The 84,659-nt window shown below is 35.2% G+C and carries 63 protein-coding genes and 1 pseudogene; 18 read left to right on the forward strand and 46 right to left on the reverse strand.

Translation table 11 applies throughout. The features are described from left to right. Positions 1-159 precede the first annotated feature (159 nt). Complete coding sequence (locus EKM02_RS08375; RefSeq protein ID WP_126454123.1) at positions 160-873, reverse strand: pyridoxine 5'-phosphate synthase; 714 nt, start codon at positions 871-873, stop codon at positions 160-162. Between the two features lie 113 nt (positions 874-986). Between EKM02_RS08375 and EKM02_RS08380 the strand changes: the two genes are divergently transcribed. The 8 genes from EKM02_RS08380 (at position 987) to murI (ending at position 9,330) form a co-directional block, all read left to right on the forward strand. Beyond that, positions 987-1,646 (forward strand): CBS domain-containing protein, encoded by a 660-nt coding sequence (locus EKM02_RS08380; protein WP_126454125.1) that lies wholly within the window; start codon positions 987-989, stop codon positions 1,644-1,646. Between the two features lie 78 nt (positions 1,647-1,724). After that, positions 1,725-2,609: an NAD kinase gene (locus tag EKM02_RS08385; RefSeq protein ID WP_126454127.1), complete on the forward strand. Its 885-nt coding sequence runs from the start codon at positions 1,725-1,727 to the stop codon at positions 2,607-2,609. A 167-nt stretch (positions 2,610-2,776) separates the two neighbouring features. Then, entirely contained in the window at positions 2,777-3,451 is a 675-nt protein-coding gene (locus tag EKM02_RS08390) for a DUF6089 family protein (RefSeq protein WP_126454129.1), read from the forward strand. Between the two features lie 4 nt (positions 3,452-3,455). Beyond that, a complete protein-coding gene (locus tag EKM02_RS08395) occupies positions 3,456-4,196 on the forward strand; it encodes an isoprenyl transferase (protein WP_126454131.1) in 741 nt (246 codons plus the stop codon). Continuing rightward, positions 4,129-6,858, forward strand: coding sequence for an outer membrane protein assembly factor (locus EKM02_RS08400; RefSeq protein WP_126454133.1), 2,730 nt, complete (start codon positions 4,129-4,131; stop codon positions 6,856-6,858). Before EKM02_RS08395 ends, EKM02_RS08400 begins: the two co-directional genes overlap by 68 nt. A gap of 37 nt (positions 6,859-6,895) precedes the next feature. Beyond that, complete coding sequence (locus EKM02_RS08405) at positions 6,896-7,918, forward strand: OmpH family outer membrane protein (protein ID WP_126454135.1); 1,023 nt, start codon at positions 6,896-6,898, stop codon at positions 7,916-7,918. A 21-nt stretch (positions 7,919-7,939) separates the two neighbouring features. Beyond that, positions 7,940-8,440 carry an OmpH family outer membrane protein gene (locus EKM02_RS08410; RefSeq protein ID WP_126454137.1) on the forward strand — a complete coding sequence of 167 codons (501 nt, stop codon included), beginning with the start codon at positions 7,940-7,942 and terminating at the stop codon, positions 8,438-8,440. Positions 8,441-8,550: 110 nt separating this feature from the next. Then, on the forward strand, positions 8,551-9,330 hold the full coding sequence (murI, locus tag EKM02_RS08415; RefSeq protein WP_126454139.1) for a glutamate racemase: 780 nt from the start codon (positions 8,551-8,553) through the stop codon (positions 9,328-9,330). 12 nt (positions 9,331-9,342) lie between these two features. Here murI and EKM02_RS08420 read toward each other — a convergent pair whose 3' ends face one another. Further along, positions 9,343-9,858: a gamma carbonic anhydrase family protein gene (locus EKM02_RS08420; RefSeq protein WP_126454141.1), complete on the reverse strand. Its 516-nt coding sequence runs from the start codon at positions 9,856-9,858 to the stop codon at positions 9,343-9,345. A gap of 11 nt (positions 9,859-9,869) precedes the next feature. Then, positions 9,870-10,868, reverse strand: coding sequence for a type IX secretion system membrane protein PorP/SprF (locus tag EKM02_RS08425; RefSeq protein ID WP_126454143.1), 999 nt, complete (start codon positions 10,866-10,868; stop codon positions 9,870-9,872). Positions 10,869-11,037: 169 nt separating this feature from the next. Between EKM02_RS08425 and EKM02_RS08430 the strand changes: the two genes are divergently transcribed. From EKM02_RS08430 to EKM02_RS08445, 4 genes are all read left to right on the forward strand, one after another. Then, positions 11,038-11,937, forward strand: coding sequence for a NifU family protein (locus tag EKM02_RS08430; protein ID WP_126454145.1), 900 nt, complete (start codon positions 11,038-11,040; stop codon positions 11,935-11,937). 86 nt (positions 11,938-12,023) lie between these two features. Then, entirely contained in the window at positions 12,024-12,230 is a 207-nt protein-coding gene (locus EKM02_RS08435) for a dodecin family protein (protein WP_126454147.1), read from the forward strand. A gap of 507 nt (positions 12,231-12,737) precedes the next feature. After that, entirely contained in the window at positions 12,738-13,355 is a 618-nt protein-coding gene (locus EKM02_RS08440; protein ID WP_199878474.1) for a hypothetical protein, read from the forward strand. A 66-nt stretch (positions 13,356-13,421) separates the two neighbouring features. Further along, positions 13,422-14,267 carry a mechanosensitive ion channel family protein gene (locus EKM02_RS08445; RefSeq protein ID WP_126454149.1) on the forward strand — a complete coding sequence of 282 codons (846 nt, stop codon included), beginning with the start codon at positions 13,422-13,424 and terminating at the stop codon, positions 14,265-14,267. Positions 14,268-14,398: 131 nt separating this feature from the next. Here the strand turns inward: EKM02_RS08445 and tsaB are convergent, their stop codons facing one another. The 5 genes and pseudogenes from tsaB to EKM02_RS15000 form a co-directional block, all read right to left on the reverse strand. Then, positions 14,399-15,067, reverse strand: a complete 669-nt coding sequence (tsaB, locus tag EKM02_RS08450; RefSeq protein ID WP_126454151.1) for a tRNA (adenosine(37)-N6)-threonylcarbamoyltransferase complex dimerization subunit type 1 TsaB — start codon at positions 15,065-15,067, stop codon at positions 14,399-14,401. Between the two features lie 97 nt (positions 15,068-15,164). Then, positions 15,165-16,463: an efflux RND transporter periplasmic adaptor subunit gene (locus EKM02_RS08455; RefSeq protein ID WP_126454153.1), complete on the reverse strand. Its 1,299-nt coding sequence runs from the start codon at positions 16,461-16,463 to the stop codon at positions 15,165-15,167. Positions 16,464-16,469: 6 nt separating this feature from the next. Continuing rightward, a complete protein-coding gene (locus EKM02_RS08460; RefSeq protein WP_126454155.1) occupies positions 16,470-17,840 on the reverse strand; it encodes a TolC family protein in 1,371 nt (456 codons plus the stop codon). Between the two features lie 202 nt (positions 17,841-18,042). After that, complete coding sequence (locus tag EKM02_RS15275) at positions 18,043-18,279, reverse strand: hypothetical protein (RefSeq protein ID WP_410503689.1); 237 nt, start codon at positions 18,277-18,279, stop codon at positions 18,043-18,045. 142 nt (positions 18,280-18,421) lie between these two features. Beyond that, positions 18,422-18,601: pseudogene (locus EKM02_RS15000) on the reverse strand (ATP-binding cassette domain-containing protein); the annotation flags it as partial. A gap of 238 nt (positions 18,602-18,839) precedes the next feature. Between EKM02_RS15000 and EKM02_RS08470 the strand changes: the two are divergent. After that, complete coding sequence (locus tag EKM02_RS08470) at positions 18,840-20,249, forward strand: DUF4403 family protein (RefSeq protein ID WP_126454156.1); 1,410 nt, start codon at positions 18,840-18,842, stop codon at positions 20,247-20,249. A gap of 291 nt (positions 20,250-20,540) precedes the next feature. Here the strand turns inward: EKM02_RS08470 and EKM02_RS08480 are convergent, their stop codons facing one another. From EKM02_RS08480 to EKM02_RS08610, 27 genes are all read right to left on the reverse strand, one after another. Further along, on the reverse strand, positions 20,541-21,125 hold the full coding sequence (locus tag EKM02_RS08480) for a DUF420 domain-containing protein (protein ID WP_126454160.1): 585 nt from the start codon (positions 21,123-21,125) through the stop codon (positions 20,541-20,543). After that, on the reverse strand, positions 21,126-21,812 hold the full coding sequence (locus tag EKM02_RS08485) for an SCO family protein (protein ID WP_126454162.1): 687 nt from the start codon (positions 21,810-21,812) through the stop codon (positions 21,126-21,128). Positions 21,813-21,823: 11 nt separating this feature from the next. Then, a complete protein-coding gene (locus EKM02_RS08490) occupies positions 21,824-22,465 on the reverse strand; it encodes a hypothetical protein (RefSeq protein ID WP_126454164.1) in 642 nt (213 codons plus the stop codon). Between the two features lie 77 nt (positions 22,466-22,542). Next, complete coding sequence (locus tag EKM02_RS08495; RefSeq protein ID WP_126454166.1) at positions 22,543-22,893, reverse strand: cytochrome C oxidase subunit IV family protein; 351 nt, start codon at positions 22,891-22,893, stop codon at positions 22,543-22,545. Between the two features lie 21 nt (positions 22,894-22,914). Continuing rightward, positions 22,915-23,892, reverse strand: coding sequence for a cytochrome c oxidase subunit 3 (locus tag EKM02_RS08500; protein WP_126454168.1), 978 nt, complete (start codon positions 23,890-23,892; stop codon positions 22,915-22,917). A gap of 42 nt (positions 23,893-23,934) precedes the next feature. Then, positions 23,935-24,522 (reverse strand): heme-copper oxidase subunit III, encoded by a 588-nt coding sequence (locus tag EKM02_RS08505; protein WP_126454170.1) that lies wholly within the window; start codon positions 24,520-24,522, stop codon positions 23,935-23,937. Between the two features lie 3 nt (positions 24,523-24,525). Next, positions 24,526-25,428, reverse strand: a complete 903-nt coding sequence (cyoE, locus tag EKM02_RS08510; RefSeq protein ID WP_126454238.1) for a heme o synthase — start codon at positions 25,426-25,428, stop codon at positions 24,526-24,528. Between the two features lie 104 nt (positions 25,429-25,532). After that, positions 25,533-27,686, reverse strand: a complete 2,154-nt coding sequence (locus tag EKM02_RS08515; RefSeq protein ID WP_126454172.1) for a gliding motility protein RemB — start codon at positions 27,684-27,686, stop codon at positions 25,533-25,535. Further along, on the reverse strand, positions 27,676-28,419 hold the full coding sequence (gene deoC / locus EKM02_RS08520) for a deoxyribose-phosphate aldolase (protein WP_126454240.1): 744 nt from the start codon (positions 28,417-28,419) through the stop codon (positions 27,676-27,678). Before deoC ends, EKM02_RS08515 begins: the two co-directional genes overlap by 11 nt. A 221-nt stretch (positions 28,420-28,640) precedes the next feature. Beyond that, positions 28,641-29,057: a VanZ family protein gene (locus EKM02_RS15280; protein WP_126454173.1), complete on the reverse strand. Its 417-nt coding sequence runs from the start codon at positions 29,055-29,057 to the stop codon at positions 28,641-28,643. Continuing rightward, a complete protein-coding gene (gene gcvH, locus EKM02_RS08530; protein WP_126454175.1) occupies positions 28,996-29,376 on the reverse strand; it encodes a glycine cleavage system protein GcvH in 381 nt (126 codons plus the stop codon). The genes EKM02_RS15280 and gcvH overlap by 62 nt, the downstream gene beginning before the upstream one ends. A 93-nt stretch (positions 29,377-29,469) precedes the next feature. Beyond that, positions 29,470-36,636 carry a cell surface protein SprA gene (gene sprA, locus EKM02_RS08535; protein WP_126454177.1) on the reverse strand — a complete coding sequence of 2,389 codons (7,167 nt, stop codon included), beginning with the start codon at positions 36,634-36,636 and terminating at the stop codon, positions 29,470-29,472. Positions 36,637-36,663: 27 nt separating this feature from the next. Next, a complete protein-coding gene (gene ruvA / locus EKM02_RS08540) occupies positions 36,664-37,245 on the reverse strand; it encodes a Holliday junction branch migration protein RuvA (RefSeq protein ID WP_126454179.1) in 582 nt (193 codons plus the stop codon). Between the two features lie 101 nt (positions 37,246-37,346). Continuing rightward, positions 37,347-39,623 (reverse strand): NADP-dependent malic enzyme, encoded by a 2,277-nt coding sequence (locus EKM02_RS08545; RefSeq protein ID WP_126454181.1) that lies wholly within the window; start codon positions 39,621-39,623, stop codon positions 37,347-37,349. Between the two features lie 158 nt (positions 39,624-39,781). Beyond that, complete coding sequence (locus tag EKM02_RS08550; RefSeq protein ID WP_126454183.1) at positions 39,782-40,207, reverse strand: CBS domain-containing protein; 426 nt, start codon at positions 40,205-40,207, stop codon at positions 39,782-39,784. A 71-nt stretch (positions 40,208-40,278) separates the two neighbouring features. Beyond that, positions 40,279-42,144, reverse strand: a complete 1,866-nt coding sequence (locus EKM02_RS08555) for a trehalase family glycosidase (RefSeq protein ID WP_126454185.1) — start codon at positions 42,142-42,144, stop codon at positions 40,279-40,281. Further along, a complete protein-coding gene (locus EKM02_RS08560) occupies positions 42,141-43,355 on the reverse strand; it encodes an MFS transporter (RefSeq protein WP_126454187.1) in 1,215 nt (404 codons plus the stop codon). The genes EKM02_RS08555 and EKM02_RS08560 overlap by 4 nt, the downstream gene beginning before the upstream one ends. 97 nt (positions 43,356-43,452) lie before the next feature. Continuing rightward, positions 43,453-45,189 carry a glycosidase gene (locus EKM02_RS08565; protein ID WP_126454189.1) on the reverse strand — a complete coding sequence of 579 codons (1,737 nt, stop codon included), beginning with the start codon at positions 45,187-45,189 and terminating at the stop codon, positions 43,453-43,455. A 6-nt stretch (positions 45,190-45,195) separates the two neighbouring features. Beyond that, positions 45,196-46,146 carry a carbohydrate kinase family protein gene (locus tag EKM02_RS08570; protein WP_233592297.1) on the reverse strand — a complete coding sequence of 317 codons (951 nt, stop codon included), beginning with the start codon at positions 46,144-46,146 and terminating at the stop codon, positions 45,196-45,198. A gap of 1 nt (position 46,147) precedes the next feature. Then, complete coding sequence (locus EKM02_RS08575) at positions 46,148-47,443, reverse strand: MFS transporter (RefSeq protein WP_126454190.1); 1,296 nt, start codon at positions 47,441-47,443, stop codon at positions 46,148-46,150. Between the two features lie 133 nt (positions 47,444-47,576). Further along, complete coding sequence (locus tag EKM02_RS08580; protein ID WP_126454192.1) at positions 47,577-48,494, reverse strand: GyrI-like domain-containing protein; 918 nt, start codon at positions 48,492-48,494, stop codon at positions 47,577-47,579. Next, positions 48,494-49,849 carry a vanadium-dependent haloperoxidase gene (locus EKM02_RS08585; RefSeq protein ID WP_126454194.1) on the reverse strand — a complete coding sequence of 452 codons (1,356 nt, stop codon included), beginning with the start codon at positions 49,847-49,849 and terminating at the stop codon, positions 48,494-48,496. Before EKM02_RS08585 ends, EKM02_RS08580 begins: the two co-directional genes overlap by 1 nt. Before the next feature lie 33 nt (positions 49,850-49,882). Then, positions 49,883-53,143: a VCBS repeat-containing protein gene (locus EKM02_RS08590; protein ID WP_126454197.1), complete on the reverse strand. Its 3,261-nt coding sequence runs from the start codon at positions 53,141-53,143 to the stop codon at positions 49,883-49,885. Further along, positions 53,136-56,453, reverse strand: coding sequence for a VCBS repeat-containing protein (locus EKM02_RS08595; protein ID WP_126454199.1), 3,318 nt, complete (start codon positions 56,451-56,453; stop codon positions 53,136-53,138). The genes EKM02_RS08590 and EKM02_RS08595 overlap by 8 nt, the downstream gene beginning before the upstream one ends. A gap of 265 nt (positions 56,454-56,718) precedes the next feature. Then, positions 56,719-58,257, reverse strand: a complete 1,539-nt coding sequence (locus EKM02_RS08600; RefSeq protein WP_126454201.1) for a RagB/SusD family nutrient uptake outer membrane protein — start codon at positions 58,255-58,257, stop codon at positions 56,719-56,721. 11 nt (positions 58,258-58,268) lie between these two features. Then, positions 58,269-61,202, reverse strand: coding sequence for a SusC/RagA family TonB-linked outer membrane protein (locus tag EKM02_RS08605; protein WP_234423166.1), 2,934 nt, complete (start codon positions 61,200-61,202; stop codon positions 58,269-58,271). A 768-nt stretch (positions 61,203-61,970) separates the two neighbouring features. After that, a complete protein-coding gene (locus EKM02_RS08610; RefSeq protein ID WP_126454205.1) occupies positions 61,971-63,977 on the reverse strand; it encodes a glycosyl hydrolase family 95 catalytic domain-containing protein in 2,007 nt (668 codons plus the stop codon). 323 nt (positions 63,978-64,300) lie between these two features. On the opposite strand from EKM02_RS08610, the gene EKM02_RS08615 reads away from it, so the two are divergent. The 4 genes from EKM02_RS08615 (at position 64,301) to EKM02_RS08630 (ending at position 69,736) form a co-directional block, all read left to right on the forward strand. Then, positions 64,301-65,890 carry a glycoside hydrolase family 32 protein gene (locus tag EKM02_RS08615; protein ID WP_126454207.1) on the forward strand — a complete coding sequence of 530 codons (1,590 nt, stop codon included), beginning with the start codon at positions 64,301-64,303 and terminating at the stop codon, positions 65,888-65,890. Between the two features lie 49 nt (positions 65,891-65,939). Further along, positions 65,940-67,268, forward strand: a complete 1,329-nt coding sequence (locus EKM02_RS08620; RefSeq protein ID WP_126454209.1) for a sugar porter family MFS transporter — start codon at positions 65,940-65,942, stop codon at positions 67,266-67,268. A 2-nt stretch (positions 67,269-67,270) separates the two neighbouring features. Further along, positions 67,271-68,158, forward strand: coding sequence for a carbohydrate kinase family protein (locus EKM02_RS08625; protein ID WP_126454211.1), 888 nt, complete (start codon positions 67,271-67,273; stop codon positions 68,156-68,158). Between the two features lie 549 nt (positions 68,159-68,707). Further along, complete coding sequence (locus tag EKM02_RS08630) at positions 68,708-69,736, forward strand: LacI family DNA-binding transcriptional regulator (RefSeq protein WP_126454213.1); 1,029 nt, start codon at positions 68,708-68,710, stop codon at positions 69,734-69,736. A gap of 1 nt (position 69,737) precedes the next feature. On the opposite strand, the gene queG is transcribed toward EKM02_RS08630, so the two are convergent. The 10 genes from queG to EKM02_RS08680 form a co-directional block, all read right to left on the reverse strand. Next, the gene (gene queG / locus EKM02_RS08635) at positions 69,738-70,676 is read right to left on the reverse strand and encodes a tRNA epoxyqueuosine(34) reductase QueG (RefSeq protein WP_126454215.1); all 939 of its coding nucleotides are present in this window, start codon (positions 70,674-70,676) and stop codon (positions 69,738-69,740) included. Between the two features lie 140 nt (positions 70,677-70,816). Further along, the gene (gene ruvB, locus EKM02_RS08640; protein WP_126454217.1) at positions 70,817-71,839 is read right to left on the reverse strand and encodes a Holliday junction branch migration DNA helicase RuvB; all 1,023 of its coding nucleotides are present in this window, start codon (positions 71,837-71,839) and stop codon (positions 70,817-70,819) included. 262 nt (positions 71,840-72,101) lie between these two features. Then, positions 72,102-73,898: a cbb3-type cytochrome c oxidase subunit I gene (locus tag EKM02_RS08645; RefSeq protein WP_126454219.1), complete on the reverse strand. Its 1,797-nt coding sequence runs from the start codon at positions 73,896-73,898 to the stop codon at positions 72,102-72,104. A gap of 31 nt (positions 73,899-73,929) precedes the next feature. Continuing rightward, positions 73,930-75,069, reverse strand: a complete 1,140-nt coding sequence (locus EKM02_RS08650; protein ID WP_126454221.1) for a cytochrome c oxidase subunit II — start codon at positions 75,067-75,069, stop codon at positions 73,930-73,932. A gap of 19 nt (positions 75,070-75,088) precedes the next feature. Continuing rightward, positions 75,089-76,555 carry a quinol:cytochrome C oxidoreductase gene (locus EKM02_RS08655; protein WP_126454223.1) on the reverse strand — a complete coding sequence of 489 codons (1,467 nt, stop codon included), beginning with the start codon at positions 76,553-76,555 and terminating at the stop codon, positions 75,089-75,091. A gap of 27 nt (positions 76,556-76,582) precedes the next feature. After that, positions 76,583-77,128: a c-type cytochrome gene (locus EKM02_RS08660; RefSeq protein WP_126454225.1), complete on the reverse strand. Its 546-nt coding sequence runs from the start codon at positions 77,126-77,128 to the stop codon at positions 76,583-76,585. 8 nt (positions 77,129-77,136) lie between these two features. Next, positions 77,137-77,661 (reverse strand): DUF3341 domain-containing protein, encoded by a 525-nt coding sequence (locus EKM02_RS08665; RefSeq protein ID WP_126454227.1) that lies wholly within the window; start codon positions 77,659-77,661, stop codon positions 77,137-77,139. Next, positions 77,654-79,057 carry an NrfD/PsrC family molybdoenzyme membrane anchor subunit gene (gene nrfD / locus EKM02_RS08670; RefSeq protein ID WP_126454230.1) on the reverse strand — a complete coding sequence of 468 codons (1,404 nt, stop codon included), beginning with the start codon at positions 79,055-79,057 and terminating at the stop codon, positions 77,654-77,656. Before nrfD ends, EKM02_RS08665 begins: the two co-directional genes overlap by 8 nt. Before the next feature lie 39 nt (positions 79,058-79,096). Next, positions 79,097-82,153: a TAT-variant-translocated molybdopterin oxidoreductase gene (locus tag EKM02_RS08675; protein WP_126454232.1), complete on the reverse strand. Its 3,057-nt coding sequence runs from the start codon at positions 82,151-82,153 to the stop codon at positions 79,097-79,099. Between the two features lie 29 nt (positions 82,154-82,182). Continuing rightward, on the reverse strand, positions 82,183-83,517 hold the full coding sequence (locus EKM02_RS08680; protein ID WP_126454234.1) for a c-type cytochrome: 1,335 nt from the start codon (positions 83,515-83,517) through the stop codon (positions 82,183-82,185). 215 nt (positions 83,518-83,732) lie between these two features. On the opposite strand from EKM02_RS08680, the gene EKM02_RS08685 reads away from it, so the two are divergent. Continuing rightward, positions 83,733-84,122 carry an SPOR domain-containing protein gene (locus tag EKM02_RS08685; protein WP_126454236.1) on the forward strand — a complete coding sequence of 130 codons (390 nt, stop codon included), beginning with the start codon at positions 83,733-83,735 and terminating at the stop codon, positions 84,120-84,122. 355 nt (positions 84,123-84,477) lie between these two features. Here EKM02_RS08685 and EKM02_RS15010 read toward each other — a convergent pair. Next, positions 84,478-84,659: hypothetical protein (locus EKM02_RS15010; RefSeq protein WP_234423167.1), on the reverse strand; the 182-nt coding region annotated here is incomplete at its 5' end.

Raw genomic sequence — 84,659 nt, forward strand, 5'->3', positions numbered from 1 at the left:
CCGCTTCACATAGCGTGTTTCTTCATGTTTTTCCATTAGGATACTTTTTGTGTATCGCTATTTCAGGACGGGACAATGATTTAAATTAAAAACCATTAAGAAAGTAAAGCTATTAAGCTTAAAACTTAATCCATCATAATTTCTTAATGGTTAAAAAAACTATTTTAATTTTTGCAAATACATATTCACCACATTGTCTAATCCCAGATAAATAGCTTCGGAAATCAGTGCATGACCAATAGAAACTTCGAGTAATCCCGGGATATTTTGTTTAAAAAACTGAAGATTATCCAAACTCAAATCATGACCTGCATTGATCCCTAATCCAAGCTCATTGGCTAGGATAGCAGCGTGTGTGTATGGCACAATTCCGTTTTGATTTCCTAAACTGTATTGGTGTGCGAATGCTTCGGTATACAATTCAATTCTTTCGGTTCCAATTTTTTTTGCACCTTCAATCATTTCGAGAACAGGATCTACAAAAATGGACGTTCTAATTCCGTTTCGTTGCAACTCCTGAACAATTTCAGTCAAATAAGAAGCGTGTTTTATGGTATCCCAACCAGCATTAGATGTTATGGCATCAACAGCATCCGGAACGAGAGTTACCTGAGTCGGTTTTATTTCCAGAACAAGATCTATAAAGGTTTTTTCTGGATTTCCTTCTATATTATATTCCGTATAAACAGTCGTTTTTAAATCCCGTGCATCCTGATAGCGAATGTGGCGCTCATCCGGACGAGGATGTATGGTAATTCCTTGCGCTCCGAACTTTTGAATGTCGGCAGCTACTTTTAATAAATCAGGAACATTTCCTCCACGAGCATTACGTAAAGTAGCTATTTTATTGATGTTTACACTTAATTTTGTCATTGGAACCCTTTTTGATTAAACCAGTACTATTTCTTGAAGCAAAAATACAAAGTAAAACTTAGGAGTTTTTGCTTATTTTTGATTATTTTGCATGAAATATTTTTGCCTTATTTATGATCGGAATTACAGACTATATAACCAATGATTTTAAAGCGATTAACAACCAAGATACTATTGCGGTTGTTCAAGAATTCTTCAATGACGTCCACTTTTCACATTTCCCAATAATCGAAGAAGGGGTGTATCTGGGCAGTATTGCCCGCGAAGATCTAGAAACTTTTGACAGCACTAAAAAAGTATCTGATTTTCGTTATTCACTCGAAGGTTTTTTCACAAGAACTAATACAATATGGCTTGATGTGCTAGAAGTTTTTGCAAAAAATCAGACTAATTTAGTTCCGGTTTTAGACGAAAACAACACCTACGTGGGTTATTATCAAATAGAAGACATCATGAAGTTTTTTCATGAAACTCCTTTTTTAAAGGAACCCGGCGGCGTTATCGTTGTCAAGAAAGCCGCTTTAGATTATTCGATGAGTCAAATTACCCAAATAGTCGAAAGCAACAATGGTAAACTTTTAGGTGTATTCGTCTCCGAATTGGATGTTGAGAGTGTCGAAGTTACCTTAAAAATAACGTTAGGCGCTATAAATGAAATTATACAAACTTTCAGAAGATATGATTATGAAATTATATCCGAGCATCAAGAAGACAATTACATCAATAATTTAAAGGAACGCTCTGATTATTTAGACAAGTACCTTAATATATAGTGCTCGTTTAACCGATTATTTGTTTAATCGATTAAATACTAAAACAAACATATCAACATTAAACGATTACACAAAAAGATGAAAGTAGCGATCTACGGCCAATATTATCAAAACAGTACCGAACCTATTATAAATGATATCTTTGTTTTTTTTAACAAAAATAATGTAGAGATGATTATTGAGTCTCATTTTTTGCTGATGCTCAACGAAAGAAAAATTGTAGAAAAAAAATACAAAACCTTCACATCCCATACTGAGCTTGATTCTAGTTTTGATATGCTCATCAGCATTGGAGGAGATGGAACTATTTTAAGAGCGGCCACTTTGGTACAGGATTCCGGAGTTCCTATTTTAGGAATAAATGCGGGAAGACTAGGTTTCCTTGCTACCGTCCAAAAAGAGAATATCGCAACATTCATGCAATTTGTCATTGACAAAAAATACACCCTCTCAAAAAGAACATTACTGAGCGTGACCTGCACGCCACCAAATGAATCCATCCAAAAAATGGATTTTGCCATGAATGAAATTACGGTCAGTAGAAAAGACACTACATCGATGATTACGATAGACACGTACTTGAATAACGAATTTTTAAATTCATATTGGGCCGATGGGTTAATTATATCAACACCAACAGGATCTACCGGGTATTCCTTAAGTTGTGGCGGTCCAATCTTGACACCTGATGTAAAAAGTATTGTCATCACCCCAATTGCCCCCCACAATCTAACGGCCAGGCCTCTTGTTGTTCCGGATGAAACAGAAATTAGACTAAAAGTTTCCGGACGAGAGGAAAATTATTTAGTATCCTTAGACTCCAGAGTTACCTCGGTAAAGAACGAATCCATACTGACCTTAAAAAAAACCCCCTTTCAAATTAATATGGTAGAAATACCCGAAGAAACTTTTTTGAAAACCCTTCGAAGCAAATTACTTTGGGGACAAGATAAGCGCAACTAAATCATTTTAATAAATAATATACGATTCTACGTTTTTTTTTCGTTTGAATAAATAAAACACTCACTTTGCGCAATTTACTTGTCAATTAATCAAAAAAACACACATTTAACTGATTGAGTATTGAATCGTATTGATTATTATTATATTTGCACGCAATTTTTGATTGAATGAACAAGATTTTCTATTTATTGTTTTGCTTACACCCATTGATGAACACCCAAGCTCAGATCCACGAAATTGGTGTTTTTGCGGGTGGAAGTAACTTTGTAGGCGATGTTGGTCCTACGACCTACCTTGCGCCAAACGAACCTGCTTTTGGGTTGTTGTACAAATGGAACAAAAGTCCAAGACATGCTTATCGCTTTTCATACATGCAGTCAAACATAAATTCAGATGATTCAGATTCAAAAGAAGCAGCAAGAAACCAAAGAGAATATCGTTTTGAAAACAATTTAAAAGAAGTCTCTTTAGGGCTTGAATTCAACTTTTTTGATTTTAATCTTCACGATTCTCGAACTAAAATTACACCTTATGTGTTTTCAGGACTCAGTTATTTCCTGAGCAGGTACAAATTGACAGACACGCAAGCAGGTACAACAGCCGAAGGCATAACTGAAAGAAGAAAATCAATAGCGATCCCAATGGTTTTAGGAATCAAATCAACATTATCTCCCACTTTAATATTGGGATTAGAAACCGGAGCACGGTATACGCTGACAGATAATATAGACGGAAGTTATAATGGAAATTTTGGGAATATAAATAATAATGATTGGTATGTCTTCACTGGCGTTACGCTAACGTATACTTTTGGAAACAAACCCTGTTATTGTGCAGAATAAAAAAATGAATTTACTAGACACTATAGATGCGACTAACCTACCAAACCATTTGGCTATCATAATGGATGGTAATGGCCGTTGGGCAAAACAAAAAGGGCTCTTACGAGCTTTAGGTCATGAAAGCGGGACAAAATCAGTAAAAAAAATAATTGAAGCCAGTGCTAAACTAGGCATTGATTTTCTAACACTCTATGCTTTTTCTACCGAAAACTGGAACAGACCCAAACTGGAAGTAGAAACCTTAATGAAGGTACTCATCAACTCCTTAAAAAAGGAATTAAAAACCTTACAGGAGAACAATATAAAACTGAATGCAATTGGTAATTTAGAAAAATTACCAAAATCTGCACAAAAAGAACTCCTCGACGTTATTAATAAGACAAAAAACAATACGCAAATGACACTAACCCTAGCGTTAAGCTACGGTTCCAGGGAGGAAATTGTCACTGCTGTAAAAAACATTTGCAGTAAAGTTAAAAATAATATAATTTCAATAGACGCTATTGACGATTCCATTATTAATGAGCATCTTTACACGCAAAATTTACCTGATGTAGATTTATTAATACGAACTAGTGGAGAGCATAGAATAAGTAACTTTTTGTTATGGCAAATTGCTTATGCAGAATTATATTTTACTGATGTATTGTGGCCAGACTTTAAAGAACAAGATTTATATGAGGCTATCATTAGTTATCAAAAAAGAGAACGTAGATTTGGAAAAACAAGTGAACAAATTAAATAATTATTTAGTGTTAAATAAAAGCATCAGAATAGCCCTCACCGTTTTAATTTTCGGAAGTTTTACACAAGTTAAAGCACAAGAAAGAGTTCCTTTTGATCAAGGAAAAAAATACATCCTAGGAGATGTAACAGTTGTTGGCGATATCACTTTCAATACTCAAACTGTAGTTACTTTTGCTGGTCTACAAAAAGGACAATCGATAACTATTCCTGGTGAACAAATAAGCAGCGCCATAAAAAAACTAGGGAAACTAGGATTGTTCGATGAAATTTCATTTTATATCAATAGAATAGAAAATGACAGCATCTATCTTGATTTGAATATCGTGGAATTACCAAAATTGAGTGGTGTAAAATTTGTAGGTGTAAAAAAGTCGAAAACGGAAGGTTTAATTAAAGACAACAGCCTTAATAAAGGGAAAGTAGTCAATGAAAACTTAATTACCACGACAAAAAATTACATCGAGAACAAGTATAAAAAAGATGGGTATTACAACACCAAAGTAAACATAAACACTGCCAAAGACACAACAACGATAAACCAAGTCAACATGGTTGTCAATGTAGACAAAGGAAATAAAGTAAAAATACAAAATATTGATTTTGTGGGTAACACGAAAATATCCGACAAAGTATTGCGTAAAGCAATGAAGGACACCAAACAAAAAAACTTCCTGCGTGTTTTAAAAGGCTCTAAATTTATAAAAGAAAAATACAAATCGGATTTAGAAAACGTGATCGCTTCTTACAAAGAGAAAGGCTATAGAGATGCCAGAATACTTTCGGATTCTGTTACCTATGACAAAGACAAAAATGCCTTGATGATTAAAATAAATGTCGAAGAAGGAAATAAATACTTTTTTGGAAACATTAAATTTTTAGGAAATACCGTTTATCCTGATCAATATCTAAACAGAATTTTAGGTGTCAAAAAAGGGGAAACCTACAACGGAGTGCTTCTGGAGAAAAGAATTGCAGACAAATCAAAACCTGACGGAGAGGACATCACGAATTTATACCAAAACAGCGGTTATTTGTTTTCTAATATCAATGCTGTAGAGGTAAGAACCGCAAATGATACCATTGACTTTGAAATCAGAGTTACTGAAGGACCAATTGCATACTTCAATAAAATTACAGTTGTAGGAAACGACAAGACCAATGACCGAGTAATTTACCGGGAATTAAGAACCAAACCAGGAGAAAAATACAGCAAAGAAGAGTTAGTACGAACCATTAGAGAGATTGGACAATTAGGATTTTTTGATCCGGAAACTATCGATCCAAAGTTCAAGAATGTTGATTCAGGAGCAGGAACTGTTGATATTGAATACAATCTAACAGAGAAAGGATCCAGCCAAATCGAACTTCAAGGTGGTTATGGTGGTGGTGGTTTCATTGGAACATTGGGACTTTCTTTTAATAACTTTTCAGCCAGAAACTTACTCAATAAAGAAGCCTACAAACCACTACCAATGGGAGATGGCCAAAAAGTATCGCTACGTTTACAGGCCAGCACCTTTTTTCAAACGTATAGCGTCTCGTTTTCCGAGCCTTGGTTTGGAGGTAAAAAACCCGTGTCTTTTAGCACCTCATTGTCATACAGCAAACAATTTTTGAATAATTTTATAACACAAAGAGCCGATAGAACTAAGAGTTTTAATATCATTACATTATCCGTTGGCTTGTCAAAAAGATTAACGGTTCCGGATGACAACACGTATTTATCTCAATCGGTAAGTTACCAACATTATGATTTAAATAATTACAACACTGGATTATTTACTTTTGGAGACGGGTCTTCCAGAAACTTAGCGTACACCATAGGACTAACGCATACCAATAAAGGATTCAATCCTATATTTCCAACATATGGGTCCGAATTTAGTTTATCCGCAAAATTTACACCACCCTATTCATTGTTGAATGGTATAGATTATGCCACACTAGGCGATAAAGAAGAATATAAATTAAAAAATACTGTTGACCGACAAAATGAACCTGATGGAAATGGGAATATTGTTCAAATTGGAGATTATATTGACACTAACGGAAACAAAGTGACTGATTTTAACCTTGCAGCAACAAACATCAGTAAAGTAGATCAAGAGCGATTTAAATGGTTGGAATATTATAAAATAAAGTTTAAAGCAGACTGGTATACTAAGATTTACGGAAAATTAGTCCTTAGAACGTTGACTGAATTTGGTTTTCTCGGAGCATACAATCAAGATAGAGGTTCAGTTCCATTTGAACGATTTTATCTTGGGGGCGACGGACTGGCTAACTTTTCTATGGATGGTAGAGAAACCATACAGCTAAGAGGGTATCCTAATAATTCATTGACACCCGTAAACAGCACAGAAGATCAAATTGGAGCTACAGTTTTTAACAAATTCTCAATGGAGTTACGCTATCCGATAACATTAAAATCATCCGCATCAATTTATGCTTTGGCATTCATGGAAGCAGGTTCATCATTTAGTGATTTCAAAAGCTATAACCCTTTTGCTTTAAGTCGTTCTGCAGGAGTTGGGTTGCGTGTATTCATGCCTGCATTTGGTTTATTGGGAATTGATTTTGGCCATGGTTTTGACGCTCTGCCAGGAGAAGCAGAACCAAACGGATGGGAAACTCACTTTATTATTGGACAACAATTCTAAAAAATTGATTTAAGATTTTTCTAATACGTCACTATTTATGAGAAAACAATTTTTATATCTATTTTTAATCTTAGCAGTTGCGCAGACGATGAAGGCGCAGACTAGAGGAACCAAACTGGGCTATATTGACATGGAATACATTTTACAGAATGTTCCAAATTATACCGAAGCAAAAGTTCAATTAGAGCAAAAAACCCAAAAATGGAAACTAGAAATTGAAACTAAAAAAATTGAAATCAATAAATTAAAAGATGCGTTAAAAGCCGAAAAAGCACTATTAACCAAAGAACTCATTAGCGAAAGAGAAACAGAAATTAGTTTCCTCGAAAATGAAAATTTAGACTATCAACAAAAAAGATTTGGACCCAGTGGCGATTTGATCCTACAAAAATCTATTTTGGTAAAACCAATACAGGATCAAATTTTTACTGCCGTTCAGGATATTGCTGAAGCAAAAAAATATGATTTTATCTTTGATAAAGCCTCTGATCTTACCATGCTGTTTGCCGCAAAAAGATTTGATATCAGTGAGCAAGTATTACGCATTTTGAACCGTACAGAAAAAAGAGAACAACTGACAAAAAAACAACTTCAGGAAGAAGAAGCTAGAGAAAGCAAGGAAGATGCGTCAGATGAAAATCCTGCATTAGCCGATAGACAAAAAATCCTGAACGATAAAAAAATAGCCCGAGACAAACTGCTCGAAGATCGAAAATTACTTCAAGAACAAAGAAAAAAAGAATTTAATGACAAGAGAAAACAAATAATAGCTGACAGAGAAGCTAAAAAAAATGGCACGGTTTCTGCAAATATTAAAATAACTGACACCGTTACAGCACCATCAGTAAGTGACTTAAAAAAAGACAATGCTAAAGAGACTGTTGAATTAGCCAAAAATAAACAAGCTGACGCCAGAACTAAAACATTGGAAGATCGTAAAAAAGTCATTGAAGATCGCAGGAAAGCTTTAGAAGAAAGAAGAAAAAAAATACTGGAAGACAGAGAAGCTATCAAAAAAGCTAAAGAGGAAAAAATAAAAGAAAATACAAACAATAATTAATTACTAAATATTTTAAAAACGATGAAACAAATCAAAACCCTATTAATTGCTGCCCTTGTTATTTTAGGAGCAAATCAAACACTTACTGCGCAAACAAAAACGGCACATGTAGATGTAAGTGAAATTATGACAAAAATGCCTGCAATGTTAGATGCTCAAAAACAATTAGATAAGTTGAGTACTACGTATGATGCTGATTACAAAAAAATGGTTGAAGAATACCAAGCTAAATTAAAAAAATACGAAGCAGAAGCTGCAACAGTTACTGAAGTTATTAACACAGAACGTTCTAAAGAGGTTCAGGACATGCAAAAAAGAATTGTTGATTACAGAGACAATGCTCAAAAAGAATTGCAACAAAAAGAATCTGATATCGTAAAACCATTAATGGAAAAAGTAAGAGCTTCGATCCAAAAAGTGGGTAAAGCAAAAGGGTATCAATATGTTTTAGACGGTTCAACTCTTTTACTTGCTGATGGTCCAAACTTGACTATGGATGTAAAAAAAGATTTAGGTTTCTAAAAAAAGAACAAAGTTCAAAAAAACTGCTCACCTTATATTAGGACAGAGCAGTTTTTTTTGTTTAACAAATATTCTAGGAAATTAAAATTTCAGCGCGTAACTTTGTTTCTATGGACAACAACGATCAACCTATAGGGATTTTTGACTCAGGAATAGGTGGCACCTCCATCTGGAAAGCAATTCACAAACTACTTCCAAACGAGAAAACCATATACCTAGCCGATAGCAGCAATGCACCCTACGGACAAAAAACAAAAAAGGAAATTGTTGCATTAAGCATGAAAAATACCGAATTCCTGCTTGATATGAAATGTAAATTAATTGTAGTTGCCTGCAATACGGCAACAACTAATGCCATTCAAGAATTAAGAGCTAAATACAATGTTCCTTTCATAGGAATTGAACCTGCAATAAAACCAGCAGTCACTCATTCAAAAACACAAATAATAGGAATTCTGGCTACACAAGGCACACTAAACAGTGAACTTTTCAATAAAACCACTGAGAAGTATCAAGATACTAAAATAATTGAGCAAGTGGGACATGGATTGGTGCAATTAATTGAAAATGGAGAGATCAACTCGCCCGAAATGACCACATTACTTCAAGCCTACCTGATTCCTATGATTAATGCCAATATTGATTATTTAGTCTTAGGTTGCAGTCACTATCCGTATCTGATTCCTCAAATAAAAAAAATACTTCCTAAACACATTCACATTATAGATTCCGGTGAAGCAGTTGCCAAACAAACTCAAAACATATTGCGGAAAAATATAGGTTTAGCATCATCACAAAGCAACGAACCTATTTTTTATACGAACACCAATCCAAAAGTATTGACTGAAATTTTAGAAAACAAGTATACGGTAGAGCAGGAAAATTTCTAAAACGGCTGAATATTACTCCTTCTGGAACCAACTGGAATACATAACATAATTATTCGAAATGCGTTCAATTTCTCCTGCAAAATCGGACTGATCTATATCCTTAACTTTTCTAGCGGGAACTCCTGCCCAGATTGTCCCTGAGCCTACAACAGTGTTCTGAGTAACAACAGCACCAGCAGCTACAATAGAATTACTTTCGATAACACAATTGTCCATTACTATCGCCCCCATTCCAATCAATACATTATCGTGAACCACACAACCATGAACGATTGCATTATGTCCAATAGAAACATTATTTCCTATGAGCGTAGGGTGTTTTTTGTACGTACAATGAATAATAGCACCATCTTGAATGTTGACTTTGTTCCCAATTTTAATACAATTAACATCTCCTCTGATAACTGCATTAAACCATACACTACAGTTGGTTCCAAAAGTAACATCGCCAACAATAGTGGCATTTTCAGCAACATAACAATCCTTCGGAATAGAAGGTGATTTACCGTTGACAGATTTTATTAGCATGATAAGATAAATTAGTTAATTGCCGGACAATTGCAATCGTATTTAACAGGTTTACAAAACAAATCAATCCCAAGGGTAATTTGGTGGTAACCACCATTATCAAATTTTACCGCACCAGACAATTGAGAATACGTATAAGCGACCATAAATTGATCAAAATTTACACCCACAATTGGTGTTATATATTGTAGTTTTTGTTTCGAAATTGTATTGCCAACAAGATACTCTGCACCATCAAAACTTCTTCGATAGGACAATCCTCCCCAAACTCTACCAAAATCTAAATTTTTATATGCTTTCAAATTAAGGTCAATTGACTTCTCTTTCGTTTGATCCACCAATTGGAATAAAACAGAAGGCTCCCATAAAATTTGATCTGAATTACCAAAAACGTACCCTGCACTGAATAAAAATTTTCTTAAGTTATCACTTTCATATTCCGTGTAAATATTTCTTCTAATTTCAATTGCATTTTTTACTGTAGCATGCGCGTAAAAATCTAAAAAATTATAGGATATTCCAAAGTCCACATTAAAATACGAATCTTTTTGAACCACCGTTCCATCAATTATTGGATCAAAATCACCTGACTGCAAAAAAGCGGTCTCATCTAATTGACTTTGTATCAATCCACCACTAATCCCGAAAGACAATTGATTTAAATCAATTTCATCTCTAGAAAACATAAGGTGATACGCATACGTCAATTTTATTCCTTTTTGAGAATGATACCCGTTTTTATCATTAAAAAGTATAAAACCCGCTCCTGCTTTTTCACCTACTTTACCATTAAAACTGAGTGTTTGTAATTCAGGCGCGTCCTTCTGATCGAACCATTGCTTACGACCGGTTAACCTAATTTTAGCGCAATTTGCCGCACCAGCCATAGAAGGATGTATCAAGTAATAATTATCTGATAAATAATCTGAGTACACAGGTATTCCTTCCTGAGAAAAGGAATAAAGAGACATCAAAAAAATAATGGCTAGAAATCTAATCTTATTATGCATTTAAATACTTTTTAGTAAAACGGATTCGATCAAAAAACAATATAAATTTATTAAAAAAAAGCAAAGGCAGAATCAAAAACGTAAACTAAAGTTAATTTATTCATTAAAAAATCAAATATAGGTATTCGTAGAAAATAACTTTAGTAAATTCGTAAAAAATTCAAAACTGATGAACAAAGTTACCATAAAAGAGACCCAAAATCCGACGATATTAAAATTTGAATTTAACGATTTTATCACTCAAAATGAAAGTTTTGAATTCAAAAATATAGACGAGGCAAAAACATCCCCTTTAGCACAACAATTATTTTACCTGCCTTTCGTAAAAACAATTTATATTTCCGGGAATTTTATTGCTATTGAAAAATATAATATTGTAGAATGGCATGATGTCAAAGATGCTGTGGCGGAACAAATAGACAAATTTGTAAATGATGGTGGAACAATCATCGCTATAGAAGAAAACAAGCATAAAAAACAACCAGTAACCGTATATGGCGAAACAACTCCTAATCCGTCAGCTTTGAAATTTGTTGTTAGCAAAATGCTTACCAAAAAAGCTATTGAATTCAAAAATATCGATCAAACTGGCGCTTCTCCATTGGCAAAAGAGCTGTTTAAATTCCCTTACGTTAAAGAAATTTTTATCGATGAAAATTACATTTCCGTAACCAAATATGAAGTCAATGAATGGCAAGAAATAACCTTAGAACTAAGAAGTTTCATCAAGCAATACATAGAAAACGGCGGAACTGTTTTAGATGAAAATTATATTGCCACGGTAGCTGCACAAGAAAAAATAAAAGTAAAAGAATTTGATACACTGGATGTCACTTCGCAACAAATCATCAATATATTAGAAGAATATGTAAAACCCGCAGTACAAGCTGATGGTGGAAATATAGCCTTCGATTCCTATAACGAAGCCGACAAAACCGTAAAAGTGATTTTACAGGGTGCTTGTAGCGGCTGTCCTTCCTCTACATTTACTTTAAAAAGCGGGATAGAAAACATGTTAAAAAGCATGTTAAATGACGAAAGCATCAAAGTAGAGGCGATAAATGCATAAAAGGAAAAACATTTAAAATATTGACATAAAAATAGTTACGTTAAAAAAATTGGCGAATTTTAATTTTATCTTAACACCTAGAAATCATGTCAATATTAAAAGTAATTGAAATTCTTTGCAGTTCTAAAACAAGTTGGCAAGATGGAGCTCAAAAAGGAATAGCCAAAGCCTGGAAATCTGTAAAACACGTGCGGTCCGTCTATGTCCATGACCAAAGCGCAACCGTCAGTATTGGTTTTTATAATAGAATTTCGAATAAATCTAAAATTAACTTTCGAACACGAATAGAGTAGCTAAAAAAATCAAAGCGTTTCATCAGAAGCGCTTTTTTTTAGGAGCAATTTCCCGTCATCCGTTACAATCTTTTTCTTTTTAAAGAAAAAAGAAAAAGGATTTCCACTTCTACCGGGGCTAAAAAAATTCCCATGAATAAATTCCATTTTAAAACCAGTCCCTATTTATAACAACACCCCAAAAATCCAGTAGACCGGAAAACACTGATTTCAATATCATTGGCACCAACCCTAGAAAAAGACAAACCCAACATTATAAACACCGCTAATTTCCCAGCCATTAACAACCAACCTGAATGGCACTAAGGCAGCAATGACAGAAATACAAAACTATCAAATTCTCTTTTTTTCAGGCAGGCTTCTCAAGCCAAGAAAAACTGTAATACTTGATTCAAAATAAAACCTGTCTACTGCCAAATACTGATTATCAACAAATTATTAATGATTTAATAAAGTAATCATAGAAAAAAATCACTACTATTGTAAGACCAATCAAATAGAAATACCATGGGACTAGCATCATTTTTAAAAAAATTATTTGGCTCAGCCAAAGAAACGACCAGTGAATTAGCGGACAAAGCCGAAACTAGTTTTGAACACGCCAAAGAAACAGCGGCGCCTTACTTAGAAAAAGCGGAGAGTTTTATAGCAGAAACATTTGAAAAAACAAAAGAAAGCGCAACACCCTATTTTGAAAAAGCAGAACTTTTTGCTGAAGATACTTTTGAAAAAGCAAAAGAAACGGCAGCGCCAATTATAGAAAAAGCAGAACACTTTGCCAGCAATACTAGAGAAGTATTAAGCGAGTATTCAGCCAAAACCGGAGAAGCTCTTGGGGATTTAGTAAATAGTATAAAAGAAAAAACTGATGCAACTGCTGACAAAGCAGCAGATATGGCAATTGAGGGAAAAACAACCGCATCTGAAGTTGTTGACACCCTAAAAGAAAAAGCAAGCGAAACTGCTGACAAAGCAGAAAACTTAGCCAGTGATGCACAAACAACCACTTCTGAGGTTGTTGACACTCTAAAAGAAAAAGCAAGTTCCCTTGCACATGATGGCGAGGAAGAACTAAAACAGAGCAAAAAAGAAACCATAAATAAAATAGAAGAAGATGCCGATTAATTTAATCGTATTTTTGTCCTTCAAACTTAACCTTCTCCTTTTGAGAAGGTTTTTTATTATATAAAAATGAATTTAGATCCAGACCAACTTACTAATTACGCTGATACTTTTTTAAAAGTATTGATAGATTATTCTCCAAAATTAATTTCTGCCTTTATAATTCTATTTGCTGGACTTTATATCATCCGTCTCATCAATAGGTTTATCAGAAGAATAATGGTGAAAAGGAATCTAGACCCTACACTGACAAAATTTCTGGCAGATATTTTAGTTTGGGTCTTACGAATAATTTTATTTGTATCCTTTATTTCGAAACTAGGGATTGAAACATCTTCCTTTGTGGCCATTCTCGGTGCAATGGGACTTGCGGTAGGCCTATCACTTCAGGGATCACTCTCCAATTTTGCAGGCGGCATGTTGATTATTCTCTTTAAACCCTTTAAGGTTGGCCATACAATTGAAGCCCAAGGGGTCATCGGAACTGTTAACGAGATACAAATATTTGTAACCAAATTAATAACCGCTAACAATCAAACTATTTTTATACCCAATGGATCTTTATCAAATGGGAATATTACTAATTATTCGTTGCAAAAGATCAGAAGAGCTGATTTGACAATTGCTATTTCTTATGATACGGATATTAAAAAAGCACGCGAAATGATCACGGCAGTTCTAAAGAACAATCCAAAAGTGCTTGAAACACCTGCTGCTGAAGTATCCGTAAAAAACCTCACCGACAGCGCCATCCAAATAGCGGTAAGACCTTGGGCTACAAATGAAGATTTTTGGGGTGTTTATGCCGATACATTGGAAAACTGCAAACAAGCGTTTGATACTGCTGGAATTATTATTCAGCCTTATGTTAAGGAGTCGTCAAAAAAGAATAACACGGAGAGTAATGAAATATAATAATAAAGAAATTAAGGGTTTAGCTGTACTGCCAAACCCTTAATTTCTTTATTAAAACCGCATTCCTACAATAAGAAAGGCAGAAGTTACGACACTATTATTTTAAAACCCAGATTCCACAAAAGCAATAACTATTTTTTTGAAGTCGTAATCAAAAAATCTTTCAAATAATAAGGCTCAAAGTACGCAACATCAACGGTGTCACTTACTTTGAATTTCTCATAACTCAAAGCGCTCATTTCTTTGGCAGAAGGATATTTAATCCCCTCTAAAAATATATGGTTTTTTTTAGTTAAAACCAGCTTGCATTTCTCGGCACAATCTCCAACAAAATAGATGGATTCCTGCAAATCTTCAAATGAATTCTCCGTAATTATTTCGGCAAGAACTTCTCGTTTTTTTTCTAAATTCGGGTTAAAAACAGCACTATATACTTCCATTCTTCGCGCATCAATCATGGGAATAATCAATCCGCTGGAAACTGTAACCTGCGATGCCAACGCTTGCAAAGTATCAATAGCAATCAATGGGATGTTCAGTGCATAGCAAAGCCCTTTTGCTGCCGAAACCCCAATTCGCAATCCAGTATAAGAACCCGGTCCTTGACTTACGGCAACAGCAGATAAATCCTGAAGCGTAATTCCGGCTTCTTTGATAATTTCCTCAATAAAAACATGCAATCGTTCCGCGTGGGAATATCCTTCTTCTGCTATTTCTTTACAGAGAATCGTTTTTCCTTCTTTTGCAAGAGCTACCGAGCAATTTTTAGTGGCGGTTTCAATATTTAATAAGTAAGACAAGCCGTTTAAAGTTTAAAGTTTAAAGTTCCTCTCGAAACCTTTAATTTGTTTTATTTTTGAATTACAAAATTCGCATTATTTATCCTGTTTTTCGCTTTTATTTTTTCTTAATTTCCTTGTCCTTTTTCAGCATCACTTTATCTCCTGAATTCAGTTCCTTAGCGACTGTAGAGTATGGCCCGGTAATGACCACATCACCTTTTTTAAGACCTGTCAAAACTTCAATATTAGTATCATCCTGAATTCCGGTTTTAATAACTCTAATTTTTGCTTTATCCCCTACTTTTACGAACACACATTCGTATTTTTTATCACTTTTAGGCGCTGCTTCTTTTTGTTCTTCAGCTGGATCTGCCACTTTAATCTCTTTGACTGAAGCCGTATCTGACTTTATAACAACAGCACTTATAGGCACTATCAGTATATTTGTTTTTGTATCGGTAATAATATCAACCGTTGCGGTCATTCCAGGTCTAAAAGGGGAATATGTTTCTGGTCTCCCTTTAAGTAAATCTTGATAAGATTCCTTCAAAATTCTAACTTTTACTTTAAAATTAGTGACCTGATCAGCTGTCAAAGCGGAACTGGCTGAATTAGAAATACTAGTTACCGTCCCTTTAAATTGTTTTTTTAAATAGGCATCCACCTCCACATTTGCTTCATCTCCTACTTTAATTTTTACAATATCATTTTCATTGACATCCACTTCCACTTCCATATTATTTAAATTAGCCACTCTTAAAATCTCCGTTCCGGTCATTTGTTGCGTACCCAAAACGCGCTCGCCCAGCTCTACATTCAGTACTGAAATGGTCCCGTCAGCGGGTGCATAAATGGTGGTACGCCCTAGATTATCTTTAGCCTCATTTACGGTTGCCGCAGCACTTTGAACATTAAAGTAAGCCGTTTGTTTTGATGCTTTAGCAACTTCATAAGAAGCAACTGCTTTATCCCAATCTGATTTTGAGATAATGCCTTTCTCAAATAATATTTTGTTTCTCTCATAATTTGATTTGGATTCTTTAAAAGAGGCCTCCGCCTGACTCAAAGCAGCTCGTGTACCTGATAAATTAGAAACGGAACGATTGTATCCTGAAGTATACAAATCCGGATTTATCTTGACCAATAAATCGCCTTTTTTAACGGCTTGTCCTTCTTTTACATTCAAAGAAATAATTTCGCCTGAAACCTCCGATGAAATTTTAACTTCAATTTCTGGTTGAATTTTCCCGGTAGCCGATACGGTTTCAATAATAGTTGAGGGATTGACCTGGGCGATTTCAATTTCTGTTCCCTCGTCTTTATTTCCTATAACACCTGCTTTTGAAAGCGTTACTAACAATACAATAGCTGCTACTGAAACACCTAATACAATATAAATTGTTTTTTTTGACATGATAAATTAGTATTTGATAATTGGAATTCCAAAATAGAATTCTAGTATTTTGATTTTAAAAATATAATCGTATTTGGTTCTAATAATTTCTGATTGTGCATTCGTCAGTAAGGTTTGTGATTGATTAAAATCAAATGAATTCATCAAACCTACATCATATTTTTCTTTGGCATAATCGTAAGCGCCTTGTCTCGCCTCAAGTGCCACAACTGAGGATTCATAGGCATTTAGTGCGCCTTTAGCATCTGTAAAGGCAGTAAAAACATTACGCTGCAAATCTAAATCCTGCTGTTCCACTGCAATTTTTGACCGTTCTAAACTTACTTTTGAACGTTCTACATTGTTCCTCACCGAAAACCCATTGAATATCGGAATCGACAATTGTGCTCCAAAAGACTGTCCTTTATTACTATTAAACTGTTCGAAAAACGGGGCTGAATTTTTAGTGCCAATTAGATTCCTCATACTATCAAAGAAAGGGACATCAGCATAAGAAACTCTACTATTAAAGCCGTAAAAACCTTGTAAAGTGGGCTGAAAAGCTCCTTTGGCAATCTCTAGATCTTTCTGTGCAATCTCCAGATTTGTTCTGGCAATTTTCAGTTCAGTTCTGTTTTCTACTGCTTTGTCATAAATAGCAGCTGGAGTTTGTACCATTATATTATTTTTATCTCTAATGTCAGTATCATCTACTACATCAAAATCTTCAAACTCTTTTAATTGCAACAACTGCGCTAAACTTAATTTAGAAATTAATAAAGCATTATCTGCAGCAATAACATTTTGATTGTTCAATGCTACTGTAGCTTTGATATCTAATAAATCCCCACGAGGAATTGAACCTGCTTTAACTAATTCTTCAGAGCGTACATATTGTTTTTCATTAATTCCCAACTGTTCTTTTTGTACTTTTAGATTTTCTTTATTAAAAAGAATCTGTAAGAAAGCGTTGGCAACATTCAGGGCAATATCCTCCTGCATTTTGAGCAATTGGTATTTAGCCGCCACAATTGAAAGATTAGCTCTTCGAAGTGTATTTTGATTTTGCAGTCCTTTATAAATATCCACTCCAACATTGGCTCCAGCCGAAGTAAATTGCGTCGTTTGGTTCTGCAAAAGCCCTGTTGTAATGTCCTGATTCAAACCAATATTCCAAGAATGTGATGCATTTGCATTTAAAGACGGCAGAAAATTTCCGATTGCTCCTTTTTTATCAATAAGAGCTGTTTTACTATCTAATTCTGATTGCTTGATGGAAATATTGTTTTGAATGGCATATTTCACGCATTCCTCGAGGGTCCATTTTTTGGATTGCGCCTGAATAGATAAACTGAACAGCGTGATAAAAACGAAACTGATATAACTATTTTTTTTCATATATTTTAGATGAAAGTGTAACAAAGGTACTACACATATTTAACATTTTTTTAAAAACTGAATTTCTTTTTTAAGTACAGATTTAGTGTTTTACTTCTTCGCTTTTTAAGCCTTGATTCCAAACTTTAATCGTATCGGAAGCTTTAGTTCCACTTTTGATTTAAACATAAATACCATCGCTGTCACCCAAGACTAAGTCCTTTCATATAAATTTCTGCGTCCCCGTTTGAATCTCTACGTATGGTTTTTGTGTCTTCTTATCAAGTTGAATCAGCGCCTCTTTCAGCGTCAATACCTTATACAATTTTTCAAGTATAATTGATGCATTTGCGCTGAAACCAGCGCGAATAAAAGTGTTCAAACTATTGGCTAATGATGTTTTGATTTCAAATTGAATGGCACCATTTTCAGTTTTACCTTTTGGAGCAATGTATTGCAATACGCCGTCAAATTTTTTGTTTTCGATAGCGCCAATGGTAATTTCGATGGGTAATTTTTTTTATTTTGTCCACTTCTAACTCGTCAATTTTTCCCACAAATATCATTCGGCCTACATCTGCAACACTTGCAATTGTTTTCCCTTCATTGAAGTTATTACTTTCAATAACCTGATTCCCTACTTTTACGTGAACAGTATCTAAATTGTAATTCCCGAAATCTGCCTCATCAAGAATTCCAAGTATGTTTAATAGTGTTAATTTCCCTGAACCAGAGGAACCCATAATGGCCACTAGCTCGCCTTCCTTGATATTAAAATTAATCCCTTTTAAAACATATAGTTCAGAACTTCATATTTTATACGATTTGTACAGGTCTTTAATTTCAATCATAATCTGGCGATTTTAAAACACTATTTGATTAGTTTCAACAGTAAATTATACGGAAATAAAAAAAAACTTCAAGGATTTTAACCATAAGACTTCGTTGCAGATAAAATGTTACACTTTAATCTTAAAAAAGAATAGTTTTATTAATTTTACTGCTTTAAACCCGAATTAAATGCCAAAAACGCTATCAACCCTGCTTACACTCTGTTCTATAATTTTATTTTTTAGCTGTTCGTCAACAAATCAAATTGAAGCTTTGAAACCTGAGCCTGACGACGCAACACCATTAGTCTATGAAAATACTCCGTCCTTTATCAACTTGCCCATCAGTATCAAACTGAAAGAAATTCAAAACCAAACCAACACTCTAATGAACGGCTTGATTTACGAAGACAACAACATTGACGATGATGGCATTGAAATGAAAGTTTGGAAATTGGCACCAATAAGTATCGTGAATGACCCGGAGAACTCAGGAGAAAAAATAAAAACTATTTTACCCTTAAAAGCGGTTGTGAAATACCGAATTGGCACTAAAAAAATGGGTATTGAATTGTATGATACGCGGGAATTCAACCTGAATGGCGTGATCACTTTAGTAAGCGAAATCAGCTTAACCAATTGGAAATTGAATACCAAAACCCAACTGCAATCATTGGACTGGAATGAAAGCCCAACGATGCGTGTTTTTGGAAAAAATGTTCCAGTTACCTATTTAATCAATCCTGCTATCCAATTATTTAAATCCAAAATCGAAAATAAAATTGATGCCGCTATTGCGAAATCAATGGATTTCAAGCCAAATGTGTTGACCGCTTTAGAAAAAATTTGCATCCCTTTTCAAATGAGTACAACTTACAACAGTTGGCTTCGTATTGTTCCTATTGAAATTTATTCTACAAATGCCCAACTAAAAAAAGACACTTTTGCGTTGCAAATGGGGATGAAATGCAACATGGAAACCATAATAGGACAAGAACCTAATTCTAAATTTGATGGTTCAAAAATTATTTTAAAACCAGTTACTAAAATTCCAGAAGCCATCACTGCAAATATCATTGCTGTTTCGACCTATCAGGAGGCTTCAAAAATAATGACCAGGAATTTTGCAGGCCAAGAATTTAGCTCAGGATCAAAGAAAGTAAAAGTGCAAAATGTAGCAATTTGGCACAAAACCGGAAAAATGATTATTGCGCTAGAAATAACAGGATCTGTAAACGGAACACTCTATTTGTCCGGATTACCCAAATATAATGAACAAACAAAAGAGATCTATTTTGATCAATTGACCTATGCTTTGGATACCAAAAATAAATTGATGCGCACTGCTAGTTGGCTTGCACAAGGATTTGTATTGCGAAAAATGGAACAATCTTGCCGATATTCCTTGATACCAAATCTTGAAGAGAGTCAAAAAAATATACTGCCTTATCTAAAAAATTATTCTCCAATGCAAGGCGTGTTCATCAATGGAAAAATGGAAAACATTCAATTTCAAAGAATCCAATTGACAAATCAAGCCATCTTAGCCTTTATAAAAATAAAAGGAACCATCAATGTCGCTATAAACGGCCTGAAATAATTTTTCCATTTTAAAAAAATAAAAAGTGCAGTTTAACTGGATTTGTTTTTTTTCATTCGATAAATAGCGTAACCAATCCCCGCGACCAGAAGATAAGGAATTACCATTAAATATACAATTCCATCATTAACTGCTGCTGCTGTAGTGGTATTTCCTTCACTCGTCAATGCCGCGCGACACATTGCACATTGAGCCTTTACAGAAGACGAAAAAAGAAAACAAATTAGTACAAATATAGATGCAGACCACTTTCTGATAATACTCTTGGTTTTTGAAATCTGACTTTTACTTTTAATATACATAATAAGGGGAAATCATTAAATAAACAATTACTCCGGTAACGGCGACATACAACCAGATTGGAAAAGTGATTTTGGAGATCTTTTTATGACTTTCAAAATTTTGTGCTAATGCTCTAACGTATGTAATCAAAACCATTGGAATAATCGCAATCGATAAAATAATATGCGTGATTAAAATCAATAAATAAACGATTCGTAATGATCCTATAGCTACTCTTTCAGAATCCTCTAATATAAGATTATGGTTAGAATCTCCAAAAATAGCAGAAACGGACGTCATGTGATAGGCAACATACATTACCAAGAAGGCGATAGACAACGCAATAGCTCCTGTCATCAACCTTTCGTGAAGTTTCCTTTTTCCGTTTTTAATTGCTATTACGGCTGCTACTAACAAAATCGCAGTAACCCCATTAGTAGTAGCATAAATGGGTGGCAAAAAAGAAAGAGGCGCTACATCATATCCCAAATCTTTTAATTTGACCCCAAAAAGTATAGCCACAACCACTGGTATTAAGATTGATACCGCTATAATTATCGTATTGTATTTTTTTTCTAAAGAACTGTTTTCCATTTACTCTTTTAATAAAATATTAATATCCTGCTGAATGTTCCTTACTCCTTTTTTATCTAAACCATCGTAATATAAAATCGGATTCCCAAAATCATCTTTTCTACAACGAATATTTCCATTCTTATCAATCAAGGCAAACAATCCTGAATGCTCGAATCCACCTGCTGCTTTCTTATTTTCCCCAGCATAAAGATTAAATCCCTTATTGGCCAGATTAAAAATATAGGCTTTATCACCGGTCAAAAAATTCCAATTCGTAGATTTTACTCCTAAAAAGTCTGCATGCTCTTTTAATACTTCTACAGTATCGTGCTCCGGATCTATAGTAATAGAAACGATCCCAAAATTAGGATTGCCGAAAAAACTTTTTTCAATAAGAAGCATACTTTCATTCATCTTTGGACAAATCGTAGGACACGTTGAAAAGAAAAACTCTAAAACATAGACCTTTCCTTTGTAGGTTTCATTCGTTATTTTTTTATTGTCTTGATTTGTCAATTCGAATTGTGGGGCTGGACCAATTTTAGTTAGCTTCTCACCTTCTATAACTGCTGGTCTCACACTGTCCAGACGGTCGCCCTGAACCACTTTGTCATTTTTAATTCTATCTACAATTTTTGGAATCGCATAGATACCAAAAATCAAGATAATAAACGAAATACCGATATATGATTTATTCTTAAACATAAACTATAAATTTAAATTTTTCTGCTGGCATTCTTATTTTTCTTCAGAGCAGCACGATATTCATACAAAATGACTTTAAAATCATCCAGCATTTCATTGCTTAACTCAGCTGGGTGAAACGTATTATACCCCTCTTTGGTATCTTTTACTAATTTCCTCCCTCGAAGATTGCGTTCTTTATCGATGATATACACTTTGGGCGTCCCTAACTTTTGGTCAAGATTCTCGATCAGTTTTAATTGCTTGTGATACGCTTGAATTTCTTCAGCTGTAGCAAACACAAAACGCCATTGCGCCATATCTGTAAAAGCGGACAAGGCATCAACTACTTTCTTCGCATCTGTCTCAGTCCCTGTAGGACAAATTACCACAAACTGGACATCTTTAAACTTATGATACGTTTGATAAATTTTCTGATTTAGGTTAAAAAGGTTCCCTCTGTTTATTAAAAGATCTGTCCCTGAAAACCCCAGAACGGTAACCTTATCATTTAAACTGATTTTTCCTCCGTCTAAAGTAGACCAATCTCCAAAATCAGCTGTTTTCGGGGTTACGATAGGAAGTTTTGTAAAACTGTTTACACCAGAAGCAAAAAAGAGGTACGCAACGATGGGTAAAATAAAAAGAACAAAAAGAACACTATTTTTTTTCATTGTGACAATGCTATTTATTAAAGTACAAAAATAAAAAAAGGCACGCAATGCGCACCCTTTTTTGAATTAATATCGTGTTAAAAATTCCATTTAATGGTGGAATTTTTAAAAACCTCATGAATGTAATCCCCTTCCGTTAAAAGAATGAAAAGCAAATAAATGATCAAGAAAATTAAAGGCAAAACAACTGCACTTCTTAAACTACTTTTTTCTCCCTCCATGTGCATGAAGGCCCAAACTATATAGTACGCCTTATAAATTGTAAGACCATAAAATATCCAGTTAAGCAAATTCATACCCATAAAATTATTCATGTGAAGAACTTCAGGTTTCAAAATCCCAAGAATAACTTCTATTATGGTAACAGCAGATAATATTCCGAAAACTTTCCAGATTCTGCCGATGTTAGATACGTGTACGTGTGACATGATAATTACTTTTTTTGAAAATTAAACAAGATAGAAAACGGTGAATACAAACACCCAAACTAAATCGACAAAGTGCCAATAGAGCCCCACTTTTTCTACCATTTCATAGCTTCCTCTTTTTTCATAGGTTCCAATTAATACATTAAAAAAGATAATAATATTAATTATTATTCCTGAAAGAACGTGAAAACCGTGAAACCCTGTGATAAAGAAAAAGAAATTAGCAAATAATTTACTTCCATATTCATTTCTGACCAGATTTGCGCCCTCCACAACATAATGTGCCTGTCCCAATCGAGATACGGATTCTTCTCTAGAAAGAATTGTTTTCTGTTTGGTAGCTGTCAACACTTCTGTTCGAATCAAAAGTTCAGGGTGAGCTTTGAAACCGGCTTGTACCTCGGCTACAGAATAGGAAGGCAATGTTGGTCCACTCATAAACCATTTGGCTTTATTCGGCGTTAATTGCTCTCTTTCTTCATGCAGATCAGCAGCAAAGTCAGCTAAAGCTACTCGGTTTCCATCTTTATCAACAAACTGAAGCAAACTACCTCCTTTTGTTTCAATAGCGCCGTATTCGCCTTTGATAAAATTTTTCCATTCCCAAGCCTGAGACCCTACGAAAATCAACCCTCCTATAATGGTCAAAAACATGTAAAGGATCACTTTGTTTTTTTTCATTTGATGCCCTGCATCAACGGCCAAAACCATTGTCACAGAGGAAAATATCAAAATAAAAGTCATTAATGCTACATAATACATTGGAGCAGGAACACCATGCATAAACGGAAAGTGCGTAAACACTTCATCGGCCAAAGGCCATGTCTCAATAAATTTAAATCTAGAAAAACCGTACGCGGCTAAAAATCCAGAGAACGTTAAAGCATCTGATAGGATAAAAAACCACATCATCAATTTGCCATAACTTGCTCTCATTGGCTCATTGCCGCCTCCCCAAGTTTTCTCTTCACTATTTGCAGTAGTAACTGTCGCTTCCATAAAAGTTATTCGTTAAAAAGTTCCCAAATTTACGTTTTTTTCTTATTTAAAGAAATATAAAAACAAAAACAAATAAACCCACAATAGATCCAAAAAGTGCCAGTACATTGCACCTAGTTCTATACCAAGGGTTTGAGATGAATTGTATTTTTGTTTAAAATGATTATAAATTATAATCAGTAGTGAAATCACACCACCAGCAAGGTGAATCAGGTGCACAACCGTTACAACATATAAAAAAGTAGTCGTTATTGAGCTTCCACTTCCCGTGAAATAATACCCGTTTTCGACTATTTCTCCAAAACCTGCAAACTGCAAAAAAACAAACAATATTCCTAATGCTAAAGTAGCTAAAAGAAACAGTGTAGTTTGTGTTTGATTGTCTTTTTGAATCGCTTTCTTGGCTAGATAAAAAGTCACACTACATCCTATAATTACTGCAGTGCTGTAGTAAAAAGCAATTGGCAATTGAAAATCCTTCAACCAGTCGGCTCTTGATTTACTCACCACAAAAGCACTGGTTAGTCCTGCAAACATCATAGTCATACTCACCATAGCAAACAACAAAATCAATTTATAGGATCTTGCCGTTCTTGATTTTTGCTCGGCTGCTGTCATTATCATTTCCATAATTTATCTTAAAAATTTATCAAATATATAAACTAATTGTAACAAAGTAATATACGCCACACTAACTAACATCAAAGTTTTAGCCGCATTTGCGGTTCGTAATTTATACAATCGAACGGCATAAAAAAGCATCCAAATACCCAGTAAAAATACAAAAATCGCTGCAATTGGCGTGATAAAAAACCGGCCTGTATACCCTAAAACCGGCAATAAGGAAGCCAAAATAAGCCAAACTGTATAGAGAATAACCTGCAAAGCGGTTCCTTTGTCTTTCTTGCCTGTTGGCAACATAAAGAAGCCTGCTTTTTCATAATCTTCATAAAGAAACCAACCAATAGCCCAAAAATGCGGAAATTGCCAAAAAAACTGAATCAAAAACAAGGTTCCTGCCTCTATTCCAAATTCTCCCGTTGCCGCAACCCAGCCCAACATAAAAGGAATTGCTCCAGGAAATGCCCCCACAAAAACGGACAGCGAAGTCATTGTTTTTAATGGTGTATAAACACTTGTATATAAAAATATGGAAACAGCCCCAAACATGGCTGTTTTCGGGTTGATCGTATAAAGCAATGTAAGTCCTATAACGACAAGCAAACTTGCTACCAGCAATGCAGTGCGTAGAGACATTCTTCCTGTTGGAACCGGACGATTTTTGGTCCTGTCCATCAAAGCATCTAGATCTTTTTCGATTACCTGATTAAAGGCATTTGAAGCACCCACCATACAATAACCGCCTACAGCTAATTTAAACAATACCATCCAATCTAAAGAGTGTAGATCATAAATCCCAAGCATAAATCCTGCAATAGACGAAAACACGACACTAACGGCTAAACGTGCCTTAGTGATTTCGCGGAAATCGACATAAATAGATTTTAATGAAATGGTACTTTGTGTTGCGCTCAATGCTAAAGATGATTTGCTTTGTAAAAACTTTTGCAAAAGTAAGGTATCAAAAGGGATTTGACAAAAAACAATTCATAAAAAACTTTTTAAAATGAAAATGAAAACTAATAGTCAAAATACCAGTTAAAAATGTCCGCCCTCAGCCCTAGAGTAAACCAAGTAGTACTTTCATTAAATGCAGTTGCCGTATTTTTTGAAGGATCAAAAGTCCTGTAAATATAGCTTCCAAAAAGCTTTAAGTTGGTTGCCGGATTAACTAAATAGCCGCCCTGAAAGTCCGCAATAAAAACAGCTGTTTTGTTTCCTTGACCCACTTTTACACCACTGTCAAACGGCCTATTTTCATCATAATCCTTGTAAATATTTCCTCCATAATTAAAACCATCATCTGCGCTGTCAAAATCCAGGCCTCGAGTCCCCATAGTTATTTTTGCGTCAGCAAAATACCTTCCTTTATGGTATCGGGCAATTGCAATAAATTCCTTAAAATTTCCGCCCCACTGATGTCCTATACTTTGATTATTATGTCCATAATTTGTGATTGGAGCACTATGAGAATATACATACGGACGAACATGATTGTACTCTAGCTGCAATAGTAAATTATCCACTTTGAAAGCATCAAAATATTTAATTCCAAGTTGGTATCCGTATTTATTTTTCCAACTGTTATCACGCTTTTTTACATCCCCAAGCGAAAATTCATCGAGAACAAATTGTCCGTACAGGTTAATTTTGTTGCTCCATTTGTATTTATAAGTCAATCCTAAAAGCGCATTTCCGGTTCTTGCTGATGAAGCAAATTCGACCGCACGATAAAAAATTATGGGATTTACAAAACTCATGTCAAATCCTCGCTCATTGGTATTTGTCCAAATCACAGATTCGAAGAAACCTAGATTGAGCCTGTTCGAAACATTCCAACTCAAATAATGGTTGGCCATAAACTTCGTAGCGTAGGTTCTTTCCAGCGTAGCGTCCGGGCGAACATCTTTAAGCCACATATAAGTATTTGTGTATTTTATCTTCCAAAAATTAGTATTCAATTTAAAATAAGGATAAGGACTGGCGCCATCACTTTCTAACAAAGAGCGATAACCATCCCCAATAAAATTTCTTCCGTAACCCAATTGCATATCAATATGTTTGCTGGGCGCAAAAGTCAAATTGGCTTCGGCCAAAGGAAAATCATACGAATCCGTTTTGAAATCTTTTGCAATTCCGATTCCCGGAATAATCGCAGGATTGCCTCCATCCGGTTTGATTGACTCAGCATACCGATTGTAATAATCCGCAAAACGACCCTGACTTTCAAAAATGGTTGTGGTAAAATTGAGTTGTTTTCCTATACCACCACGAAAATTTATCCCTCGTGTATTTACATAAGTATAAGAAGCCTCCGTTTGGGTGGCCTTCCCAAGCTGCAGGTCAAAAATAGGGTTAACTGTAAACCAATAGTCTTCCCCTTGAATTGCAACTGTACTCTCATTCCATAATTTTCTGGCCCACCAGCCGGAAACATTCTTTTTCAGCTTTTCATTGGCTCCTCTTAAGTCATAGTATTTTGACACCTCCGTATACGTATATGGTTTTGATGCCGTATGATTATTGCTCCCCACTTGATTTAACGAAGCATCAAATTGCGCATAATAACTGTGTGAAAAGGGCACATTCAAATGGCTATCAAATTCAGGGTTATTAAATTTTTTATACACGATGCTATCCAGTTCTGTTACCTTTTTATTGCTACTAGGCAGGAATTCGGCTTTCTCCAAAGTTTCAGCAACAACTTCTTCCCTGCTTTTTAAAGGAATTGCAATCGTCATTGTAAACTTATTATAGGTGGGGATACCGTTGTAGGTTGAAGGTTGAATTTTAGGCAATTCTGCAAATACTCTTCTAGTTTCTTTTATTAATTCCTGATCTATGGCATCAACATAAATCACTTTAAAAACCCCCGTGTTGTCTACTTCAAAGAGCACTTTTACCGCTCCTTGAAAATCGCTTTGGACTAGGTGCTCTGGAATTTCAAAGTTTTGAAAAACAAAATCCTGAACCTGATTATAGAAACAGCTTTCTAATGCTTCGGATTGCAAGTTTACACAATCTGGAAAAACAGGAAATCGTTCGGCTGAATTTCCTGACTCTTGCAGTAAACTATTAATCTGCTGAGCGTTTGTATAGAAAGAAGACAGGAACAAAAGCATTACAAACACTGTTTTTTTTACCTCAATTTCCTTTATAAATCTAATATTCATTATGTGAATTTTGACCGTTAGCAATCATTTTAGCTCCCGAAGTTCCTATTCGTCTTACGCCTAATCGGATCATTTCAACAGCTTCCTCATACGTCCGCACTCCTCCGGCAGCTTTTACCGGTAAAGGCGACGCATTTTCGAGCATCATTTTTATAGCAGGAATCGTAGCGCCATTGGGCAGATTATTTTCCGTTTTATAAAATCCGGTTGAAGACTTCACAAAAATCGTAGCGAACAACTCTTGCTGAAAATTAGAGACAATAACATTTTTAATCAAACTTGATAATTGGATGATTTCTTTATCATTGAGCGCTGCAACTTCAATAATCCACTTTACAACTTTCTTATTGGCCAATCCCAATTGCGTACACTTTAGAATTTCATCTTTGACCAAGTCAATTTCACCATTTTTGAAGGCTTCATAATTACAAACAAAATCCAGATCATCAGCCCCATTATCTATAGCCTGTCCGGCCTCAATCAACTTCTGTTCAATTGAAGATCTGCCCTGCGGAAAATCAATTACCGTTCCTATTTCCAAATTTGAATGTGCCGAAAGAATCATTTTTCTAGCTAAAGGAACCATCTCGGGTCGTATCATAATGAGTTTAAAGCGTTCCTCAATGGCTTCCTGAATAAATCCCTGAGCCACAAGCGTATTTTCTTCATGACTGAGACCCGCTTGTACCGCAGTTTTCAAATAGGTTGAGTCTAAATATTGCTTGATATCCATAGCTATTTTGATTTCATAATTATAGTGAACTCTGACTGACAAAAATACATTTTATATGCACATGAGCTTAGTGCTAGATCGTACAATTTAATTATTTTTGATACTACAACTGATACTTTCACTACCTTAAAAATAGTAAAAATCCTGTTCCGTAAAACCGCAACTCTTCTAGTGCCTAAAACATAAAATCCCACAAGAAGTGGGACTTTATCTTTGTGTTTTTATTTCTTAAACAGCACCGCGATTGCTACTGCCAGCACCGCACCGGATGTATTTGCTGAAACATCATATATGTCTGCATGTCTGGAAAGGGTAAACAACTCTTGTGAAATCTCGATTACTATTCCAAAAAAAAAGGAAAACAAAAAAGAAAACACTAACGGTTTTAAACTATTCGAACTGCTTATCTGTTTTTTTAAAAACAAATAACAAAAGGACGTTAGTACAAAATGAAAAAAAGCATGGACATATTTATCTATATTGGACACATTCCCAAGAGGGACATTGTTCAATTGTATTAAACAAAAAAAGGCAATAATTCCAGCCCATACAATAGCTGCCCACAAAAATAGTTGCTTATGCACCAATAATTTCTTTATACGAATCACTCGAAAGAAGCGAATCAAATTCAGCAACATTAGTTACTTTAATTTTTACCATCCATCCTGCGCCATAAGGATCTGAGTTGACACTTTCCGGAGTGTTCTCTAGTGCGTCGTTAAAAGCGATAATTTCTCCTGAGAGAGGAAGAAACAAATCAGAAACCGTTTTAACCGCTTCCACAGTCCCAAAAACCTCATCTTTCTCTAAAGTCTGATCTAAAGTTTCCACCTCAACATACACGATATCACCTAATTCTTTTTGCGCAAAATCAGTGATTCCTACTGTTGCAATATCCCCTTCAAGGCTTACCCATTCGTGATCTTTTGTGTACTTTAAATTTGCTGGTATGTTCATATTATTGTAATTGATAATTATTAAATGATAATTTGAATTTTATGTGACAAATGTAGCAATCTCAATTCAAATCTGGTTTAGATTTAAAGAAAATTAATTCCCAAAATTATACCGAAGTGTAAACCCGGAACGAACATTTGTCAGTGGAAAAGAAGTCGAGATTACTGCTTTAGAAAAAGAATGATCGTAATAGAAAATAGCCGTAAGGTTTTTACTAAAGGAATAATCAGCTTTTACGGTAAGTGACCACAAATTTTGACCGCCTGCCAGCTGATTGTTGTTATAATCCAAGTACCTTACAATGGTTTGATTGTTGCGATAGGACAAATCTGCTTTCAAATTAATATCGCTTTTTATTATTCCTGTGGGATTATCTGCGAGTCTGGAAGAAAAAATAACATCTTTGAAACGGTAGCCTAGCCCCACCACATATTCAATTCCTTTGACTTCGGTCAATAAATTATTATCAAAACTCATGGATAACGCTCTGTCTTTTTTGATTTCGGCCAATACTTTCAAGGAACTTTTCAGTTCAAAATCCATTCGCAACAACGGATTAAATTGCTCTACTAAATTGATATTAGACATGATGGTTTGATTAAAAAAATTACCACTTGCATCAGTTCCGTCGGGTGTTTTATCGTATTCAAAATTTGATCTGAATGCATTTATCGTATATGAAGCCCTGTAATTATGCTGCAGGGAGAATCGTTTGAAATTCTTTTTAAAAACTTCATAACGCATCAGTCCGTTATATTTCACAGCCCAGTTTGGGATTGGAAAGCTTCTAAAAATTCCCAGCGAAACAGCAGAAGCATCTCCCCCAGAATAAGCAGCTAAAAACGCTGGTAACAATACGGCCTGATTATTTTTTCCATAACCCAAAGGGAATCCTTCCGGATCCAGGTTACTCGGATTATTAATGTCGATGCCGCGCTGTGTTGCCAGTCTATTTGCCACAGTAAGCCTGTTTGATCTAAAGTCATCAAATGCAGCTGATATATTTTCATCACTACCCGAAAAGGAAGTTTTTATCAGAACGGTCGATATCGAGAAAATACCCGCAGTGTAGGGAGATCTTGCGTTATAAACGCCATCGGTGACGTCATATTGTTCCGAAAAATTTTCAGAGTAGGCCCGATCTAAAGTCAAATCAATTTTTAAATCCGGCAGTAAATCTACATTTGCTGTAGCTTTAAATAATTTATTTGTCACTCGGGAAAAATTTTGGTTGAAATCCGGATAATTGGTCAGCCATCCATTTTTTGCTGCTTCAAAGCGAACATCATCCTGACTTCCAAAAATAAATCCCAACGATGGTCTTGAAGAACCCAGAAACCCCACGCTTGGTGTGTATCCCGGTAAAACGGTACCGCTATTGTGTGTATAGGTCATCTGAATATTTTTGACACTGGTCAACATCCCAATCAAACCATCTACAAATGGATTGTTTTTTGGAGCTTGGTTTGCATTCCTATTTACTATTTTTTCTCCCGGTTTTGGAGCAGTCATTCTAGGTTTAGGTACGGTCTTAGTACTGTTTTTGGCAAGTCCTAAATATTTATACAACAAATCCATATTAAATGTTGCATTCAAATTATTGGAATTTGCATTTTGAACGGTATTTCCCAGATTATAATTAGTGCCTTCAATTTGTATTTCTGACAAAGCATTACTAGTACGCTGCCAGCTGTAATCACCGGTATAAGAATACGTTGCTTTTACAAAACTGAACAACGGAATTTTATTAATTGGAATTTCATAATTCAAAACCAGTTGTTGCATGTGTTGATTTGGATCTCCCATGTCCCAATAACTATCCCAAATTGTAAACGTATCAATAGGTTCGTTATTCTCGTTCAAATAGCTTTTTACAATATTGCTGGATGAAGCGGTATAGTTTAATTTCAGTGATTTTGTCAAATTATAATTAAATCCATATTGGTAATTAAAAGCAAAATTTCTGCGATACAACGGATCAAGTCCTATGCCTTCCACCTCAACCTGTCTGAATTGCTGACGGTTGTATTGTCTAATAATATTGCTGTTAAACGAAATATTTGAAGGCAAATAATTAAAATTAAAATCACTCAGTAACTTCCAATAATTACTTTTTTTCATGAACTTAGTTTTCTTGAACGGCTCCACTGATTTTGGCTGAAATGTGTATGCATAATCTACAGAAGAGTTTACCTGTTGATCGATATAATCTTCGATTTCAAAATCATGTCTTTCTACTTCATTAAAAGATTGCGAAAAAGTAAAGTTTTCCGGGTCGTAAACATGCTGTTTTTGTTCCGGACCGCGTTCTTTTCTAACCCCGATAAAGTTTATGCTTTTGCGTTTTGTATAATCAATAGCTCTACTGGCAATATTATCTCTTTGATTTTGATCCGTGGTTTTATCCAGTAACTGTTTTAGTTTTATATCTTGATTAAAAGGATCGTATTCCGGCGTTATTGTTTCTTCGCCTATAGCGTAATTAAAAGGCAGGTTAATCTGCCATTTTGGAGGCAGTAATTTTCCTAAATTCACATTTGCAACAATAGTATACTGTTGCGTATCTTCTCTGCTTCTTTCATTTGGGCCTTGCTCCAATGCTCCAAAACCAATAGTGCTTTTTCTACCGGAAGCTGAAACAGTAGCGAAATCAGCTAAATTTGAATCAATATTCAACACTGCGGCCATTCCGCCTTTATTATCCATATCTGCCAGGCGAAGTTCGTTAAACCAAACTTCTCCTTTAATATCGTTGCGGGCATCATTATTTTTGACCCCAACCATCAAGGTTCGTACTAACCCAAAATTAGGATTACCCTTAACTCCTATTCTTAATTTATTTATTTTATTGCCCAGGGAGGAATCCAATTCATCTTCATTTTGATAATAAATCCCATCTACTGGCAGTGTGGCAGGATCGATACTCATAGCCAGAATCTTCAATTGCGTTAATAAAGCAAGTGACAAATCAATTTCATTCTCTGCGGGCCAAACTGTTTCGGCACTCAAAGGCGAGCAATCAGAATTAGATGCTGATGATGGCGTGGTGACTTTTAAAGGAATTTCAATTTGGTAAAAATTCTGGGTAAAATCATTTCCAAAACGAATGAAACCTACCATTTGATTTTCTTGAAGTGCAATTTCGTTTGGTAACGATTCTGCATGCAAAAACATTTTTAATTTCTTGAATTGGCGCATATCAATACTAACATTTTTAAAAACGGCTCTGGAGTCTAATGGTTCCAGTCCGTTTCCGGATACCCGCAAGGCTAATGATTGTTCGTTTTGATTAATTACCGTGTTGTTATTAAACAGCTGTTCACGCGTTACGCCCGGTGGAGTAATGTAATTAACAGGACATCTTTGGTTGTTTTCCTGAACATTTACGGCTAAAACATCTAAATTAGTATTGTCATCGTCTATGTTAGTATCATTAAAATCAAGGGTATTGGTATAGCGTCTCCATTCTCCTCGAACTAAATCTAAGGCTCCAAAACGAACCGTTACTTGATCTTCAAAACCGGTCATAAACATTCTCATGAACCGTATGGATCTAAAGTCGGAAATATTTCCTATTGTGTTTTCAGGTTGCGAAACCGGAATTTTAAACTGCAGCCATCGGGCCTCTGTATTTGAACCATCGGGCAAGGTCACTTGCGTATTTCTAATATCCGTAATGTAATTTTGTCCCACGGCCATATTGGGCTGGACAGTAATGCTGTATTCATAATACGCATTAATGGTATTCATCGTATTATCCTTATTGATATCCTCGACATCAGGAAGAGTGGTAGACCCTCTGTTAGGATCATTGATATCTACTGTTGAGTTGCCATCAGTACCGTTGTACATTTTGTATCGATCAATAATGCCGCCTGATGCATTCAAGTAAAAAGTATAGTCATCTGCCGCTGGATCCAGCTCAGAAGCAAAATTAGTATATACTGATCCTTCATTAGCATTAGACAAACCATCTAAACCAATGTCTTGATTTTTTCTATTATCAACATTTGTGTCAAAAGCATAAATCAATGATTGAGAAGCCGGGACATTGCCCCATATTGGCTGTGGATTCACTACAATCTGATCCGGTCCTAATCCGTTTTCATATTGTTTTCTTCCATCTTTCAGGACATCCTCTGATATCTCTCCTAAGTTGAAGTATATTTTACCCGTATTTGTTTGTGCTGCCTGACCATTTCCTACGTACGGATCTAAAATCCAAAACTGGATGTATTCCACATTTCCTTGTTCGAAATTAGTCGAATTTAATGCTCGCATGATTCCACCAAAATTGTCTCTGGAATTTGCACCAACATTTAGGCTGTTGTTATATGGCCCCCGTTCTAAAGGATAATAACTTAAATCTAATGTGTTTATCACTTGTGATTGCCCTTGGGCGATATCTGTCAGGGGATACAATTCCTGACTAAAGATTCTTCGGGTAGAATTAAATGAAAGGTCTTCGTTAGAAATACCGGAGGGCTTTTGCGTATAAAATATTGGATCAATAGAGTACCATGATAATTTGGCTCTTCTAAACCCATAACTTAGATCATTGGCACTGGCATTAAAATCATACGTACTAGTTGTGTTTTTTTCTGGGGTTGATGCAAGACTCCAAGAATATGGGCTTCGCATATCAATAGTAGATTGAGTTCCTTCAAAATCATCTACATAAATCGTAGATTCACCCTGAAATTGATCTGCTTTAGGCGAATCCGGTTTTAAGAAAGCAACTTCGCCTCGTATAGAAAGATTGGAAGGCACATCCGTATCCAGATTGGGTAATTTATTTACCAATCGAGTCAAGAATGGCACTTCGGTTGAAAAATTAGTATTAAATCCAAAAATAGTATTGTTGACCGATTCCTGTCCAAAACTCGATTTTTGAGTAAATGGCCTTTCGCTCATTTTCAAAAAAGTGGCTCCAACCACAAAATTATCAGCAATTTTATGCTCTACATTTACACCCATAAACCGTCTGGTTTGCTGGCCAAAAACAGAGTTGTTTTCCAATGACACCTCAATAGGCGTATTAGAGGCCTGAAGTGAAGCATCTAAAATCTGTACGCGACCCAATTGATAATTGACACTGTAGTCAATTCCTTCTACCAGAACCCTTCCTGCTGCGGTCACTACAACAGAACCTCTAGGAACATTAAAAGCGCCAATTGGTATTCCATCACCACCTGTAGATTTGTATTTCCCTCTTAATAAGAACTTATTTTTCTCACTATCCTGCAAAGCCCCTGATTGGGTGTTGCGGTACATATTGCGGAACACATATTTTTTCTGATTCTCATTATAAGAACTTACATTGTTATAATTTTCTATTAAAGCGGGGTTTGCTAATTTAGAAAACAATAATTCTCCAAACGGTTCTTTTGTGGTAAAAATAATTCTTCCGTTCTGAGCATCTATAGTCAGCCCTGGCATAAAGTCAAAAAAACCATCACCTCCGGCTTGCGGATCATTATTGAAATTTAATTTGTCTAAATTAAAAACTTTCAACAATGGTGTGCTGGTAACAGTATAATCTTTTGAGGGAATTTCATTTTTATTGTTAGCATCCGGAAAAGGACTTCCGGATACTTCCGTAATATAGTTTAGAGGCGAAGGATCCGTATAGAGAATATTAAATCTGAAATCTTCTTGTTTCAATTGATAGCCTCCTTGAATCTGATAGATGTTTTTCATCATCAGGTTCCAAATAGGGTTTCTAACGTTAGTCAAATTACTTTTCAGCATTTTCAATATCAAACTTTGCGAGATAACCGCTTGATTTGAGGAACCATTTCCCGTAACCACCGTTGCATCTACTCCATCATTACCAAATTCCCCCACTTGATAGACCTGATCGCCGATGGTATATTGATACGCCACTGCCAGAACCTCATCATTTGCCAGTCGTTGTTGCAATGAAATATATCCTAATTGCGAATTAAAAGTATATTCATTTGGATTCAGTTTTCGAGCATTTTCTAGTTTAGAATAATCCTGTGCTTCACTTACTGTCACATTAAAACCGGAGTTTGCTGTTACAATTTCACGTATATTGGGATTCAGCAAACCTCCTCCTGTAGTAATTTGTGCAGGATCATAATCATTATTTGAATTGTCAGCAGGAGAATCTAAGGGATTATTAAAAATGCCTGTTGATGGATCTAAAACAACCACTTCGTTGTCTGCCAAACCCGATAATTGTCCTTCCCCTAAATCCTGAAGTGCAATAATATTTCTAAGGTTATTATTCGTGGTCGTGACACGGTTTTGCTTATTGGTTACCCAAATTTCGATCCGGGAGATCTGAACTCTACTATCAATAAAAGGATAATTTGCCAGGGATTTATCATACCTGTTTCTAAAATATTGGGATAAGAAAAAATGCCTGTCACTATCATAATCTAAGGCAAACATCTCAAAATCTTCAATTGTGCCTCCACCTTGAGCGATTAAACTTTTAGTCTGCGATTTTTGTTCCGAAAAAACACCGGTGACTGTCGTTTTCCCAAACTGTAATTGTGTTTTTACACCAAATAGACTTTGTGCTCCCCGGATCAAGGAACTATTCAATGGCATGCTGACATTACCCACTTCTATTTTTTGAATAATATCGTCCTCTGATGGTGCATATTCCAGCTTGATCAGGTTTTGAAAAGCAAATGTTGACTGCGTATCATAATTTACATTTACATTGAGCCGAGTCCCTACCTTTCCCATCAAACTCATGCTAATTCTTTGATCAAAATCAAATGAAGTAGTAGTCCTGTTTCTCGGGGAAAATGAGGGATTGTCTTGTTTGGTATACCGCATTCCTAAATCCATTTCAACAGATCCGGTAGGTTTTACATCAATGGTATTGCTACCAAAAACAGATTCAAAAAGCCCTGATTTTACGTAATATCGAGGTAATAAATCTCTTTTAGCAATTTCACTTCCTTCTTTTTTTCCATCAATAGCATCTACTTTTTTCTTGAAATAGTCCCGCATGGATTCCTTCAAAACAAGATTTTCATACTCTTTTGGTGTTAAAATAATCGGGTAATTAATAGAAAAACCATCCACGGAATTTGTATAGATATACCTGTCAGTTACAGGATCGTAGGTATATGCCGAAAGGATACTTTGAGGATTTTTTAACTGTACCTTTCCTATAGAAAATCCGGTTTTTACGGTATCCTGAACTGCCTGAGTTACTTGCGCGTTTGACATAAAACCGCAAAATAAAACAAGCGAAAAAATACAAATTTTATGCATACAACTCATGTTTCTTGAATCCCTGTTTTATAGATTTTTTAATGCTTTTTTGATGATTGTTTCCACTGTGGCGTCCGGATCCTCTTTAACAATTTTTTCTATAATTTTTTCTGAATTTTTTCGTACAAAACCTAAAACTTCCAAAGCTGATAACGCTTCATCTCGATTTGTATTGTTCTGTGACATAGAAACTTCATCTAAGTCGTATAATTTTAATACTTTCTCTTTTAGATCCAGTATTACTCTTTGTGCTGTTTTACTTCCAATTCCTTTTATAGACTGAATAGTAATTACATCCGCAGTCGCAATTGCTTGTATGATTTGTTTAGGATCTAGTGAGGAAAGCATTGTTCTTGCTATGCTCGCTCCTATTCCTGAAACGGACAATAACATTTTGAATATTTCTCTTTCTGACTTTTCCATAAAACCAAAAAGTGTATGCGCATCTTCTTTTATCTGAAGATACGTATACACTTTTATAAAATCTGTGCTTGGAAGTAACGAATAAGTATGTAAGGAAATGTTTACGTGGTAACCTACGCCACCACAATCAATAATTATGTGAGTGGGTGATTTCTCAACTAGTTTCCCTTGTAAGTGTGCTATCATGAATTAACAATATGTTAACAAATATAACAAAATTAGCATACTATTTTAGTAAATTCATTAATTTAACTTTGTTAGCTTCTTGACGCTTCTCTGAATTTAATTTATTTTTTCTTTTGTTTTTCCTGAGCATCAATCACAGCAATAGCTGCCATGTTTACCATTTCCTCAACACTGGCTCCCAATTGAAATATGTGAACAGGTTTTCCCATCCCTAACATGATTGGCCCAATAGAATCTACTTTATTTAGTTCTTTCAATAGTTTATAGGTGATATTAGCCGATTCCAAATTGGGAAAAATAAGGGTGTTTACTTTTTTGCCTGCCAATTTAGAAAACGGAAATTTCTCTTTCAGCATTTCTGGATTAAGGGCAAAATCAGCCTGAAGCTCTCCATCAATAATCATTTCCGGATGATTTTCATGCAAATAAGCAACCGCTTGTCTTACTTTAGTGGCACTTTCATTTGAGGAAGATCCAAAATTAGAATAGGAAATCATGGCAATGACTGGCTCTACTCCAAACATTCTGGCGGTTTTAGCTGTCATAACTGCAATTTTTGCCAAATCATCTGCTGATGGATTAATATTTATAGCCGTATCAGATAAAAACATTGGCCCACGAGCCGTCATCATCATATTAGTAGTAGCCACCAGCGAAGCGCCAGGTGCTTTCTCGATAAGCTGTAAAATAGGTTTTACCACCGTAGGATAGCTTCTGGAATATCCTGTTACCAATGCATCAGCTTCGCCTTCATTGACCATCATAGCTGCAAAATAATTTCTTTCGCGCATCAGCTTCTGAGCATCTAATAATGAGATTCCTCGTCTTTGTCTGGAGGCCCAGTATGTTGTGGCAAACTTATTTCTTCGATCTTCTTCTTCAGTGATTTTCGGATCAATAATTTCAACATCGGCATCAAAGCCAATTTCAGCTTTCAATTCTAAAATAATTTCTTTATTCCCCAATAAAACTGGAAAACCTATTCCTTCTTCCAATACTATCTGGGCTGCTTTCAAAACATCTAAGTGATCTGCCTCGGCAAAAACGATTTTTTTAGGATCCATTTTAGCTCTATTGGTAATCAATCGAACCATTTTATTATCATTCCCTAAACGCTCTAAAAGTTCCTCTTCATACTTGACCCAATCCGTTATAGGATTCAATGCAACCCCAGAATCCATTGCTGCTTTCGCTACCGCCGGAGCAACAACTATAATCAATCTTGGGTCAAAAGGAGAAGGTATAATATAATCCCGTCCAAATGTTAACTTTTTAGCCCCGTAAGCGATATTTACTTGTTCAGGAACGGACTCTTTAGCTAAAGCTGCCAGCGCTCTGACTGCAGCCATTTTCATGGCTTCATTTATTTTGGTCGCACGCACGTCTAAGGCACCCCTAAAAATATAAGGGAATCCAAGAACATTATTCACTTGATTAGGGTAATCAGACCTTCCAGTAGCCATAATCACATCTTTTCGAGTCGCAATGGCTAAATTATAATCAATCTCCGGATCTGGATTTGCCATAGCGAAAACGATAGGATTTATAGCCATTCCCTGTAACATTTTAGGAGTCATAATATCTCCTGATGATAACCCTAAAAAGACATCAGCACCAACTAAAGCTTCTTCAAGACTGATAGGTAAAATGTCTTTGGCATATTTTAATTGTAAATCAGACAATTTCGGATTGTCTTTGGTCAACAATCCTTTGCTGTTATACATTAGGATATTTTCTAGTTTTACACCCAGTAAAATATATAAATTTGCACAAGCAAGAGCGGCTGAACCTGCTCCTGAAACTACCAATTTTACATCTTCTACATTTTTGCCGGCCAGCTCAAGGGCATTTAGCAATGCTGCCGAAGAAATGATGGCTGTACCATGCTGATCATCGTGCATCACGGGTATATTAAGCTCTTCTACAAGCCGTCTTTCTATTTCGAAAGATTCCGGTGCTTTGATATCTTCCAAATTAATACCCCCAAAAGTTGGCGCTATGTTCTTTACCGTCTGGATAAATTCTTCTATATCTTTTGTCCCAATTTCAATATCAAATACGTCGATATTGGCGAAAATTTTAAACAACAACCCTTTTCCTTCCATTACTGGTTTTGACGCTTCCGGACCAATGTCTCCCAATCCTAAAACTGCAGTTCCATTAGTAATCACTGCAACTAAATTTCCTTTTGCAGTATATTTATAAACGTTGTTTACGTCTTTAGCAATTTCTAAACACGGCTCAGCTACACCAGGAGAATAGGCCAAAGACAAATCTCTTTGTGTTGCATATTTCTTGGTGGGAACTACTTGAATTTTACCAGGAGTCGGCTTTGCGTGGTATAATAATGCTTCTCTTCTTTTGCTATTCTTTTCCATTGTTTTTAGATTTTATTCTAGCGTGTAAAGATAGGGGTCTAGATTTAAAAAGAGAGGACTTTTCTCCCATTCTTTTGCATAAAAAGACCTGATTTGATTCCAAAAAAAAAGCTACACGTAATGCAGCTTTAAATAATTATATTTTTTTTGAATCTTATTTATTGGGTAATGTAGGAGTTTAAATGTTGAATAGTCTCTTTTTGGATCTCGATTATAGCCTTTACCACATCACTTATTGAGATAATTCCAATTACAATTTCATTTTCCAGAACGGGCAGGTGACGCACTCTTTTGGCACTCATTAACTCCATGCAGTACTCCAAATTATCCGATGGACTTACTGTAACCACATCAGTCTCCATGATTTCATGAACAAAGGCTTTCTTTGAAGATTTTGCTTTCAGAACAATTTTCCGAGCATAATCTCTTTCAGACAGCACACCTTTCAAAATCGTATCTTCAATAATAAGAATTGCTCCGATGTTTTTTTCACTCATCACAGACAATGCTTCGTAAACAGTGTTAGTGGAAAGTATGGAATACACTTCCTTCCCTTTAGTACTTAAAATTTGATTAACTGTCATAATTGATTCATTTAGTGAATCATAAAGTTAAAAAAAATATGCATTCAAACAACAAAAACTTTTTTTAAGCTCTAAAATATAGCATCAGGAGAAACCAACGCTCCTAATTTAGCTTTTAATTCTTCATTCAAAATTTGTAATCCATATTGATAGGACGCATTCACCCAGCCAAAACCTTCCTTTGCGATGTAATCAAATTCAGTCCCTACATTACCATATTCGGCAAAAACTTTATGAGAACTGATTCCCAAATCAAATTTTTCCGGGATTGTTCCATTATAATCCACTGCATTTCTAGTAATCAACCACAACCATCGGTACACCATTTCTTGTGCTTTATCTAGATAATTATAGTTAATCAATCCTTCCCACAGCAACATTTGGTGTGGCGCCCAGCCAAAAGGATAATCCCATTGTCGTGGCGGTGCCTCTTTTGAAACATTTGCAATACTCGCCTTAGTGCTTCCTGTAATTCCACCTGTTTTCACAAATTGCGGCAGGGCTACTTCTACTAATTTTTTGGCCTGATTTTCATCACATAACCCAGCCCACAGAGGAAAAAAGGTTGTTGCAGCTTCAAAAGGAAATTGTTTGTGATTCACAAAATCATAATCAAAATACATACCTGCGTCCTCGTTCCAGCACAATTCATTCATTTTTGTTTTTCTGGAAAGTGCCTTTTGTTCCCATTCTTCTGAAGTGTAAAGGATCTCGCCACTTTGAAAAGCATTACTAAAATATTCTTTTATCAAGTAAGCGACATCTTTTTCATATTTGTAAAGAAAACTATTGACATCTATTGAATTCAAATTCGTACACGTATTTATCAGGCGGTTTGTTGTATCATGCCCGCTTTCTCTCATGCTTCGATCATGAACAAAATAAATGTCAAGTTCGTCATCAACAAGCGTTCGCTGTAAATATTGTTTTTCAAATTCTCGAATAGGTAAATTGTATTTTTTAGCATACGGCTCTAAAACATCATCAAAATGCCCCGGTTCTACTTCAAATGGCATTCCAATTCCATCAGCTTTATACCTGTTTAAACCTGTTGGGGTCAAGCGATTTCCTTGCACCATCCAAACTGTATTGTACTCCAAAATGACCGTTCCCAAATGACTTGTTAACCAGTCTACACTTGGTGTTTTCTTTTTTGCAATTTCGATTAGCAAAGAAGAATACAAAGGCGGTTGTGTTCTGGTCAAATAATAACTTCTATTCGCATTCAGAATTTTACCATACTGAATAATTTGGTATTTAAAATTTTCAGCAATTGCGATTGCTTTGTCTAATTGACCATCTATTAACAAGCCAACGCCAATAAAATAGCTGTCCCAACCATACATTTCGTTGAATCTTCCACCAGGAACCACAAAAGGCACACCTTGCAGACTGTATAATTTTTGTTCCAGAGCCAAAGCCAGAATTCCTGGTTTTTCATTTAAAGTTTCCACATATTCCACCGAATAATTCTCAGGCAGAATTTCAACTTTAAAATTTGGCAATTCTTTTTCTAATTCTTGAAAATAAGCAACTCCCGTTTTGTCTTTGGCAGCAACATAAAGTGTTGCCACATCACTGGACGTTTTTTCATCTTCAATAATTTGTTTCAACCCTCTTTTATCAATGGTACGAGTCAGTTCCTCCCAATAATCATCCTTGATTTTTCTTGAAATTCGGTGAACTGGATTCTCTTGAATGCGACTCAAATCGACTTCACCCAATACTGAATTCGCTTCCTTAAGCTGCGCTAATTCCTGTAATAAATTGGACAAATGATATGTACCTATGATAGCCACTTCCTGTTTGGTGTTTTCGTCAACCAAAACAAATTTTTTAGGCCCATTGTCGTCTTTCGTAATTTTTTTATCCTGATCTGTATCCTCTTGAAGCAATAGTTCCTGGAATACTTTGTCTATGTTAAGTATGAATTTCATTGTTTAGCGGTAAGTTTTTTTAAAATAAAGAAAGAAACAAGCAGTAATGACATTGGAATTAAAGTATAATAAAAGGCATTTTCCGGCCCTTCATTTTTAAACAAATAACCTATAACTCTTGATCCCAAAGTGCCACCAAGTGCTGAGAAAACCACAATTAAACCAGTCATAGAACTGTGTAATTTTTTTGGCAAGGCACTTAAAACTACTGAATTTAAAAGCGGATAAATCGGTGCAATAAAAAGTCCTACTAACGGAAATGCAAATCCTATCAAAGGAATATCGCTTAATGAATTGATTTCTTTGACATTCAATCCAACTGTTTTAGGGAGTACAAAAATCACAATGAGCATAGCTGCTACAATACAAAAACTGAGTACCCAAATCCAATTGACCCTTTTAGTAATTACCCCAGCAACAAGTCGGCCTACAGCCAATGAAATAGCCAAAATACTCGCCATCATGATACTGATATTCTCCGGAAGATGCAACACCTTATTATTGAAAGTAGGCAACCAAGACATAATTCCCTGCTCAATCATTACAAATAGGAATGCGCTGATTACAAAAACGATGGTTAACAGTTTTGCAAATAATTTGAACATTTGTTTGAAGTCATCAGCTAGATCAACGCCAGGAATTTCAATTTTATTTTCGAATTTAGTAAAAAATAAAAAACCAAAAGATAATAACGAAATACCAGCCAATAACCAATACACGTTCAACCAAGCATCTGGATTCGCATCTGAATTAAAAGCTGGAAACAAGAAATATGCTAATGCAATCCCTATCATGAACACGCCTTCAATGCTACTCATTAAACTATTGTGTTCGTGTTGATTGGTTGTTATGGTTCCAATAAGTGAATACACCGATACTTTTATCAATGCAAAAGAAACGCCCACGGTAGCAAAAAGCAATTTGGCCGTTCCAAAAGAATTTCCATAATACATACTGACGCAAGCTGCGGAAACCAAAGCCAAACCAATAAGCATAGCTTTCTTATATCCAATTCTGGGTAAAAACGAAGCGATTAAAAACGAAACTATAGCAATGGGCAAATCCTTGTACGCTTCCAGAACGCTGGCTTGAAATTCATCTACACCATAATTTTTTTGCGCCTTTAATATCACAATTCCCACGCTGTTCAGCAGAATTGCAAATACAAAATAGTTGAGATACATGGCTAATTTTATAGTACTTTTTTTCATATTTTCATTAGTTGTATAATTAGTGTTTTTCAATCCCTTTGGATAGGACAACTTTAATTTTTATATTTTGATACCCCATTTTGATTCGATATCAAATCTAACAACTCATAGTGCTTTTCAAACCGTTTTCAGTATGGTCAATTGTAAATCCATTGGTTTGAAGGTTTGCTTTTAAATGCGCAATTGTAGTTCCGTTTACCCATTTAATATCTACAATTTCATCCACAGCATCATTGATTTCTACTTGACCTGAAAATGCATTCGAAGTATTCCTTAGCCGAATAATGTCTAACTGTTTACTAACAACTCCTGTTTTCAAACCGTGCTCAACATCCAACATTGTCAATGTAGTGCGATTAATTTCCTTATGTCCAGCACTACCGCCATTATCTGCTGCTTCATAATTATTTTTACCTGCAAAAATATCTAAATACCAAACCTGCGGTATACCCGGCATAAACATTTGAATAGCTCTTGCAAGAAGCAACTTCTGTTCGTTTTCACCTAATGCACTAAAAAAAGTAGCATTTATTTGATAATAAGAAATTTTATTCCCTGATGGATCATAAATATTTTTTACCCGACCACCACGTTCCATGATTTTATTCATGATACATTCAATCTCGGTATCTTCTAACAATCCTTTATTATAAACACCATTTACTTCCTTGCCTTTCAAGTCCAAAACAGGTATTCCATCATGGCAACCAAGCATGTTTACTGTTTTATATCCTTTAGCAATAATTTCCTTAGCCCAACTCAATATGGCTTTACTGGTTTTATTTTCGATGGTATGTATCGTTAAACCAGGTAAGAAAAAGTCGTAAATATAATACCCTTCATTAGCTACCTCATCATGCAAATGCAAACCATATTCTGCGTGGATTTCTGGCAGTAACATCAAATTATTTTGTGCTGCTATTTTCTTAATACGCGCTAAATATTCCCACGTTCCCGGTTTATTAAAAAAGTTAGATTCCCCTACTTGTTTGTGCAAATAGGCAAAAGCGTCTAATCGAAGGATATTACAGCCATAACCGTTTAATTTTTTCAGAGTCTCTTCATAAAAATCCCAGACTAAAGGTGATGCCGCATTGACATCCATTTGTCCTAAATAGGAACGCTTTTGTTCAACGATTTGTAAAATTTCTGATTTCAAAGGAGTACAATCTTCAAAATCAATGCTGTTTAAATCCTGATTATCCTTTATTGCGGTATTAATTACGGCAACAATAAACTGACTTTTCTCTTCCGTTAGCCCTTTTAGTTTTTGTAAATCAACTACAGTAATTGGATTGTAGGTTATTTGCTGATAAAAAGTATTCCAATAAGGCTGTTCTGTACCATCCGGAAAACGTACTTTCAAGACAGGTAAACCTAACTTTCTCATAAACAATTTGTTGAGAAACTCTGGTTCTGGAATTACAATTCCATCTTCATTCATTATCCCGTTTCCGTGCCAGAATTCGTTCCAATTTATAAAAAAATCTTTAAATTTTGATTCATTACCGTATTGCAGTATGTCTTTAAATTGGGGGGAAGTTACAGAAAGGTGATTTAATACGATATCAAACTTTAAATTTACATTGAGTTCTTTTAAATCGAGTAAATCTTTTGTGCCAACTAAATCTGTATTGATATTATAATCAATAATTGAAAATCCTCTATCTAAATCGCTATTGAAAAAAGTGGGAAGAACATACAATAAAGAAAAAACATCTTTGAATTCAGACATTTTAAGCATGCTTACAGCGTCCGTTAATTTTTCTCCAATACTATCCGGATAAATATTAAGCATAACCCCATTACTGATCTTTTTATTATTTTCTTGCATCGTATCTTATAAAAGTTTAGAAAGGATATTGATGTTATCCGGTAATCGTCCTACATTTTGCAATTTCAAAGCTGCTAATTTTAGAGCGATGTCCAAACATTCATTAATTGATTTTTCCTTAATATAAGCGAATAAAAATCCAGACCAAAAAGCATCACCTGCTCCCGTAGAGTCCATAACTTTATCAATTTTTATTGCTGGCATTTGTATGACATCTTTTCCTTTTTGAGATAATTTTACTCCTTTGCTCCCTAATGTTAAGCAAACAGTATCTACTCCTTGATGGTGAAAAAACTCAAATATTTCTTCATGTGGAAGCTCCTTCTCAAAAAGACGCAACATATCATCCTCACTAATTTTTATTAATGGATTGAACTTACAATACGCATTGATCACTTTAAAAGCCTTCTTTTCACTTTTCCACAGCTTTCTTGCATAGTTGACATCAATACTGAGCTTACAGCCTAAATCGTACGCTTCTTGTGCTTTCTTTAAGATCGTTTTTTGTGCAGGATTTTTACTTAATGCAAAACAAGTAGTATGAAATATCTTGGTATTGGATAATATTTCTGTTGAAATTTGTTCCTCATAAATACAACAATCCGCTGAACGATACGGGATGAAATCTGGCGTTCCCTGAGATCTTGAAACAAAAATCACACTAGTTGATTTATTATTCAGGACTTTAAGGTGGTTAGTATTCACGCCAACACTCGCTAACCGTTCCGAAATATAGGAACCAAAACCATCGTTCCCTACCGTCGCAACCATTATAGTATTTAACCCTAATCGCGTTGAATTCATAGCAACGTTGGTCGGTGAACCTCCTAAATACCTATGATAATCTCTAGTATCATTAATAAGTACCTCTTCTTGATGACCAATAAAATCTACTAATACTTCACCAACACAAAGAATATCTATTTTATCGCAATTATTATTTGTTGTAATATACACTTTATTTCGTTTTTTTTATTTTTATTAATAATGTGCAAACCGCAGCCATAACTAACAATACACCCGCAAAAGTAATGGCTTGGCGAGCATCATTGTCTAAGAAATTCTTTAAAATATAACCAAAAGAGAGGTTTTGGATAATCATTGGAATAACAATCATCATATTAATAATACCCATGTACACTCCATAACGCTCTTTTGGAATAACAGCAACGACCATTAAATACGGTATTCCCATCATACTGGCCCAAGCAATTCCGTAACCAATAATTACTGCAAAAAATATGTATTGATTTTGCACCATTGGAAACCATAAAAAAGAAACGGCTCCAAATAAAAGACAGACAAAATGAATCATTTTAGCTCCATGTTTTTTGGCTAATTTCGCTAAATAAAAAGCAATTGAAAAAGTAACTATAAATCCAAAAGCACCGATTAATCCATTCCATTCTACCGCTTTTTCATAACCTATTGCATTCATCGGTGTTACATTCCATACGGACAAAGCAATACTTTTCGAATTATTTTGCCAATAGCACATCATGGCATACCATTGAAACAAATACACCAGAAACAGTTGCCACATGACCGTTGGCATTTCTAAAACTGCTTTATAAATATCGATAAAAGGCGAAAAAACATTTAGAGGTTCTGCTTTTAAAATAGCTAATTCTTCTGCTGTTGGCGGGATTTCTGTAGTTTTACCCATACTCCACCAAATGGAAGTTACTGAGAGAATTGCTCCTAAAAAAAAGGAGGCATAAATCCACGTTGGTAGCGATCCTGTATATCCTACAAAAATAATTGGAAACAGAAAAAGGGAAATATAAGCCAGAAACTGTCCGAAACCAGTAAAAAAACTTTGCGCCTGGAAACCTGTTGGTTGTTGTTCTTCATCCAGCGTATCCGCAATAAAAGCCCGATACGGTTCCATAGCAGTATTGTTACCAACATCCAGAATCCAGAGCAAACCTGCAGCCATCCATAAGGAACTGCTAAATGGGAATAGAAATAAGGCGATACTACAAATTATGGCTCCGATAAAAAAGTACGGTTTGCGCCTTCCCCACCTTGGATGCCACGTTTTATCACTCATCGCGCCAATAATGGGTTGAATCAATAAGCCCGTTAAGGGTCCGGCAAGATTTAAAATAGGAATTTGATCCGGACTTGCATGTAAAAAATCATAAATAGGATTTACGGCACTTTGTTGCAAGCCAAAACTGTATTGTATGCCGAAAAAACCAACATTCATATTGATTATCTGCCAAAATTTTAATTTTACTTTCAAGCTCATTTTGGTTGGTTGATTTGTTAATTTTATCTAAAAATAATTTTAATATTGCCAATTAAAAACAGATTAAAAACAAAAACGTTTTCGGAAGACCCGAAAACGTTTTCGATTATTTTAAATCAACGACAATCAACCTTTATTTTGAAGCAAAAGGAATGATGATTTTTGTTTCCCATTCTGATTCTACACCCCCATTAAAAGGATTGTCCATGTAATGTTCCAAAACGGTATTTTCTAATTTAAGGTTGTGATTTTTTGCATAATCAATCAAGGCAAACCAACCTCTGTCTGAAGTTCTGAAATTACCATAGTAAGTCGCTTTTAATCCTTTGCGTGCAGGTAAGGTTTTAAATTTAACCGCTTCATTTTCAATGACTTTTGTCTTTTTATTAATTGGAAAACAATAATTAAAATCGATTATTTCTTTATCCAAATCCCATTTTGTAATTTCTACATACGGCTTTCCAACTATTTCTATTTTGTTTTGAAATAAAAATCCGGTAATTACAGCGTCATTCGCAATCATATTTTGTGCTTTTTCCTGTAAAACACTTTTTAAACTAATATAGGCCACAAATGTTTCTTCGGAGGAACCTTCCCCGTCAATTCTGACCTTGAAATTTTTTAGATGTTCTGTTAAACCATTTTTAAAATTCGTTATTTTCTTGATTTGATCCTCTTTGAAACTCGTATTAAAAAAAGGAACGGTTATTTTATTGTACCAACTGTGATTCAAATCGTGTATTCCAACACTTACTTTTGTAACTGAATCGTTTACAAACTTAATATCCCAAGTATATTCCATTTGGGCAGCTCCTTTTTTCATTTCTTGTTTGATAAAATCAAAATTTCTTTTTTCGAGAATAGTGTAATTTTCTTTTTCATTTTCCAATTGAAGGATTGACCATTCCTGAATCCCTTGAAATACGGTTCCTGTAGCAGCTTTTACTTTAAAAGAAATACAATAATCGGCCTGCTTTAGAAAAAAATACCAAACTAAAAACAAGGACAACACAACGCTTAATACTACTATACTTTTTTTTCTAACTGTCATTATTTTTTACTCATTTTTAATGTATTATTAATGTAATGTCCTATATTGTTGCCTTGTACAACACCATTCTCAATAGCGGCTCTGTAATGAATTCCTCCATAAAGCCTACTTATTGAAGCTTCTGCCGCAGCTTGCTTGAATGATTTAAAAGGTCTTTTAGGCAACCCAAAAGAAACTTCTGAGTCATCGATATAACTAAAATTATCTCCAAAAATCGAGGTTAGAATAATTGCCGAACACGACGAAACCACAGAGTGTCCACTCACATATTCCGGAAAAGGAGGTGTTTGTAATTGTGGTCTCCAGTTTTCATCTATGTTTTGATTGATATACGTTTCAGGACGCACAACATTACTCCTATACTTTTCATCCCAACAACTAATGAAGCTCTCAAAAATTCCGATAGATGTTATAGTGTAAGCAAAAACAGTAGTTTCAAAATCTGATTTCGATTTTTTCAAGGCTATTTTAGTGATATTAATCCAATGTGCATCCGGTGTATTTTTCTTCTTTGCAAACATCATGTGTCCCTGTATGACTGTAGCATAGGGATTACAATCCCAAAAGGAAGCTATAGCCGATTCCTCAGGAATTGGTTTGCTTGGATTTTTTTCGACTTCAATTAATTTTTCAGAAATTAAATTTCCGACATCATAGGTTTCTTTTGCCTCTTTATAAAAAGCAGAATTTTTATCCGTAGAATAAGGATAAGGTGGGATGGCTTTAAATTGAGAGGCTGAATCCATAACCAAAGTTCTTATTTCGCCCCAATGCGGCTCCACACCATCCATATAAGAGGGTGGCGTTGGCTGCCATCGACCGGGTTGATCTGCATACACTGAAAACTTAGAAAAAGTACGCGTTTGTTTATAATTATCTTTCCCCATCCACATTTTTATTCTGTCTACCACTCTTAAAGCGTACGCTTTGGAAACATCAAATTCTTTTTGATTTTCAGCGCTCCATTTTTCATACAAACTATCTCTATATTTTTCTATAGCTTCCTCAGAAAAAATCAATTCTTTACTCACTTCAATATGGGCAATAAGCGCCGCTAAATTTTTATTCACCCCACTTTTAGGATCTAGTTTAGGAATAGAATCCAGTCCTTTTAACTGCCCTTGTAAACTTTCGTATTTCGTGCTATTTTGTGCCATAATCTCGTAAGCTGCAACATTGGGATAAACATAAATTCTACTCGCTACTGGCGGCGAAAATATGTCATGAACCATAATTCCTGTTACTGTATCAACTGCAGCACAAAAATCAGCTGATGATACTTTAATTGGCATCTCTTTGCCACAAGAGGTCAAAAAGAGCATTATAAGTCCTAAAAGATAAATTTTAGAGTTCATTTTACTAGGTTTAAGTGTGTTTTTTTTATTAAATTAGTTCTTAGCTGAAGGCATTTCGTACAGCTCTGCCTTTTTATTATTGATGGTAATTAGTAAATATCTTTTGCCTTTAAAATTGATAATCCCCAAATGCTTAACTGCTTTTTGAGTCAGATCAATACCAATTTGATGTCCTAGCAAGATGGTTTTTTCGTTCTTGATTAAAGCACCGGAAAACCCATCAAATCTACTGTGGTATGGAGCAACGCCAAAATAATTTCCCGCAGCAAAAACTTCTTCCCTAGCATCTGAATCAAAATTAGATTTCACAAAACTGGTGATAGGCGCTACTTGCATTTTATTCGAAAAGGGCATAAAAGTAAAGGTTCCCTTATCGTTTCTTAAATAACCGGATTTTAAATTATGAACTTCAAATAATTTTCCTGTCGCAAGCATTTTTGGATCAAAAACTTCCTCGAGAGTTTTTCCTGCAAATGATTTGTAACTATTGAACTTCTTTTTTAGCATGCCACTGAATTGCTCTACTAATTCGTCCAGACCTAAAGTGGTATAATATTTTGCGTTTTTTTCTATTGCCACAATAGTTTCAAAAGATCCGTTCGCATCAAAATCTCCGTAATACATTTTCATGGGAAATTCCTGCGAGGCTTTAAATTTAGAATTCATTCCCCAATTACCAACCAAATAATCTTCGTCACCGTCCTGATCAATATCAAAAGAAAGTATTGACTGCCATAGTCCATTGCTTTTTTCAGGAAAAACAGTTGTTGTGACATCCGAGAATTTACCGTTTTTATTCGCATAAAAAGTAGGCTTCATCCATTCACCTACCACAATTAAATCTGTTTGACCGTCTTTGTTGAAGTCCGTAAAAATAGCATCCGTAACCATTCCTATTTTTTCAAAAATTTTGTTTTGAACAATAGTGAACACCCCTTTATTGTTGTTTAATAAATAACAATCAGGCACGCTTCCAAATCTATTATTTATTGAATTATTCCCAACAAAAATATCGAGATCACCATCTTTATCGTAATCAAAAGCCTTGACAACGGATGCGTTTTGAGCCAGCTTAGGCAAGGTTGCTTTTAGAAATTGATTGTCTTTGCTTAGATATAGCCGGTCTTCCAGATTGGATGCATTTTCGCCCCCACCAGAAACCACTACTAAATCATTCCTTTTATCTGCATTGAAATCCCCGATCACTGCTGAAGCATCTTCATAAACAGAATCCTTTTCGATGGCAGCAAAACCTTTCTTGGTAAATCCATTTTGATTTTGAAAGTAGATTGTCGCTTTTTTATCTTTGGAACCACCAAAGAAGACATCCTCTTTTCCATCTCCATTTAAATCCCCTACTGCAGTAGCCGGACCGCGATCAGAACGTTGATATGGAATCAGTTTTTGAACTAAGAAATCAATATAATCATTTTCCTTATGTATAAAATCAATTCCCAATCCTGTTTCCACCTTTTTGAAAATGGGCAAAACAGCAGGGTGTAATTTTCTGTAATCAAACGCTTTTCTGTTTGTATTTGCTTTTACAGTGAGGGTTTGATTCGTTTTTAAATTCTTCAGAGTTTGATAGGTTTTATCAGGCCAAATTACCACTAAGGAATCTATTTTAGTCGTTTTTCCGTATCCAAAATGAATTATTGGCTCTGATGAGGACTGAAATCCTCTGGTAGTTTGCAGTTCTTTGAATTGTTTTTTTCCTTTGGCATAGGAAATCACTTTGGCTCCAATCCCAAAGGTGTTTTTTCCTATAAACCGCAATTTCAATTTCAGGTAGTTTGCTTTTCCGTCCGTTTTATTAATGTAGACGGTAGCGATACTATTCGTATTATTAGTAATCACGTCTAAATCACCATCATTATCAATATCGGCATAACCACTTCCGTTTGAAATAATAGAGTCGTTTTCTATCCAATCTGCTGATCTGTTTTTATAATGCAAATCAGATGATCCTTGAAAAATATAATTTGTTACATTTCCTTTTGGCATTCGCTTCAACGCCTCTTTATCCAATAACTTGGTAGTACTAATTTTATTCTTTATCTGATCATTTGAATAATATTTTACATAATCTAAATCGTTAGGCCTCTTAGTAATTCCGTTACTCACAAAAATATCCAGCTCTCCATCTTGGTCATAATCGCCAAATAAAGTGCTCCAACTCCAATCCGTAGCTGCAAGGCCACTTAACAATGCGGTTTCTGTAAAATGATTGCCTGCTTGGTTCAATTGCAGCATGTTCCTAGCATATTGATAATGATAGCCTAATTTTTCGGTTCTCATTTTCAGCATTTGAGGATTATCATCTCCTAAGGAAGATTTTAATACTTTTTCATCTTCAGGAAGCATATCAAGGCTCATAATATCCGGAAATCCGTCATGATTGACATCCGCAACGTCCAGTCCCATAGAGAACCTGCTGGTGTGCCCAAAATATTGTTTTAAACTTTCCGTAAAAGTTCCGTCTCCGTTATTGAGATAATAATAATCATCTTCATGAAAATCATTCCCCACATAAATATCCGGATACCCATCTAAATTAAAATCAGAAACGGCTAATCCTAAACCATAGCCATTGGCACCTCCAAAAATTCCTGCCTGTTCGCTAACATCTACAAATTTTCCATTGTCATTGCGGAATAATTTATCCCCGCATTCGTAACTTCTTTTATTTCTTGTAGCGGCATTTCCAAAAGACAATTCGGAGTGAACCGCATGATTCAACAAATACATGTCTAAATCCCCGTCCAGATCATAATCAAAAAATGCTGCCGAAGAGCTGTAATTATCAAGATCTAATCCGTATTCAGCCGCACTTTCGGTAAATGTATTGTCTTTATTATTGATAAACAGTTCATTCTGTCCCTCGAAACCATTAATTCCTACTACGGCACATACGTAAATGTCTAAATATCCATCTCCATTTACATCAGCCATCACCGTTCCCGCATTCCAATCACTTTGTCCCTCTACTCCGGCTGTAGCGGAAATATCTTCAAATTTATTGTTGCCCTTATTCAGGTACAGTTTGTTTTTGCCCTGATTAGAAGTAAAATAGATATCGACCAAACCATCGTTATTGACGTCGCCAAGCGCTACACCACCGCCATTATAGTAATAGAGGTAATCTAAAATGGAAATGTTTTTGGACTCTAATAATTGATTATTGAATGTAACATTACTTTCCTCCGAAGACAATTTTTCAAACAACTGTCCTTCTTTTTTGGAACATCCCATAAATAGAAGTGATGCGAGTCCTATTCTAATAAAATTATTCATTGGGTCTAAATAGTTTAGGGGTATTATCATTTACGACGGCTAGTATTGAAATCGTATTGTTTTTGTCTTTGATTGCCTTGAGTTGTTTTACTTCGCCTTTTATGAAAAAACCAGATTTGTCATAAGGAGTCCATGAGAAAGTGCCTTTTTTATTTCCTAAGAGGACACTCCCAAAATTAGCATCTAATCTGGAAAACTGAGGTTTAAATTCATATTGATTTCCTCCTAAGATCAGGTCTAGTATTCCGTCATTATTTACATCCATCGCACAAATAGTGTTTACGCTGGAGAACTGTACTTCTTTTGGAAGCATTTGTATTTCAAATTTTCCATTGCCTTTATTAATGGCAATCACGCTTTCTTGAATAGCAACGATTTTCTGAATCGAATTAGTGACGATCTCCGGAGTGAAAAGTTCCTGAAACGTTTTCTTAGAATAATCGGCATAACTTAAATTTTTCTTCTTTATAGAAGGAATTTGCCTGGCTAATTCTTGTTTTAAATGGATTGGCAAATCCTTTCCATTAACGGATCGGGTGGCTATTTGCTCAATGGTTCCGTTGTTGTCAAAATCATTGGTAAATAATTTCAAAGGATTCCCTTTGGTAGGTTTATAAGGCATATTAGTGCCCCTATTGCCCAGAATTAAATCTTTTTTTCCATCTTTATTTAAGTCTACACAAGCCACGGCATTCCAAAAACCAGTGTAGCCACTGAGGTTCGTTTTGTATGTTGTCAAACGCCTTCCTGTATTTTTAAAAATCATTGGTGCGGTCCAATCACCAACCAGAATTAAATCTTTTTTAGCATCGTTATCAATATCTTCCCAAACGGCATCGGTTATCATTCCCACCGTATTTATTTTGAAAGCTTTTTTATCTGTTACATTCACAAAATTTCCTTTTCCGTCATTTTCTAACAAAAGATGTTTTGGATCTATACCATATACGCCAGGAACACTTCGGCTTCCAATAAACACATCAATATCACCATCATCATCAAAATCATAGGGTGCAATTACGGAAACATTATTGTTCGTTGTTGGGATATTGGTTTTGCTTTTCACAAAAAATCCGTTTCCATCATTCAAATACAAACGGTTTTTATAATTGGCCTGATCTGATTTCTCATTTCCTCCTGAACCAACTAATAAATCAACGTGTCCGTCATTATTGGCATCAAAAAAACTAGCGGCAGTATCTTCAAAACCGGCATCTGACTCCAAGTCTTTTTGAGCCAAAAGAGTGAAATTACCATTTCCTTTGTTCACATATATTTTTCCGGCTTGTCCTTTGGCTCCGCCAATAAAAACATCTTCATTTCCGTCACCGTTAATATCAGCCACCGCAAATGCAGGTCCTTCTTGTGAAAGCATTTTAGAAATTAATCCTTCATGATCAAAATCGACATAATTATTTTCTTTGTGGGCTAAAAACGGCGCTTTCTTTTCAGAAAATAATGGCTTGAGCACCTTGTTTTTTGGAACATAATTCAATTTAGCTGTTGCAATATTTAAATTCATCGTGGTATTATTTACCACTTTTTTAATCATTTCAAACTTTCCATTTGGCCAAATTACCTGCAAAGAGTCAATTTTTTTGGTACCTATTCCAAAAGTCATCACATAATCTACCGAAGACTGAAATCCTCTGGAAGGAATTAATTCTTGTCTGAGAATTTCTTTGCCTGAGAACAATTCCACGACACTTCCTACCGCAAATGTATTTTGTCCTTCGCCTTTTAGTTTTACTTTTAGGAAATGATTATTTTTGCTTTTTTCGGAATTATTTCGATAAATAAAAGCCTCCATATTGACGTTATTGACAATTAAATCGAGGTCGCCATCGTTATCTAAATCGCCGTACGCTGCCCCATTAGAAAAACTTGGTGTATCTAATCCCCATTTCAAAGCTTCATTCGTAAAGGTCAGATTTTTGTTATTCTTGAAGGCATAATTAGGTATTGGAGTACTTGGCATTTTACTGATAATGGTTTGAATTTCTTCTTTTTTGCCCGTAACGACCATTTTCTGCATGAATTCGTTGGCAAAGAAATCTACAAAATCCTGATTGGTTAAATCGTTATAAATTCCGTTACAAACATAAATATCTTTGTATCCGTCATTATCCATGTCAAATAATAATGCGCCCCAACTCCAATCCGTTTTGGCTACGCCAGCATGATTTGCTATTTCAAGAAATTGATTATTCCCATTATTAATTTGCAGGGTGTTCTGCATATACTGCGTATAAAAATCGAGATTTACTTTTCGGGTAAATAAATCATAATTTTCAAAATTAGTAGTCGTTTTTAAGCGTTCGTCCGGTTCCGGCAACATATCGGTTACAAAAATATCGGCTTTCCCGTCATTGTTTACATCGGCCATGTCAGCACCCATAGAAGATTGACTGATATGAGACGTCCATCCCTGAATTTGTTCGGTAAAGGTTCCGTTTTTATTGTTTATGTATAAATAATCTCTTTCATAAAAATCATTAGAAATATAAATATCCGGATACAAATCTCCGTTTACATCTCCTACGGTAACGCCTAAACCAAAGCCAATCAGACTTCCATAAATGCCTGCTTCTTTACTGACATCAACAAATTTTCCGTTGTCATTGCGCATTAATTTATCGCCTCCTCCTTTTAGGATTTCAGCCACATCCCAGTCTTTGTCTCTTAAATCTCTTTTGTTAGAATAATTAAGACTACTTACCGGTATAAAACTATTATTTAAAATATAAACATCTAGATCGCCATCTTTATCATAATCAAAAAAAGCGGCATGAGTTGTTATGCCCGTATCCGCAAGATTGTATTCGGCTGCCTTTTCCGTGAAAGTATTGTCACCATTATTAATAAAAAGTTCGTTTTGTTGCGAGTCACCCATACTGTTTCCGGCATTACAGACATAAATATCCAGAAACCCATCAGCATTGATATCGACCATTACGACGCCGGTTGACCAGGTTTTAGTTCCCTCGATTCCGGCTTTTTTAGATATATCTTCAAATTTAAAATTCCCTTTGTTTAAGTAAAGTTTGTTGGTTCCAAGATTAGAAGTGAAATATACATCCGAAAGACCATCATTATTGATATCACCAATAGCCACACCACCACCATTATAAAAATTCCTGTACTTGAATATGTTCATATCCGCACCATTCTTCACTTCATTGATAAAATTAATTCCGGTTTGGGAGGCATCTAATTTAGAGAACAAAGTATCGTTGTTTCCAGGGTTATTTTTAGAACAGTTAGAAAAAATAATTATTAAAGGAATAAATAAAAAAATACGATTAAACATATTTACAAACTATTTGATTATGTAATTAGAAATGCCTAATTTATATAATAAACATTATATAAAAAAATTAAAAATAGATAAAATAGAGGCTTAACAGTTAAAAAAACGTTCCTTATTTCTATAATTATTTGAAGACTACTATTTAACATTGATTAAGAACTCAAGATTAAATTAAAATGCATTTTGGTGTATTATAAAAAAATAAAGAGGGTAATAAATACCCTCTTTATAACTAACTCAAAAATAATTGATTTTAAATAACTTTTTAGTAGCCTGGGTTTTGTTTTAAATTTACATTAAATAAAGCCGCAGATGGGATTGGATACAATGCATACCTCTTATCTGATACATACTTTTTAAGCTCTCTTTCCTGAAGAAATTTTCCAAAACGAATCATATCATTCCTTCTGTACTCTTCAAACCATAACTCACGACCTCTCTCAGCATAAATACCTTCTAGATCTAAAGTTACAGCAGCACTGTTAGTTCTTGCAAAATATGCGGTCATATTAGGAGCTGTTCCTGATCCACCACGTAAGATAGCTTCAGCTTTCATCAATAAAGCATCAGAATAACGCATTAAAACAAAATCATTTTCTGGCGAACCCAAACTAGCGACATCCGGAATGTACTTTTGAGCTCTAATACCTGCAGACTCTAATGTTGCTCCGCTAGTAATTAATGTCAATTCGCGTGTATATTTTAAAGGTTGACCAAGAGGATTAGCATCTGTTTTGATTCTATCCCGCACAATTTGAGTTCCTCCTGGCTTGTATATCTGACCTATTTGGAAACCAACAGGATTTCCGAAAGCAGCAATAATTGAAGCATCATCGTTTTTAGCACGTCTATCAGTCGATTTAAATTTGTCATAGTATTCAGCTACAGTAGCAAAACCGTTCCATCCATCAGGAGTTTGATTGTAATGCATACCCATTCTCCAGAAACATTGAATATTCCCTCCGTTTCCTGGACTGTTTCTTGACGCAAATAAAATCTCAGGAGATGTATTATTTGTTGGCTTAAAATTATCCCAATAGTCTGTTGCTAAACTACTGTTAATAGCATTCACATGCTGAACAACTTTTGTCATATCAGCGGCAGCAAATGTGTAAGGACCTGCAGCATCAGCTGCTGTAAAAACACCTTTATTCAAATACAATTTTGCTAATAAAAAATTAGCCGCGTCTTTGTTAGCAGTTCCAGGATCACCAACAATTCTAGCTGGTAAGTCTGCAAGAACAGCTTCTACTTCGCTAATTACAAAAGTAGTTGCTTCAGATCTAGTCCATACTTTCGGGTCTGCTAAAGAAGAACTTCCCGCCTCTCTGTAAGGAACTTGACCAAATAAGTCAATTACATGATAATAATAGAAGGCTCTTAAAAAACGTGCTTGTGCTTTTTGAGATGCTGTCCCACTGCCGCTAAAAATTACTAGGTTACAGTTATTAACTTGTGATAACAACTGGTTCCACGCCCCTCTTACCTCATTGTGATCTGGCCCCCAGGTATGTACGTGAATCTGTCTCCAAACTCCCGCGTCATCCCAGTCACCACCACGTGTAGGTCCGACTAAGGCATCAGTAGACATTTCATTTAAAGCAAACATTGTTCCCTGCCCTTGAAAATTTCTTAATCCCTCATAAGCTGTTGATAAGAATTGCACAGGATTGATGGCTCCACCTGCTGCTTTTTCAGGAACTACATACCCATCTAAAACTTCTTCTTCAAGATTCGTACAACTTACGCCAAGCGCAAGAGTACTAACGAAGAAAATACCTTTAATTATATTTATTTTTTTCATTGTTATTTTTATTAAAATGTTACGTTTAGTCCAACTCCTAGACTTTTCTCTCTTGGATATGATAAATACTCCATACCCGCAGATGGCACACCATTTAATGATTTATCAGTATCAACCTCCGGATCTGTCCCAGAATATTTAGTGATAATAAATAAGTTAGAACCATTAACAAACAAACGGGCAGATTTTATTCTTAATTTTTCTAATGAACTTCCTGTAAATGTATAACCAAAAGTTAAGTTACCCATTCTAAGAAAATCACCTTTTTCAAGATATTTAGTCGATGGTGAATTTGGATCACCTTGTGCCTGAGGTGAAGTTGCAGCTTCTTCAGTTGTATTTCTTCCTCCTAAGAATGAACCTTTAAAGAAATAGGCATTCGTTGTATTGTTATAAATATAATGACCGAAGGCACCGTAAAAAGAAGCACTTGCATCAAAGTTTTTGTAAGTAAAACTTGTAGAAAAACCAACATTAACTTTTGGCAACGGCTGCTTGTCTAATATCTTTTTAGCAGCTGTCCCTAAACCTGTATCATTACCCGCAGCATCCGCATATATAGACATCCCATTAGCATCATATCCTCTCCATTCATACAAATTGTAAGAATATAAAGGTCTATCATTCGTTATAATTTGGGCATAAGCCCCTGATAATCCTTGACCATTTAAACCTCCCGTTTGAACGAATCCAGCAAAATTTGTAAATTTATTTGAGTTAAAAGAGGCATTACCCGATACATCCCAAGTAAAATCTCCTGAATCAATTACTTTGTAGTTTAATGAAATTTCATACCCTTTGTTAATTAAATTTCCTTTTGCATTCAGCAAGCGAGGAAAATAAGTCCCTGGTTGAGATCCATCTGGTTGATTCGGAAATATCAAGTCAGTAGTGTTTTTATTATAATAATCAAGAGAACCTGTCAATCTATTGTTAATCAATTCAAAATCAACACCTACTCCGGAAGAAGTGGTAGTTTCCCATTTCAAATCTGGATTGGCGTTATTAACCGTTACTGGAGTACCATTTAAGCCAAATTGACCTGCAGAAATAGCTGAGTTAGGAGCAAATTCTTGATTCCCAGTTATACCATAACTTCCTCTAATTTTGACATCATTCACTAAACCTGCCCCGCTTTCAACCACCTTATAACCAACACCTAAAGAAGGAAATGTACCGTATTTATTATTTTCTCCAAATTTACTAGAACCATCAATACGAACGGTACCAGTCAATAACAACTTCTTGAACAAAGTAGCATTAACCCTTGTAAAATATGATTGCAAGTCCACCTTATTTCTACCCGATGATGGACGATACTCTCTACTAAGAGCACCTTCTATGTTATCAATCAAGTTTAATTGGTCGCTATTAAATCCTTTTGCACTGACGCCAAAACCGTCATAATTATATTCATAGAAGGAATATCCTGCTAAAGCGTCAAAAACAAAATTTTCGTTAAATTCTTTGTTATAATTCAGAGTATGCTCAAAAGTTCTGTTAAATTTATTTTGTGTTGAAATAAAAGCAGTACCTCTCTTTACAGTGTTATCAATAGGATCTACTGCTTGAAATTGAGGTCCTTGTATATCAATTGTTGGCAACAATTGACTTTTTCTAGTAGAAGTTGAATTTTCAATACCGAATAAAAATTTATAGCTAAAGTTGCTATTGATTTTATAAGTAGCTGCGACACTACCGAATAATTTACTTGTATTGGTATAATCTGTGTAAGAATTCAATAATTGTACTGGATTCAAAAAAGTATTACTTATTACATTATAAGAACCATCTGTGTTGTAGATTGGAGATGTTGGATTCCAATACAAAGCGGAACCAATTATATTACCTATAAATCCAGCGTCATTGGAAATAAGCGTTGTTTGATCTTTAATACCTGCGTAAACCAATCTAGTTTCCACTTTCAAAGCACCACCAAAAAAGTCATTTGAATTATAAAGTGACGCAGTGTATTTTCCTATTCCAGTATTTCTGACAATACCATCAGTATCTGTCGCACTAAGTGACAATCTAGTATTAGAATTAGCTGTTGATTTACTGAAGGATAAATCATGATTTTTAGTAATCCCTGATCTAAGAACTGCCTTTTTCCAATCGTATGATCTCGATTTTTGGTCATCACCACCTGCCGCAACAAACTGATCTGCTGTCATTACCCCAAAATCTCCTGCGATTTTACTAAACTGAACAGATGTTGAATAAGCTAATTCTGGCTCTGCAGATTTCCCTTTTTTAGTCGTTATAACAATAACTCCATTTGCTCCACGAGAACCATAGATAGCTGTAGAAGACGCATCTTTCAACACAGTCATACTTTCAATATCATTCTGATTAACAAAGTTCAACGGATTTCTTGGAGTTGAACCACCCAATAAGCCATCACCTCCGGCAGAAACATTTCCTCCATCTAACGGAACACCATCAATAACTATCAACGGTCCATTTCCTGAACGAACAGAAGTATTACCACGAACTCTAATAGAAATCGCGCCACCTGGTTCTCCACTAGATTGAGTAACTTGAACACCTGCTACTTTACCTCTTAATAATTGCGCTGGGGAAGGAGAGGCTACGTTATCAAATTTTTTAGAGCTAATTTGATCTACTGCTCCAGTTGCATCTTTCTTTTTAACCGTTCCGTAACCAATGACGATTACTTCTTTCAGTTCTGCAGAATCTTCTTTTAAGACTACACTAATAGTGCTCTTACCTGCAACATTTAACTCTTGCGATTTAAGACCAATGTAGCTGAATACTAAAACTGCATTTGAGCCTACATTTTTGATAGTAAATTTTCCATCGAAATCAGTTTGTGCTCCATTTGTTGTTCCTTTAACTAAGACAGAAGCCCCTGGAAGCGGACCGCTGCCATCAGATACTGTACCAGACACATCTTGCGAATAAGTCAAGCTTGTACACAGCATCGTTAGAAACACCATCAAGCCTTTAATTAGACTATTTTTCATACGTAATAAATAAGTTGGTTAATAATTTTTTTTATTGGTTTGTTTAAATATTAACACCAAACATAATTATAAATTTATGATAATATTAAGATATTACTAAACTATAACGTTTTCGTTACGCCGAAAACGTTTTCGATTTTAAAATTAATCCTTTAAAAATTTAATACTAAAATTATACTAAATATAAAAAAAAGAGACTAAAAAACATATTATTATAATTTAGTGGCTTTTTCACTTCAAATCAATTGTATATTACTCAATAGAAAAGCTTTTTACAAACTAAGATTACGAATTACTCATCATAATGAAGTTTTTTATACCAAATCGATAATCCAAAATAAGCCGCGTCAAATGTCTAAAAATAGTACGCCATAAATACCCTATTTAATTTTCACTCACTGTTTCAACGGCTAAAAATATCATATTTACAAGACGTATTATAACTAAATTGTAATCTCCTTTAAAATATAAATTTGGAAGAAATTACGTAATTACATCATTTATCACTTTATCCTATTTATTCTATCTAAACAATCAGTCCTACAATAATAAAAGCAATCATACCTCTTTTTCTATAGAAAATTTAAATTGAATAAAACCCAATGGCTTCTAAAAACAAAAACCACGAATACTATAACAATCTTCAAAATAGATTGCTTGTATATTCGTGGCAAAAATTATTTAAAGTAACCCGTTTGGTGTAATTACACCCAACGGGTTACTGTATTATTTGATAACAATTGTCTTATTATCCACTCCCACTCCAATAATCTTAAGTGATTTCCATTGTTTTGGCAGCAGTCCCTTGTTGTATTTCAATCCCATATCCGTTTGTTCCACTCCGCCAAAACCATAAATAACGGCCTGAAGCATTGCTCCGGCTCCAGTAGCAAAATAAGGGTTATTACTATTGGCTGATTCCGAAAATACGCCAAAAGGAGGCCGACTGTTAGGTAAATACGATTTCACAAAATAACTATAGGCTTTATCTCTATCGCCCAATCGAGCATATAGAACCGATAAAACTCCGGAAGCCATAGCTGGACCATCTTTTTTATCAATTTTTTCGGCGTAATATTCCAAATCTCTTTTTATTTGTTCTTTGTCAGTGATTGTATGCAAAGGATATGCTAATAAGTTGACATCTGCCTGTTTTATCATTTGCCCTTGATATCCTTTATAATTTTGAGTAATCCCATCCTTTTTATGAATCACTAATTTCTCTGATACTGCTATCCATTCTGGATTGATTGGCTCGTTTAAAAGTGTCGCTGCTTTAATCGTATTTTTTAAAGACTCGATCGCTGATGCATTGGTAAAGGCATTGTCATCTACATGTTGCGCATACTCATCGGCACCAACTACATTCAAAATAGAAAAACTTCCGTCTTGATTTTTAACTACTCTGCTTACCCAGAAATCGGCTGTTTCTTTAAGAACCGCCCATTCTTTTTTCAACCAAGAAATGTCTTGTGTATAGGCGTAATAATTCCAAAAAGCTATCGAAACATCTGCTGTGATGTGCTGTTCAAAAATACCTGTCAAGGCCCAAGTTGGTGTTGCTTCTTCTCCTGTATCATCAGATTCCCAAGGATACATTGCTCCTTTGTACCCATAAATAAAGGCTTTTTGTTTTGCTTTTTGCAAACGATCTGAGCGATAATCCAAACATGATTTTGCCATATCAGGTTGCAGTGCCAAAAGCGTTGGATACATCCAAAGTTCCGTATCCCAAAAAATATGTCCGTTATAGCCTTGAGACGACAACCCCATAGGCGCAATACTTTGTCTGGTTCCCGGACGTATATAAGAATACAAGTTATACAACGCAAAACGCACCCGTTGTTGCGCATCCAGATCGCCTTCAATTTGTATGTCCCCGGTTTTCCATAATTCGGCCCAAGCTTGCTTGTGACGGTTCAATAATTTATCGATTCCTTCCTGCAGCGCATAAATAGGTTGTCTTTCGGATTCATTCAAAGGATCCGTAACATCCTTGGAAGTGCAAATTCCTCCTGCCACTGCAAAACGGTATTTTTGGCCTTTGATCAATTTTTTAGTAAACCCAACTTCATTTCCGGTTTGTTTTAAGGTTTCGCTTTCACCATCAAAAAGAAAAGTTGTTGAAGCGGCCACTGTATACTTACCGGTTAGCGTTTTAGCTGTAGTGCCAAAAACCGGCATTAAATACTGATTGTCCTTTAAGACCCGAAACTGACTTTTTGCCTCTTTCAGTTCATCAGGAACAACCATGTAATTGTTAGCGGTAATTTCTATATCCTTAATAGGAGTAATTTCGACAATTGCCATCGCTGAAAAAGGAACAGCTCTATTCGCCAAAATCGTATAATTAATTGTGGCCAAATCTTTAAACGAAAAGGAAGTGCTACTCGTTCCTTCTTTCATTGAAACCACTTGACTCCAATTATCGATATTGTCTGATTTGATTTCTTGATTATTGATATTCAAATGCAGATTCAAAAACTCTATTCCGCGTACTATTCTGCTGATCCCATTTTCAGGACTTCCGTCATACACGCCATTCAGGATAATTTCTTTTGTTTTGAGAGGTGTGTCGTCAGTCACGATTCCTATTTGACCATTGGCCATGGCAACTCCAAAATAATTCTCTCTGGAATTAGCATATAAGTGCCATTCGTCTGATTGGGCTTGACCACAAACCCCAACACTAACTAAAAGCATGAAAACCAATATTTTAACTGTTGAATTCATCATATAATATTTTAATAATATTTTCAAACATATACAAATTATTCGTTAAAAATGTACATCGATCCAGATAGTAGGTGAAATACAAATCGAAAACGTTTTCGACTCATCAAAAACGTTTTTGGTCGATTCCAAATCAACAATTACAAATTATAATTCTATTTTTATGAAGATAAGTAATAACCATGGTATAATATCGTATTTTAAAATCAGGATAAAATTATGTAACAATATGATTTAAAGCTGTTTTACTTAAAGTTAATTCTTTTGACTTTACGACTTTTAAACTTTCGACTTACTTACTATACTAATTAATCTTTTTTTTAATGAAGTCCACAAATAAAATCCCCTCTATTTTAATACTATTTGCAGTCTCTTTAATTCTATTTTCCTGCATAAAAGAAACTAAAAATGATGTTATCACCATTGTTGCTTCTGGAAAATTAGCAGTAGATTCCTCTAAAAAATACAAAGAACCTTTTAGACCGCAATTTCATTTTTCTCCGGAAAAAAAATGGATGAATGATCCTAACGGAATGGTTTTCTATAAAGGGATTTATCATTTATTTTACCAATATTACCCAGATGATATCGTTTGGGGACCAATGCATTGGGGACACGCCACAAGTAAAGATTTAATCCATTGGACACAACAAAAAATCGCTTTGTTTCCTGACAAATTAGGAATGATATTTTCAGGAAGTGCCGTTGTAGATTTAAAAAATACTTCTGGTTTGGGAACAAAAGAAAATCCACCAATGATTGCCATTTTTACCTATCACGACATGGCAGGCGAAAAAGCGGGCAAAAGAAATTATCAAACGCAAGGATTGGCATATAGCTTAGACGAAGGCGAAACTTGGCTCAAATACAATGGAAATCCAATCATAGGAAATGTTGATCAGAAAGATTTTAGAGATCCTAAAATGTTCTGGAATACCGAAACTAATCTTTGGAATATGGTATTAGTAGCAGGAGATCATGCACAATTTTATACTTCCAAGAATTTAATTGATTGGAAATTCGAAAGTGAATTTGGTAAAAATATAGGAGCTCATGGCGGTGTTTGGGAATGTCCTGATCTTTTCAAATTAAAAATTGCCGGTTCCAATGAAGAAAAATGGGTTCTACTCATCAGCATCAATCCCGGTGCACCACTTGGTGGTTCAGGAACACAATATTTCATTGGTGATTTTGATGGAAAAAGTTTTAAAACAACTCAAAAATCCATCAAATGGATTGACAACGGAGCTGATAACTATGCCGGAGTCACGTACAATAATGCGCCAGAAAACAAACGGATATTCATAGGATGGATGAGCAATTGGTCTTATGCGCGAAACACGCCTACCAAAAACTGGAGAAGCGCCATGACGTTGCCAAGAGAACTTTCGCTTGCAAAAATCAAGGGCAATTATGTCCTAAAAAACGTTGCTGTGGAACAATTCAAAAAACAAGAGGCCATAGCCTTTTCTAAAGATGAAATTATCCTAAAAGCGAATCAAAAAACTACATTTAATTACCAATATTTGAATCAGTCAGCAGTTCAATTTAACGCCAAAAATGAAAATTTAAAATTGGTTTTTTCCAATGATGTAAAGGATTCTTTGGTCATGAATTACGATGCCAAACAAAAGACTTTTTCTGTTGACAGAAGACATTCCGGCGTAGTCAATTTTGAAAAAAGTTTTGGAGAAGAAATACACAACACCAAAATTCCAAATATAATTTCTGAGGCTATTGATTATCAAATCATAGTAGATTGGTCCTCAATAGAAATTTTCCTCAACGGTGGCGTTTACAGTTTCACAGAACAAATTTTTCCTAACAAACCATATACCAAACTAACCATTCAATCCGATGAAAATCAAGAAATTAAAAATTTTAGTATTGCTGAAATAAAAGGAATCTGGTAATAAAATTCATTTATAATAACCAAAACCACTAACTAAAAAAAACAGAATAATGAATAACAAAAAAATACTCTATTGGTCCATTATCGTTGCCTTTGCTGGATTTCTATTTGGATTTGACACCGTCGTAATTTCAGGAGCAGATAAACAATTGCAACAACTATGGGGTTCTTCTGATTTGTTTCATGGATTAGTAGTCATGTCATCCGCATTATGGGGAACGGTTATTGGCGCTATTTTTGGTGCGTTTCCAACGAATATTTTAGGTCGGAAAAAGACTCTAATAATTATAGGATTACTGTTTTTGGTTTCTTCCATTGGAACTGCATTCGCAAATGATCCCATTTTCTTTTCCGTTTTTAGATTTCTTGGCGGAATTGGTATTGGCGCTTCAACCATTGCTGCTCCAACCTATGTTTCTGAAATTGCTCCTGCAAAAGACCGTGGAAAACTGGTTGCTTTGTACCAATTCAATATTGTTTTTGGAATTTTAATCGCCTTTACATCCAACTACTATTTGCAAGATATAGGAGAAAATGCCTGGCGATGGATGTTAGGAATACAAGCGTTTCCATCTTTCATTTACACACTTCTGGTATTTGGAATCCCGGAAAGTCCGCGTTGGATTTTAGAATACAAAAAAGACAGACAAAAAGCAGTCGCTATTTTGAAGCAAATCAATAGTGACGCAGCAGTAGAAGCGGAAATTGCTGCTATAGAAAAAGAAACTGTTCAGGAGGGGAAAAACGAATCTATTTTCATGGCTAAATATAGAAAACCATTGCTCTTAGCGTTTTTTATTGCCTTTTTCAATCAGCTCTCCGGAATTAATGCTTTTTTATATTATGCCCCTCGAATTTTTGAATTGGCAGGATTAGAAAAATCTGCCTCTTTTTTGAGTAGTATCGGAATTGGGATAATCAATTTAATATTTACCATGATTGGAATCTCGCTAATAGATAAATATGGCCGAAAAACGCTCATGTATTTGGGTTCGGTAGGATACATTATTTCTCTAGGATTAGTGACAACCGCCTTTTATTTTGAATGGAAAGGAATGGCTGTTCCGTTATTTTTCTTTTTGTTTATAGCCTCACACGCCATAGGTCAAGGAGCTGTCATTTGGGTATTTATCTCTGAATTGTTCCCTAATAAACTTCGAGCTGCCGGAACCTCTTTTGGCACTTCTGTACATTGGATTTTAGCAGCATTAATCCCATCATTCATTCCGTTTTTGTTTAAAGAGATTGGAACAACAACCGTTTTTGCCGTCTTCTGCATAATGATGGTTTTTCAATTGCTTTGGGTATTTACAAAAATGCCGGAAACCAAAGGGAGAACATTAGAAGAACTATCTGAAAGTTTGTCAAAAAAAGAATAATTATGACCAAAAAAATAATCTGTTTCGGGGAAGTTTTATTTGACGTTTTCCCAACGCACCAAAAAATCGGAGGAGCGCCATTGAACGTGGCGCTGCGTTTAGCATCACTTGGTATTGATGCTCAAATAATAAGCCGAGTAGGAAATGATGAAATTGGAAAAGAACTCCTTGCCTTTGTTAAAAAAAATGGAGTTGTTACCGATACGATTCAAGTTGATAAAAACGCTTCTACCGGACAAGTTATTGTTCAATTAAATGAGAAAGGAACTGCTTCATACACAATCAATTATCCGGTTGCTTGGGACAAAATTATATGTATTCCGGAAGACGAAATAATGGTCAAAAAAGCAGATGCACTAGTTTTTGGGAGTCTTGCATGTAGAGATTCTGTTTCACAGGATTCCCTATTAGAAATAATTAACTATGCAAAATATGCTGTTTTCGATGTTAATTTACGTGCTCCTTTTTACACTAAGGAACTACTGATTAATTTGATGATGCAGTCAGATTTTATAAAATTTAATGATGAGGAATTGTATGAAATAAGTGCTTTTATGAATTCACCATACCATTCATTAGAGCAAAATATTCTTTTTATTGCCACACAAACGAATACAAAACACATTTGCGTTACAAAAGGAAATCATGGTGCGGTGTTGTGTTACAATGAAAAAATGTACTACAATAGTGGCTATAAAATAAATGTTGTAGATACCGTGGGTTCCGGAGATTCTTTTTTAGCTGGATTGCTTTCTAAACTATTAAAGGATGCCAATCCTCAAGAAGCAATTGATTTCGCTTGCGCAATAGGAGCCATTGTAGCCAAAAATGAAGGAGCCAATCCCAAAATTTCAAATAAAGAAATTAGTGCCTTTATGAATCCATGCTAGTTTAGCGAAACTGATCTTTAACAATTACAACGACCCAAAAAAAACCTATGTATTAGTAAATCAATCATGAAAAGATTGATTTACCGAAACTTTTTGGGATAACAACAAAGTTATTGAACTTTTTTTAGGGTTTTAAACAAAAGTATTGAACTTTGAAAAATCCCATTATCAACGAAATAGCCACTCAATTACGGATTTCTAAAACCCACGTTTCAGAGTCATTGAAGGAATGCCGAAATCTATTAAAGAAAACAATTCCCTTCTGGTTTTAAGTACATTAAGATCGGAACACGTATAAATGAAAGAACGTCAACCTAGGATGTTCCCGCCTTTACTAAAAATGGCAGATCCAATTAGTTTATGTAACGAATGTGTAATAATTTGTTTTATTATTAAAAAATTACAGAAATACGATAAAAATCAATACCTTGGTAAGGAATATTTGAACTTATAGTCTTTTTTATACCTATGTCAAAGACTGAAAAAGATCGCACAGCAAAGTTACTATAAAGACCTTTTCTTAAAATTAAATACGTAGAAATTCGATTCATGAAAGACATTACTCTTAAGGAAATTGCAACAAAACTGGGAATTTCAATAACGACTGTTTCAAAAGCGCTTAAAAATTACCCTGATGTTAGTGAAAAAACTAAAAAAGCGGTAATTGAACTTGCCCAGCAATTACACTACACTCCTAATAGTTTTGCAGTAAATTTAAGAACAAAAGAATCAAAAACCATTGGTCTAATTATTCCTGAAGTTGTACATCATTTCTTTTCGAATGTTGTCAATGCTATCATCAACGAAGCTGAAAAAAACGGCTATTTAGTAATCATTTTACAATCAAATGAGACACTGGCTTTAGAAAAAAAACAAGTAGAACTGCTAATAAACAAAAGAGTTGACGGAATCATAATGTCCTTATCAAATGAGTCCAATAATGACGATCACATAAAAGAAATCATCAATAGAAATATTCCTTTTGTTATGTTTGACAAAATAGCAAAGCTTTCTAAATGCTCGAAAGTAATAATTGATGACCAAAAAGCGGCCTTTAATGCAGTGCAACACTTAATTGATAACGGCTGCAGGAAAATAGCCCACATTCGAGGACCCCTAAATCCTCAAAATTCAATAGATCGATATATTGGATATAAAAAAGCATTAGAGAAAAATAATATTCCTTTTGACACAAAATTAGTTTTTACATGTGAAAATGTGACTTTTGAAGAAGGAAGAGATTTTGCTAAACAGATTATTGAAGAGCATGCTGATATAGACGGCATTTTTGCTATAACGGATCTGGTAGCAGTGGGAGTATTAGCCTATTTTAATGAAAACAAAATCAATGTCCCGGAACAAGTAGCGGTAATAGGTTTCAGCAATTGGTTTATATCGCAAGTACTGACGCCAAAACTTAGTACTGTAGATCAGCCAAGCCATGAAATGGGAATTGCATCTTTTAACTTATTGTTAGAAGAAATGAATTGTCATAAAGAAGGAATTCTTTTTATTCCAAGAATTATTGAATTAGAAACAAGCATTATTGTTAGAGAATCTTCTATAAAATTCAAATAAATTAAGTTTCAAAATTTCGTTCTTGTAAAAAATCAATATTCCTTTTTAATCCTTGAAAATTAGCTCTTTTAAGTGGTGAGTTTTTAAAAACAGCTTTAAATGTTTCTTCAGTAATTTCTATCCAATCTTTTTTGGACAAGGAGAGTAATTCTGGATTTGGGTCAAATAAAGGTTCACTGTGTGGTTTTGAAAACTTGTTCCAAGGACAGACATCCTGACATACATCGCATCCAAAAGCCCATTCATCAAATTTACCTTTCATCTCCTGAGGGATATTTTCTTTTAATTCAATTGTAAAATAGGAAATGCATTTGCTGCCATCTACTACATAAGGCGCAACTATTGCTGCTGTAGGGCACGCATCTATACAAGCCGTACACGTACCACAATGATCGGTTGTAGGATTGTCATAGTCTAAATCTAAATCGATAATGAGTTCCGCGATAAAGTAAAAAGACCCTACTTTTTGTGTCAATAAATTACTGTTCTTACCTATCCAACCCAAACCACTTTTGGCAGCCCAAGCTTTGTCAAGGACTGGAGCCGAATCTACAAAAGCCCGACCAGAAACATCTCCGATTGTAGATTGAATAGAAAATAAAAATTCTTTGAGTTTTTCCTTGATCACAAAATGATAATCCTGACCGTACGCGTATTTTGAAATCTTATAAGAATCTGTATTTTGCAGGTCTTCTGGATAATAATTTAACAACAGTGAAACTACACTTTTAGCTTCCTCAACAAGTAAAGTTGGATTTAAACGCTTGTCAAAATGGTTTTCCATATAGGACATTTGGCCATTTCTATTGTTCTCCAACCAGTTTTCTAACCGCGGTGCTTCTTGTTCCAAGAAACCAGCTTTAGCTATTCCACAGGATAAAAATCCGAGACGTTTCGCTTCAGATTTGATAAATTGCGTGTATGTCGTTTTTGTATTAATAGTTAAAAAATAGAGGTTAATAAACGGGATTCCAAGCCCTGATAGCAGCAGCGTCTCCCGATTAACAAAAACTACGGCTGAAAAAGCTTTGTTTTTCTATATCGGAAATACAGCGGAAAGCGGGAAACAGCTCCTAAAAATCAGAATAAACCGCCTTGATTGTTTGTTTTTAATTTCCCTAAATGTTGATATGCTTTATCGGTAACTTCTCTACCTCTTGGCGTACGCATAATAAAACCTTCCTGAATCAAAAATGGTTCATAGACTTCCTCGATTGTTTCACTGCTTTCAGATACGGCTGTCGCCAAAGTAGATAAACCTACAGGTCCGCCTTTGAATTTATCGATGATTGTATTTAGTATTTTATTATCCATCTCGTCCAGGCCATGAGCATCTACATTAAGTGCTTTTAAAGCGTAACGGGCAATTTCTATATCGATAGTGCCATTCCCTTTTATCTGGGCAAAATCACGAACACGCCGTAACAATGCATTCGCTATACGAGGAGTTCCACGACTTCTGCCCGCTATTTCTATAGCTGCCTCCATGGATATAGGCATTTTAAATATAGTAGCACTTCTTTCTACGATTGTGGTGAGCAACTCAGTGGTATAATATTGTAAGCGGGAAGAAATTCCAAAACGCGCTCTCATGGGAGCGGTCAATAAACCGGAACGAGTGGTGGCTCCAATTAAGGTAAATGGATTTAGATTGATTTGGACAGTTCTTGCATTAGGTCCTGATTCAATCATGATATCAATCTTAAAATCCTCCATAGCAGAATACAGATATTCTTCTACTATTGGACTCAAACGATGAATTTCATCAATAAATAATACGTCTCTTTCTTCCAGATTAGTCAGTAAACCCGCTAAATCTCCAGGTTTGTCCAAAACCGGACCGGAAGTAATTTTGATTCCCACTTGCAATTCATTAGCAAGAATATTGGCTAATGTTGTTTTTCCTAAGCCAGGTGGACCATGAAACAGCGTGTGATCAAGTGCTTCATTTCGTTGATTTGCAGCCTGAACAAAAACTTTCAGATTTTCTAATATTTGGTCTTGTCCTGCAAAATCATCAAAAGAAAGTGGTCTCAATTTTTTTTCAAGATCTAGCTCTTCTGAATTGTAACCATTTGCTGTTGGGTCTAAATTTTCATTCATATAACAAAGATAGCAAAGCAATATTGAATTATAAATTTAAATTTCAAATGCTATAAATAAAAAGCAATACTATCAAGCAAACTATTTCAGACCGCTATTCTTCTCATTAAAACTCAATCCAGACGCCACAATGGTTATTGAATGCACTGCATTGACAATTGAACCCTTCTATAAATACGGTGACTATACACTTACAAAAGGAATGAAAATTGAGTAATGTCCTAAAAAAAAGCCTCTACTTTCGCGAGGCTTTTTTTATATTTTAGTGATGTAAAACTTCTTCACCTTCTTTCATTGGAACATTTTGAGGTACAAAATCCACATCATGAGCTGGATTACTGTAATCATAAGGCCAACGATGAACCTCAGGAAGTTCACCAGGCCAGTTACCGTGGATGTGTTCCACAGGAGCTGTCCACTCTAATGTATTTGATTTCCAAGGATTCATTACAGACTTTTTACCGTAGAAGATACTACTGAAAAAATTGTACAAGAAAACCAATTGAAAAGCACCACCAATTAAAGCAAATGTTGTGATCAAAACATTAACATTTTGCAAATCATCAAATAACGGAAAGTTGGTGTTTGTATAGTAACGTCTTGGCAAACCTGCCAATCCAATAAAGTGCATCGGAAAGAAAACTCCGTAGGCACAAATTGCAGTTACCCAAAAGTGTACATATCCAAGATTCTTGTTTAACATTCTTCCAAATAATCTTGGAAACCAGTGATAAATACCTGCAAACATTCCGTAAAGAGCAGAAATACCCATTACCAAATGAAAGTGTGCTACCACAAAATAAGTATCGTGTACATTAATATCTAGTGTACTATCTCCAAGAATGATACCTGTTAAACCACCGGTAATAAAAGTAGAAACCAAACCAATAGAAAACAGCATAGCCGGATTCAATTGCAAATTTCCTTTCCACAACGTTGTAATATAATTAAACGCTTTTACCGCTGAAGGTATCGCAATTAACAACGTTGTAAATGTAAATACAGATCCTAAAAACGGATTCATCCCGGATACAAACATGTGATGTCCCCACACTATCGTCGATAAGAATGCAATTGCAATAATTGACATAATCATTGCTCTGTATCCAAAAATTGGTTTACGCGAATTTGTAGCAATCACTTCAGAAGTAATGCCCAAAGCAGGCAACAAAACAATATAAACTTCAGGGTGACCTAAAAACCAGAATAAATGCTCAAACAACACTGGCGAACCTCCTTGGTAGTGCAACACTTCCCCCGCGATATAAATATCAGATAGGAAAAATGAAGTACCAAAGCTTCTATCAAAAATCAATAATAAAGCAGCTGATAAAAGAACAGGAAAAGATACTATACCAATAATAGCAGTCACAAAGAAAGCCCATATAGTAAGTGGTAATCGAGTCATAGACATTCCCTTAGTCCTTAAGTTAATTACCGTAACAACATAGTTCAAAGATCCCATTAAAGAAGAGGCAATAAAAATAGCCATCGAAATTAACCATAATGTCATACCCATACCTGAACCAGGAATAGCTTGTGGTAAAGCACTTAAAGGAGGATATATAGTCCATCCTGAAGAAGCAGGCCCAGCCTCAACAAAAAGAGAACTGATCATGATTACACTAGATAAGAAAAATAACCAATACGAAACCATATTCATAAAGCCGGATGCCATATCTCGAGCTCCAATTTGAAGTGGTATCAATAAGTTACTAAAAGTACCACTGAGCGCAGCCGTTAAAACAAAGAAAACCATTATTGTTCCATGAATAGTAACCAATGCTAGATAAATATCATTAGCCATGACTCCATTAGGAGCAAATTTGTCCCCTAGTAAAATATTAAATATTCGGAAAGACTCTTCCGGCCATGCTAATTGCATTCTAAAAAGCATAGACATCCCAACACCAATAATCCCCATAATGATACCCGTAATTAGGTACTGTTTGGCAATCATCTTATGATCAATACTAAAAATATATTTAGTAATAAAAGTGTCTTTATGGTGATGTTCGTGTTCGTGATCTATTGCGTGATCGTGACCTTCTGCTGACATATATGTTTACTTTAAATTTTTTTTAATAATATTATTTCATTACTGTTACAACAGCAGCAGCAGTATCAGTACTTGCCTCAGCATCTGCAGGAGCTGGAGCAGCTAAAGATGCTTTAACTTCATTAACGATAGTAGCCTTGTCTTTCAACCAAGCTTTATAGTCTTCAGGCGTATCTACAATAATTTTCATTTGCATGTTATAATGCGACGCCCCACAAATTTTATTACAAAGAAGCAGATAATCAAATGTGTAAGGATCTAAAGCAGCCTCTCCTTTTGCCACCAAACCAACACTTTTCTTAGCCCTCAAAGCATTAATATTTGAAACTTTTTCTACCATGTAAGGCAATTCTCTATATTCTACAGTGGTATAAACAGGCTCAAAAGCAAACTCAGTTACCATACCAGGAACACAATTCATTTGCGCTCTAAAGTGAGGCATGTATGCAGAATGTAAAACGTCTTGAGAACGCATTTTGAAATGAATTTTCTTCCCTTTTGGGATGTGCAATTCAGTAACCAATATATCATCTTGTGAGTATGGATCAGATAAGTCAACACCAACAGCATTAGCACCTTCAATAAACCTAACATTAGCTTTACCCAATACATTATCCTCACCTGAATACCTCGCTTTCCAGTTAAACTGTTGTGCATATAATTCAATTACGATTGTATCTTCATCTTCATCCACAAACATAATGTTATTCCATGCATAGAGACCGTAAAGAATCAATCCTGCTAGAACAACCGCAGGTATAACACTCCAGATAGCCTCTAACTTATTATTATCAGCAAAATAAAGCGCCTTTTGATCTTGTCTTCCTCTGTATTTGAAAGCAAAATAATGCAATAATACTTGAGTAATAGCCTGTACAATAAATATAAGGACCCAAGTTATGTTCATCAAATAATCTACTTGCGCACCATGTGCAGAAGCCGGAGTGTGAAGAACCAATGGCCCCCAAGTAAACAATCCATAAATTGAAAAAATATAAATGAAGGCTAAAAAACCAAACATTAAATAACCTTGAACGTTATTATCATTATCTGTAGCTACTTCAGAGCTATCGGGATTGGAACCAACTTGCGTCAGGTCGAATATTTTAGTCAATTGCCATAAAGCAACAGCTAATAAAACTAAAACTATAATTACCAACAAACTTGTCATCTGTTTTTTTCTTTAAATATTAATAATGAAAATGTTTACTTTCTTCGATAAATGGATTTCTTTTTGGCAATAAAGGAACTTTAGTCAATGCTGTAAAAACAACATAAATAAACAATCCAAGGAAGAAAAGAACAGAAGCTATCTCTGACACCCCAATGAACCATCTGTCCCCAACAGTTCCTGGCATAATCATGTTAAAAAAGTCTATATAATGTCCAACCAAAATAACAGCACCTGCCATGACTAAAACCCATGTAATTCTTTTAAAATCAGTATTAACTAAGATTAACAAAGGAAATACAAAATTCATAACTACAGCACCAAAGAACGGAAGATTATATAACTCGATTCTTGTTATGTAATAAGTTACCTCTTCTGGGATATTAGCATACCAAATAAGCATATATTGTGAAAACCATAAATAAGTCCAAAATATACTAAAACCGAACATGAACTTTGCTAAATCATGAATATGACTCGTATTAACGTGCTCTAAAAAACCTCTAGATTTCAAATACAAAGTAACTAATGCTATCGTGGTGATTCCACTAACAAAGAAGCTTGAGAAAACATACCACCCAAATAAGGTACTAAACCAATGTGGATCGATAGACATAATCCAATCCCATGACATTATCGATTCAGTAACAATAAAGAAAACTAAAAACATCGCCGATAACTTAAAGTTTTTCTTATAAAATAAATCATCACTAGCTTCATCTTGTGCTAAACAATTTTTTCTTGAATAATAGTGATATAAACTCCAACCTGTTAAAAATATAGCCGCTCTAACAATCCAAAAGGGAAAATTCAGATACCCCGCTTTATTCGCAATTAATTTATCTGTAGCAACGACTTCAGGATCTAACCAAATAAAAAGATGATTAAAGTGAAGACCACAAAGCAATAATACTATAAAAAAGACAACAGACCCCACCGGCAAATAAGAGGTTATACCCTGCATAACTCTGAACAACACAGGAGACCAACCAGCCTGAGCAACTTGTTGAATGGCATAAAAAGCTAAAACACCTAACGAAACCAACATAAAGAATATACAGGCAACATAAAAAGCAGCCCATGGCTTATTTTGCAACTGATGCAAAACATGATTCAGATGTTCCGCATGTTCCGTTTCTTCACTTATTTCATGTCCCCCTTTTTTTTCTGCTACTTCGGCATGCAATGAACTCTCATGACTTTCAGTAACAGCTTCCGAGGTGCTGTTGGTATGCAATACTTTTGGATTGCTTTCCTCTTTTGTACTTTCAGATTCCTCGTGACCTTTAGAAGCATCATACGCTCCTACAGATTTCGAAGTTTCATGTTTAACTTCACCATGACTAACATGGCTTTCAGCAGCAAGAAGAGTTTCAACTTCTTGAATATCCTTTGGTGCACTCCAAAAACCATAACCAATCCCTAATACGCCCATGGCCATTAAGAGGAAAGAAAAAGTTTTTAATTTACTTGAAAATGTATACATATCTATTACGATCAGTTTGTTCAACAATTATAATTCGCTTTTTAGTTTTAGAACATAGTCAGTAACCAACCAACGTTCATGAGCACTCAACTGGTTTGAATGCGCACCCATAGAATTCAAACCATACGTTATTACATGATAAATACTACCCTCAGTAATAACTCTGTCTTTGTAACTAGGAACCCCAAGAAATTTTTCTCTTTCAACCAGTACACCTTTACCGTTTCCAGAAGCTCCGTGACAACTGATACAATAAATTTCAAAAAGTTCCTTAGCCTTTTCAGGCTCTTTACTTAATGAATCTAGTGGCGATTTAAGATTAGCTTTAGCTAACTCATAACCGGCAGTCGAATTTTCATATTCAAAAGGCTCAAACCCTCTGTTTATTGATCCTTGAGCAGGAAGTTGTCCTTCTTTACCATTTTTAAATGCATTTGATTCAGCATAAGTTTCATACCCTACTGACTCATACATATTTGGAAAATACTGATAGTTTGGTGCCGCATTATTATGGCAGGCAGAAACTAAAATAGTTAGACCAAATAAAAGTGTTATTTTATATACGCTTTTCATATCTATAATTAATGCTTTTCTATTACTTTAACTTCTACAGCCCCTGTACTTTGAAAAAAAGAAACTAATTCTTCTTCATTATCTTTTACAGCTACTTCCATTAAAAAATGGTCGTCTGTTGTTCTTACGTCTGGATTCTCAGCTTCTTTAAATGGCCACAATTTACTTCTCATGTAAAAAGTTATAACCATCAAATGGGCAGCAAAAAACACCGTAAGTTCAAACATAATTGGAACAAAAGCTGGCATATTTTCGATGTAACTAAAACTTGGTTTTCCACCAATATCCTGCGGCCAATCTTGAATCATAATATAATTCATCATGGCTGTTGCCACCGAAATACCAACGCAACCATACAAAAAAGCACAAATTGCTAATCGTGTAGGAGCAATTCCCATTGCCTTGTCCAAACCGTGTACGGGGAATGGAGTAAAAACTTCTTCAATATGATGATGAGCTGCTCTAGTTTTTTTAACCGCGTCCATCAATATATCATCGTCATTATAAATGGCGTATATTACTTTATTACTCATGGTGTGAATCTTTATTTGCTTCTCTTTCTCTTTTGTAATTATCTCCAGTTGCTTTCAAAATTGTTTTTACCTCTGCTTGTGCTATTACAGGGAATGTCCTTGCATACAATAAGAACAATACAAAGAAGAAACCAATAGTTCCGATGAATATTCCAATGTCAACAAATGTAGGAGAGAACATCGTCCATGAAGATGGCAAATAATCCCTGTGCAATGAAGTTACAATGATTACAAATCTTTCAAACCACATTCCAATATTTACGACTATCGAAATTATAAACGAAAACATAATACTTGTTCTTAATTTTTTGAACCACATGAATTGCGGAGAAAAAACATTACAAGTCATCATTGACCAATAAGCCCACCAATATGGACCGGTTGCTCTATTCAAGAAAGCATATTGTTCATATTCTACACCGGAATACCACGCTACAAATAACTCTGTAATGTAAGCTACTCCAACAATTGAACCCGTTATCATGATAACAATATTCATCAACTCAATGTGCTGAACCGTAATATATGCTTCTAAATTTGAAACTTTTCTCATAATAATCAGCAACGTATTCACCATTGCAAATCCTGAAAAAACAGCTCCAGCAACAAAGTAAGGCGGGAAAATTGTTGTATGCCAACCGGGAATTACTGACGTAGCAAAATCCATTGATACAATTGTATGCACAGATAGCACAAGAGGCGTTGCTAAACCTGCAAGAACTAAAGAAACTTCTTCAAAACGTTGCCAGTCTTTTGCTCTACCGCTCCAACCAAAACTCAATATAGAATATACTCTTTTATTAAAAGGAGTTATTGCTCTGTCACGCAACATAGCGAAATCAGGTAATAAACCAGTCCACCAAAATACTAATGAAACAGAAAGGTACGTAGAAATTGCAAATACATCCCAGAGTAATGGTGAGTTAAAATTTACCCACAGAGAACCAAATTGATTCGGAATTGGTAAAACCCAATACGCTAGCCATGGACGACCCATGTGAATAATTGGAAATAAACCTGCCTGGATAACAGAAAAAATTGTCATTGCTTCAGCAGAACGGTTAATAGCCATTCTCCAACGCTGACGGAAAAGCAATAATACTGCCGAAATTAAAGTTCCAGCATGACCAATACCAACCCACCAAACAAAGTTCGTGATATCCCAAGCCCATCCAACAGTTTTATTTAACCCCCATGTTCCAATACCTGTAGAAACAGTGTAAATTATACAGCCTAAACCCCAAAGGAAGGCTATTAATGCAATTGAAAATACAATCCACCAATGTTTATTTGCTTTACCTTCAACAGGTGCTGCTACATCTACAGTTACATCATGATAAGTCTTATCACCTATAACTAAGGGTTTTCTAATGGTTGCTTCGTAGTGAGACGACATAATCCTTTATATTGATTCTTAATTAATTCTTTTTTTGTACTAAGTATTTCTAACTTTAACGTGATAAATCACATTAGGTTTTGTTCCAACATGCTCCAATAAATGATACATCCTTTCGTCAGCAACCAAAGTAGCCACTTCTGCATCTTTATCATTTATATCCCCAAATTTCATTGCTCCATTAGAACAAGCATTTGAACATGCCGTTTGGAATTCACCATCAATGACTACTCTTCCTTCGTTTTTAGCTTTCAAAATAGTCGCTTGCGTCATTTGAATACACATTGAACATTTCTCCATAACTCCACGAGAACGAACGTTAACATCCGGATTCAATACCATACGTCCTAAATCATCATTCATATGATAATCAAATTCACTGTTTTTATTGTATAAAAACCAGTTAAAACGACGTACTTTATATGGACAGTTGTTAGCACAATAACGCGTACCAACACATCTGTTATAAGCCATATGATTTTGACCTTGACGCGAATGTGAAGTTGCCGCTACTGGGCAAACTGTTTCACAAGGTGCATGATTACAATGTTGACACATTACCGGCTGAAAGGAAACTTGAGGATTATCACCTGCCTTTTCCATTTCATTAAATGTAGATAATGAACTTGATAAACCTGCTATATTTTCTTTTCTTTCGTTATCACCTTCAAAAGTACTTTCGGAAGAATAATACCTGTCAATACGCAACCAGTGCATATCACGACTTCTTCTAATTTCAGCTTTCCCTACTACAGGAACGTTATTTTCAGCATGACATGCTATCACACAAGCACCACAACCGGTACAAGAATTTAAATCTATAGAAAGATTAAAATGATGCCCGACAGATCGATCAAATGAAGACCATAAATCTACCTTAGTAGCCTCTACCTCCTTGTGATCCAATGATACCATTGGTTGAGGATTCCAGATTTCAGCATCTTTTGTATTAAAAATTTCTAAAGATGTTTCCTTTATAATATCCCCTCTTCCCATTAATGTTTTCTGACCTTGAACACAAGCAAACTCATGTTCTCCTTCAGCTTTCACCAAGGTTATTGACTGTACATTATTGAAACTTTTATATAAAGGATAGGCATTTAGACCCACCATCATTTCTTCCTTCAAAGCCGCTTTGCGACCGTACCCTAACGCCAAGCCAATAGTACCAACAGCCTGACCCGGTTGCACAATTACAGGAACATTTTCTAATTTAATTCCGTCTGCTGTGGTAATGCTAGCATAACTTCCGTTTAACCCACCATTAGCAACGATTTCATTCGACAGATCGTATTTCTTAGCATCAGCATTGGACACTGTAAGGTAGTTATCCCAAGAAACTCTTGTAATTGGATCCGGAAATTCCTGCAACCAAGGGTTGTTTGCTTGTTGTCCATCCCCTAAACCAGTTTTGGTGTATAAAACAAGTTCTAGTCCTTCAGAAGCTTTTGATTGTGCCAAAGCAGTTGCAGCAGCACCATAATCAGCAGAGCCTGCAGCTACAGTTGGTACAACACCCACATAAACACCATCATGCAAAACTTTATTCCAAGAAGAACCCGCTATTATTGTCGAAGCATTACCCTTAATATAATCGTAAAATGTACCACTCATTCCATTTAAAGACAACAATACATCCTGAAATTGTTTGGTATTAAAAAGAGGACGAATCGTAGGCTGAGTAATACCATAACTTCCTTTGGTGAAACTTACATCATTCCATGATTCCAAATAATGAGGAACAGCTGCTGCAATTGTACTTATTAAAGCCGTTTCATCTTCTTTTAAAGAGAAAGATACTGATGTTTTAACTTTCTTCAGTGCTTCTACAAAAGAAGTACTATCCGCTAAAGTATATACTGGATTAACGCCACTCATAATCAACGTATGAACGCTTCCTGCTTTCATATCATTAATTAATTGATTCACTTTTTCATTTGAACCTTTTCTTATTTGTCTTACACCAGAGGTAGTAAAAGCAGTACTGGCCAATGCTTGATTGATGGCCAAAACTACTAACTGCGCATTTTTATCTTGAATACCTGAAACTAAAACTCCTTTTGAACCAGCAGCTTTTAATTGCTGAGCCGCCTTAGTAACTTCTGTTTTAAATTTATCTTCTAAAGTTACGCCAACAGAAGAACCTGTTACCACATTATAAATATGTACTAATGCCTGCTTTTGATTAGCCGTAGACATTGGCAGACGTTTATCAGCAGCAGCACCCGAGAGTGTCATATTAGCTTCTAACTGAAAATGACGAGACATTTTTCCTGCTTTTGGAACTCTTCCTTGCGTATAACCCGAATCATAACCCCCGCCTTGCCAGTCTCCAAGAAAATCAGCTCCAACAGAAACAATAAGAGATGCTTTTGAAAAATCATAATTAACTAAAGCTCTCTCTCCATAAACTGTTTCGAAAGCATCTAACGCTTCCGAAGAAGAAATAGCATCGTAAACAACATGTTTCGCATTAGGATTTTTGGCAATAAATTCGCCAATAAGCTTTTCTGATGATGGACTCGCCAGTGTACTAGTCAAAAGTACCACTTGCCCGCCTTTTGCAGCAGCATCAACGATACTAGACTTTAATTTAGAATCAACAGCGGACCAAGCCGCACTTTTACCTTCTATCTTTGGCTCCTTCAATCGCATACTATCGTACAACGAAAGAATAGAAGCATGAATCCTTGCATTGGCACTAAATGCAGCGCCTTGAATAGTGTTATTATCTATTTTAATTGGCCGCCCTTCGCGTGTTTTTACCAAAAGATTTGCAAAGTCGAAACCATCAAAAACTGACGTTGCATAATAATCGGCTACTCCAGGGATAATTTGTTCCGGCTGAAGCACATAAGGAATAGACTTGTTAACCGGTCCTTCACAAGCCGCAAGCGTGGCTGCTGCTGTGCTAAAACCAACGTACTTTAAAAAATCACGACGTGATGTTGACGAAGATGACAAAGCACCATCATTTCCTAAAAATTCATCAGTAGGAATTTCTTCAACAAATTCGTTATTTCTAAGGGCCTCAACAACAGAACTATTTTGATCTAGCTCTTCAACACTTTTCCAGTATTTTTTGTTTGATGACATATATAAATATTAAAATCTTAATAATTTGATTAATAATGGCATTTGCCACATTCTAAACCTCCCATTTGAGCCGCAGTCAACTTGTCTACACCGTATTTCTTAGAAAGCTCCTCGTGAATCTTAGTATAATATTCATTACCTTCCATTTTTACCTCAGTTTTCCTGTGACAATCAATACACCAACCCATTGTTAACGGGGCAAATTGTTTTTGAATTTCATACTCCTGAACAGGACCATGACACGTTTGACATTCAATACCAGCTACCGTTACGTGTTGCGAGTGATTAAAATAAACAAAGTCCGGTAAGTTATGAATACGAACCCATTTTACAGGCTGTGTTTTACCTGTGTACGATTGAGTTGTTTGATCCCAACCAACTGCAGTATATAATTTTTGAATTTGCTCATCATAAAACGCTTTACTGTATTCAGGAGTAGCTGTTGTTTCAGCAACTTCAGCAATATTTTTATGACAATTCATACAAACATTTAATGAAGGAATTCCAGCATGCTTACTAACTCTTGCCGACGAGTGACAATACTTACAGTTGATTTCATTATCACCAGCATGTATTCTATGAGAATAATGAATTGGCTGAACTGGTGCATAATCCTGGTCAACACCAATTTGCATAAGATAACCATATACAAAATAGGCGCTCGCTAATAACAAAAATACAGAAGTAACCAACACTAAAAACTGATTTCTGACAAAAGATTTCCATATCGGTGTTGTAGGTGTTTTAGGCGCAACTTCAATACCATTTAATTTTGCGACTTTAGTTAACACTTTATTTACAAGAAACAACATGACTACAAGAACTAACATCACCAGAGACAAAGCCCCCAGAATGATATTGTTTGAAACACCACTATCTGAAGCAGCTGTTCCCGGAACAGCCTCAGTGCCTGCAGGTGGTGCAGGAGCCTCCGCTTTCGGCTCTGAAGTATAAGCAATTATGTTATCAATATCCCCATCCGATAATTGAGGGAAAGCAGACATTACCGCCTTATTGTTTTCCTCATAAACTTTTACAGCTTGAGCATCGCCTGACTTGATAAGATCTGAACTATTACGAACCCACTTATGAAGCCATGAAGCATCATATTTAGCGCCCACACCTCTAAGAGCTGGGCCTGTCGCTTTCGCATCAAGTTTGTGACATGCAGCACAGTTAGCATTAAAAAGCTCTTTACCCTTAACCGGATCAGCACTTTGTGAAGTAGCTGTAGCATCCGCAGTAACATCCGCTACTGCTGGAGTAGCTTCTTGAGCAAATGAAGTAAAGGAAATAGATAGCATTAAAGCTATTCTAAATATTAATTTCCTTGAGATCGAATTATGGTTACCCACCTTTTTCATATAGTATAATGATTATCTACTAAAAATTGGCACAGTTTTTTCTAATTATTTTTATGAAAACTGCTCCTTTATTTTAAACTTGCACAAAAATACGACTAAAGAACTAGTCTCAAAACCTTAAAATAGCCTTAATTTCAATTTATATCTATTCTAAATAACATTCGAAGTTTACTATGATTTATTAAATAGTACTTTTACACAAAAACAATCACATTATGAGAATTTTAGCCTTCAAAAAAGCTTTTTTTATCACTATTGCATTCAGCATTTCCTATATACATGCAATCGCACAAGACAGAAACTTAATCGTTAATCAAGACCCTAAATTTGAACAATTACTAAATGAAAAGAGAAAAACAAATATTTCTAATGCTACAAATGACCAATATAAAATTCAAATATTTAGTGGCGAAAGCGAAAAGGCAAGAAACACTCTTAATCAATTTAGACAACAATTTCGAGATATTGACGGAACCATTATTTTTTTTACTCCAAATTACAAAGTTTGGGTTGGAAATTTCAAAACACGAATTGAAGCAGAACGAAATCTAATAGAGATCAAAAAAAGCTATTCCAATGTACATTTGATAAAGCCTAACAAATAAAACAGCATCGGTAATCATGTATCTCCTATTTTAAAAAACCACTTCAAAAGTGGTTTTTGTGTTTTAATAATTGGATTAAAAAAAAAACAAAAGTCAATTGAAAAATAGCAAAAATTCTCCTCTAATCGATTTAAAAATATTCAGATTCTGTAAAATCAAGCACTCTATTATTTGAAATAAGCAAAGAACTTTATATCAGGATGACATCATACGAATAAGCTTAGTTCAACAAAAAGACATTCTAATTAAGCTTAATTGAGAAGCATGATACTTAAAAAATCCTAATCCCTATACTGCACAGTCATAAAAAATTATTCCTAAAAACAAGCGTTGTATAGCTTAAATCACAAGCTACTCATTGCACAACATTAAATCCTATGCCCTCAGGATTAAATAAAAAATTGCGTTCTTCTATCTGAAATAAAAAAACATCGTCACATTTCTGTAACAAATAAAAATCATTGTCTTGTCCTGAATAACCGATACAGATTATTAGATAAAAATATTTAATTAAACACTTGCAAAAACGTTTTTGCA

The organism is Flavobacterium sp. RSP49 (assembly GCF_003968735.1).
Taxonomy (GTDB): domain Bacteria; phylum Bacteroidota; class Bacteroidia; order Flavobacteriales; family Flavobacteriaceae; genus Flavobacterium.

What these genes read in the sequence shown, in the direction of transcription:
- EKM02_RS08485 (WP_126454162.1), bottom strand. Translation starts at nt 21,812, where the DNA reads ATGTTTAAGAATAAATCATATATCGGTATTTCGTTTATTATCTTGATT.
- EKM02_RS08460 (WP_126454155.1), bottom strand. Translation starts at nt 17,840, where the DNA reads ATGAAAAAAAATAGTTATATCAGTTTCGTTTTTATCACGCTGTTCAGT.
- EKM02_RS08505 (WP_126454170.1), bottom strand. Translation starts at nt 24,522, where the DNA reads ATGGAAATGATAATGACAGCAGCCGAGCAAAAATCAAGAACGGCAAGA.
- EKM02_RS08385 (WP_126454127.1), top strand. Translation starts at nt 1,725, where the DNA reads ATGAAAGTAGCGATCTACGGCCAATATTATCAAAACAGTACCGAACCT.
- EKM02_RS08500 (WP_126454168.1), bottom strand. Translation starts at nt 23,892, where the DNA reads ATGGAAGCGACAGTTACTACTGCAAATAGTGAAGAGAAAACTTGGGGA.
- ruvA (WP_126454179.1), bottom strand. Translation starts at nt 37,245, where the DNA reads ATGATAGCACACTTACAAGGGAAACTAGTTGAGAAATCACCCACTCAC.
- EKM02_RS08610 (WP_126454205.1), bottom strand. Translation starts at nt 63,977, where the DNA reads ATGAATTCAACAGTTAAAATATTGGTTTTCATGCTTTTAGTTAGTGTT.
- EKM02_RS08400 (WP_126454133.1), top strand. Translation starts at nt 4,129, where the DNA reads ATGAGGCTATCATTAGTTATCAAAAAAGAGAACGTAGATTTGGAAAAA.
- EKM02_RS08675 (WP_126454232.1), bottom strand. Translation starts at nt 82,153, where the DNA reads ATGTCATCAAACAAAAAATACTGGAAAAGTGTTGAAGAGCTAGATCAA.
- nrfD (WP_126454230.1), bottom strand. Translation starts at nt 79,057, where the DNA reads ATGTCGTCTCACTACGAAGCAACCATTAGAAAACCCTTAGTTATAGGT.
- EKM02_RS08600 (WP_126454201.1), bottom strand. Translation starts at nt 58,257, where the DNA reads ATGAAAAAAATAAATATAATTAAAGGTATTTTCTTCGTTAGTACTCTT.
- EKM02_RS08390 (WP_126454129.1), top strand. Translation starts at nt 2,777, where the DNA reads ATGAACAAGATTTTCTATTTATTGTTTTGCTTACACCCATTGATGAAC.
- EKM02_RS08405 (WP_126454135.1), top strand. Translation starts at nt 6,896, where the DNA reads ATGAGAAAACAATTTTTATATCTATTTTTAATCTTAGCAGTTGCGCAG.
- EKM02_RS08605 (WP_234423166.1), bottom strand. Translation starts at nt 61,202, where the DNA reads ATGCTGTGTACAAGCTTGACTTATTCGCAAGATGTGTCTGGTACAGTA.
- EKM02_RS08680 (WP_126454234.1), bottom strand. Translation starts at nt 83,517, where the DNA reads ATGAAAAAGGTGGGTAACCATAATTCGATCTCAAGGAAATTAATATTT.
- EKM02_RS08470 (WP_126454156.1), top strand. Translation starts at nt 18,840, where the DNA reads ATGCCAAAAACGCTATCAACCCTGCTTACACTCTGTTCTATAATTTTA.
- EKM02_RS08375 (WP_126454123.1), bottom strand. Translation starts at nt 873, where the DNA reads ATGACAAAATTAAGTGTAAACATCAATAAAATAGCTACTTTACGTAAT.
- EKM02_RS08565 (WP_126454189.1), bottom strand. Translation starts at nt 45,189, where the DNA reads ATGCAAGAAAATAATAAAAAGATCAGTAATGGGGTTATGCTTAATATT.
- EKM02_RS08625 (WP_126454211.1), top strand. Translation starts at nt 67,271, where the DNA reads ATGACCAAAAAAATAATCTGTTTCGGGGAAGTTTTATTTGACGTTTTC.
- EKM02_RS08620 (WP_126454209.1), top strand. Translation starts at nt 65,940, where the DNA reads ATGAATAACAAAAAAATACTCTATTGGTCCATTATCGTTGCCTTTGCT.
- EKM02_RS08585 (WP_126454194.1), bottom strand. Translation starts at nt 49,849, where the DNA reads ATGAACTCTAAAATTTATCTTTTAGGACTTATAATGCTCTTTTTGACC.
- deoC (WP_126454240.1), bottom strand. Translation starts at nt 28,419, where the DNA reads ATGGATATCAAGCAATATTTAGACTCAACCTATTTGAAAACTGCGGTA.
- EKM02_RS08580 (WP_126454192.1), bottom strand. Translation starts at nt 48,494, where the DNA reads ATGACAGTTAGAAAAAAAAGTATAGTAGTATTAAGCGTTGTGTTGTCC.
- EKM02_RS08660 (WP_126454225.1), bottom strand. Translation starts at nt 77,128, where the DNA reads ATGAAAAGCGTATATAAAATAACACTTTTATTTGGTCTAACTATTTTA.
- EKM02_RS08420 (WP_126454141.1), bottom strand. Translation starts at nt 9,858, where the DNA reads ATGCTAATAAAATCTGTCAACGGTAAATCACCTTCTATTCCGAAGGAT.
- ruvB (WP_126454217.1), bottom strand. Translation starts at nt 71,839, where the DNA reads ATGAATGAAAATTTAGACCCAACAGCAAATGGTTACAATTCAGAAGAG.
- EKM02_RS08410 (WP_126454137.1), top strand. Translation starts at nt 7,940, where the DNA reads ATGAAACAAATCAAAACCCTATTAATTGCTGCCCTTGTTATTTTAGGA.
- EKM02_RS08655 (WP_126454223.1), bottom strand. Translation starts at nt 76,555, where the DNA reads ATGTATACATTTTCAAGTAAATTAAAAACTTTTTCTTTCCTCTTAATG.
- EKM02_RS08455 (WP_126454153.1), bottom strand. Translation starts at nt 16,463, where the DNA reads ATGTCAAAAAAAACAATTTATATTGTATTAGGTGTTTCAGTAGCAGCT.
- EKM02_RS08575 (WP_126454190.1), bottom strand. Translation starts at nt 47,443, where the DNA reads ATGAGCTTGAAAGTAAAATTAAAATTTTGGCAGATAATCAATATGAAT.
- EKM02_RS08515 (WP_126454172.1), bottom strand. Translation starts at nt 27,686, where the DNA reads ATGAATATTAGATTTATAAAGGAAATTGAGGTAAAAAAAACAGTGTTT.
- EKM02_RS08545 (WP_126454181.1), bottom strand. Translation starts at nt 39,623, where the DNA reads ATGGAAAAGAATAGCAAAAGAAGAGAAGCATTATTATACCACGCAAAG.
- EKM02_RS08495 (WP_126454166.1), bottom strand. Translation starts at nt 22,893, where the DNA reads ATGTCACACGTACACGTATCTAACATCGGCAGAATCTGGAAAGTTTTC.
- EKM02_RS08395 (WP_126454131.1), top strand. Translation starts at nt 3,456, where the DNA reads ATGAATTTACTAGACACTATAGATGCGACTAACCTACCAAACCATTTG.
- EKM02_RS08615 (WP_126454207.1), top strand. Translation starts at nt 64,301, where the DNA reads ATGAAGTCCACAAATAAAATCCCCTCTATTTTAATACTATTTGCAGTC.
- EKM02_RS08445 (WP_126454149.1), top strand. Translation starts at nt 13,422, where the DNA reads ATGAATTTAGATCCAGACCAACTTACTAATTACGCTGATACTTTTTTA.
- sprA (WP_126454177.1), bottom strand. Translation starts at nt 36,636, where the DNA reads ATGCATAAAATTTGTATTTTTTCGCTTGTTTTATTTTGCGGTTTTATG.
- EKM02_RS08435 (WP_126454147.1), top strand. Translation starts at nt 12,024, where the DNA reads ATGTCAATATTAAAAGTAATTGAAATTCTTTGCAGTTCTAAAACAAGT.
- EKM02_RS08595 (WP_126454199.1), bottom strand. Translation starts at nt 56,453, where the DNA reads ATGTTTAATCGTATTTTTTTATTTATTCCTTTAATAATTATTTTTTCT.
- EKM02_RS08550 (WP_126454183.1), bottom strand. Translation starts at nt 40,207, where the DNA reads ATGACAGTTAATCAAATTTTAAGTACTAAAGGGAAGGAAGTGTATTCC.
- EKM02_RS08490 (WP_126454164.1), bottom strand. Translation starts at nt 22,465, where the DNA reads ATGAAAAAAAATAGTGTTCTTTTTGTTCTTTTTATTTTACCCATCGTT.
- EKM02_RS08630 (WP_126454213.1), top strand. Translation starts at nt 68,708, where the DNA reads ATGAAAGACATTACTCTTAAGGAAATTGCAACAAAACTGGGAATTTCA.
- EKM02_RS08685 (WP_126454236.1), top strand. Translation starts at nt 83,733, where the DNA reads ATGAGAATTTTAGCCTTCAAAAAAGCTTTTTTTATCACTATTGCATTC.
- EKM02_RS08650 (WP_126454221.1), bottom strand. Translation starts at nt 75,069, where the DNA reads ATGACAAGTTTGTTGGTAATTATAGTTTTAGTTTTATTAGCTGTTGCT.
- EKM02_RS08380 (WP_126454125.1), top strand. Translation starts at nt 987, where the DNA reads ATGATCGGAATTACAGACTATATAACCAATGATTTTAAAGCGATTAAC.
- EKM02_RS08665 (WP_126454227.1), bottom strand. Translation starts at nt 77,661, where the DNA reads ATGAGTAATAAAGTAATATACGCCATTTATAATGACGATGATATATTG.
- gcvH (WP_126454175.1), bottom strand. Translation starts at nt 29,376, where the DNA reads ATGAACATACCAGCAAATTTAAAGTACACAAAAGATCACGAATGGGTA.
- EKM02_RS08480 (WP_126454160.1), bottom strand. Translation starts at nt 21,125, where the DNA reads ATGGAAAACAGTTCTTTAGAAAAAAAATACAATACGATAATTATAGCG.
- EKM02_RS08645 (WP_126454219.1), bottom strand. Translation starts at nt 73,898, where the DNA reads ATGTCAGCAGAAGGTCACGATCACGCAATAGATCACGAACACGAACAT.
- EKM02_RS08560 (WP_126454187.1), bottom strand. Translation starts at nt 43,355, where the DNA reads ATGAAAAAAAGTACTATAAAATTAGCCATGTATCTCAACTATTTTGTA.
- murI (WP_126454139.1), top strand. Translation starts at nt 8,551, where the DNA reads ATGGACAACAACGATCAACCTATAGGGATTTTTGACTCAGGAATAGGT.
- EKM02_RS08440 (WP_199878474.1), top strand. Translation starts at nt 12,738, where the DNA reads ATGGGACTAGCATCATTTTTAAAAAAATTATTTGGCTCAGCCAAAGAA.
- EKM02_RS08590 (WP_126454197.1), bottom strand. Translation starts at nt 53,143, where the DNA reads ATGAATAATTTTATTAGAATAGGACTCGCATCACTTCTATTTATGGGA.
- EKM02_RS08430 (WP_126454145.1), top strand. Translation starts at nt 11,038, where the DNA reads ATGAACAAAGTTACCATAAAAGAGACCCAAAATCCGACGATATTAAAA.
- EKM02_RS08425 (WP_126454143.1), bottom strand. Translation starts at nt 10,868, where the DNA reads ATGCATAATAAGATTAGATTTCTAGCCATTATTTTTTTGATGTCTCTT.
- EKM02_RS08555 (WP_126454185.1), bottom strand. Translation starts at nt 42,144, where the DNA reads ATGAAATTCATACTTAACATAGACAAAGTATTCCAGGAACTATTGCTT.
- EKM02_RS15280 (WP_126454173.1), bottom strand. Translation starts at nt 29,057, where the DNA reads ATGTTGCTGAATTTGATTCGCTTCTTTCGAGTGATTCGTATAAAGAAA.